105 protein-coding genes, 4 tRNA genes and 1 pseudogene (2 of these 110 cut by a window edge) are annotated in these 113,299 nt (G+C 62.1%); 53 read left to right on the top strand and 57 right to left on the bottom strand.

The window, feature by feature from the left end:
- Positions 1-205: the 5' portion of a TetR/AcrR family transcriptional regulator gene (locus C8K61_RS02790; protein ID WP_108094640.1), read on the bottom strand. The gene continues 476 nt to the left of window position 1, outside the view; only the first 205 of its 681 coding nucleotides appear in the window; it begins with the start codon at positions 203-205; the stop codon falls past the left edge of the window.
- Between the two features lie 148 nt (positions 206-353).
- Between C8K61_RS02790 and C8K61_RS02785 the strand changes: the two genes are divergently transcribed.
- Positions 354-1,376 carry an MBL fold metallo-hydrolase gene (locus tag C8K61_RS02785; protein ID WP_108094639.1) on the top strand — a complete coding sequence of 341 codons (1,023 nt, stop codon included), beginning with the start codon at positions 354-356 and terminating at the stop codon, positions 1,374-1,376.
- 79 nt (positions 1,377-1,455) lie between these two features.
- Positions 1,456-1,893: an HIT family protein gene (locus tag C8K61_RS02780; protein ID WP_108094638.1), complete on the top strand. Its 438-nt coding sequence runs from the start codon at positions 1,456-1,458 to the stop codon at positions 1,891-1,893.
- Positions 1,894-1,921: 28 nt separating this feature from the next.
- On the opposite strand, the gene C8K61_RS02775 is transcribed toward C8K61_RS02780, so the two are convergent.
- Positions 1,922-2,314, bottom strand: a complete 393-nt coding sequence (locus tag C8K61_RS02775) for a VOC family protein (protein WP_108094894.1) — start codon at positions 2,312-2,314, stop codon at positions 1,922-1,924.
- A 520-nt stretch (positions 2,315-2,834) separates the two neighbouring features.
- On the opposite strand from C8K61_RS02775, the gene C8K61_RS02770 reads away from it, so the two are divergent.
- Positions 2,835-3,098 carry a hypothetical protein gene (locus C8K61_RS02770; protein WP_108094893.1) on the top strand — a complete coding sequence of 88 codons (264 nt, stop codon included), beginning with the start codon at positions 2,835-2,837 and terminating at the stop codon, positions 3,096-3,098.
- Between the two features lie 77 nt (positions 3,099-3,175).
- On the opposite strand, the gene aqpZ is transcribed toward C8K61_RS02770, so the two are convergent.
- The 6 genes from aqpZ to C8K61_RS02740 form a co-directional block, all read right to left on the bottom strand.
- Positions 3,176-3,865, bottom strand: a complete 690-nt coding sequence (gene aqpZ / locus C8K61_RS02765; protein WP_108094637.1) for an aquaporin Z — start codon at positions 3,863-3,865, stop codon at positions 3,176-3,178.
- A 228-nt stretch (positions 3,866-4,093) separates the two neighbouring features.
- A complete protein-coding gene (locus C8K61_RS02760; RefSeq protein WP_108094636.1) occupies positions 4,094-4,708 on the bottom strand; it encodes a LysE family translocator in 615 nt (204 codons plus the stop codon).
- 209 nt (positions 4,709-4,917) lie between these two features.
- On the bottom strand, positions 4,918-5,421 hold the full coding sequence (locus C8K61_RS02755; protein WP_108094635.1) for an AAA family ATPase: 504 nt from the start codon (positions 5,419-5,421) through the stop codon (positions 4,918-4,920).
- A gap of 86 nt (positions 5,422-5,507) precedes the next feature.
- Positions 5,508-6,065 carry a hypothetical protein gene (locus C8K61_RS02750; RefSeq protein WP_218277791.1) on the bottom strand — a complete coding sequence of 186 codons (558 nt, stop codon included), beginning with the start codon at positions 6,063-6,065 and terminating at the stop codon, positions 5,508-5,510.
- A gap of 43 nt (positions 6,066-6,108) precedes the next feature.
- Complete coding sequence (locus C8K61_RS02745) at positions 6,109-6,738, bottom strand: hypothetical protein (RefSeq protein ID WP_108094634.1); 630 nt, start codon at positions 6,736-6,738, stop codon at positions 6,109-6,111.
- On the bottom strand, positions 6,735-7,379 hold the full coding sequence (locus tag C8K61_RS02740; protein ID WP_108094633.1) for a class II aldolase/adducin family protein: 645 nt from the start codon (positions 7,377-7,379) through the stop codon (positions 6,735-6,737). The genes C8K61_RS02745 and C8K61_RS02740 overlap by 4 nt, the downstream gene beginning before the upstream one ends.
- A gap of 183 nt (positions 7,380-7,562) precedes the next feature.
- Between C8K61_RS02740 and C8K61_RS02735 the strand changes: the two genes are divergently transcribed.
- Entirely contained in the window at positions 7,563-9,758 is a 2,196-nt protein-coding gene (locus C8K61_RS02735; protein WP_108094632.1) for an OsmC domain/YcaO domain-containing protein, read from the top strand.
- A 5-nt stretch (positions 9,759-9,763) separates the two neighbouring features.
- Complete coding sequence (locus C8K61_RS02730; protein WP_108094631.1) at positions 9,764-10,312, top strand: histidine phosphatase family protein; 549 nt, start codon at positions 9,764-9,766, stop codon at positions 10,310-10,312.
- A 176-nt stretch (positions 10,313-10,488) separates the two neighbouring features.
- On the opposite strand, the gene metE is transcribed toward C8K61_RS02730, so the two are convergent.
- From metE to nirB, 4 genes are all read right to left on the bottom strand, one after another.
- Positions 10,489-12,783, bottom strand: coding sequence for a 5-methyltetrahydropteroyltriglutamate--homocysteine S-methyltransferase (metE, locus tag C8K61_RS02725; protein ID WP_108094630.1), 2,295 nt, complete (start codon positions 12,781-12,783; stop codon positions 10,489-10,491).
- Positions 12,784-12,895: 112 nt separating this feature from the next.
- On the bottom strand, positions 12,896-13,561 hold the full coding sequence (locus tag C8K61_RS02720) for a substrate-binding periplasmic protein (RefSeq protein ID WP_371919963.1): 666 nt from the start codon (positions 13,559-13,561) through the stop codon (positions 12,896-12,898).
- Between the two features lie 261 nt (positions 13,562-13,822).
- The gene (gene nirD, locus C8K61_RS02715) at positions 13,823-14,179 is read right to left on the bottom strand and encodes a nitrite reductase small subunit NirD (protein ID WP_256589348.1); all 357 of its coding nucleotides are present in this window, start codon (positions 14,177-14,179) and stop codon (positions 13,823-13,825) included.
- An 8-nt stretch (positions 14,180-14,187) separates the two neighbouring features.
- Entirely contained in the window at positions 14,188-16,752 is a 2,565-nt protein-coding gene (nirB, locus tag C8K61_RS02710; protein WP_108094627.1) for a nitrite reductase large subunit NirB, read from the bottom strand.
- A gap of 679 nt (positions 16,753-17,431) precedes the next feature.
- On the opposite strand from nirB, the gene C8K61_RS02705 reads away from it, so the two are divergent.
- The 8 genes from C8K61_RS02705 to C8K61_RS02670 all read left to right on the top strand — a co-directional run bounded on the left by C8K61_RS02705 (position 17,432) and on the right by C8K61_RS02670 (position 29,379).
- Positions 17,432-21,484 (top strand): bifunctional nitrate reductase/sulfite reductase flavoprotein subunit alpha, encoded by a 4,053-nt coding sequence (locus C8K61_RS02705; RefSeq protein WP_108094626.1) that lies wholly within the window; start codon positions 17,432-17,434, stop codon positions 21,482-21,484.
- A 250-nt stretch (positions 21,485-21,734) separates the two neighbouring features.
- Entirely contained in the window at positions 21,735-22,940 is a 1,206-nt protein-coding gene (locus tag C8K61_RS02700) for a CmpA/NrtA family ABC transporter substrate-binding protein (protein WP_108094625.1), read from the top strand.
- 10 nt (positions 22,941-22,950) lie between these two features.
- Complete coding sequence (locus C8K61_RS02695) at positions 22,951-23,526, top strand: ANTAR domain-containing response regulator (RefSeq protein ID WP_108094624.1); 576 nt, start codon at positions 22,951-22,953, stop codon at positions 23,524-23,526.
- A gap of 438 nt (positions 23,527-23,964) precedes the next feature.
- The gene (locus C8K61_RS02690; RefSeq protein ID WP_108094623.1) at positions 23,965-25,179 is read left to right on the top strand and encodes a NarK/NasA family nitrate transporter; all 1,215 of its coding nucleotides are present in this window, start codon (positions 23,965-23,967) and stop codon (positions 25,177-25,179) included.
- Between the two features lie 9 nt (positions 25,180-25,188).
- On the top strand, positions 25,189-26,856 hold the full coding sequence (locus C8K61_RS02685) for a bifunctional protein-serine/threonine kinase/phosphatase (protein WP_108094622.1): 1,668 nt from the start codon (positions 25,189-25,191) through the stop codon (positions 26,854-26,856).
- Between the two features lie 17 nt (positions 26,857-26,873).
- Positions 26,874-27,614 carry a uroporphyrinogen-III C-methyltransferase gene (gene cobA / locus C8K61_RS02680; protein WP_108094621.1) on the top strand — a complete coding sequence of 247 codons (741 nt, stop codon included), beginning with the start codon at positions 26,874-26,876 and terminating at the stop codon, positions 27,612-27,614.
- Between the two features lie 194 nt (positions 27,615-27,808).
- Positions 27,809-28,171, top strand: coding sequence for a hypothetical protein (locus tag C8K61_RS02675; protein ID WP_108094620.1), 363 nt, complete (start codon positions 27,809-27,811; stop codon positions 28,169-28,171).
- 593 nt (positions 28,172-28,764) lie between these two features.
- Positions 28,765-29,379 carry a hypothetical protein gene (locus C8K61_RS02670; protein ID WP_108094619.1) on the top strand — a complete coding sequence of 205 codons (615 nt, stop codon included), beginning with the start codon at positions 28,765-28,767 and terminating at the stop codon, positions 29,377-29,379.
- Positions 29,380-29,641: 262 nt separating this feature from the next.
- Here the strand turns inward: C8K61_RS02670 and C8K61_RS02665 are convergent, their stop codons facing one another.
- The 3 genes from C8K61_RS02665 to C8K61_RS02655 all read right to left on the bottom strand — a co-directional run bounded on the left by C8K61_RS02665 (position 29,642) and on the right by C8K61_RS02655 (position 34,479).
- Complete coding sequence (locus C8K61_RS02665; RefSeq protein WP_108094618.1) at positions 29,642-31,762, bottom strand: TonB-dependent copper receptor; 2,121 nt, start codon at positions 31,760-31,762, stop codon at positions 29,642-29,644.
- A gap of 76 nt (positions 31,763-31,838) precedes the next feature.
- Positions 31,839-33,998 carry a TonB-dependent siderophore receptor gene (locus C8K61_RS02660; RefSeq protein WP_108094617.1) on the bottom strand — a complete coding sequence of 720 codons (2,160 nt, stop codon included), beginning with the start codon at positions 33,996-33,998 and terminating at the stop codon, positions 31,839-31,841.
- 82 nt (positions 33,999-34,080) lie between these two features.
- Positions 34,081-34,479 (bottom strand): DUF2946 domain-containing protein, encoded by a 399-nt coding sequence (locus tag C8K61_RS02655; RefSeq protein ID WP_108094616.1) that lies wholly within the window; start codon positions 34,477-34,479, stop codon positions 34,081-34,083.
- Between the two features lie 220 nt (positions 34,480-34,699).
- Here C8K61_RS02655 and C8K61_RS02650 point away from each other — a divergent pair, with 220 nt between their 5' ends.
- The gene (locus C8K61_RS02650) at positions 34,700-38,395 is read left to right on the top strand and encodes an autotransporter outer membrane beta-barrel domain-containing protein (protein ID WP_108094615.1); all 3,696 of its coding nucleotides are present in this window, start codon (positions 34,700-34,702) and stop codon (positions 38,393-38,395) included.
- Positions 38,396-38,503: 108 nt separating this feature from the next.
- Here C8K61_RS02650 and C8K61_RS02645 read toward each other — a convergent pair whose 3' ends face one another.
- The 3 genes from C8K61_RS02645 to C8K61_RS27110 form a co-directional block, all read right to left on the bottom strand.
- Complete coding sequence (locus tag C8K61_RS02645) at positions 38,504-40,231, bottom strand: response regulator (RefSeq protein ID WP_108094614.1); 1,728 nt, start codon at positions 40,229-40,231, stop codon at positions 38,504-38,506.
- Positions 40,232-40,311: 80 nt separating this feature from the next.
- The gene (locus tag C8K61_RS02640) at positions 40,312-40,812 is read right to left on the bottom strand and encodes an MgtC/SapB family protein (protein ID WP_178086409.1); all 501 of its coding nucleotides are present in this window, start codon (positions 40,810-40,812) and stop codon (positions 40,312-40,314) included.
- On the bottom strand, positions 40,809-40,961 hold the full coding sequence (locus tag C8K61_RS27110) for a PSPA7_2676 family Cys-rich small protein (RefSeq protein WP_305889194.1): 153 nt from the start codon (positions 40,959-40,961) through the stop codon (positions 40,809-40,811). Before C8K61_RS27110 ends, C8K61_RS02640 begins: the two co-directional genes overlap by 4 nt.
- A 240-nt stretch (positions 40,962-41,201) precedes the next feature.
- Here C8K61_RS27110 and C8K61_RS02635 point away from each other — a divergent pair, with 240 nt between their 5' ends.
- The 4 genes from C8K61_RS02635 to C8K61_RS02620 are packed head-to-tail and all read left to right on the top strand — an operon-like array spanning position 41,202 to position 42,703.
- Positions 41,202-41,426, top strand: coding sequence for a hypothetical protein (locus tag C8K61_RS02635; protein WP_108094613.1), 225 nt, complete (start codon positions 41,202-41,204; stop codon positions 41,424-41,426).
- 33 nt (positions 41,427-41,459) lie between these two features.
- A complete protein-coding gene (locus tag C8K61_RS02630) occupies positions 41,460-42,047 on the top strand; it encodes an NAD(P)H-binding protein (RefSeq protein ID WP_108094612.1) in 588 nt (195 codons plus the stop codon).
- A gap of 20 nt (positions 42,048-42,067) precedes the next feature.
- A complete protein-coding gene (locus tag C8K61_RS02625) occupies positions 42,068-42,268 on the top strand; it encodes a hypothetical protein (protein ID WP_108094611.1) in 201 nt (66 codons plus the stop codon).
- A gap of 12 nt (positions 42,269-42,280) precedes the next feature.
- Positions 42,281-42,703, top strand: coding sequence for a hypothetical protein (locus C8K61_RS02620; RefSeq protein ID WP_108094610.1), 423 nt, complete (start codon positions 42,281-42,283; stop codon positions 42,701-42,703).
- 444 nt (positions 42,704-43,147) lie between these two features.
- Here the strand turns inward: C8K61_RS02620 and C8K61_RS02615 are convergent, their stop codons facing one another.
- A complete protein-coding gene (locus C8K61_RS02615) occupies positions 43,148-45,637 on the bottom strand; it encodes a glycogen/starch/alpha-glucan phosphorylase (protein WP_108094609.1) in 2,490 nt (829 codons plus the stop codon).
- A 108-nt stretch (positions 45,638-45,745) separates the two neighbouring features.
- The gene (locus tag C8K61_RS02610) at positions 45,746-46,147 is read right to left on the bottom strand and encodes a DUF2513 domain-containing protein (RefSeq protein ID WP_108094608.1); all 402 of its coding nucleotides are present in this window, start codon (positions 46,145-46,147) and stop codon (positions 45,746-45,748) included.
- Positions 46,148-46,443: 296 nt separating this feature from the next.
- Between C8K61_RS02610 and C8K61_RS02605 the strand changes: the two genes are divergently transcribed.
- Together C8K61_RS02605 and C8K61_RS02600 are read left to right on the top strand one after the other, a co-directional pair.
- The gene (locus C8K61_RS02605) at positions 46,444-46,755 is read left to right on the top strand and encodes a hypothetical protein (protein ID WP_108094607.1); all 312 of its coding nucleotides are present in this window, start codon (positions 46,444-46,446) and stop codon (positions 46,753-46,755) included.
- Between the two features lie 173 nt (positions 46,756-46,928).
- On the top strand, positions 46,929-47,294 hold the full coding sequence (locus C8K61_RS02600) for a DUF3509 domain-containing protein (protein ID WP_108094606.1): 366 nt from the start codon (positions 46,929-46,931) through the stop codon (positions 47,292-47,294).
- Between the two features lie 82 nt (positions 47,295-47,376).
- Here the strand turns inward: C8K61_RS02600 and C8K61_RS02595 are convergent, their stop codons facing one another.
- Positions 47,377-47,622: a hypothetical protein gene (locus tag C8K61_RS02595; protein ID WP_108094605.1), complete on the bottom strand. Its 246-nt coding sequence runs from the start codon at positions 47,620-47,622 to the stop codon at positions 47,377-47,379.
- Between the two features lie 69 nt (positions 47,623-47,691).
- Complete coding sequence (locus C8K61_RS02590; RefSeq protein ID WP_108094604.1) at positions 47,692-47,937, bottom strand: hypothetical protein; 246 nt, start codon at positions 47,935-47,937, stop codon at positions 47,692-47,694.
- Between the two features lie 186 nt (positions 47,938-48,123).
- On the opposite strand from C8K61_RS02590, the gene C8K61_RS02585 reads away from it, so the two are divergent.
- A complete protein-coding gene (locus C8K61_RS02585; RefSeq protein WP_108094603.1) occupies positions 48,124-48,660 on the top strand; it encodes a hypothetical protein in 537 nt (178 codons plus the stop codon).
- A 101-nt stretch (positions 48,661-48,761) separates the two neighbouring features.
- On the opposite strand, the gene C8K61_RS02580 is transcribed toward C8K61_RS02585, so the two are convergent.
- A complete protein-coding gene (locus C8K61_RS02580; protein ID WP_108094602.1) occupies positions 48,762-49,490 on the bottom strand; it encodes an amidotransferase in 729 nt (242 codons plus the stop codon).
- A gap of 345 nt (positions 49,491-49,835) precedes the next feature.
- Between C8K61_RS02580 and C8K61_RS26910 the strand changes: the two genes are divergently transcribed.
- The 4 genes from C8K61_RS26910 to C8K61_RS02565 all read left to right on the top strand — a co-directional run bounded on the left by C8K61_RS26910 (position 49,836) and on the right by C8K61_RS02565 (position 52,781).
- A complete protein-coding gene (locus C8K61_RS26910; protein ID WP_256589347.1) occupies positions 49,836-49,970 on the top strand; it encodes a hypothetical protein in 135 nt (44 codons plus the stop codon).
- Between the two features lie 36 nt (positions 49,971-50,006).
- The gene (gene ptrC, locus C8K61_RS02575) at positions 50,007-50,213 is read left to right on the top strand and encodes a type III secretion system co-regulatory protein PtrC (RefSeq protein ID WP_256589346.1); all 207 of its coding nucleotides are present in this window, start codon (positions 50,007-50,009) and stop codon (positions 50,211-50,213) included.
- 29 nt (positions 50,214-50,242) lie between these two features.
- Positions 50,243-50,434, top strand: a complete 192-nt coding sequence (locus tag C8K61_RS02570) for a hypothetical protein (RefSeq protein WP_108094601.1) — start codon at positions 50,243-50,245, stop codon at positions 50,432-50,434.
- Between the two features lie 646 nt (positions 50,435-51,080).
- Positions 51,081-52,781, top strand: coding sequence for an autotransporter domain-containing protein (locus C8K61_RS02565; RefSeq protein WP_256589345.1), 1,701 nt, complete (start codon positions 51,081-51,083; stop codon positions 52,779-52,781).
- A gap of 112 nt (positions 52,782-52,893) precedes the next feature.
- On the opposite strand, the gene C8K61_RS02560 is transcribed toward C8K61_RS02565, so the two are convergent.
- The gene (locus C8K61_RS02560; RefSeq protein ID WP_108094599.1) at positions 52,894-55,038 is read right to left on the bottom strand and encodes a 3-hydroxyacyl-CoA dehydrogenase NAD-binding domain-containing protein; all 2,145 of its coding nucleotides are present in this window, start codon (positions 55,036-55,038) and stop codon (positions 52,894-52,896) included.
- A 29-nt stretch (positions 55,039-55,067) separates the two neighbouring features.
- Positions 55,068-56,273: an acetyl-CoA C-acetyltransferase gene (locus C8K61_RS02555; protein WP_108094598.1), complete on the bottom strand. Its 1,206-nt coding sequence runs from the start codon at positions 56,271-56,273 to the stop codon at positions 55,068-55,070.
- Between the two features lie 676 nt (positions 56,274-56,949).
- Here C8K61_RS02555 and C8K61_RS02545 point away from each other — a divergent pair.
- Positions 56,950-57,747 (top strand): cytochrome c, encoded by a 798-nt coding sequence (locus tag C8K61_RS02545; protein WP_108094596.1) that lies wholly within the window; start codon positions 56,950-56,952, stop codon positions 57,745-57,747.
- A 3-nt stretch (positions 57,748-57,750) separates the two neighbouring features.
- Here C8K61_RS02545 and C8K61_RS02540 read toward each other — a convergent pair whose 3' ends face one another.
- A complete protein-coding gene (locus tag C8K61_RS02540) occupies positions 57,751-58,644 on the bottom strand; it encodes a DMT family transporter (RefSeq protein ID WP_108094595.1) in 894 nt (297 codons plus the stop codon).
- A gap of 149 nt (positions 58,645-58,793) precedes the next feature.
- On the opposite strand from C8K61_RS02540, the gene C8K61_RS02535 reads away from it, so the two are divergent.
- On the top strand, positions 58,794-59,231 hold the full coding sequence (locus tag C8K61_RS02535; RefSeq protein WP_108094594.1) for an Lrp/AsnC family transcriptional regulator: 438 nt from the start codon (positions 58,794-58,796) through the stop codon (positions 59,229-59,231).
- A gap of 26 nt (positions 59,232-59,257) precedes the next feature.
- Here C8K61_RS02535 and C8K61_RS02530 read toward each other — a convergent pair whose 3' ends face one another.
- Positions 59,258-60,310 (bottom strand): ABC transporter substrate-binding protein, encoded by a 1,053-nt coding sequence (locus C8K61_RS02530; protein WP_108094593.1) that lies wholly within the window; start codon positions 60,308-60,310, stop codon positions 59,258-59,260.
- A gap of 304 nt (positions 60,311-60,614) precedes the next feature.
- Here C8K61_RS02530 and C8K61_RS02525 point away from each other — a divergent pair, with 304 nt between their 5' ends.
- The 3 genes from C8K61_RS02525 to C8K61_RS02515 are packed head-to-tail and all read left to right on the top strand — an operon-like array spanning position 60,615 to position 64,696.
- Positions 60,615-62,207: an ABC transporter permease gene (locus C8K61_RS02525; protein ID WP_108094592.1), complete on the top strand. Its 1,593-nt coding sequence runs from the start codon at positions 60,615-60,617 to the stop codon at positions 62,205-62,207.
- Positions 62,204-63,043, top strand: a complete 840-nt coding sequence (locus C8K61_RS02520) for an ABC transporter ATP-binding protein (RefSeq protein ID WP_108094591.1) — start codon at positions 62,204-62,206, stop codon at positions 63,041-63,043. Before C8K61_RS02525 ends, C8K61_RS02520 begins: the two co-directional genes overlap by 4 nt.
- Positions 63,044-63,088: 45 nt before the next feature.
- The gene (locus C8K61_RS02515) at positions 63,089-64,696 is read left to right on the top strand and encodes an arylsulfatase (protein WP_108094590.1); all 1,608 of its coding nucleotides are present in this window, start codon (positions 63,089-63,091) and stop codon (positions 64,694-64,696) included.
- A 130-nt stretch (positions 64,697-64,826) separates the two neighbouring features.
- On the opposite strand, the gene C8K61_RS02510 is transcribed toward C8K61_RS02515, so the two are convergent.
- The 3 genes from C8K61_RS02510 to C8K61_RS02500 are packed head-to-tail and all read right to left on the bottom strand — an operon-like array spanning position 64,827 to position 66,781.
- Positions 64,827-66,044, bottom strand: a complete 1,218-nt coding sequence (locus C8K61_RS02510) for a winged helix-turn-helix domain-containing protein (RefSeq protein ID WP_108094589.1) — start codon at positions 66,042-66,044, stop codon at positions 64,827-64,829.
- A complete protein-coding gene (locus C8K61_RS02505) occupies positions 66,016-66,513 on the bottom strand; it encodes a DUF3291 domain-containing protein (RefSeq protein WP_108094588.1) in 498 nt (165 codons plus the stop codon). Before C8K61_RS02505 ends, C8K61_RS02510 begins: the two co-directional genes overlap by 29 nt.
- Positions 66,514-66,544: 31 nt before the next feature.
- Positions 66,545-66,781, bottom strand: a complete 237-nt coding sequence (locus C8K61_RS02500) for a DUF1127 domain-containing protein (RefSeq protein WP_108094587.1) — start codon at positions 66,779-66,781, stop codon at positions 66,545-66,547.
- Between the two features lie 152 nt (positions 66,782-66,933).
- On the opposite strand from C8K61_RS02500, the gene C8K61_RS02495 reads away from it, so the two are divergent.
- The 3 genes from C8K61_RS02495 (at position 66,934) to C8K61_RS02485 (ending at position 68,900) form a co-directional block, all read left to right on the top strand.
- Positions 66,934-67,788 carry a LysR substrate-binding domain-containing protein gene (locus C8K61_RS02495; protein ID WP_108094586.1) on the top strand — a complete coding sequence of 285 codons (855 nt, stop codon included), beginning with the start codon at positions 66,934-66,936 and terminating at the stop codon, positions 67,786-67,788.
- Positions 67,789-67,879: 91 nt separating this feature from the next.
- On the top strand, positions 67,880-68,320 hold the full coding sequence (locus C8K61_RS02490) for a MarR family winged helix-turn-helix transcriptional regulator (protein WP_108094585.1): 441 nt from the start codon (positions 67,880-67,882) through the stop codon (positions 68,318-68,320).
- 151 nt (positions 68,321-68,471) lie between these two features.
- Positions 68,472-68,900 (top strand): organic hydroperoxide resistance protein, encoded by a 429-nt coding sequence (locus C8K61_RS02485; protein ID WP_108094584.1) that lies wholly within the window; start codon positions 68,472-68,474, stop codon positions 68,898-68,900.
- Between the two features lie 65 nt (positions 68,901-68,965).
- Here C8K61_RS02485 and efp read toward each other — a convergent pair whose 3' ends face one another.
- The 13 genes and pseudogenes from efp to C8K61_RS02425 form a co-directional block, all read right to left on the bottom strand.
- Positions 68,966-69,538, bottom strand: a complete 573-nt coding sequence (gene efp / locus C8K61_RS02480; RefSeq protein WP_108094583.1) for an elongation factor P — start codon at positions 69,536-69,538, stop codon at positions 68,966-68,968.
- Between the two features lie 34 nt (positions 69,539-69,572).
- Entirely contained in the window at positions 69,573-70,709 is a 1,137-nt protein-coding gene (earP, locus tag C8K61_RS02475; protein WP_108094582.1) for an elongation factor P maturation arginine rhamnosyltransferase EarP, read from the bottom strand.
- A 149-nt stretch (positions 70,710-70,858) separates the two neighbouring features.
- A complete protein-coding gene (locus tag C8K61_RS02470) occupies positions 70,859-71,068 on the bottom strand; it encodes a hypothetical protein (RefSeq protein WP_108094581.1) in 210 nt (69 codons plus the stop codon).
- Between the two features lie 151 nt (positions 71,069-71,219).
- Complete coding sequence (locus tag C8K61_RS02465; protein WP_108094580.1) at positions 71,220-72,017, bottom strand: acyl-CoA thioesterase II; 798 nt, start codon at positions 72,015-72,017, stop codon at positions 71,220-71,222.
- A 114-nt stretch (positions 72,018-72,131) separates the two neighbouring features.
- A complete protein-coding gene (locus C8K61_RS02460) occupies positions 72,132-72,896 on the bottom strand; it encodes a CHAD domain-containing protein (protein WP_108094579.1) in 765 nt (254 codons plus the stop codon).
- Positions 72,897-72,914: 18 nt separating this feature from the next.
- A complete protein-coding gene (locus C8K61_RS02455; protein ID WP_108094578.1) occupies positions 72,915-74,906 on the bottom strand; it encodes a DUF3488 and transglutaminase-like domain-containing protein in 1,992 nt (663 codons plus the stop codon).
- Complete coding sequence (locus tag C8K61_RS02450) at positions 74,903-75,865, bottom strand: DUF58 domain-containing protein (protein WP_108094577.1); 963 nt, start codon at positions 75,863-75,865, stop codon at positions 74,903-74,905. Before C8K61_RS02450 ends, C8K61_RS02455 begins: the two co-directional genes overlap by 4 nt.
- A 13-nt stretch (positions 75,866-75,878) precedes the next feature.
- Positions 75,879-76,796, bottom strand: coding sequence for a MoxR family ATPase (locus tag C8K61_RS02445; RefSeq protein WP_108094576.1), 918 nt, complete (start codon positions 76,794-76,796; stop codon positions 75,879-75,881).
- A 157-nt stretch (positions 76,797-76,953) separates the two neighbouring features.
- Positions 76,954-78,243 (bottom strand): FAD-binding oxidoreductase, encoded by a 1,290-nt coding sequence (locus tag C8K61_RS02440; RefSeq protein ID WP_108094575.1) that lies wholly within the window; start codon positions 78,241-78,243, stop codon positions 76,954-76,956.
- A gap of 64 nt (positions 78,244-78,307) precedes the next feature.
- Complete coding sequence (locus C8K61_RS02435; RefSeq protein WP_108094574.1) at positions 78,308-79,675, bottom strand: glutamine synthetase family protein; 1,368 nt, start codon at positions 79,673-79,675, stop codon at positions 78,308-78,310.
- A gap of 416 nt (positions 79,676-80,091) precedes the next feature.
- Complete coding sequence (locus C8K61_RS27150; protein ID WP_371919962.1) at positions 80,092-80,802, bottom strand: NAD-binding protein; 711 nt, start codon at positions 80,800-80,802, stop codon at positions 80,092-80,094.
- Positions 80,794-81,915 (bottom strand): annotated as a pseudogene (locus tag C8K61_RS27145) (monovalent cation:proton antiporter-2 (CPA2) family protein); the annotation flags it as partial. The gene C8K61_RS27150 and the pseudogene C8K61_RS27145, both read right to left, overlap by 9 nt.
- Positions 81,916-82,166: 251 nt before the next feature.
- Entirely contained in the window at positions 82,167-83,198 is a 1,032-nt protein-coding gene (locus C8K61_RS02425; RefSeq protein WP_108094572.1) for an OmpA family protein, read from the bottom strand.
- 438 nt (positions 83,199-83,636) lie between these two features.
- Between C8K61_RS02425 and tauA (C8K61_RS02420) the strand changes: the two genes are divergently transcribed.
- The 9 genes from tauA (C8K61_RS02420) to C8K61_RS02380 all read left to right on the top strand — a co-directional run bounded on the left by tauA (C8K61_RS02420) (position 83,637) and on the right by C8K61_RS02380 (position 94,367).
- Complete coding sequence (gene tauA, locus C8K61_RS02420) at positions 83,637-84,611, top strand: taurine ABC transporter substrate-binding protein (RefSeq protein ID WP_108094571.1); 975 nt, start codon at positions 83,637-83,639, stop codon at positions 84,609-84,611.
- Between the two features lie 78 nt (positions 84,612-84,689).
- Positions 84,690-85,664, top strand: coding sequence for a taurine ABC transporter substrate-binding protein (tauA, locus tag C8K61_RS02415; RefSeq protein ID WP_108094570.1), 975 nt, complete (start codon positions 84,690-84,692; stop codon positions 85,662-85,664).
- Between the two features lie 108 nt (positions 85,665-85,772).
- Positions 85,773-86,567 (top strand): taurine ABC transporter ATP-binding subunit, encoded by a 795-nt coding sequence (tauB, locus tag C8K61_RS02410; RefSeq protein ID WP_108094569.1) that lies wholly within the window; start codon positions 85,773-85,775, stop codon positions 86,565-86,567.
- Positions 86,564-87,418 carry a taurine ABC transporter permease TauC gene (tauC, locus tag C8K61_RS02405; RefSeq protein WP_108094568.1) on the top strand — a complete coding sequence of 285 codons (855 nt, stop codon included), beginning with the start codon at positions 86,564-86,566 and terminating at the stop codon, positions 87,416-87,418. Before tauB ends, tauC begins: the two co-directional genes overlap by 4 nt.
- Positions 87,419-87,499: 81 nt before the next feature.
- Positions 87,500-88,333, top strand: a complete 834-nt coding sequence (gene tauD, locus C8K61_RS02400; protein ID WP_108094567.1) for a taurine dioxygenase — start codon at positions 87,500-87,502, stop codon at positions 88,331-88,333.
- Between the two features lie 328 nt (positions 88,334-88,661).
- On the top strand, positions 88,662-89,921 hold the full coding sequence (locus C8K61_RS02395) for an OprD family porin (RefSeq protein ID WP_108094566.1): 1,260 nt from the start codon (positions 88,662-88,664) through the stop codon (positions 89,919-89,921).
- Between the two features lie 122 nt (positions 89,922-90,043).
- Entirely contained in the window at positions 90,044-91,435 is a 1,392-nt protein-coding gene (locus C8K61_RS02390) for a GntP family permease (RefSeq protein ID WP_108094565.1), read from the top strand.
- Between the two features lie 56 nt (positions 91,436-91,491).
- Positions 91,492-92,262, top strand: coding sequence for a 3-hydroxybutyrate dehydrogenase (locus C8K61_RS02385; RefSeq protein ID WP_108094564.1), 771 nt, complete (start codon positions 91,492-91,494; stop codon positions 92,260-92,262).
- A gap of 149 nt (positions 92,263-92,411) precedes the next feature.
- Entirely contained in the window at positions 92,412-94,367 is a 1,956-nt protein-coding gene (locus C8K61_RS02380) for an acetoacetate--CoA ligase (protein ID WP_108094563.1), read from the top strand.
- Positions 94,368-94,380: 13 nt separating this feature from the next.
- Here C8K61_RS02380 and C8K61_RS02375 read toward each other — a convergent pair whose 3' ends face one another.
- On the bottom strand, positions 94,381-95,556 hold the full coding sequence (locus C8K61_RS02375) for an MFS transporter (protein ID WP_108094562.1): 1,176 nt from the start codon (positions 95,554-95,556) through the stop codon (positions 94,381-94,383).
- 256 nt (positions 95,557-95,812) lie between these two features.
- Between C8K61_RS02375 and C8K61_RS02365 the strand changes: the two genes are divergently transcribed.
- Positions 95,813-98,206: a tetratricopeptide repeat protein gene (locus C8K61_RS02365; protein WP_108094560.1), complete on the top strand. Its 2,394-nt coding sequence runs from the start codon at positions 95,813-95,815 to the stop codon at positions 98,204-98,206.
- A complete protein-coding gene (locus C8K61_RS02360) occupies positions 98,203-98,622 on the top strand; it encodes a copper chaperone PCu(A)C (RefSeq protein ID WP_108094559.1) in 420 nt (139 codons plus the stop codon). Before C8K61_RS02365 ends, C8K61_RS02360 begins: the two co-directional genes overlap by 4 nt.
- A 190-nt stretch (positions 98,623-98,812) precedes the next feature.
- Here the strand turns inward: C8K61_RS02360 and C8K61_RS02355 are convergent, their stop codons facing one another.
- Positions 98,813-99,439, bottom strand: coding sequence for a trimeric intracellular cation channel family protein (locus tag C8K61_RS02355; protein ID WP_108094889.1), 627 nt, complete (start codon positions 99,437-99,439; stop codon positions 98,813-98,815).
- Positions 99,440-99,445: 6 nt separating this feature from the next.
- Positions 99,446-100,807 carry a glutathione-disulfide reductase gene (gorA, locus tag C8K61_RS02350; protein ID WP_108094558.1) on the bottom strand — a complete coding sequence of 454 codons (1,362 nt, stop codon included), beginning with the start codon at positions 100,805-100,807 and terminating at the stop codon, positions 99,446-99,448.
- Between the two features lie 98 nt (positions 100,808-100,905).
- Here gorA and C8K61_RS02345 point away from each other — a divergent pair, with 98 nt between their 5' ends.
- Positions 100,906-101,337 (top strand): VOC family protein, encoded by a 432-nt coding sequence (locus tag C8K61_RS02345; RefSeq protein WP_108094888.1) that lies wholly within the window; start codon positions 100,906-100,908, stop codon positions 101,335-101,337.
- A 44-nt stretch (positions 101,338-101,381) separates the two neighbouring features.
- Here the strand turns inward: C8K61_RS02345 and galU are convergent, their stop codons facing one another.
- Together galU and C8K61_RS02335 are read right to left on the bottom strand one after the other, a co-directional pair.
- Positions 101,382-102,221, bottom strand: a complete 840-nt coding sequence (gene galU, locus C8K61_RS02340; protein WP_108094557.1) for a UTP--glucose-1-phosphate uridylyltransferase GalU — start codon at positions 102,219-102,221, stop codon at positions 101,382-101,384.
- Positions 102,222-102,268: 47 nt separating this feature from the next.
- The gene (locus C8K61_RS02335; RefSeq protein ID WP_108094556.1) at positions 102,269-103,630 is read right to left on the bottom strand and encodes a UDP-glucose/GDP-mannose dehydrogenase family protein; all 1,362 of its coding nucleotides are present in this window, start codon (positions 103,628-103,630) and stop codon (positions 102,269-102,271) included.
- 139 nt (positions 103,631-103,769) lie between these two features.
- Here C8K61_RS02335 and C8K61_RS02330 point away from each other — a divergent pair, with 139 nt between their 5' ends.
- On the top strand, positions 103,770-104,057 hold the full coding sequence (locus C8K61_RS02330; protein WP_108094555.1) for a hypothetical protein: 288 nt from the start codon (positions 103,770-103,772) through the stop codon (positions 104,055-104,057).
- Positions 104,058-104,121: 64 nt separating this feature from the next.
- On the opposite strand, the gene C8K61_RS02325 is transcribed toward C8K61_RS02330, so the two are convergent.
- The 9 genes from C8K61_RS02325 to C8K61_RS02285 all read right to left on the bottom strand — a co-directional run bounded on the left by C8K61_RS02325 (position 104,122) and on the right by C8K61_RS02285 (position 109,511).
- A complete protein-coding gene (locus tag C8K61_RS02325) occupies positions 104,122-104,736 on the bottom strand; it encodes a response regulator transcription factor (protein ID WP_256589359.1) in 615 nt (204 codons plus the stop codon).
- A gap of 170 nt (positions 104,737-104,906) precedes the next feature.
- Positions 104,907-105,371 (bottom strand): hypothetical protein, encoded by a 465-nt coding sequence (locus C8K61_RS02320; RefSeq protein ID WP_108094553.1) that lies wholly within the window; start codon positions 105,369-105,371, stop codon positions 104,907-104,909.
- A 248-nt stretch (positions 105,372-105,619) separates the two neighbouring features.
- A tRNA-Leu gene (locus C8K61_RS02315) sits at positions 105,620-105,705 on the bottom strand.
- 150 nt (positions 105,706-105,855) lie between these two features.
- Positions 105,856-105,929 (bottom strand) — tRNA-Cys (locus C8K61_RS02310).
- Positions 105,930-105,972: 43 nt separating this feature from the next.
- Positions 105,973-106,048 (bottom strand) — tRNA-Gly (locus tag C8K61_RS02305).
- A gap of 65 nt (positions 106,049-106,113) precedes the next feature.
- Entirely contained in the window at positions 106,114-106,671 is a 558-nt protein-coding gene (gene pgsA / locus C8K61_RS02300) for a CDP-diacylglycerol--glycerol-3-phosphate 3-phosphatidyltransferase (RefSeq protein ID WP_108094552.1), read from the bottom strand.
- Between the two features lie 33 nt (positions 106,672-106,704).
- Entirely contained in the window at positions 106,705-108,531 is a 1,827-nt protein-coding gene (gene uvrC, locus C8K61_RS02295; protein ID WP_108094551.1) for an excinuclease ABC subunit UvrC, read from the bottom strand.
- A gap of 1 nt (position 108,532) precedes the next feature.
- Positions 108,533-109,177, bottom strand: a complete 645-nt coding sequence (gene uvrY / locus C8K61_RS02290) for a UvrY/SirA/GacA family response regulator transcription factor (RefSeq protein ID WP_108094550.1) — start codon at positions 109,175-109,177, stop codon at positions 108,533-108,535.
- Positions 109,178-109,423: 246 nt separating this feature from the next.
- Positions 109,424-109,511: transfer RNA gene (locus C8K61_RS02285), tRNA-Ser, on the bottom strand.
- Positions 109,512-109,642: 131 nt separating this feature from the next.
- On the opposite strand from C8K61_RS02285, the gene C8K61_RS02280 reads away from it, so the two are divergent.
- The 7 genes from C8K61_RS02280 to C8K61_RS02250 all read left to right on the top strand — a co-directional run.
- A complete protein-coding gene (locus tag C8K61_RS02280; protein ID WP_108094549.1) occupies positions 109,643-110,311 on the top strand; it encodes a Bax inhibitor-1/YccA family protein in 669 nt (222 codons plus the stop codon).
- Between the two features lie 99 nt (positions 110,312-110,410).
- A complete protein-coding gene (tusD, locus tag C8K61_RS02275; RefSeq protein ID WP_108094548.1) occupies positions 110,411-110,803 on the top strand; it encodes a sulfurtransferase complex subunit TusD in 393 nt (130 codons plus the stop codon).
- Between the two features lies 1 nt (position 110,804).
- Complete coding sequence (tusC, locus tag C8K61_RS02270) at positions 110,805-111,164, top strand: sulfurtransferase complex subunit TusC (RefSeq protein WP_108094547.1); 360 nt, start codon at positions 110,805-110,807, stop codon at positions 111,162-111,164.
- On the top strand, positions 111,164-111,463 hold the full coding sequence (gene tusB / locus C8K61_RS02265; protein WP_108094546.1) for a sulfurtransferase complex subunit TusB: 300 nt from the start codon (positions 111,164-111,166) through the stop codon (positions 111,461-111,463). The genes tusC and tusB overlap by 1 nt, the downstream gene beginning before the upstream one ends.
- Entirely contained in the window at positions 111,460-111,795 is a 336-nt protein-coding gene (locus C8K61_RS02260) for a TusE/DsrC/DsvC family sulfur relay protein (protein ID WP_108094545.1), read from the top strand. The genes tusB and C8K61_RS02260 overlap by 4 nt, the downstream gene beginning before the upstream one ends.
- Positions 111,792-112,790 (top strand): glycosyl transferase family protein, encoded by a 999-nt coding sequence (locus tag C8K61_RS02255; protein ID WP_108094544.1) that lies wholly within the window; start codon positions 111,792-111,794, stop codon positions 112,788-112,790. Before C8K61_RS02260 ends, C8K61_RS02255 begins: the two co-directional genes overlap by 4 nt.
- An 89-nt stretch (positions 112,791-112,879) precedes the next feature.
- Positions 112,880-113,299, top strand: partial view of a glutathione S-transferase family protein gene (locus C8K61_RS02250; protein ID WP_108094543.1) — the start only. The gene runs 570 nt beyond the window's last position; only the first 420 of its 990 coding nucleotides appear in the window; it begins with the start codon at positions 112,880-112,882; its stop codon lies beyond the right edge, outside the window.

Genomic DNA, 113,299 nt, shown 5'->3' with positions numbered 1-113,299 from the left:
CCCGGCGCCAGAGGTGCATGAGAATTTCCGCGAACAACGCTTCCTTGCTGGGGAAGTGGTTGTAGACCGTGCGTTTGGACACCTCGGCCGCTGCGGCCAGGCGGTCCATGTTGGCGCCGCCGAAACCGTATTGACGGAACTCGTCGATGGCGGCGGTGAGGATGGCCTCGTGCTTGCGGTCGGTCAGGCGTGTGGGGGCAGTCATGGCAGGGCTCGATCACGTTTACACGCAATGTTACACGAGGCAGTTTACTTTTCTTCGGGAAAATCTACACTCTCCAGTGTAATTTTCCTGCGACCCGGAAGCACCCTGCGGTCGCAGCCCCCTCCAGACGCTCACGGGTACTTTCACTATGACCTGCAGTTCGTTCGCCAAAGCGCCGCCGAATTCCGATCAGTACGTTAACAAGCGTTTCCAGAACAGCACGCCAACGCCCTCCACCGGCTTCACCAAAGTGCTGCGCATTCTCTGGGAATTCATCTTTCACAAATCCGCCGACAGCGTGCCCGCAACCCCGGTGCCAGTGATGGCCTTGACCCGCGCACAGCTTGAAGCAGCGCCCGACCACAGCCTGTACCGCCTCGGCCACTCGACCATTCTGCTGAAGATGCAGGGCGGTTTCTGGCTGACTGACCCAGTGTTTTCCGAACGTGCTTCGCCCGTGCAATGGGCCGGCCCGCGCCGCTTCCACCAGGCGCCGATCACGATCGAGGAGCTGCCGAACATTACCGGCGTGATCCTCTCGCACAACCACTTCGACCACCTCGACAAGGCCAGCATCCTGGCCCTGGCGAGCAAGGCCGAACACTTCATTACCCCGCTCGGCGTCGGCGACACATTGATTGCCTGGGGCGTACCGCCAGCCAAGGTGCACCAGCGTGATTGGTGGCAGAGCGTGTCGGTCGGCGGCCTGAAACTGGTGGCCACTCCGTCCCAGCATTTTTCCGGGCGTGGTCTGTTCGATAGCAACCAATCGCTGTGGGCGTCCTGGGTAGTCCTCGACGGTGATTTCCGCCTTTTCTTCAGCGGCGACACCGGCTACTGCGACGCCTTCAAAGCCATTGGCCAATGCTACGGCCCGTTCGACCTGACGCTGATGGAAACCGGCGCCTATGACCGCCAATGGGCCGCCGTGCATATGCAGCCTGAGGAAACCCTGCAAGCGCATCTGGACCTCGGCGGACGCTGGTTGCTGCCGATTCACAACGGCACCTTCGACCTCGCCCTGCACGCCTGGTACGACCCGTTCGAACGCATCACCGCGCTGGCCGAGGCCGCCAACGTGGCCCTGGCCACACCGCAAATGGGTGAGCGCGTAGACATGGACCAGCTGACTGCGGGCGCGCCCTGGTGGCGAGCCGTAGCGCAGAAATAATCGGCAAACAGCGAGCCAGGCCAGGCCGCGGCAGCTGTGATCCAATACCGCCCCTGGCATTTTTCATCTAAGGACTCGCATGCCCCTGATCACCGAACGTGTTGCCCTCGCCCGCCGCGGCGCCAACGACAAAGTCATCTGCCGCATGGCCTCTGGCTGGGCCGTGATGGGCGATGTGCAATTTCTGCCGGGTTATTGCCTGCTGCTGCCCGACCCGGTAGTGCCGAGCCTCAACGATCTGGATACCGCGGGCCGCACCGCTTACCTATTGGACATGGCGCGCCTGGGCGATGCGGCGCTACAGGCCACCGGGGCGCTGCGGATGAATTACGAGATTCTCGGCAACTCGGAGCCGGAGCTGCATTGCCATATTTTCCCGCGCTACGCCACGGAACCGGAGCAGCACCGCAAGATGCCGGCGTGGTTTTACGACTGGAAGACTGCGACGCCGTACGCCGAGGAACAGCACGGCGAACTGCGCCAGAAAATCGCTGAGTTGTTGCAGGCATCCAGCTAACCTCGAGCTTCAGCAGCCCTCACACCGCCTACTCCGGAGCATGGCAACAAACGCACAGCTTGTTGCCCTCCGTGTCGCGAAAGTAAGCGCCGTAATAGTCGGCGTGGTAATGCGGGCGCAAGCCAGGCTCGCCTTCGCAGTGGCCGCCATGGGCGATGGCGGCCGCGTAGCTGGCGCGCACTGCGGCGCGGTTGGGTGCCAGCAGCGCCAACATCTGGCCATTACCGGGGGTACTGGGGCCGCCATCAAAGGGGGCGGCGATCACCAACAGCGGTCGCGCAGCGCTCGGTGAAACCCAACCGGCCCAGGGTTTGTCACGGTCGCAGAACTTCAACTGCAAACCCAATTCGGCCGTCAGCGCCTGGTAAAAACCATAGGCTCGGTCGAAATCGGCAACACCTAAAAAGACGTGGGAGATCATGCTGGCTACCGGATCGCGAGGGGTGGCGCTCAGCATGCATCAAGCTACAGCGCGGATAAAGCTAGCCGCCGAGTGCAGGGGCTTGGCCCTTCTGGCCAGCCGGCTGATCAACATTGATATGGCGGACTCGTTAGAGGCAAAGGGACTGCTGGAGGGAGCGTCTTTTTCCGGCCAGAAGCTGCCGGTCGCCAGAGGCGGAAAACGGCCGAACGCAGCCATTCAAAGCTCTACAAAAGCAGGGGCGATTCAAGGTGTTGCGCAGTGGGTTGTGTCCTTCGGCTGCTGTCGCAAGCGCTCAACGATCTATCGGACTATTTCGCTAGGCCTATTCAGCCTTTGCGGGGCAACCCTTGTAGGCCTACGGTTAAATGCGCTGTCCTTCGGTGTGCCTTTGTGGGTTGTGGGCGAACGCTCTGAGCCAAGTACTTCTGGAGCATCCCAGGTGAGAGAGTCTGGCTGCATGCGGATCATGATTGGGCATCGAAATAGTTTCCGACTCGTTATGAACGGGAGAAAAATCATGAGTGCCAAGAACTTCTTGATGGCTCTGGCGACGCTGACCATCGTCGTCGGCGGGCCATTGGTGACAATGCCGAGCTACGCCACTGAACAGGCTGATCAACGTCAGAAGGCGCGGGATACGAGACAGGACGGGCGCGACACCGCGCGGCAAACGAAGGAAGCTTGCAAAAAGGGCGATGAGTCGAGTCGTGCCGAATGCCGCCAGGATAAGCGCGACACTAAGCAGGACACGCGCCACACCGCTCGAGACATCAAGTACTAGGACAACCAAGGCCAGCCCCGCCGAACGCCTGTCCCAGCCTGCGCACGCCCGGCAGCGTGCGGCAATTGCCCGCAATCTCAATCCCGCTCACTGGCAATTAGTCGGTACAGCAGCGAACCGATCAACGCGCCAGCGATCGGAGCCAGCCAAAACAACCACAACTGACCGACAGCCCAGTCACCGACATAGAGCGCGACCGCAGTACTGCGCGCCGGGTTGACCGACGTATTGGTCACTGGAATCGAGATCATGTGGATCAGCGCCAGACTCAAACCAATGGCCAAGGGGGCAAAGCCAGCCGGGGCGCGTCTGGATGTGGAGCCAAGAATGATCAGCAGGAAGAATGCGGTCATCACCACTTCGGTGATGGCTGCCGCCGTCAGTGAATAGCCACCGGGAGAGTGCGCGCCATAGCCATTGGAGGCAAAGCCGGCAGACAGTTCGAAACCGGCCTTGCCGGAAGCGATCAAATACAGAACGCCTCCCGCTGCCACGCCGCCCACTACTTGAGCCGCGATGTAGGGTAGCAGCTGGGGCAGTGGCAGACGCCCGCCTGCCCAGAGGCCGACCGAAACAGCTGGATTGAAATGCCCGCCGGAGATATGCCCCACTGCATAGGCCATGGTCACGACGGTCAGGCCAAACGCCAGCGACACCCCAAGCAAGCCTATCCCCAGTTCTGGAAAGGCGGCAGCCAGCACCGCGCTCCCACAGCCCCCCAGCACCAGCCAGAAGGTCCCTAAAAACTCGGCGCCATACGCTTTCATATGCAACTCCCTGTGCAGAAAGCCAGACTGACTGACTACCTGGCTCGAGAGTGGGGAGTGTAGGTTGTGCTTAAAGCGGCGCTAGTTCAAAGGCTCATAAGTAGAGGGATTGGTGGAAAGATTTGTTTCTACTCTAAATGACCCATTGCTTCTGGCCGTAAGCAGCCCGTCGCCAGCGGCAGCGATCGGCCATAGCAGACTCTCACCATCTCTCGCATCCATCCAAATTCAGGTCAGCTGTCGGACGCCCAATCCCAGAATCAGGCCGCCGCACAGACGATCAATTACTTTCCGCGCCTTCTGATAGGCGCAAGAGATTCTCGACTGTGACAAAGCCAGCGCAACCAGCCCATACCAGGTCGCCGAAACGACGACCACAACCGCCAGCATTGAGGCAAAGGTGCTGACCGAGACGTGGGCGGGCGCTGCTGCTGAAAACACGGCGGCGTAGAAGGCCACGGATTTGGGGTTGCCGAGGTTGGTAACGACCCCCTGCATGAAGGAGTTTCGCACGCTACCAGCGCAGTCTTCCTGGGCCCGTGGGACCGGATGCTTGCCGGCTTTGATGATCAGGCGTACGCCAAACCACATCAGGTACGTCGCGCCCAGTATTTTCACAACGAGTGCTGCCCATGGCATGGCCGCAAACACCAGGCCCAGGCCAGCGATCGCACAGCCAGACCAGAGTAGATTCACAGTCACTATGCCGGCCACCAAGGCCAGCGCCTCAGCCCGTGTCGCGGCTACTGCCTTGTGAACAACGGCGACGAAGTTAGGCCCCGGAATCACTACGCCCGCCAGATAAACCCAGAAAACGGTGAGCACCGCCGTACTGTCGAACATGTGGATTCCTCGTCGGGCATATCGTTATCGGGGTCTGGTTGAAAACCGCATTAAGTTTTCCGCCGTGTGAGCCCTGATGTTAACGAGCAAAAGGGGGTAGCCGTCAGGCACAGGTCCGCCAATAAAAGCCCATACAGAGGTGTTTCATGCCTGAGCGGAAAATGGGACAGGGACAGGGACAGGCGTATGCTGCCATTTGCCTGAGGCAGCTATCGGGCTAGCAGGCGTTTGGCGAGCATCGATACGGCTTGAGCCGGTGAAGCCAGAGCCGTGTCTATCGTAAACGGTGCTTCAGCCCACGCTTCGTATTCGTGATCCAACACAGATTGCCAGGTTGGTGGAGTCAGCCCAGGAATATCACCCAGCCTTGTTTCTACACGGCGCTGATGTTCATTTTTGTCCGAGCAAATCACTTCAATATTCATCAACCGAACGCCAGCTCTTGAGGCGATTGCGCCCCAGGCCAATCGGCTTTCGATCACTGGATTTACGCAGTCAACGATGACGGTACGTCCCAATTCAAGATTACTCAGCGCAAGCTCATTAGCGACCATGTAACCACTGTGCCCTACATCTTGAGCAAGTACACCGGAGTTTCGTATCGCTTGCTCAATAGTATCGATCCGCAGGTAGAGAGCGCCTATCGAATCGACCAGCCCTTTGGCAATAGTGGTTTTTCCGGTGCCTGGAAGACCGCTGAATACGATAAGCATTTTCTGTCCTTCACTGTGAGTTAACTCATTATTGGCCTAACCGATTCGGGCTGATCCCCTACCGCCTCTGGCCGCCAGCGCCTGGGCTAAAGCTTCATCATTGGCAGTGGACTTAACGGGTGGGTCAGCAGCCGCTTGAAAGACAGCTGCAAAAGACGACGATGAAACCCCGCATCCGGGAACTGGGCAAACACCTCCTTGCGCTGCTTCCGGGAAACACCGTAAGCGAACAGGCCATGGGTAACATCAATCCAGTCGCCCTTGCGGAATGCCTCCACCAGCGCCGGAGCATCGCCCTGCACCGGGGTGATTTTGTGATGGTGGTGGATCATCGCCATGACTTCCTCGCTCCAGGCGTGACGCCCGGTTTCCTGCAGAAACGTCAGCGCCAGCCGCTCGGAGGGGTCGAGGTAGTCAAAGGTCTTGTCGGTCCAGATACCGAGGTCGTGAAAAGCACCGGCGATGGCGAGTTTCTCAAGTTGGCTGGCGTCGAGTGGCATGACCAACGAGCAGAAGTTGAGCACCCGGTACACATGATTGCGGTAACCGCGGTAATCCGCGCCGAGTACCTGGAGGTAGCGTTGCAACAAGGTTTCCAGCAACTCGATATGGGTGATCATCTGCACGCCTTGCTTGTGGTTCATTAGGTTGCTGTTTGCGCTGGCACAGGCTCTGGTACGCACTGTCTCAATACCCCTTGCTCTCCTCCGCCAACAAGCCCTGCGCCATTCGCGCAGCGGCCCGTTGCTGGTCCTTGCGCAGGCGGCGTGTGGCGAAGTGGCGAACCCTCCAGGGCAGCTGCGTGATGCGCTTGCCGGTGGCGGCAGCCAGCACATAAGCGTGGGCGCATTTTTCGAACAGCTCTGCATTGAGCATCAACCGCGCGCCGGTCATGCCGAGCAGCAGCAGTTCGCCGTTATGGCTGAGGATATTGCTGCCGCTGGCCAGCTGGGTTTTCCACGGTGTGTCGCTAGGCATCAGCTTACTGATATGCCGCACCTGCTCATCAAAGACATTCGGCAACTCGCCGGTAACCTCCAAGAGATGGCGTCCATAACGGCCGCAACCCGACGCGATGGCGCCGATATCGGCACGGGCGGCGTACACCTGGGCATGCAGCTGCTGAACCGCGCTGGCGCCCTCAGCCCCCAGCGTAACCAGGTTTGGCGTCGCCTCTTCACTGGCAGCAAACCAGAACTGCGCGGTCCCGGGCACCCGGGTGGAAATTGCCGCAGTGTTCTGCGCCTGCAAGTGCTTGGCGCCCAGTCGTTCGCGGATGGTCTGCCACATCGCCCGCTGCTGCTCCTGCACACTCATAGCGCGCCTCCCAGCGAACCGAGCAAGCGCGCCAACACCGACGCACGCGCTGGCTGTTGGGCCTGCTGCTGGCTGATCAACTGCTGCAGATGAGCCCGGCAAAACGCTTCCAGCTGGTCGAGCACCGCCACGGCCTGTGCACTGTCACGACCGAGACAGATCACCCCATGATTTTTCATCAGGTAGGCCTGGGTATCCGCCGTCACCGCCTGCGCCACCTTGTTGGCCAGGGCTGTGGTGCCCGAGTAGCGATAGGCTATCGCTGGAACCCGTGGCCCGAGAATCGCTGCCTGCGGCTCCGGCACCTGCAACGCTTCACCGATCAACGCGCAGGCACTGGCCACCGGTTGATGGGTATGCAGGCTGCAACCGACATCGGCACGCCGTTTCAGAATGCCGGCATGCATGGCGGTTTCCACAGAGGGTTTGCGTTCACCGTCCATCTGCTGCAGATCGTCCAGACGCAGCACGCAGACATCGGCCGGGGTCATGCTCAGGTAATCCAGCGCCGAGGGCGTGACCAGCACATGGGTGGCGTCCACCCGCTGCATCAGGTTGCCGCCGGTGCCGGCAAAATAGCCTTTATAGGAAAGCTGCACACAAAGCTCCACCACCTGGCGGCGCTGGCTTTCAAACAGCATGGTCACCCTCCCCCGGAAACGGCCGGCGCGCGAGCAAGGCGCGCGCCAGCTCTGCTGATAACGCTGCACACCAAGGTAGTTCAAAGCGCAAGGTCTCGCCGCTGGGCAAATTGGTTGCCCACTCGGCGGTGAAAAACCCGGATAATGGCCGCCAATTTTGCTTGCGCGCTTGTGGTAACCCCCATGGAAATCAAGGTCAACTTTCTCGACAACCTGCGACTTGAAGCCAAGTTCGATGACTTCACGGTGATCGCCGATCAGCCCATCCGCTACAAGGGCGATGGCTCGGCGCCGGGGCCGTTCGATTACTTCCTGGCTTCGTCGGCGTTGTGCGCGGCGTACTTCGTCAAGCTGTACTGCCAGACCCGCGACATTCCCACGGAAAACATTCGCCTGTCGCAGAACAACATCGTCGACCCGGAAAACCGCTACCAGCAGATTTTCAAGATTCAGGTGGAGTTGCCGGCGGATATCTCCGCGAAAGACCGCCAGGGCATTTTGCGTTCCATCGACCGTTGCACCGTGAAGAAGGTGGTGCAGGCCGGCCCCGAGTTCATCATCGAGGAAGTCGACAACCTCGACGCCGACGCCCAGGCCTTGCTGCTGCCCAGCACGGCCGCCGGTAGCGAAACCTATATCGCCGGCAAGGACCTGCCGCTGGAGCAGACCATCGCCAGCATGTCGGCCATTCTTGCCGGGCTGGGGATGAAGATCGAAGTGGCCTCGTGGCGCAACATCGTGCCCAACGTCTGGTCGCTGCATATCCGCGATGCGCAGTCGCCGATGTGCTTTACCAACGGCAAGGGCGCCAGCAAGGAAAGCGCGCTGGCCTCGGCCCTGGGCGAATTCATCGAGCGGCTGAACTGCAACTTCTTCTACAACGATCAGTTCTGGGGTGAGGAGCTGGCCAACGCCGACTTCGTGCACTACCCGGATGAGCGCTGGTTCAAGCCGGGGCCCAAAGACGAGCTGCCGACCGAGATCCTCGACCCCTACTGCCTCAAGGTTTACAACCGCGAAGGCGAGCTGCGCGGTTCACACCTGTATGACACCAACTCCGGCAACACCCAGCGCGGTATCTGCTCCCTGCCCTTCGTCCGCCAGTCCGATGGCGAGGTGGTGTACTTCCCTTCCAACCTGATCGAAAACCTCTACCTGAGTAACGGCATGAGTGCCGGCAACACCCTGGTCGAAGCGCAGGTGCAGTGCCTTTCGGAAATCTTCGAGCGCGCGGTGAAGCGGGAAATCCTCGAAGGCGAGATGGCCCTGCCGGATGTACCCGCCGAGGTGCTGGCCAAGTACCCGGCGATTCTCGCCGGCATCCAGGGTCTGGAAGAACAAGGTTTCCCGGTGCTGGTCAAGGACGCCTCGCTGGGCGGTGAATTCCCGGTGATGTGCGTGACCCTGATGAACCCGCGCACCGGTGGCGTGTTCGCCTCGTTCGGCGCCCACCCAAGCTTTGAGGTGGCGCTCGAGCGCAGCCTCACCGAGCTGCTCCAGGGCCGCAGTTTCGAGGGCCTCAACGACCTGCCGCAACCGACCTTTTCTGGCCATGCGGTGACCGAGCCGAACAACTTCGTCGAGCACTTTATCGACTCCAGCGGCGTGGTCTCGTGGCGCTTTTTCAGCGCCCAATCCGACTACGAATTCGTTGAGTGGGACTTCTCCGGCCACGGCGAAGACTCCAACGCCGAGGAAGCCGCCACCCTGTTCGGCATTCTCGAGACCATGGGCAAAGAGGCCTATATGGCGGTGTACGAACACCTGGGCGCCAGCGCCTGCCGCATCCTGGTGCCGGGCTATTCGGAAATCTACCCGGTGGAAGACCTGATCTGGGACAACACCAACAAGGCCCTGCAGTTCCGCGCCGACATCCTCAACCTGCACAGCCTGAGCAAGGTCGGCCTGCGCACGCTGGTGCAGGGTCTGGAAAACAGCGAGCTGGATGACTACACCGAAATCAAGACGCTGATCGGCATCGAGTTCGATGACAACACCGCCTGGGGCCAGCTGACCATCCTCGAACTGAAGTTGCTGATCTACCTCGCCTTGCAGAAATACGAGCAAGCCAAGGACCTGGTCGAAGCCTTCCTGCAGTACAACGACAACACAGTCGAGCGCGGCCTGTTCTACCAGGCGGTCAACGTGGTGCTGGAAATGCAGCTGGACGAAGACCTGGAACTGGAAGACTTCGAGGTCAACTTCCGCCGCATGTTCGGCAACGAGCGCATGGACGCCGCCATCGGCTCGGTGGACGGCAGCGTGCGCTTCTATGGCCTGACCCCGACCAGCCTGAAACTCGAAGGCCTCGACCGTCACCTGCGCCTGATCGACAGCTACAAAAAGCTGCACGCCGCGCGCGCCAACGTCAGCCAGTAAACACCATGAAAGCCACACGCCTGACGCTGATCGCCCACGCTCGAACGCCCGCGCAAAAGCTCGGGCGCTTGGCCGATGACGAAGCGATAGAAGACGTGGCGGCCGAGTTGATCAGCGCCCTGCAAGTGCGTGCAGGTGAGCGTCAGGGTGTGTTGTGCGGCCCTGAATTGCGCACCCGGCAAACCGCCGCGTTGCTGGTCAATGACCTGGTGCTGGAGCCGGCGTTAGCCGATTGTGATTTGGCGGCGTGGCGCGGGTTGAGCCTGAAAGACCTGCAAGAACAGCAAGCCGATGCGCTGCAACAATGGCTGAACGACAGCGCGGCGGCGCCCCATGGCGGCGAGTCGCTAGATGCGCTGGGCGCGAGGGTTGGCGCCTGGCTGGAGGGCTTTCGCCAGCCGGGGCATTGGCTGGCGGTCACCCATCCCTTTGTGATCCGCGCGGCCTTGGCCCATGTGCTGCACTGCTCCCCCGCCGACGCCCAGCAGATCGATGTCGAACCGCTGGCGATGGTCGAGTTGAGCCATTACGGCAAGTGGCGCTTGCGGTTGTAATTGTGCGCTCGACATTTATGTAGGTTGGGTTGAGCCAAAGGCGAAGCCCAACGATGCCTGGAAGCCTGCGCGCTCACCGATATCAGCCAGGTTGTGGATTGCGTCGTTCGTTCTGTTTGATGGGGCGTGGAGGCAGGCCTTTGGGTATCGTTGGGCTTCGCTGCGCTCAACCCAACCTACGCCGCAGGAATTTCTTCGCGCAGCCGGCGCGCTGCCGCCACCATGTTCACCAACGCCGCTTCCGTTTCCGGCCAGGCGCGGGTTTTCAGGCCGCAATCCGGGTTCACCCACAGACGGCTGGCCGGTACCCGTTGAGCGGCTTTGCGCAGCAGGTTGGCCATCTCGTCGCTGCTCGGTACGCGCGGTGAGTGGATGTCGTACACGCCCGGGCCGATCTCGTTCGGGTAGGCGAAGGCTTCGAAGGCATCCAGCAGCTCCATGTCCGAACGCGAGGTTTCGATGGTGATCACGTCGGCGTCCATTTCGGCGATGGCCTTGATCACGTCGTTGAACTCGCTGTAGCACATGTGGGTGTGGATCTGGGTTTCGTCACGCACGCCCGAGGCACACAGGCGGAACGCCTCGGTGGCCCAATCCAGGTACGGCTGCCAGTGCGATTTGCGCAGCGGCAGGCCTTCGCGGAACGCCGCTTCGTCGATCTGCACGATCTTGATCCCTGCCGCTTCCAGGTCCACCACTTCGTCGCGAATCGCCAGCGCCAGTTGCCGGGCCTGCAGTTCGCGGCTGACGTCTTCGCGTGGGAACGACCACATCAGCATGGTCACCGGGCCGGTCAGCATGCCTTTCATGTGCTTTTTGGTCAGGCCCTGGGCGTAGCGAATCCAGTCCACGGTCATCGCCTGCGGGCGGCTCAGGTCGCCGAAGATCACCGCCGGTTTCACGCAGCGCGAACCGTAGCTTTGCACCCAACCGAAGCGGGTGAACACGTAGCCATCCAGTTGCTCGGCGAAGTACTCGACCATGTCGTTGCGCTCGGCTTCACCGTGCACCAACACGTCGAGGCCGAGCTTTTCCTGCACGTCCACGGCATGGCGGATTTCGCTGTACATGGCTTCGGTGTATTCAGCCAGGCTCAGCTTGCCCTGCTTGTACGACTGACGCGCCAGGCGAATGGAGGCGGTCTGCGGGAACGAACCGATGGTGGTGGTGGGGAAACGCGGCAGGTCCAGGCCAGCGCGTTGTTTTTCCGCCCGCAGCGGGAATGGAGATGGGCGCTGGCTGTGTTGTGGGCCCACGTTGGCCAGTCGCGCTTGCACTGCTGGCTTGTGAATACGCGGTGAGGTGGCACGAGCCGCCTGCACGGCATTGCTGGCCGCCAGGGCATCGAGCACCTCGGGTGCTTCCGGCTCGCTCAGCGCGCGGGTCAGCAGCGCCACTTCCTGGCATTTCTGCACGGCAAAGGCCAGCCAGCTTTTCAGCTCGGCATCCAGTTTGTCTTCGCGGCCGAGGTCCACCGGACTGTGCAGCAGCGAACAGGACGGTGCCACCCACAAACGGTCGCCGAGCCGCTCCTGCGCCTCATGCAATACCTGCAACACGGCGTGCAGATCACAACGCCAGACGTTGCGGCCATTGACCACCCCCAAGGACAGAATCTTGTACGCCGGCAGGCGGTCGAGAATGCTCGGGAATTGTTCAGGGGCCCGCACCAGGTCGATGTGCAGGCCATCCACCGGCAGGTTGGCGGCCAGCCCGAGGTTGTCTTCCAGGCCGCCGAAATAGGTGGCCACCAACTTCTTCAGCGGCTCGCGCTGCAGCACGTTGTAGGCGCGCTCAAAGGCGTTTTTCCATTCTTGCGGCAGGTCCAGCACCAGAATCGGCTCGTCGATCTGCACCCACTCCACGCCTTGTGCGGCCAGGCGCTGGAAGATCTCGCCGTATAGCGGCAACAGGCGCTCCAGCAGGTCGAGCTTGTCGAACTCGGCGCCCTTGGTCTTGCCCAGCCACAGGTAAGTCAATGGGCCAATCACCACCGGTTTGACGGTATGGCCGAGGGCCTTGGCTTCAGCCACTTCGTCGAACAGCTGCTCCCAGCTCAGCTGGAACTGCTGGTCAGCGGCAAACTCCGGCACCAGGTAGTGGTAGTTGGTATCGAACCACTTGGTCATCTCCTGGGCATGGGCGCCGCCGCAGCAGCTGTCGCTGACACCACGGGCCATGGCGAACAGGGTGTGCAAGGTCGGTTTGCCGGTGTGCGGGCGGAAGCGCTCGGGGATCACGCCAAAGGTCAGCGAGTGGGTCAGCACCTGGTCGTACCAGGCGAAGTCACCCACCGGCAGCAGGTCGATGCCGGCGTCTTTCTGCAGCTGCCAATGCTGGGCGCGCAAGGCGCTGCCCACGGCGCGCAGGCCGGCTTCATCCAGTTCGCCTTTCCAGAAGGCTTCTTGGGCTTTTTTCAGCTCGCGGTCGCGGCCGATGCGGGGAAAACCAAGGGTGTGGGCCAATGCCATTTGGGGGGTGTGCTCCAGTGAAAATTCAAGGCGCACATATCACCACCCCAATCAGCATGAGACAAATTCAATAAATTCGTGATTAAAAACAGACTTCCTCATGTTGGCGACGCTAGTTGTCCACCCGCAACCCATGGCGCGCTGCCACGCTCTGGTAAACGCCATTGCGGCGCAGCTTGGCCAGGGCCTGGTTAAAACGCTCAAGCAATTGCTCGGCATTCGGGTAGGCACGGGCGGTCATCAGGTAGTTGTGGCCGACCGCTAGGGGCGTTTCCATCACCCGGAAGTTCGCCTGGTCCTCAGCGGGAAAGGTCTTGCGGATCACGTCCCAACCGACCGACTCCACCGCCGGCACCATGTCCACCCGCCCTGCGCGCAGCTTCTTGAAACTGGACTCTTCGCTGGTGGCCAAATCGAGCGTCAACCCGGCGTTGGCGAATAGCGCTTCGTAGTAATAACCGCGCACCCCGCCCACTTTGTAGCGCTGCAGTTCGGTGAGGCTGTCGAAAGTGCGCGGGTAACCCTGGTTGGTCGGGCTGTAATAGAACAGCAGGGTCTGTTTGGCATACAGCGGCTGGGAGAACAGGAATTTCTGCTCGCGTTCCGGGGTGGGCACGTAGGGCATGGTCGCCCACACCTGCAGGTCCTCCACCGCCCGTTCGCAGCGCGGCCAGGGCATGAAGCGGAACTGAAAGGTCACGCCCATTTCCTTCGCGACTTCGGGCAGCAACTCGGTGAGAAAACTGTTTTGCCCCTTGGCGCTGACGTAGGGCGGCAGCTCGCTGGTGGCGATGGTCAGGACCGGGGTGGCGGCGTGGGCCTGGCTGCTGAGCGCAAGCAGGCACAGGGCGGCGTGAAAAAGGTGTCTGATCGTATTGTCCGCCGGAGTTGCCTGTTGAGTGGGTTATAGGACTCTAGACAATCCTGGCTCGCCAGACGTTCTGCATTTTCCTGCACGAGTCTGGGTCCCAGCCTGCGCTGGGACGACAGGGTGTCAGCCTCCATCATTCCGGCGTAGGCCGGAATCCAGAATCTCAAGTCAAGCGCCCCACCCACCCAAAAAAACTTCCACCACGTCACCACTCAAACGCACCGGCCAGACCTTCAAAGACTGCTCCGGGTACTCCAGGCAGGTGCCGTCCTGCAGGCGAAAGTGTTGTTTGTACAGGGGCGCGGCGATCACCAGATCGCCCGCCAGGCTGCCGACGATGCCGCGGCCGATCACATTGGCGCCAGACAGCGGGTCGCGGTTGTCGACGGCAAATAGCTGCTCGCCGTCGGGCAGGTAAAACAGTGCCACCTGCACGCCGTCCACCAGCGACACCACGCCGGAGTTGGCAACCAGATCGCTGCGCCCGCAGACCGCGGTCCAGCCTTGGGTTTGTTCGATAGCCATGGCCTGCATCACACCACCTCCACTGCGTTGATCAGCTTGAGTTCATCGAGCTGGATCGGGCGGATCTGCCCGCGTTCTTTGACGAAATGAATGTCCGGGTCGCCGCCCTTGGCGTTGACGAAGGTACGGAAGCGTTTGAGTTTTTCCGGGTCTTTGAGGGCGTTGGCCCATTCGCATTCGTAGCGGTCGACCACCAGTTGCATCTGCGCTTCCAGCTCGGCGGCCAGGCCCAGGCTGTCATCGATGACCACGGCTTTCAGATAATCGAGGCCGCCCTCCAGGCTTTCGCGCCATACCGAGGTGCGTTGCAGCTTGTCGGCGGTGCGGATGTAGAGCATCAGGAAACGGTCGATGTAGCGGATCAGGGTTTCGTCATCGAGGTCGGTGGCGAACAGTTCGGCGTGGCGTGGGCGCATGCCGCCGTTGCCGCTCACGTACAGGTTCCAGCCCTTCTCGGTGGCGATCACGCCGACGTCTTTGCTTTGCGCTTCGGCGCATTCGCGGGTGCAGCCGGAGACCGCGAACTTGAGCTTGTGCGGCGAGCGCAGGCCCTTGTAGCGGTCCTCGATGAACAGCGCCATTTTCACGCTGTCCTGCACGCCGTAACGGCACCAGGTGCTGCCCACGCAGCTCTTCACCGTGCGGGTGGATTTGCCGTAGGCGTGGCCGGTTTCAAAGCCGGCGGCAATCAGCTCGCCCCAGATGTCCGGCAGCTCGTGCAGCTGCGCGCCGAACAGGTCGATGCGCTGACCGCCGGTGATCTTGGTGTAGAGGTCGTATTTCTTCGCCACCGCGCCGATGGCGATCAGGCCGTCGGGGCTGATTTCGCCACCCGGAATGCGCGGCACCACCGAGTAGGTGCCGTTCTTCTGCATGTTGGCCATAAAGGTGTCGTTGGTATCTTGCAGCGGCACCAGCCAGGGCTCCTGAATCGGTCGGTTCCAGCACGAGGCGAGGATCGAGCCGATTGCCGGTTTGCAGATATCGCAGCCGACGTGGCCTTTGCCGTGACGGGCGAGCAGGTCTTCGAAGGTTTCGATTGCGCCGACGCGCACCAGCGAATACAGCTCCTGGCGGGTATAGGCGAAGTGTTCGCAGAGGCTCTTGTCGACCACCACGCCACGGGCGGTGAGTTCGTGTTCGAACACCTGCTTGAGCAGGCCGGCGCAACCGCCGCAACCGGTGGCGGCCTTGGTGCTGGCCTTGAGCCCGGCGAGGTCGCTGCAGCCGTTGTCGATGGCGCAACAGATGGCGCCCTTGCTGACGTTATGGCAGGAGCACACGGTGGCGGTGGCCGGCAGTGCGTCCACGCCCAGGGCCGGCGCAGCGCTGCCTTGCGGCAGAATCAGTGCAGCCGGGTCGACCGGCAAGGCGATGCCGTTCTGCACGTATTGCAGCAGGGTGTCGTAGTAGCTGTTGTCGCCCACCAGCACCGCGCCGAGGGCTTGTTTGCCGTCGGCGGAGACGATCAGGCGGCGGTAGGTGGAGGTGGCTTCGTCGATAAAACGGTAGCTGCGCGCACCGGCAGTGGCGCCATGGGCATCGCCGATGGAACCGACATCCACGCCCAGCAGTTTCAGCTTGGTGGACATGTCGGCACCCAGAAACGGTGCGGCGCTGTCGTCACTCAAACCGGCCAGATCGCACAACTGCGCCGCCACACTGCGGGCCATCTGATAGCCCGGCGCAACCAGGCCGAAGATGCTGCCGTTCCAGGCCGCACACTCGCCGATGGCAAAAATTCGTGCATCGCTGGAGCGGCACTGGCTGTCGATGGCGATGCCGCCACGGGCGCCGAGCTCCAGCTCGCAGGCTTTGGCCAACGCGTCTTGCGAGCGGATGCCGGCGGAGAAGACGATCAGGTCGGTTTCCAGAAACTCGTCATTGGCGAAGTTCATCCGGTAGCGGTAGTCGCTGCCCGGGGTGATCGACTGGGTGCCGCGCGACAGGTGCACGCTGACGCCCAGTTCTTCGATCCGCGACTTCAGCGCGTGCCCCCCGTGGTCGTCCAACTGCACCGGCATCAGGCGCGGGGCGAACTCCACCACATGGGCTTCGAGGCCCAGCGACTTGAGGGCGTTGGCTGCTTCCAGGCCGAGCAGGCCACCGCCGACCACCACCCCGCGGCGGGCGTTTTTCGCCGCCGCCTGAATGGTGTCGAGGTCGGCCAGGGTGCGGTAGACCAGGCGCGAGTCGCCGGCCGCGCCTTCAATCGGCGGCACGAACGGGTAAGAGCCGGTGGCCAACACCAGGTGGTCGTAAGGCACGCAGCCGTTGGCGGTGATCACCTCCTGGCGGGCGCGATCGATTTCCAGCACCGGCACACCGAGGTGCAAGGTCACCCCCGGCGTCTGATACAGCGCCGCCTCACCGAGGGCCAGCGACTCGGCATCGCGGCCGCCGAAGTATTCGGACAGGTGCACACGGTCATAAGCGCGCAGCGGTTCTTCGCTGAACACCTGAATGCGGTAATGGGCCAAGGCGCCCCGCTCCACCAACTGCTCCACGCAGTGATGGCCGACCATGCCGTTGCCGATTACCACCAGGGTTTGCAGATCATTTGTGCTGTTCATAGATGCCACCCGCTCAAGCCAACTCGGTTTTGTCGAAGCAAAAAAAAAGCGCCCGGAACCAAAAAGGTTCCAGGCGCCTTTGCCTGTTCGTGCTGCCGGCCCATGGGCCTGACGCAGTCATTTGTTACCCGGGCCGGTTGCGGCCAGATGATCGCCATTGATCAACAGGGCATCCCACACGCAGCAACGCGGCGGGTTGCTGGGGCGTATGCAGTGGTTGTGCCAGAAGGAATTAAATGCCGCTTGAGTGGGCGTGGTTGGTGGGTTTGTAGCCTTGAAGTGGCAGCGCTGACGCTGAGCGAATCGGGACCAAAACAGTGCGACCTTGCACCACCACGCCCCAAGCTGACGCGATTTTTGCCCACGCACATTCCGTAGGAGCGACGTAGGTTGGGTTGAGCCAAAGGCGAAGCCCAACGATACGCACCCATTCGCCCCAACCCCGCCAACCAAGAGAACGCCCTCAAACCGCGCCGCGTAGGCCATGGGATCGCTATGTTGGGCTTCGCTGCGCTCAACCCAACCTACTCGCTGATAGAACGTCTTGGCCCAGCCATTGCTACACACACGCAAAGGCCATCAACGACGATGGCCGCTCTTACAGGCAAAGGCGCCATGCAGCTCCCGTTGAAAAACGGTCCAGCTGCATGGCGCCTTTTTCGTTTTGGCGGGGAACGGCATGGTCGACACAACGACAGCAACCACCAGTAAATCAGTGCGCAGCGTCTGTCCCTATTGCGGGGTCGGCTGCGGCATTGTCATGCAGGTGGAAAACAACCTGATCGTCAAAGTCTCCGGCGACAAACAGCACCCGAGCAACGCCGGGCGCCTGTGCACCAAGGGCAGCACCTGCGGCCAGGCGGTGGCCAACAGCGGGCGCATGGAGCACGCCTTTATGCGCCAGGAGCGCAACCGCGACCCGGTGCGCGTCGGCATCGAGCAAGCGATCGAAGCCACCGCCAGCCGCCTGCGCGCGATCATCGATGAACATGGGCCCGACGCCGTGGCGCTGTATGTGTCCGGGCAGATGTCGCTGGAGGCGCAGTACCTGGCCAACAAACTGGCCAAGGGGTTTATCCGCAGCCGCCATATCGAATCCAACTCGCGGCTGTGCATGGCCAGCGCCGGTAGCGGCTACAAGCTGTCGCTTGGCGCCGATGGGCCGCCCGGCTCTTATGACGACTTCGACCACAGCGAGCTGTTTGTGGTGATCGGCGCCAACATGGCCGACTGTCACCCGATCCTGTTTCTGCGCCTGCTCGACCGGGTAAAAGCCGGCGCCAAACTGGTGGTCATCGACCCGCGGCGCAGCGCCACGGCAGACAAAGCCGACCTGTTTTTGCAGATCCGCCCCGGCACCGACCTGGCCCTGCTCAACGGCCTGCTGCACCTGCTGGTGAACAACGGCCATACCGATGCGGCATTCATTCAGTCGTTCACCGAAGGCTGGGAGGTGATGGAAGACTTCCTCTCGCTCTATACCCCCGAGCATGTCGCCGAGGTCACCGGCCTCAGCGAAGCCGACATCCGCCAGACCGCGCAATGGATCGGCCAGGCCGCCAACTGGATGAGCTGCTGGACCATGGGCCTCAACCAGAGCGTGCACGGCACCTGGCACACCAATGCGCTGTGTAACCTGCACCTGGCCACCGGCGCCATCTGCCGGCCGGGCAGCGGGCCGTTTTCCCTCACCGGCCAACCGAATGCCATGGGCGGCCGCGAGATGGGTTATATGGGCCCCGGCCTGCCGGGCCAACGCTCGGCATTGGTCGCCGATGACCGCGCCTTTATCGAACAGCTGTGGCACCTGCCCAGCGGCAGCCTGCGCAGCGAGGCTGGCGACGGCACCGTGGCGATGTTCGAGCAGATGCGCGAAGGCGCCATCAAGGCCTGCTGGATCATCTGCACCAACCCGGTGGCCAGCGCGCCGAACCGCCAGAGCGTGATCGAAGCACTGCAAAACGCCGAGCTGGTGATCACCCAGGACGCCTACCTGGATACCGAAACCAACCGCTACGCCGACATCCTCCTGCCCGGCGCCCTGTGGGCCGAAGCCGAAGGGGTGATGATCAACTCCGAGCGCAACCTGACCCTGATGCAACCCGCCGTGCAGGCCCCCGGCGACACCTTGCCCGACTGGCAACTGATCGCCCGTGTCGCCTGCGCCATGGGTTATGCCGAGGCCTTCAGCTACAGCAGCGCAGAGCAGGTGTTCGACGAGCTCAAACAAGCCGCCAACCACAAGACCGGTTACGACATTCGTGGCGCCAGCTACACCCGCCTGCAACAGGCGCCGCTGCAATGGCCGTGCGCCGAAACCAGCAGCAGCGTGCGCAACCCGATTCGCTACCGCGACGAACACAGCACCCGCTTTGCCACCGACAGCGGCAAGGCGCAGTTCTTCGCCCGCCCGCACCTGCCACCGGCCGAGCTGCCGGATGACGACTTCCCCCTGGTGCTCAACACCGGCCGCGTGCAGCACCAGTGGCACACCCTGACCAAGACCGGCAAGGTGCCGAGCCTGAACAAACTCAACCCCGGGCCGTTCGTGGAAATCCACCCCAGCGACGCCGCTCGGCTGGGCATTGTCGAACGCAGCCAAGTGGAAATTCGCTCGCGGCGTGGCCGCGCAGTGCTGCCGGCGGTGCTCAGCGAGCGGGTACGCCCCGGCAACTGTTTTGCGCCCTTTCACTGGAACGATGTGTTTGGCGAAAACCTGGCGATCAACGCAGTCACCAGTGCTGCCATCGACCCGATTTCCCTGCAGCCGGCGTTCAAATTCTGCGCCGTGGCCCTGCAGCCCCTCAGTACGCCAAACGCCGAACCGCTGCCGCCATCCGCCAAGGAACTTGCCCCGATGACCCTCGATGCGTTCGCCCGTCAGCTCAACCTGGACACCCCGCCCGCCCTCGCCTTAAGCGCCGACGAGCAGTTGTATATGCAGGGTTACCTGCTCGGCCTGCGCAACGTCGAGGCGCGTCAGGCCGGCGTGCCCACCCTGCCCGCCAGCGCGCCGTTCGCCGCGGCTAAACGCCTGCTGCTGGACGGCCTGCTGGCCGGTTTGTTTTCCCGCGCCGGCAACGACGCCGTGCCGCTGAGCCTGGTGGATAACAGCGCCCCGGAATGGCTGGTGCTCTGGGCCTCGCAGACTGGCAACAGCGAAACCCTCGCCGCCACCTGCGCCGAACGCCTGGGAAGCGCCGGCCAACGGGCGCGCCTGCAAGCCATGGACGAAGCCAAGCTGGAGGACCTGCGCAGCGCCGCTGGCGTGCTGCTGGTAACCAGCACCTTTGGCGATGGCGACCCACCCGACAACGCCAGCGACTTCTGGCACAGCCTGCAAAACGCCGACGCCCAGGCCCTGGCCAACAGCCGCTTCAGCGTGCTGGCCCTGGGTGATTCCAGCTACCAACAGTTCTGCGGTTTTGGCCGCAAGCTCGACGAACGCCTGGCGGAATTGGGCGCCGAGCGGCTGCAGCCACGCCTGGAGTGCGAGCCGGATTATCAAGTGCCTGCCGAGCAATGGCTAAGCGCCTTGTGCAGCCGTTTCGCCGCCACAGCTGAAGCAGCCACCCCAGCACCACTGCTGCGCCCGACACCGGTGGAAAGCAGCACCTATAACCGCGCCAATCCGCTGCGCACCACCCTGTTGCATAACGAAGTGCTCAACCGCCCCGGCGCCGTGAAAGAAACCCGTCATCTGGCTTTTGACCTCAACGGCCATGACTTCCCCTACCAGGCTGGCGACGCCTTGGGTGTCTGGCCAAGCAACGACCCGGCGCTGGTCAATGAACTGCTGGCTACACTGCGCCTGGACGGCGAGGCCCAGGTCGAACTGGACAACCAACCGGGCATGCCGCTGCGTGAAGCCTTGACCGAGCACCTGGAAATCGCCCGCATCAGCCCCGACCTGCTGCGCCGCGTCGCCGGCCACAATGCCAGTCCGTTCCTCGAAGAACTGCTGCACGAAGGCAATCAGACGGCCTTACAGGATTGGCTGTGGGGCCGCCAGGTGCCGACCCTGCTGCGCGAATTCCCGATTGCCCTCGATGCCCAGCAACTGGCGCGCCTGCTTAAACAGCTGCAACCGCGCCTGTACTCCATCAGCTCCAGCCCCAAGGTCACCGCCAACGAGGTGCACCTCACAGTCGCCATCGTCCGCTACCAACACCAGGGCCAGGCGCGCGGCGGCGTGTGCTCGACCTTCCTCGCCGACCGCGCGGCCCACAGCGGCGTGCGCATCTTTCTGCAACGCTCCACCCACTTCCGCCCGCCGCAGGAAGCCAGCACGCCGCTGATCATGATCGGCCCCGGCACCGGCATCGCGCCGTTTCGCGCCTTTCTGCAGGAACGTCAGGTGCAAGGCGGTGGCGGCAAGAACTGGCTGTTCTTCGGCGAGCAACGGGCGCTGAGCGACTTCTACTACCACGACGAACTGCGCGCCTGGCAACGCAGCGGCCTGCTCACCCGCCTGGACACCGCCTTCTCCCGCGACCAGAACGAGAAAATCTACGTGCAGCAACGCATGCTCGAAGAAGGCGCAGCCATCTGGCAGTGGCTGGAACAAGGCGCCTACGTGTGCGTATGCGGCGATGCCAGCCGGATGGCCAAGGACGTGGATGCGGCGCTGAAGAAGATCGTGCAGGTGCACGGCAAGATGACTGCGGGGGCGGCGACGCTGTATGTCAGCGGCATGAGCAAAGACCGCCGTTATCTGCGCGATGTTTATTGAAACCGCGATTCTGGATCCCAGCCTGCGCTGGGATGACGGAGAGTTCACCGTCACCCCAGCGCAGGCTGGGGCCCAGAATTTATCTGGACACCCAATTGGCCGGCACACCAATTGCTCATCAAACCGCAAAGGCCGCCTTCCAACGCTGGAACCGAGCCACTACAGACATGACAATGGCGTCGTGCTCGACCGGCTCTAAGCTGGGAGGTACGGCGCTTTTTTTTGCGAAAACGGTTTTGGGAATCGCGGCATGAACGACCACAGCAACCCCATCGACGCCCTCCACGCCCTGGCCTGGGTGGCCGGCAGCGATGCCCCGGAGAAGAACGTGCTGAACCTGGGCTTTATGCCGCTCAGCGACTGCGCCTCGGTGGTGGTGGCCGCCACCCAGGGCTTTGCCCAACCCTATGGCCTGACCCTCAACCTCAAACGCCAGAGCTCCTGGGCCGGGCTCAGCGACAAACTGCTCAGCGGCGAACTGGATGCCGCCCACAGCCTGTACGGCATGATCTACGCCCTGCAGCTGGGCATCAGCGGCGCGCCGGCCACCGACATGGCGGTGCTCATGGGCCTGAACCAGAACGGCCAGAGCATCAACCTGTCGCAGCCGCTGAAAGACGCCGGCGTGACCACTGCCAGTGCACTGGCGCAGCGCGCGCACCAAAGCGGCTCCAAACTGACCTTCGCCCAGACCTTCCCCACCGGCACACACGCCATGTGGCTGTACTACTGGCTGGCGAGCCAGGGCATTCACCCGTTGCACGACGTCAACAGCGTGGTGGTGCCGCCGCCACAGATGCTCGCCCACCTGCAAGCCGGGCGCATCGACGGCTTTTGCGTTGGCGAGCCCTGGGGCGCCCATGCCATCGCCCATGAACAAGGTTTTACCGTCAGCACCAGCCAGGCGATCTGGCCGGACCACCCGGAAAAGGTCCTGGCCTGCACCCGCGAATTCGTCGAGCAATACCCCAACACCGCGCGCGCCCTGGTGATGGCGGTGCTGGAAGCCAGCCGTTTTATCGAAGCAAGCCCGGAGAACCGCCGCAGCACTGCGCAGTTGCTCAGCGCGGCGGAGTTTCTCGACGCGCCGCTGGCCAGCGTCGAACCGCGCCTGCTCGGGCGCTACAGCGACGGCCTGGGCAACAGCTGGCAGGACGACCACGCCCTGCGCTTTCACGACCACGGCGCGGCCAACTTCCCCTACCTGTCCGATGGCATGTGGTTTATGACCCAGTTTCGCCGCTGGGGTCTGCTGCGCGAGGAGCCGGACTACCTCGGCGTCGCGCAACAGGTGCAGCAACTCGAACTGTACCGCCGCGCCGCCGGCAGCCTGGAAATCGCCGTGCCCGCCGCGCCCCTACGCAGCAGCACCTTGCTCGATGGCAGCGTGTGGGACGGCAGCGACCCGGCCGCCTACGCCCGCAGTTTCGCCCTGCATGCCCTCAGCGATCAGTGAGCCGACGACCATGTTGCGAATCCTGCTGATCAACGACACCTCGAAAAAAGTCGGCCGCCTGCGCGCCGCCTTGAGCGAGGCCGGCTTCGAAGTGATCGACGAATCCGGCCTGACCATCGACCTGCCCGCCCGCGTGGAAGCCGTGCGCCCCGACGTGGTGCTGATCGACACCGAGTCCCCCAGCCGCGACGTGATGGAGCAAGTGGTGCTGCTCAGCCGCGACCAGCCACGGCCGATCGTGATGTTCACCGACGAACATGACCCCGGCGTGATGCGCCAGGCGATCAAGTCCGGCGTCAGCGCCTACATCGTCGAAGGCATCCACGCCCAACGCTTGCAGCCGATCATGGACGTGGCCATGGCCCGCTTCGAAAGCGACCAGGTACTGCGCCAGCAACTGCACGCCCGCGACCAGCAACTGGCCGAACGCAAACGGGTGGAACTGGCCAAGGGCCTGCTGATGAAAATGAAAGACTGCAACGAAGAAGAGGCCTACACCCTGATGCGCCGCCAGGCCATGAGCCGGCAACAGAAACTGATTCAGGTGGCCGAACAGATCATCGCCATGAGCGAGATGTTGAACTGAGGTGCGCTTTTAACAACGCCAAAGCTCGCGGCTAAAGCCCCTCCCACAGGGACAGGTGTTCCTTTGTGGGAGGGGCTTTAGCCGCGAGCTTTTGATCTTCTGCAAACACCTTTCCCAGGGCTGCGTGAACAGCATGGTGCGCACAGTGCCCAACACGCGCCATAACGCAGCACAGGATTGCATCTGCGAGCCTCCATGCAGCGCAGAACCACCGATCTAGAGCCTTCCACCCAACCTGGCACACAACCTGCTCATGCATCTGCACAGGTAGCCAACGGCGGTTGCCCCACCACGACAAAGACGTCGCTATTCCCCTGAGCCTTTTGCCCAGTGGAGTGCGGCGTTTTTTGCGTTTTTGGCCTCGCAAACGAGGCGGTGGAGTGGCCGTGGCGGTCACCCACCTGCAATCACCCAACCTATTTGCAGATGAGGTGTTGAATGAACAACAACAGTTTCTGGAAAGCCGGACACACCCCCACGCTGTTCGCGGCGTTTCTGTATTTCGACTTGAGCTTTATGGTCTGGTACCTGCTCGGCCCCATGGCCGTACAAATCGCCACCGACCTGCAACTGACCACCCAGCAACGCGGCTTTATGGTCGCCACGCCGATTCTGGCAGGCGCCCTGCTGCGCTTTCTGATGGGCATGCTGGCCGACCAGGTGTCGCCAAAAAACGCCGGCATCATCGGCCAGGTGATTGTCATCGGCGCCCTGGCCGTGGCCTGGCAACTGGGCATCCACAGCTATGAACAAGCGCTGCTGCTCGGCGTGTTCCTCGGCATGGCCGGCGCCTCGTTCGCCGTGGCCTTGCCGCTGGCTTCGCAGTGGTACCCGGCCGAGCACCAGGGCAAAGCCATGGGCATTGCCGGCGCCGGCAACTCGGGCACCGTGATCGCCGCACTGGCCGCGCCGGTATTGGCGGCAGCCTTTGGCTGGACAAACGTGTTCGGCCTGGCGCTGATCCCGCTAGTGATCACCTTGGCGCTGTTCAGCTTGCTGGCCCGCAACGCCCCCAACCGCGCCAAACCCAAATCCATGGCCGACTACTTCAAGGCCCTGGGCGACCGTGACAGCTGGTGGTTCATGTTTTTCTACAGCGTCACCTTCGGTGGCTTTATCGGCCTGGCCAGCGCCCTGCCCGGCTACTTCCACGACCAGTACGACCTCAACCCGGTAACCGCCGGCTACTACACCGCGGCCTGTGTATTCGGTGGCAGCCTGATGCGCCCACTGGGCGGCGCCTTGGCCGACCGTTTTGGCGGCATTCGCACCCTGCTCGGCATGTACGCCCTGGCGGCCATCTGCATCGCGGCGGTGGGCTTCCACCTCTCCAGTTCGGTCGCTGCCCTGGCGCTATTCGTGGCCGCCATGTTGGGCCTGGGTGCCGGCAACGGCGCGGTGTTCCAACTGGTGCCACAGCGCTTCCGTAAAGAGATCGGCGTGATGACCGGGCTGATCGGCATGGCCGGTGGCATCGGCGGTTTCCTCCTGGCGGCAGGCCTGGGGGCGATCAAGCAGAACACCGGCGACTACCAACTCGGCCTGTGGCTGTTCGCCAGCCTCGGCGTGGTTGCCTGGTTCGGTCTGCACGGGGTTAAACGCCGCTGGAGAACCACCTGGGGTTCGGCTGCCTTCACCGCTGCGCGCGTGTAAGGGCCACCCATGAGCCTGCAATTGAGCTACGCCGAAGCCAGCGCCAGCGGGCCACGGGCGGAGAACCAGGATGCGATTCGCCTGGTCACCCCCGCCCCGGCGCTGGCGGCCAGCAAGGGTTATCTGTTTGCCTTGGCCGACGGTGTCAGCCAATGCGCCGACGGTGGCCTGGCCGCGCGCTCAACCCTGCAGGCCCTGGCCCTGGACTACTACGCCACGCCCGAAACCTGGGGCGTGGCGCAGGCCCTGGACCGTTTGCTGCTGGCGCAAAACCGCTGGCTGCACGCCAACGGTGGCGGCCAGCCACTGCTTACCACCCTGAGTGCCTTGGTGGTGCGCGGCAAACAATTCACCCTCGCCCATATCGGCGATTGCCGGGTATACCGCTGGTTCGCCGGGCAACTGCAACGCATCAGCGAAGACCACGTGTGGGGCCAACCAGGCATGCAACACGTGCTCAAACGGGCGATGGGCCTGGAACAGCACCTGGTGGTCGACTACCTGGATGGTGAATTGCGCGAGGGCGAGAGTTTTCTGCTGGTCAGTGACGGCATCTGGGCCACCCTCAGCGAAACCTCGATTGCCGGCATTCTGCGTGACGAAAGCCAACTGCAAGCCGCCAGCCAGGCCCTGGTCAGCGCCGCCCACCAGGCCGGCAGCCAGGACAACGCCAGCGCTGTACTGGTACGGGTCGACGCCGTCGGCGAAAGCAGCCTCGGCGATGTACTCGGCCAGGTCGAACAATGGCCACTGCCACCGGCGTTAAAACCGGGGCAACACTTCGAAGGCTGGCAGGTGGACGCCGTTGTCGGCCACAGCCAGCAGTCGGTGCTCTACCGGGTATACGACACCCAGCAACAACCCTGGCTGCTGAAAACCCTGCCAGCCAGTCGGGACAACGACAGCCATGCCGGCCAAGCCTTGCTCCAGGAAGAATGGTTCCTGCGCCGGGTTGCCGGCCGTTATTTTCCCGAGGTGCACCACGCCAACCAGCGTCAGCACCTGTACTACCTGATGCGCGAACACGAAGGCATCACCTTGGCCGAGCACTACACCCTGCACGGCACCTTCGGCCTCAACCAATGGCTGGAAATCGCCTCGCGCCTGTTACGCGCGCTGGGCATGCTGCACCGGCGCAACATCCTGCACCGGGACATCAAACCGCAGAACCTGCTGCTCAGCAGCGACGGTGAACTGCGGGTGCTGGACTTTGGTCTCGCCTACTGCCCTGGCTTGTCCCGCCAGGACAGCGGCGAGCTACCCGGCACCCCCAGTTTCATCGCCCCGGAAGCCTATGCCGGCGCTGCCCCCAGCGTGGCCCAGGACCTTTTCAGCGCTGCTGTGAGCCTCTACTACCTGCTCACCGGCCATTACCCCCATGGCGAAATCGAAGCCTTCCAGCGCCCGCGCTTCGGCGCCCCGGTGGCGGCCAGCCGCTACCGCCCGGACCTGCCCGAATGGCTGGTGCACAACCTCGACAAAGCCTTGGCCACTGACCCGGCGCAGCGTTTTGAAACCGCCGAAGAATGGCTGCTGGCGCTGCAACACGGCGAACAACAACCCAGCGCCCGGCCACGGCCGCTGCTGGAGCGTGAACCCTTGAAAGTCTGGCGCGGCCTGGCCCTGGCCTCGCTGTTGGGCAACTTGCTGTTGCTCGCCTGGCTACTCCATTCCTGATTGATGAGGACACACCCATGAGCGCAAAAGTCTGGCTGGTTGGCGCCGGCCCCGGTGATCCGGAACTGCTTACCCTCAAAGCTGTGCGCGCCCTCAACGCCGCCCAGGTGGTGATGATCGACGACCTGGTCAACCCGGCCGTGCTGGAGCATTGCCCCGGCGCCAAGATCATCCCCGTCGGCAAACGCGGCGGGTGCCGCTCCACCCCGCAGGAATTCATCCACCGCCTGATGCTGCGCTACGCCCGCCAGGGTTACTGCGTGGTGCGTTTGAAAGGCGGCGACCCGTGCATCTTCGGCCGCGGCAGCGAAGAAGCCGACTGGCTCGGTGCTCATGGCATCGAAGTGGAGTTGGTCAACGGCATTACCGCCGGCCTGGCCGGCGCCACCCAATGCGGCATTCCCTTGACCCTACGCGGCGTCGCCCGTGGGGTGACGCTGGTCACTGCCCATACTCAGGATGACAGCAGCCTCAACTGGCAGGCCCTGGCGCAAAGCGGCACCACTTTGGTGATCTACATGGGGGTGGCCAAGCTTGAAGAAATTCAGAGTGAGTTGTTGGCGGGTGGGCTGCCGGCCAATACGCCGGTGGCGATGATCGAAAACGCCTCGTTGCCGCAGCAGCGGGAGTGCCGCAGTGAACTTGCCGGTATGTGTGAAGCGGCGTGGGCATTTGAATTGAAGGCCCCGGCGGTGCTGGTGATTGGTGCAGTGGCGGGGGTTGGGCAGATGGCGGTGGTGGAACGTCGGTTGGGTTGAGGAACGTAGGTTGGGTTGAGCGCAGCGAAGCCCAACGGGTATAGGGCGGGGGCTGTTGGGCTTCACCTTGGGTTCAGCCCAACCTACGGACTAAGTGAACAAGTGCGCGCATAGATTGCGCTCGCCTCGTGCACAGTGACTCACGGTGCGATGCAGTTTTCGGTAAGCTCCGCAAAAACCACGGAGCTACGCCGATGAAGGAACGTCGAATCAATCAGTGGGAAGAGCCCACTCCCTTCTCCACTGCGGTGGGTTCGTTCCTTCTACGTTGCCTCTACTTAGCACTATTGAGCGGCTTCATTGTGCTGCTGCTTGCCCTCACCAATGGAGCACCAAGGCAACGCTCTCCTAACGAGAACATTCTTTATTGGGTGTTCATGCTCGTCACTTTCGGCCCCGCCTATATCGTTGCCTTTACACCCTGGGCAACGCTTAAACGCCTGCCGGTTGCGCTGGTTGCCTGGCTAATTTTTCTGTTTTTTTTGATCGGTTTTTTCTGGATATCCTCTACAGGCGTAGGGCGCTGGCTGATCGGTGTAATCAGTTCCATTTTCTGATCCGCAAGCGACGAACTTTTCGCTTTTCACCCGCCGTACTCGCGCAGGCGGGGACCCAGAATGGCGCAGGTGTCCTAGGCTCTCTCGGGCCGTTGGGAGCCGTCGGTTCAGCGCCTGTGGGTTGGTATTCTTCCTTACCGCGTGCGCTGGGCGATCTGTTTCGCGCCTTACGCGCGACTCACTTTATGCCAGTCGCCGGTGTGCCGGACCAGGCAAAAAGTAAGCAAAAAACGCTCGCCCCAACCTTGGGTCTCCGCTGCGCTCCGACTTCCCTCGCTCCGGCGCTGCTCCAGGGGCCGGCAGAACAGGCCATCCATGGCCTGTCTCTGCCTTTCGCGGCTCCCGGCCGCTCAACCCCTTGCGCAGCGCCTGCACTCGGCCTGCGCTAACGGGGCGGGTGGATCAAGATCAACAGCCAGATCAACAGCCAGATCAACAGCCAGATCAACAGCCAGATCAACAGCCGGATCAAAAGCTCGAGGCTGAATCGGATGGCCGCCCCGCTCTCTCACAAGAGACCTCGTGCCTCTGTGGGAGCGCGGATTTCGCTTGGGCTATAGTGCAGCTCCCTGCCCCCCGGATGCCGTGTGTTGATGAAGCTGATAACCGCCCTCGCCTGCTTGCTCGCCTGCGCCGAGGTGTCGGCGGCGGACCTCGATCCCAACCTCGCCGCCCCCGCGCCCTGGCCGGTGCAGCAGGTGGAATGGCGTGCGGCGTTGGCGGAAATCAAGTCGCCGGTGGCCAATCTGGAAGCCCGCGCCAACCGCGAGGCCAGCCTGCTGCACGGCACCGCCGAGGTGGCGGCCGAGGGGCTGGTCGACCGTATCGCCGGTAACGACAACTACCAGTTGCAGGCGCTGCAGCCATTCGTGGCGGCGATTGGCAGCTCGGCCACCCTCTCCACGTTTGTCGATACCCAGCGCAACCAGGCGGTGCGCCAGAACGGCACCCTGGTGAATCAGCCGCAGCCATTGCGGGTGGGTTATTCGATTGTGCTGACGCCCAGCCTGCAACCGGGTACGCCGGAAGGTGTGGTGATGAGTGAGGTGGTGGTGGCGCAAACCCTGGCCGATGGCAATGCGGTGCATCAGGCCAATGCCTATAACAAGGCGGGTTTGCGCGAGGGGGATTTTCAGACGTTGGTGTGGACGACGGGGAGTCGGCAGTTTTTGTTGGTGTTGAGGAGGAAGGCGGTTTCGGGGTTGTAGACGCAGGCAACGCATTGCCAATCCGAAACTCTGGGTCCCAGCCTGCGCTGGGACGACGGAGCTCTCCAAATTATCTCCTGTCATTCCTGCGCAGGCAGGAATCCAGAGTCTCCAGGCGTACACCTTATTCGCAGCCACATCAGCGTCTATTGCGAAACTCTGGGTCCCAGCCTGCGCTGGGACGACGGCGTTCTCACAAACACCTCCGTCGTCCTCGCGCAGGCTGGGACCCAGAATTTCGGCCCCTTACGTTGCTATCGGATCAAAAGCTGAAGTCCACCTTGGTCCAGAACGTGCGCCCCGGCTCGTTGATCGCCTCGTCATCCGCCGGATACCCAAAGCCGGCGTTGCCCGCCAGGTTCAGGTGTTCGGCGTAGGCCTTGTCGAACAGGTTGTCGACCCCGGTGCTGACTTTGAACTGCTTGTTCAGGCGGTACGCGGCGTTGATGGAAAACACGCCGAAGCCTGCGCTCTCGCCAAAATCCTGCCCCACCACGTTGCCTTTGCCTTCGGCGATTCGACCCTGACTGGCGACCACGCGCCACAGTGCGCCAGCGCTGAACGCAGCTTGCTCGTAGGTGAGGCCGAAGCGGGTTTCCAGCGGAGGCATTTGCGGCAGCGCTTCGCCGTCGGAGCTGTTTTTGCCCCAGGCATAGGCCAGGGTGGCGTCGGTTTTCCAATTGCTGGTCAGTTGATAGGCCACGCCCAATTCGCCGCCCATGATTCGCGCGTCGATGTTTTCCACTTGGGTGCTGTCGCCCATCATGCCGGGGCTGTAGCTGAACAGCAGGTAGTCGCGCACCTGGCCGACATAACCCGAGGCCCAGGCCTGCAGGTTTTCGCCGCCGTACTGCACGCCGAAGTCCAGTTGGGTGGTTTTTTCCGGCTGGCTGCCGTCGAAGGCGTTGACGCTGCCGGCCGGGCCGCGGGTGGCGGAAAACAGCTCCCAGTAATCGGGGAAACGCTCGGCATGGCCGAGGCCGGCATACAGGGTGGTGGGTGAATCGGCCAGGTCGTATTCGTAGCGCACAAAACCGCTGGGCAAGGTGTCGCCACGGGTTTTGTCGGCGGTCGGGTTGGCCATGTTCATCATGCCGACAGTTTGCCGGTAGTCGGTGGCTTCGCTGCGGTCCAGGCGTGCGCCGCCGATCAGGCGGGTGCGTTCGGCGGCGTTCCAGGTCAGTTCGCTGAAGGCGCCGTAGCTGTGGAACACCGCGTCTTTGCTCCAGGGGAACTGGTCGGCGTCGGTGTATTGGCGGGTCATCATGGCGTAGCTGGAGCTGCGTTCGCGGTGTTCGCTGCGCAGGGCGTCGACGCCGGTGACCAGTTCCACTGCAGTCCAGTTCCAGGTCGCGGCCAGGCGCCCTCCCACGGTACGGCGATCAACTTGCGCGGCCATCGGCATCGGCATGCTGCTGCTCGGGTCGGGGTCGCGCAGGCGGAAGTTGTCCATCACGTGGTTGGCGTAGTTGTAGTAGACCTGCGCTTCCACCTTGCTCAGCACTTCGCTGAGGTTGCGCTTCTCCACGCGCAAACCGAGGCTTTCGCGTTGGAACTGAGTGCCGTCCATGCCGCGGCCGGCATACCGTGCCTGGCCATCGCCTTTGCCGGCGGTGAGCTCGACCAGGGTGTCGGCGTCCGGCGTCCAGCCCAGGGCCACGTCGCTGTTCCACTTGTCCCAGCGCGAAGGCACGGTGTCGTGGTTGCCATCCTGATAATCGTCGGCGTGGCTCTGGTTGCCCACCAGGCGCAGGTAGCCCAGTTCGCTGCCGACGGCGCCGTCCAGCACCTTGTCGAAGCGGCCGTTGGAGCCGGCCAACAGGCTGCCGTCGAGGCGCCCGCCGAGTTCACTGAAGGTCTCCGGCTCGCGTTCGAACAGCACCGTGCCGGCCGAGGCGCCCGGGCCCCACAGTACGGTTTGCGGGCCTTTGATCACGGTGAGTTTGTCGAAGGTTTCGGGTGAGATATAGGAGGTCGGCGCGTCCATCCGCCCTGGGCAGGCGCCAATCATCAGGCCGCCATTGGTGCGGATGTTCAGGCGCGAACCGAACATGCCGCGCAACACCGGGTCGCCGTTGCTGCCGCCGTTACGCACCACAGAAAACCCCGGAATGGTCTTCAGGTAGTCGGCACCATCGCTGGCCGGTACCGGCTGGCGGGCATCTTTGGGGTTGGTGACCACGGTTAGCGGCGAGCTCTGCTGCACGGCGGTGATGATGGTGGCTTGCAGGTCGTGGTCATGGGGCTGGGCCTCGGTCGGTTCCTGCGCCTCTTCGGCGTAGGTGGTGGCACCCAGGGTCAGGCCGAGAAACAGTGCAAAGGCCTGCTGCCAGCGCAGGTGCTGCAAACGGAGGGAAAACGACGGTGTGGTTGTGGTGTTCATGGGCAGTTCCAGAAGCAAAAAAAGAAAATGCCGCCAAGCGGCTGGATGAGTGAGTAGAGGGCTAAACCGTTGCGCCCTAAAACCTCGTATCCACCCCCACCTCGAAGGTGCGCGGCGCGCCCATGTAATAGAGGGTGCCGTAGGCCTGCTTGGCGTAGATTTCATCGGTGAGGTTGCGCACGCGCAGGGTCAGCGCGGTGTTGGCGTCGACGCGGTAACGGGCGAAGGCGCCGTAGAGGGTGTACGACGGCGCCTTGAGGGTATTGGCGTTGTCGGCATACACCGAGGCCACGTAGCGCGCGTCCATGCCCACCTGCCAGCGCGGATCGAACTCGTAGCTGAGCCAGGCATTGGCGACATGGTTGGGCACGTTGGTGGGCGTGTTGCCCTGGCGCGATACCACGCGGCCACTGACCGACTCGTTGAACTCGTCGTACTGGGCGTCCACGTAGGCGAAGTTGCCTTCGACCAGCAGCGCCTGGGTGACCTGCAACTTGGCCGCCAGTTCGATGCCATTGGAGGTCTGTTGCCCGGCCTGAATGGTGGTCGTGGGGTTGTTCGGATCGGTGACGGCGAAGTCTTTGCGCACGATCTGGTACGCCGCCACGGTGGCCGAACCACGACCCTCGAGGAAGTCGAACTTGCTGCCGACCTCCACCTGCTCGCCGGTGGCGAGGTCGAAGTTCTGCGTTTGCGAGAAGGTTGCCGAGGCCAGCGAGCCGGCGGGTGGGTCGGCGGCGGTGCTGTATTGCACATACACATTGGCCGTTGGCGTCAGCGCATACACCAGACCGATGCGGCCGGTCACCGGCTCCCAGGTGCGTTGAAAAAACGCAGGGCTGGTCGGCGTCACCGCGCCGTAGTTGGTGACTTCCATATGCAGATGGTCGTAGCGCAAACCGCTGAGCAAGGCCAAACGTTCGGTGAGTTCCAGACGGTTTTCGGCGAAGCCGGCCATCGTCGTGACTTCATGCTTGCGCACCTTTTTCAGCCCCGCGCCACCCGGAATGTCGGCAAAGCTGCCGGGGTCGAAATGCTCGGGGTCGATGGTGTCGTAGGGCGCAGAACTGAAGCGGGAACTGGGGTACAGGCGCTGCTGGTTAACCGAATAATCCAGACCCGCCGACCACTGACTGCGCAAGCCGAACAGCTGGTTGTCATGGCGCAACTCGAAGCGGTTGCCATCCACCTGCTGGTCATGGCGCTGCAAGAAGGCCGAGTAGCGGCTGACCAAGCTATTGCTGGCGTTGTAGCGGTAATTCTCCAGGTTGCGGTAATCGCGCTGCCCGTCGTAGTGGTAGAGGGTATTTTGCAGGCTGGTACTGTCATTGATCTGGTAATCAATGATCGAACGCAGCCAACGCACCCGCTGTTCGTAACGGCCATCGGCGACGTTGTAGTTGTCGAAGCGCCGGCTCTTGTCGATGTGCATGGTGTCGCCGACCGGGTTCAACAACGGTGAGCCCCAGTAGGGGCTGTCTTCTTTGTCTTCCTGGTACTCCAGGGCCAGGGTATGGCTGAGCTGTTCGCTCAGGTCGCTGAGGATGGAGAACGCGGTGCTGGTGGCCTCGCGCTCGTTGCGGTCCATGTAGCCGTTGCCGTGGGTGCGGCTGACGTCCAGGCGGGCGAAGTGGCGCGGGTCCGGGCCCGAAGTCAGGGCGTGGTTGACGCCAATGGCCAGCTCCGAGCTGTCGTAGCTGCCATAGCGCACCCTGCCCTCCACCGTCTGTTCATCGCGGCTGGCCAGCTTGGTGATGTAGTTGATCGAGCCGCCCACGGCACCAGCGCCATAGAGAAAGGTCGAGGGCCCGCCAATCAGTTCGACGCGCTCATAAATCCAGGCGTCCACCGGCCGGTTGGCACTGGCGTAGCTCATGCCGATGCCGTTGTAGAGCTGGGTGATTTGCCCGGCGGTAAAGCCCCGGTACGCGACATAACCGCCGTAGCCCGGGTTGGCTGAGGCGTTGACGCCGGTCATGGTGTTGATCACGTCCTGGGTGTCTTTGGCACCCCGCGCTTCGATCACCGCGCGGTCGGCGACGCTGACCGAAGCTGGCGTTTCCCGAGCCGTCAGGCCCAGGCGCGAGCCGGTTTTGATCGGCTGATCGAGCACCAGGCCGGAGGGTTTCTCGACAGTCGCATCGATTGCTACCGGGCTTAGTTCAAGGGGCTCGTCGGCCCAGGCGAGATTGCAGGCGCCGACCAGCAGCACCAGAGAGCTTGTTTTTATTGGCATGTCAGATTTCCACACAACAGTGACGGCTGTTTCGTGCGGCTAAACGCAGGCGTAGGCCGACCGAATCAGGCAGTTAGGTTCACTAAGCGGAAATGACGGGAGAAGCGCGGGGGTTGAGCGAGGGCCAGCTGTAACGGGGCGGCGGCTGCGCCCAGGTGTGCACGACAAGCGGTGCGGTGGCGTTGTCGCTGCTGACCGGCAGCGACCAGGCCGTGCTGTTGAGCGCTACGGCGCCGGCAAACGAGGAACAGAGTGGGCAACTGACCTGGTCGAGGTGCGGCGCTTGCTGGTCGGTGCCACTGGCATCGATGGCGGGGCCACCTGTGCCGTCCATGGAGCAGAACCCGCCGCCCAAACCGCTGAGGCTCAGGCCACTCATCTGGCCATGGTGAATCCCGCAGGCAAACAGACTGAACAGCACGCTGGCGTACAACAGCCAGGCGGTCAGCGAGCGAGTGCGCGGGGTTCGAGAGAGGTTCATGGGCGGCGACTCTAGCACCGAGTTTTGCAACGCGACAGCCGGGCATGCGCGGTGGATTGCCACAGCCGGCATTTCGTACGGACGAAAAAACAGCGGGCTTGGCGGCACGACGCAGCACGCCATCTCGTAGACCTATTACACCCACATCAGTACCCACTCGCAGACCCTGCATCGACGCAGCGCGAGGCTGAAGGCAAGAAAAATTTGCCGGAGCCTTGCCATGAAAACCCTAACCAGATCACCCGCAACCCCCTTGCAAACCCTGGCCAGCAATCGCCTGGCCAGGGCCATCAGCCTGGTATTGGCCGGGCTGTTCACCTTTGATGTCAGCAGCGCCGAGGCGCAATCGAGCATGACCGCCGCCGGCGCCATCGGCGTGCGGGCCGACGCAACTACTCAACAAATCGATGGCGAGTCGGTGAGCAGCGGCGCCATCAGCACCGCGACTGCCAAAGGCCAGATCGGTGTGCAGGCGGTGAACGCGGGTGAGGTTCGCGGTGCTGGTGTCAGCATCGAGATGGTGCCGAAAACCGCCGCCAGTGCAGTGGTCACCGCCACCGACATGACTGGTGCCCTCGCCGGCCAGGACGGCGTGCTGAGCCTTACCGGCAGCAGCATCGTCATGGGCGGCGGCGTCAACGGTCAGAACAACCATGCGCTGGTGAGCATCGGCGGCGTGGTGAATTTCAGCGCGGGCGCCATCAGTACCCTGAGCAAAGGTTCGATTGGTGTGTTGGCCATGGACAACGGCCAGATCGTGCTGCGCGATACCAGCATCACCGCCACTGGCAACGCCGGCACCAGCAACATCAGCCATGGCCTGGTGGCTCGTAATGGCGGCAGCATTGTCGGCGACCATCTCACAGTGAACACCAGCGGCAGCAACGCCAGTGGTGCCCGGGCCGAGTCGGGGTCGAGCATCGAGCTGCGTAACAGCACCTTCACCAGCAGCAATGCCGCCACCAGCGCCGCCACCACTGCAGTCCTCCATGCCCTCGATGGCAGCAGCATCAGCGGCACCAACCTGCAGCTGCACACCAGCGGCAACTATGTGGGCGGCGTCCGTGCCGAAGGCGTCGGCAGCCAGGTGACGCTGGCCAATAGCAGTGTCAGCGTGCTGGGCGCCGGCAACCTGCTCAACCCGTCAGCAGCCGCCCGGGCCATGGCCGGTGGCGCGCTGCTGATCGACAACAGCAACCTGTTTGCACAAAACCAATATGGCCACGGCGTGCAGGTGGAAGGCGCCGGTTCTTCGGCGCAGATCAGCCGCACCAACATCAATGCTCAGGGCGCTCGCGCCATGGGCCTGACCGTCAGTGGCGGCGCTGCAGCGAGCATCGACAACAGCCGCATTCTGCTCGATGGCAGCGTCGGCCCGGCCGCCCCTGGCGTACAGGTAGAAAACGCCGGTTCGACCCTGGTAATGCGCGACACCGACGTGAAAACCACGCAGAAAACCAGCTACGGCGTGCGCGCCCTCGACGGTGCGGTGATCGACATGGACAACGGCCAGGTGATGACCGAGGGCGACTACTCCGCCGGCATCAGCGCCGCCAATGCGCAGATCACCGCCAGCGGCGTCAACGTGCACACCAGCGGCAATGACAACGCCATGGGCGTGGTCGCCGACCTGGGCTCGACCATCACCCTCAACGGCGGCTCGGTGACCACCACTGGCAACGGCTCGCCCATCGCCTCCAACATGACCTTCGCCCACGCCCTCGCCTCGCGTAATGCCGGCGCCTTGCTGATCGCCAATGGCACCCAACTGATCACCACCGGCAGCCAGTCCTATGGCGCAGCGGTGGACGATGGCGGCAGCATGATCCTCAACAATCTTTCCGTGCACACCAGCGGCGCCGGCTCCCGTGGCCTGTATGCCGGCATCGGCGCGGCCAAACCCGGTGCGGTCAGCCTGATCGGCAACAACATCAGCGTAGAAACCCTTGGCGACAACGCGGTCGGTGCCTTCGTCAGCCGCAAATACAAAGATGAAACCGCGGAGCTGACCCTCAACAACGCCACCGTGCGTACCCATGGCGCGCTGGCCTATGCCCTGCAAGCCGACTCCGGCGCGCTGCTGGTGGCCGATCACACGGTGGCCAGCGCCGAGGGTGCCAATGCCCATGCCGCGCTGATCAAAAACGACGCCACGTTCAATGGCGACAACCTCTCGCTCAGCGCCCAAGGTGCCCAGGCTGCAGCCCTCGCTACCCAGGCCGACGTCGGCCGTACAAGCCAGGTGAACCTCGACCATGCGCTGCTGGATAACCGCAGCGGCGCCACGGTCGATGTCGCGGGCGCTGCCAGCATCAATTTCGACCATGTGGTTGCCGGTGGCAGTGACCAATGGCTGAACGTCAGCCGTTCGGGTTTTGCCGCCGGTCTGGCCAACCTCGACCTCGGCACCTCGCTGGTCAGCGGCTCGGCGAAAACCGCCGCCGGCAGCGTTGCCAATCTGAACCTGCACGACAACAGCCTGTGGCAACTCACCGGCAGCTCCAACCTCACCAGCCTGCGCAATGACCACAGCCTGATCGACTTCAGCGCACCGGTCGGCACCAGCTTCAAAACCCTTACCGTCAACGCCTACCACGGCGCCAACGGCAGCATCGGCCTCAACACCTACCTGGGCGCAGACGGCTCGCCCTCCGACCAGTTGGTGCTTGATGGCGGCAACGCCAGTGGTTCCAGCAACCTGCTGATCAGCAACGCCGGCGGCGCCGGGGCGCTGACCCAGGGCAATGGCATTCAGGTGGTCAACGCCATCAATGGCGCCAGCACCGACGCCAGTGCGTTTCGCTTGGTCAATGAAGTGAAAGCCGGGCCGTACCAGTACACCCTGCACCGCGCCAGCCTGGACGCGGAAAACCCCGAAGCCTGGTACCTGCGCTCGACCCTCGATGACGGCGGCGCAGAAACCCCCAACTACCGCCCGGAAACCTCGCTGTACAGCGGCATGCCGGTGCAGGCCCTGCTCTACAGCCGGGCGATGGTCGACACCCTGCACGAACGGGTCGGCGAAGAACGCCGGCGCGCCTCGGTCGACCCGCTGGTGGAAGACGATGACAGCAGTGTCGGCCCATCCCTGGGCTGGGGCCGACTGATCTACCGCACCGGCACCGACAACCGTGGCGCCGCCGACTACAGCTACGACCTGCAGGCGCTGCAAGTGGGCGCCGACCTGTACCGCAGCGAAGACACCGACGGCAGCACCAACCAGGCCGGACTGTCGCTGGGCCTGGGCCGGGTCAGCGGCGCACTGCACCACACCGACGGCCGTTATGCCGGTGACGATGCCCTGCGCGCCTACAGCCTGGGCGGCTACTGGACCCACTTCGGCCCGGCCGGCTGGTACCTCGATGGCGTGCTGCAACTGAGCCGCTTCAGTGCCACCGCCAAACCCGATAGCGTGGACAAACTGCACACCCGCGGCCACGGCATCACCGCCTCGCTGGAAGCCGGTTACCCGCTGCTGGTGAATGCCGACAAAGAGATTTACGTGGAGCCGCAAGCGCAGGTGATCGTCAGCAAAATCGAGCTGCAGAACGCCGAGGACAGCGCCGCCAAAGTACGCTTCGATGACGTCAACTCGGTCACTGGCCGCCTCGGTGTACGGGTGGCGCGCGACTGGTTCAACACCGACGACAACGGCGACATCCACCGCACCAACGGCTGGATCCGCCCCAGCGTCTGGCACGAGTTCAAAGGCGCGCCGAAAACCGAGTTTTCTTCCGCCGACGGCTACGTGCCCTTCACCACTGACATGGGCGGCACCTGGGGCGAGATCAATGTCGGCGTCGACTATGAACTCAACGCCCGCACCAGCCTGACCGGTTCCGTGGGCTACCAGAAAGCCTTCAACGGCGACAGCCGCAGCTACGAGGGGATGTTCGGGATCAAGGTGAAGTTTTGAACGTTGACGCAGCTCTGGCAGGAGCGGCTTTAGCCGCGATGCTTTTGACTTGAGAAGCATCGCGGCTAAAGCGGATCGCCGCCCGGCCCTCCCACAAATCAAATCGCATCAAACAACCCCACCCAGCTCCGCCTGAGTCAGCATCAACCCCAGCTTCAAGTGGGTTTTGCCACCCTCATCCACCAGCACCTCCAAGCTGCCATCCAGGCGCTCCACCAGCTTGCGCGCCAAGGCCAGTTCCAGTTCAACGGCCGGCGAAGCCACCGCGGCCAAGGCGCCTTCCGCCGCCGGCAACGCCAGCACCTCGACCTGCACTTCCACCAAGCCCAGACCGCGACCGTTGGCCGCCAGGCGCACCATCAACTGGCCGTTGGGCAGGCGCTGCAAGCCATAGCCAAACAACGCCGCCAGCACTTGCTGCAGCGCTTGCGGGTCGGCCCACACTGCCGGGTGGCGAGCGGTATGCACGTCGAGGGCAATGTTCAGTTCGTTGCTCTGCGCCTGGGGCTGAAATTGCGTCACCAGCGCGGCCAGCACCTCGCGTAAATCCAGCGGCTCATTGACCACCTCATAGTGCCCACCGGCCAATTGCCCGGCCTGTTGCAGGCCATTGAGCAGCGCCAGCAACTTGTCGGCATGGGCGCGGGCCACCTGCAGGGCTTCCTGCTGTTTGCCGGGACTGGTCAGCCCCAGGTCGAGCATCGCCACCAGACCGCGCAACGGCTCGCCCAGCTCAGCGGTGAGGTGGCCGAGCAACTGGTCGCGCGCCTGCATCCGCACTTTGCCCTGCTCGGCATCCACCCGCAGCGCCAGTACCTGCTCATCGCGGTCGGTGATGTCGACGCTGCCGAAAATCATCCCCAGCAGTTGGCCATTGCTATCGTGGTGCGGCTTGCCCCAGTGGCGCAGCACATGTTGTTTACCTTGCAGGCGCACCAGCACATCCCGGGAGTACGGCACAGCGGCGCTGATGGCCTCCATCAGGCTGCTGTGCACCAGGTCGGCATCGTCGTCCTGCAGCTCGGGGGTCTGGTTGATGCACTTGCCCAGCACCTGCTCCAGGCTGACCTGTTGCTGCTCCAGGTAATAGGCATTGCAGGCCAGCATGCGCCCTTCGGTGTCGCGCACATGCACGGCGTGGGGCAAGGCGTCGATCATGCTTTGCAGCAGTTGAAGTTCGGCGAGGTTGGCGCTCGGCAATGGCGCCTCGGCCTCGTTGCCATCGACCAGGCCGTGGCGGCGGGCGATGTCGATGAGCTCCAGTTGCGAGGTAGCGTGCAGCTTGTCTTTAAGGCGGATCTTGTAGGTGCTGACGGTCTTGTCGCTGAGGGCCAGTTGCTCGCCGATGGCCACGTTGCTCATGCCGGTGCAGAGCAATTGCAGCACCGCCAGTTCGCGTGCCGACAAGGCCTTGAGGGCCAGGCTGTGTTTGTCGCCCTGGGTGGTGCCGAGCACATGGCTGGGGAAATAGCTGTGGCCGTGCAACACCGCGTCCAGGGCTTTGCCCATGTCGGCGAGGTCTTCGTGTTTGCTGATAAAACCGTGGGCGCCGGCCTCCATGCAGCGCGCGGCGAAATACTCGGAATGTTGCGCGGTGAGCACCAGCAGTTTGGCCGGCAGGCCGTGGGCTTTGGCGCGCTGAATCAGCTCCAGGCCGCCGAGGCGTGGCAGGCTCAGTTCCAGAATCAGCAGCGCCGGCTGCAAGTCCCGCAGTTGCTGCAGGGCATCCAGGCCGTTATCGGCTTCGGCCACCACCTCATGCCCGGCCGCCTCCAACAGCAGCCGGATGGCATGGCGGGTAACGGTTTGTTCTTCGGCGATTGCGATCCTGCTCATCCGTGCCTCGCGCCTCCTCACTGTGCCCATTGAGCCTAGCGCAGAATGGCGGCGGCCCCTCGAAGCCGCTCCTACGGGGATCATTGCGGCTCTTCATCCTCGGGCTTTTCAAAGCGGCTGATCAGGTGCGGCACCAGGTTGAGAATGATCAGGCCAAAGCCGGTACCGAGCAGCGCGGTGGCCTCGCGGCCAAGGCCGACGGTAATGCCGATGGCACAGGTCAGCCAGATGCCGGCGGCGGTGGTCAGGCCCTGGACTTCACCGGGCGAGCGGCCTTTGAGGATGGTGCCGGCGCAGAGAAAGCCGATACCGGCGACCACGCCCTGCATCACCCGGCTCATGGCGTCTTCACCGGCGCCCATCTGTTCAGCCGCCATAACAAACAGCGCGCTGCCGAGAGCCACCAACATATGGGTGCGAATACCGGCTGCCTTGCCATGCTGTTCGCGTTCCCAGCCCAGTAACCCGCCCAGCAGCGTGGCCAGGGCCATGCGCAGGCTGACGCGGGTGGTGTGTGCAACATCGTTGAGGTCGGAAAACTCGCTGGTCAAGGTGGCGAGAATCGTCTCCCAGGTGCTCAAGCAGCATCTCCGCTTTCAGCCGGGGCCTCTGGCAGGTAGCGATGGGCGCCGCAGCGCGAACAGCATTGGCACAACAGCAGCTCGGTGCCGAACAGCTCGTGGGTAGCCTCGAGCCAGGTACAACCCTTTAAAAAGCACAGAAAGGTCATCTCACCACCTCCTGCGGCTTGGGCCGCAAGTTACGGGACGGGCAAATCAGCCATACACAATTATCGACTGGCGGCCGTTTCGATTGGTTTAACGATTTTTTCGCTGTTGGCGGCAAATGGCCGCAAAAAAGCCGAGAAAAGCCGCGAGATAGACGGTACGGCCACTGGGCAAAAAACATGAACCCTTTGCCACTGGCACAGGGTCCAAGTAGGTACTTGCCCCGTACGAGAGCCTTTGCAATGAGTGGCAACTACCCGTTTGTGGTGCATTACCGGTTGCATGGCCAGGCCCATAGCGTGGAGGTCGACGCGAGCAGCGAAGCCCTTACGCCGAGCCAGGCGCGCAGCCATGTCGAGTCCCTGCATACCTCAGCAAAAAGCAGCGATATCACGGACATCCGCGTAACCGCCGGGCAACACGGCGGTCCGACTCAGCCCGGACATCAACAGGCGTCCAACAGCTGATTCCACAACAACCACAACCACGAGTACGCCTAGATGAAAAATCTCGAAACGCCTGCCGTAAAACTCGCCGTGTATGGCGCCCAGAGCAGCATTGGACACGCGTTGATGGTTGAAGCCTTGGCGCGTCAGTTCGAGACCACCCTGGTGCTGGACGACCTCAATGCGGTGGACGCCCGCCCTGGTCTGAGCACCATTCAGGGCGATTTGTACGACCCTATCAGCGTCAGCCAGAGCATTGCCGGCAAGGACGCGGTGGTCTGTGTGCTGGCCACAACCGGCGGTGCAGATGCGCTGCAACACACCGCCAAGGCCGTCACCGCGCTGCTCGATGGCTTGCCGGTGGCCGGGGTCAAACGCCTGCTGCTGATCGGCGATTTCACCTGGCTGGATAACACCGATGCCAGCGCCAGCCAACTGCAGGAGCGCCTGACCAATAGCCCGGTGGTGTGGACCCTGTTCGATGCCCCCGAGGTCACCGACCAGGCGCCGCTACTGAGCAGCTTTGCCAGCCAGGTGGTGGACGAGGTGTGCCATGCCGACAACATGCACCAACGCATCCGCATTCATGGCCAAGCCAACCAACCGGTACAGCCTGAAGTCGACGTAATGCCGCAGCCATGACCGGCTGAGAGGAGGACCGTATGCCACCTGAAAGCATGATTCTGCTGCTGATCGGAACCTGGCTGCTGGTGGCAGCGGCCACCTTGTGGGGGATGCTGCGCATCGCCCGGCGTCACCATAACGCCCACTATCACCAGAACCATCCCCAACCACAGCCGGTGCAGCGCCCTGCCCTGCGCTCAGCCCAGGCGCGGCACACACCTGCCCGCGCCGGCCATTAAGGAGTGGCGCCGATGATGGACAGCCAGGCAGTCGACACCCAGGCCTTTCTCGATGCCTTCATGACCTTGATGCAGGAGTGCGCGATGCCGCTGTTCGAGGAAGCCCGTACCTACGCCCAAGGCGCAGGGCTGGAAGTGCGCCTGGAACTGCACGGCGCCGAGAAAGCCAGCCCCGGTTTATGCCTGCTGGTGAACTACCCCGACGGGCAGCTTGAGCACGGCTTCAATAGTTGCTGCATCACCGCCGAACCGAGCCTGCAGAAAGTGCTGCATGAAGACTTCTATAGCGACAGCAACCAACGCCGGGTGCAACGGGGCAAACTCGCCTCGATCAACCAGATGGTGCTGCACACCCGCCTCGCCACCTTCTTCCAGACCGCATTCGGGCTGCAGCCCGATTACATCGCCAAACAGCACCCGACCGGGTTTTGGTAATCGCTGAAAAGCATCGCGGCTGAAGCCCCTCCCACAGTGATCGAAGTTCTCCTGTAGGAGCGGCTTCAGCCGCGATTGGACGGCCCTGCAAACGCCCTGTTTTTTGCTTGAGTTAGATCGCTAAAAGCATCGCGGCTGAAGCCCCTCCCACGGGGATCGAAGTTCTCCTGAAGGAGTGGCTTCAGCCGCGATAGGCCGGACCTGCAAACGCCCTGTTTTTTGCTTGAGTTAGATCGCTAAAAGCATCGCGGCTGAAGCCCCTCCCACGGGGATCGAAGTTCTCCTGTAGGAGCGGCTTCAGCCGCGATAGGCCGGACCTGCAAACGCCCTGTTTTTTTCCTGGGCTAAATCGCTAAAAGCATCGCGGCTGAAGCCGCTCCTACGGGGATCGAGGTTCTCCTGTGGGAGCGGCTTCAGCCGCGATTGGCCGGGCCTGCAAACGCGCTACTTCTTGTTCTTCTCCGGCGGCATCGCTTTCCAGATGTCTTCGGCGTATTCGCGGATGGTGCGGTCGGAGGAGAACCAGCCGGTGCGCGCGGTGTTGAGCACGGCTGAGCGCCACCACTGGTTGGGCTGTTGCCACAGTTCATCGACCTTGCGCTGGGCATCCCAGTACGAGTCGAAGTCGGCGCAGAGCATGTAGCGGTCGTGGTGCACCAGGCCGTCGATCAGCCCGGCATAGCGCTCAGGATCATCGGGGGAAAATACGCCCTTGCTGATTGCTTCCAGCGCCGCATTCAAACGCTCCGACTGTTTGATCACATGGATGGTGTCGAAGTCGTTGTTCTGCATCCGCAGCTTCACCTCCTGCGCGGTCATGCCGAAGATAAACATATGCTCGGCGCCGATCAGTTGGCTCATTTCCACGTTGGCGCCGTCCAGGGTGCCGATGGTCAGCGCGCCATTCAGGGCGAACTTCATATTGCTGGTACCCGAGGCCTCCATACCGGCAGTGGAGATCTGCTCGGAGAGGTCGGCCGCCGGAATGATGGTTTCCGCCAGGCTGACGTTGTAGTTGGGGATAAACACCACCTTAAGCAGCCCACGCACCGTCGGGTCGTCGTTGATGGTGCGGCTGATGTCGTTGGCCAGTTTGATGATCAGCTTGGCCTGGTGATAACTGGCCGCCGCCTTGCCGGCGAAGATCTTCACTCGCGGCACCCAGTCGGTAGTCGGGTCGTTACGAATCGCCTGGTACAGCGCCACGGTGTGCAGCAGGTTGAGCAACTGGCGTTTGTATTCGTGGATCCGTTTGACCTGCACGTCGAAGATCGCGTCGGGGTTGAGGTCGATGTTCAACCGCTCTTTCACCAGCCGCGCCAACGCTGCTTTGCTGTGTTGGCGCTGGGCGATGAACTGTTTGCGGAAATTGGCTTTATCGGCAAAGGGCTCCAGCTTGATCAGCGAGCTTTCCGGGCTATCGAGCACGCCCTGGCCAATGTTGTCGATCAGCAACTGGGTGAGCTGCGGGTTGACCTGGTACAGCCAGCGGCGAAAGGTCACGCCGTTGGTTTTGTTGCGGATGCGGTCCGGGTAGAGGTTGTGCAGGTCGCGGAACACGGTTTCGCGCATCAGGTCGGTGTGCAGCGCCGACACGCCGTTGATGCTGTGGGAGCCGAGAAACGCCAAGTTACCCATGCGCACGCGACGGCCGTGGTCTTCATCGATCAGCGACACCGAGCGCAGAAGGTCGAAGTCGTGGATGTCCTGGGCGCGCAGCGAGTCGATATGGTAGGCGTTGATCAGGTAGATGATCTGCATATGCCGCGGCAGCAGGCGCTCCATCAACGACACCGGCCACGACTCCAAAGCCTCCGGCAACAGGGTGTGGTTGGTGTACGACAGGGTCGCCACACTCAGTTCCCAGGCGTTGAACCACTCGATGCGGTACACGTCCACCAACTGGCGCATCAGCTCCGCCACGGCGATGGCCGGGTGGGTGTCGTTAAGCTGGATGGCGACTTTTTCCGGCAGCGAATGAATGTCGCCGTGCAGGCGCATATGGCGGTGGAGCAGGTCCTGCAAGGAGGCCGAGACGAAGAAGAACTCCTGGCGCAGGCGCAGTTCCTGTCCGGCTTCGGTGCTGTCGGCCGGGTACAGCACCCGGGAAATGCTTTCGGCACGTACCACATCAGCCACGGCGCCCAAGTGGTCACCGGCGTTGAAGCGCTCCAGTTGCAGGTCTTCCAGGGCCCGCGCTCGCCACAGCCGCAGGGTGTTGACCCCGGCTCGGCGCCAGCCGACTACTGGGGTGTCGTAGGCAATGGCGCGGATGATTTCGGTGGGCTGCCAATGCTGGCGCGGCACATCGTTGCGCTCAGTGACGGTGTTGACGCTGCCGCCAAAGCCGATGTTGTAGCTGACCTCCGGGCGCTCGAATTCCCAGGGGTTGCCGAAGTCCAGCCAGGTCTCGGTGTGCTCGTGCTGCCAGCCATCGCTGATCACCTGTTTGAACAGGCCGTGCTCATAACGAATGCCGTAGCCGTGGCCGGCGATATTGAGGGTGGCCATGCTTTCCATAAAACACGCGGCCAGCCGCCCTAGGCCGCCGTTACCAAGGGCGGCATCCGGTTCCACTTCGCGGATCCGCTCGATGTCAACGTCCAGTTCAGCCAGGGCCAGGCGCGCGGTTTCCAACAGGCCGAGGTTGCTCAGGCAATCAACCAGCAGACGGCCGATGAGAAATTCCAGCGAAAGGTAATACACGCGCTTTTGCGGTTTACGGTCGACCCGCGCTTCCGACTCCTCCCAGTTGTCCACCAGGTGGTCGCGGGCCGCCAGGGCGATGGCTTCGAACCAGTCGTGGATATAGGCGTTGGCCGGGTCCTTGCCGACGGCGTATTTGAGCTTGGCCAGGATGCTTTGCTTGAAGGCCTGCACGTCGGGGGTGGGAATGGACGTGGGCGCGTCTTGCGGCTTGCTTTCAGCGGACATGGTGCGTGCCTCGGTCAGATGAAGTGAGCGCGAGTGAAAGCGGCGGCCAATTTGGCAGCCAATGCAGTAGCCGATCGGCAGCCGAGGGCTGCCGACGCTACCGGGTGATCAATTGAATAGGGCGTCGTTCTGCGCGTGCCGCGACACACTGAAGGAGCCACCGCTGTCGCTGGGGTACAGGGCCATGGTCGACTTCAGCGCATCCATGGTGATGCCGCCGAGGTGCTCGATCAGGAAGGCCTTCTTCACGATCCACAGGTTTTCATCACGGATCAGATCGAGCAGGTCATGGCCGGTAAGGGTCAGGGCTTTGCCGATGCGCACCAACTCGCCGCTTAACGGGCGATGGTCGGCGCATTCCACCAGGCCGGCTTGTTCCAGCAGGTGCAAGTGGTAGCTGACGCTGTCACTGGAATGTTCATCGATACGGTGGGGGAAAAAATGATGGCCCTTCTCCAGGCCTTCGATGTCCAACAGCAGCTCCCTGACCAGCTCCCAATCTCTCTTCATTGCCTTAGCTCCTCGTCCCCGTCTTGCGGTCTCCTTACCCTGCCGAACTACCCTCGCAGCAGGAAGATTTGCAGGGGACCGTTACCAATGACCGAAGCCAGTCGACCAGCAAGGCTGCGCGCAATAACTGATGCTTGAGCGTTTGGCTGTCCGGCCCCCTACAGGATAGGTGTGCGGATAGGCGCGAGAGTTCAACAATTTTGCCCAGCAAAATGACCGTTCACGGAAAAACCTGAACTCCCGGCGCAGGACCTCGTTCAGACCTTGTATCCGTTGCCAACCACGAGGAACACGCCATGGCCAATCCCGGTTATCTCGAACGCCTGCTCGCCGTTGCCGGCGGCATTCTGCTGATTCGCAAAGGCATGGCGGTTAAAGGTGTGGTGGGCGCCGCGGATATCGTCCTCGGCTCGGTGGCGATCTATCGCGGCCTTGGCCGTGCCCAGGGGCCGCTGCCCGCCACTTACCACCTCAAGCACCTGCCCGAAGTGGCCCAGCGCCCGCCGCGCAAACCGCTGCGCCGTACCTATGCACCGCAGGTGTTCGACGCCGATGAACTGGGACCGGACCTGCCGGTGAAAACGCCGTTCCAGCAACCGTTCAGCTAGGCGCTACTTGCACTTTGCAAGGTCGGCTTTTGCCCGATCATGCAAAGTGCACGACCGAAGCGGCAACACAAATAGATAAGTTATTGTTTTTAAAAGAATTTACCCTTGTTAAATTTCTGGCATGCCATCTGCTCTATTCCCTCCACCTGAAAAGAATCGATGGAGTACATGGAATGCAACTGGCCATAAAAGAATTCTTCGACGCCTTCCCCCAACACACCGTAGCGATCAAGCCACGTCCCGATGGCAGCCTGCTGCTGTCGCTGGTAGGCGAGAACGGCAAACCGTTGTGCAAGGCGATCAAGAGCGAGGAGATCCTCAGCCCGGTGCGCATGCATTCACTGATTCGTGAGCTGCACCGCGAGATCAAGATCGAGGCCGGCCTGCTGCGCTGGCGTGGCGACGAAGCGGCTTGGGTGGAGCGCGAGCTGCCGACCTATGTCGAAGGCCCGATCCACGTGACCAAGGCCAAGACCCTGGCCCGCCGCTCGAATCAGGAATTGCGTCAGCGCCGCGCACAAAAGGCAGTGGCCTGCTAAGCGCCCTGCTCTACTGACAATGAAAAAAGCCCGAGGCTGATAACCTCGGGCTTTTTATCGTCGGGATATGCCGCTTTTACCCCTACGCGTCATCGGCGCTGGCGTTGCGGCTAGTACGGCGCAGCAGAATCACGTCGGTGATATCCACGCCGCAGGCGCGCATCCATTCCAGCACTGGCTGCCCCGCCACTTTGTCTACCGGCGGCTTCTCGCCAAACACTTCCATCACCGCGCGAAAGGCCACAACCTGAATATTCGGGACCGTGCGTGCCTGTAACTGCAGATGACGTTCGACATTGTTGTATTTATAGGTGACCAGCCAGTCCATAAAGCGGACCTCGTTTGTTTCGGCAGTAAGACATCACTATAGCCGCTGCCCACCGGCGTCTAGCCGTCGTTACTGCTCTGTGACCGTGTCAGCATTTTTCTTCAGGCCGCGGCAGTTCATCGCGCACAGGCAGAACTGCAGCAGGATCAGCGCGTAGGCATGGCTGTGCAGGCCCCAGACCACCCACAGCACGTTGCTCAGAATGAAGACCCAGAAGCCGGCCATCCGTCGGCGCGCGCTTTGTGCGCCAATCAGCCAGGCCGCCAGCACGGTCACGACCATGGCGGGCCATTGCAGTAAATCGAGATAGTCCATCGTGGTCCTTATTCCGAGTTAAGGCGGCAACCGCTAGCCGCTTGCCGGCTAGGGGTTGCCGCCATTGACCGCTGCGCTTGTTCCGCGCAACAACTATTTATCGATATAAATCAGACGCTTAATCTCCTGGCACGGCCGTTGCTCTGACCCCCGCTCAATCGAATGGCCACGCGAAGGACATGCCCCATGAGCACCATCGGTTCCCTCGGCAGCTATGCCGCCCAGCTTTGGCACACCCGCGCCAACCCCGCCAATAAAGAGCCTTTCAACCTGCGTGCTGACGACCAGGTGGCGATCAATGCCGCCATCAAGGCCGCAGACGCCGCCGCCACCGCCGACACCGGTTCAGGCCTGGACGAAGAAGCCTTCGCCAAGCTCAAGCTGGCGCTCAACCACATCGCCTCAGGCGCTTCCAGTTCTGACAGCGACGGTAGCGAAATGAGCGCAAGCGATAGCACCAAGACCGGCAAAACCGCCTCGGAAGAGTTTCACGACTGGATGGACATGACGCCCGGCGAAAAAATGCGCGCCGCCATTCTCGAAGAGCTGGGCATTACCGAGGAAGACCTGGCGAACATGACGCCAGAAGCGCGGCAGAACGTCGAAGCCGGCATTGCCGAGCGGGTGCAGACGCTGTTTGCGCAGAAGCTGCAGGAGCACCAGCAGGACTACCGCGCCGACCATGGCGACAGCGCGGATGAGTTGATCAACGTCAGCGTGTGATCAGGCGCCGTTTTGTGGGAGGGGCTTCAGCCGCGATGCTTTTGATTTAAAAGTTCGCGGCTGAAGCCCCTCCCACAACGATTCAGGTCGGGCTCTCGAAATCAAGCCAACTGCGGGTTCTTGTCCTGCGCCACAAAGCGCATCATCCACTCGGCTACGGCGGTGCCGTGGTGGTCGTGCTGCAAGCTGTCGATCCCGGTTTTATAGATCTGCTCACCCAGGTGCTGCTGACGAATGTCGAGCAAGGCGCGCGAGTAGTCGTGGATAAATTCCGGGTGGCCCTGGAAGCACAGCACCTGGTCGTTGATGCGGTAGGCGGCAATCGGGCAGAAGGCGCTGGAGGCGACCACGGTGGCGTTGTCCGGCAGCGCAGTCACTTGGTCCTGGTGGCTGATCAGCAGGGTCAGCTCGTTCATCGCTGGGGTCATCCAGGTCGGCTGTTCAGCAATCTGGTAACGGTGGGTGCCCACGCCCCAACCCTGGTGCGCGCGCTCGCTCTTGCCGCCCAGCAGCAGCGCCAGCAATTGGTGACCGAAGCAGATACCCAGGAGCTTGTCGCCACGCTGGTAGCGGTCCAGCAGGTAGGTCTTCAGGGTTTGAATCCACGGGTCGGTGCCGAAGGAGTCGGCTTTGCTGCCGGTCACCAGGTAGGCATCGAAACGCTCGTCATCTGCGGGGTAATCACCGGCCACCACGTTGTAGATGGTGAAAGTGGCGGCGATGGGCTGACGGGCGAACAGTTGCTCGAACATGCGGCCATAGCTTTCATATTGGTCAACCAGTTCCGGACGCAGATTGTCTGTTTCCAGAATGCAGATACGTAACGACATAAGGATTTCCTGAAGCGATGAAGGTGAAGGCCAGCTGTTTGTTTTATTTAACATAGCAGCGCGCGCAAAGGAACCCATAAACCGCCGGCCGTCTCGCTTTCGCAGAATTATTTGTGAAATCGGGTGCAGAAACGCTGGCCCCGCATTCGTCAATAAAATTTTACGAACTGGCTGGTTTTCTGAGCAGTTCGCCGCCCTCCATATCGGCCTGTCGATAGCGCCGCTGGGCTGTATCACCGGCTTCGATAGTCACCATGCCGCCCATTCACTTCTGGCTTTGCTGCCGCTCGGCAATCATGCGACCCATCGGGCAACACCGCCCCATACCAGATGAGGATTATCGCCATGAACAAATTCGGAGCCATCGCCAGCCTTGTAGCCGCGTCTGCATTCGCCAGCCACCTGAACGCCGAGCTGTATCGCGCCGCCGACAAAACCCCGGCCCCGGTGAAAGCCGAGCAGAAACCCGCCCGTCACTGAGCCCAGTGCTCAGCCAGGTAAACCAAGGAGAACGCCATGGGCAGCATGTACAGCGAAACAGGCAAGAACGCCTATGGCGTGACCTACGCCACCCTCGACGAAAGTGGTTTGCACTTTGAGACCGAACTGGCCATCCAGTTGCTGGACGGCCACCTGGTCACCCTGAAGATGCCAACGCACCTGAGTGAACGCCAAGCCATCAGCCAGCTGATCTGCGGTGCAGACGCTGGGTGCAGCTTGTAACCAGCGGCCTTTTCCGGGAGATCATCAACATGAGCCAGACCGCCAGATACGTCCGCAACGGAGCCTGGGCCGGCATTGGTTTTTACACCATCACTGCCGTCACCCTGCTGACCCTCAGCATGAGCTACGACCGGGTACCGCACACCGCAGTTGGCCGTGACATCCCGGTAGCCCTGGTCGAACGCATCAGCCACGCCCTACCCGTGGTGTTGCACGGCTGAGTGTTTATGCCGGTTGGAATGGTTGGAGAGTGGAAGTTTCCAGGAAATCGAGGCTGACCGGAGCGCCGGACCGGCCTCTTCCACAAAAGGACCGCACAATTCTGAGGGAGGCTTCAGCCTCGATGCTTTAGACGCTACAACCTGACAATCCAGCTCAAGCCGGCAACCCCATAGGCAACAAAGCCCACACCGCGAAAAAGCCCCTCCCCGCCTTGCCGCCCGGGCGCTCCCGCCCGCACAGCCCGCACCTGTAAGGCTTCCCCTACACAACGCCGCACTGCATCCCTACGCACTACCAAGAACCAGATGACAGCAACCTCCACCCTGCATTGCAGAAGCTTGCCGCTTCACTTCTCCCTGCAGGCCCAGCGCGATGAAAACCCTTTCCTTTCCCCGTTCCCCCCTGAGCCAGGCGCTCACGCGTTGGCGTTTGCTTTCCACCACGGTCGTTTCAACATTGGCCCTGCTAGCCGCTCAGCCGGCGGCGGCGGTGATGTTGGATTTTGGGAGTTTTTCGGGAGTGGATGCTCCGCGTTCACCGGCCATAAGTGGCGACGGCAAAGTAGTGGCGGGAGTAGTGGCTGATACGTCTGGCAATCAACTTTTTACCTGGAGTAAAGGCGAGGGCTACCGCCAAGTTGGACCAATGCGAATCGTCTATGCGGTGAGCTATGACGGGAAAACCATTGTCGGTCAAAGTGATAACGCTCACGCCTATATCTGGTCAGTGGATGACGGCTTCACCGACTTGGGTACTTTGGGTGGACTTGTAAGCCAAGCCCGGGGGGTCAGCGACAACGGCAATGCGGTTGTTGGTTTCTCGAGCAACTCCGCCGGTAACGCTCGCGCCTTTCTCTGGACAAAAGCCGACAACATGAAAGACCTCGGCACTCTGTCAGGGGATACCGGTGCCTGGGCTCACGGAATAAGCGGCGACGGCCAAGTTGTAGTGGGGGCCAGCTACAAAGATGGGCCCAGCTACACAGCTGACTATAAAGCCGTTCGCTGGGACGTTGCTTCGAGCACCATCACTGACCTTGGTTCGCTGGGTGGAACGTATAGCCAAGCCCACGCCGCCAATCGGGATGGCTCGGTGATTGTGGGCCTCAGCGATTGGGTTGACGGGCAAAGACATGCCTTTCGATGGACGGAAGCGGGCGGAATGCAAGACCTCGATAAAACGCCGGGCAACTCCAGCGGCGCTTTGGACGTCAATGCCGACGGATCTGTGGTGGTGGGTTATAGCGGCGACACAGCCTTCCGCTGGACCGAAACTACCGGCATGACCAGCCTGGGTGTGCTCTCCGGCCAAAGCCACAGCGGCGCTACCAGCGTCTCCGACGACGGCAACACCGTAGTCGGCGAGAGCGGTGATCGCGCCTTTATCTGGACGCCCGACAGCCCCGCGATGCAAGACCTCGACCACCTGCAAACCTCCCTGATCCAAAGCGCCGACACGGTCAACCAATTGGTCAGCAACCAAACCCGCCGTCTGCGCGATCTTACTCAGCAGCAATGCCATCCCGGCATCAACCAAACCTATTGCCTGAGCGGCGGCAGCCAGAGTTACGCTGGCGGTGCTGATAACAGCGATTACCAGAATGACCTGCAACTCAGCGGCGGCCTGCGTTTGAATGAGCAATTCACCGCCGGCGCCACGCTGAGCATTGGCGCTAGCACGCTGAAGGACCAGGACGCTGAGCAGAACAAAGCGTTTGGTCTGGGTTTGTGGAGCGCCTACCAGCAAAATTCGGACAACACCGGTTGGGGTGGCAGCGCCAGTGTTGCGCTGGGCAAAAGCGATAACACATTTGAACGTGGCGTTGGCCTGACCGATGTGCAGCGCGCCCGCGCCAACCTGAAAATGAGCAGCACCGCCGTGCGCGTTGCCGCCCACTACGGTGTGCAGGTCGGCACCACGCTGGTGACGCCGGAAGTGTCCCTGAGCCATGCCCGCACCGGCCAAGACGGTTTCACTGAGCGCAATGTGGCGTTCCCGCTGACCGTCGACAGCTCAAAAAGCCGCCAAACCTACGCCACTGTTGGCGTGCGCAGCGCTACACCGATTAACGCCAAAGGCACCCTGCATTTGAGCCTGGCGGTAGACACCCTGCTCAGCGACGACACGGCCGATATCGAAGGCAGCTCGAAGGTGCCTGGGCTGTCGCACTTCAGGTTTGCCAGCAGCCTGGAAAAACGCCGCGCAGTGCCAGTGGTTATGGCGGGCTATAGCCATGCCATCAACGGCAACTCGACGGTGAGTGGTGGGGTGCAACTGGGGGCTTCGCCGTATCAAGGCGAGCGGGCGGTACTGGGGGTAGGTGTTCAGTACCGTTATGCGTTTTGACTGAGGGCCAATCGAGGCTGAATCGGATGCCCCCCTCTCCCACAGGGTTTCGGAGATTCTTGTGGGAAAGGGGGGCAGCCATCCGATTCAGCCTCGCTGCTTTTGAAGGCCCTTAGAACCCCTGCCCCTTGGCCGCTTTTTCCAGCAACAACGCCGGCGGCAGGAAGCGCTCGCCATACTGCTCGGCCAGGTACTGCGCGCGGGCCACGAAGTCTTTCAGACCGTACTGGTTGATGAACTGCAGCGCCCCACCGGTCCAGGCCGCAAAGCCGATACCGAAGATCGAACCGATGTTGGCGTCGGCAGTGGACAGCAACACCCCCTCCTCGACACAACGCACGGTCTCAATCGCCTGAATGAACAGAATGCGGTCGCGCACGTCTTCCTGGGAGATCTGCGCGTCGGCCTGTTCGAAGCGGCTTTTCAGTTCCGGCCACAGGTGTTTCTTGCCGCCGGCCGGGTACTCGTAGAAACCAGCACCAGCGGCTTTGCCCGGGCGTTTGTATTCGTTGAGCATCAGGTCGACCACGGCGAATGCCGGGTGGTTGGGGATCTGCTTGCCTTCGGCGGCGAGGTCTTTGATGGTCTGCTGGCGAATGTGATTCATCAGGCTCATCGACACTTCATCGCTGATCGCCAAAGGCCCCACCGGCATCCCGGCTTTGCGCGCTTCGGTTTCGATCATTGCCGCGTTCACGCCCTCGCCCAACATGGCCAGGCCTTCGTTGGTGAAGGTGCCGAACACCCGCGAGGTGAAGAAACCACGGCTGTCGGTGACCACGATCGGGGTCTTGTTGATCTGCATGACGTAGTCGAAACCACGGGCCAGGGTTTCATCGCTGGTGCGTGCGCCTTTGATGATTTCCACCAGCGGCATCTTGTCCACCGGGCTGAAGAAATGCAGGCCAATGAATTTGTCCTGTTTCTCCACTGCGGTGGCCAGGCCGGTGATCGGCAAGGTCGAGGTGTTGGACGCAATCACGGCATCGCTGAGGGCATGGCGTTCGGCGGCGGCAGTGACCTTGGCTTTCAAGTCGCGGTCTTCGAATACGGCTTCGATGATCAGGTCGCAGCCGGCGAAATCTGCCTCATCGGCAGTGGCCTTGATGCGGGCGAGAATGCCGTCGCGTTTTTCCGCGTTCATCTGGCCACGGCCGACCTTCTTGTCGAGCAAGGCGGCGGAGTAGCTTTTGCCTTTTTCCGCGGCTTCCAATGACACATCCTTGAGCACCACCTCGATACCGGCCACTGCCGATACATAGGCAATGCCAGCGCCCATCATGCCGGCGCCGAGTACGCCAACCTTCTGGGTCTGGTACTTGGGCTGGTCTTTGGGCCGCGAACCGCCGGCGTTGATTTCATTGAGCTGGAACCAGAAGGTGCCAATCATGTTTTTCGCCACCTGGCCGGTGGTCAGCTCGGTGAAGTAACGCGCTTCGATCAGTTGCGCGGTGTCGAAGTCGACCTGGGCGCCTTCCACCGCCGCGCACATGATTTTCTCCGGCGCCGGGAAGCAGCCTTTGGTTTTGTCGCGCAGCACCGAGGGGGCGATGGCGAGCATTTGCGCCACGTTCGGGCTCGACGGCGTGCCGCCAGGAATCTTGTAGCCCTTCACGTCCCACGGCTGCACCGCCGTCGGGTTGGCGGCGATAAAGGCGCGGGCCTTGGCCAGCATCTCGTCGCGGTCGGCAGCGATGTCGTGAATCAAACCAGCCTTGAGGGCTTCGGCCGGGCGTACTTTTTTGCCTTCGGCCAGATAAGGCAGGGCCTTTTCCAGGCCGAGGATGCGCACCATGCGCACCACCCCGCCGCCGCCCGGCAACAGGCCGAGGGTGACTTCCGGCAGGCCCAGTTGCACGGCGCTGCTGTCCAGGGCGATGCGGTGGTGGCAGGCCAGGCAGATTTCCCAACCGCCGCCCAGGGCCGCACCGTTGATGGCGGCCACCACCGGCTTGCCGAGGGTTTCCAGGCGACGCAGTTGGCCTTTGATGTTGAGGATCATCTGGTAGAAGTCGTTGGCATCGGCCTTGGTGACTTTCACCAGCTCATTGAGGTCGCCGCCAGCGAAGAAGGTTTTCTTCGCGGAGGTGACGATCACCCCGGCAATCTCGGCCTTTTCCGCTTCCAGGCGGGCCACGGTGGCGGCCATCGCTTCGCGGTAAACGGCGTTCATGGTGTTGGCGCTTTGGCCGGGCATATCGATGGTCAGGACAACGATATTGTCCTGGCCTTTTTCATAACGGATGGCGTCAGTCATTTTGTTTTTATCCTAAGTCCGGTGCGCGATCAGACGCGTTCGATGATGGTCGCGATGCCCATACCGCCGCCTACACAGAGAGTGGCCAGGCCATAACGCAGATTGCGTTTCTCCAACTCATCCAGCAGCGTGCCGAGAATCGCGCAACCGGTGGCGCCCAATGGGTGGCCCATGGCGATGGAGCCGCCGTTGACGTTGACCTTCTCCTCGCTCACGCCCATGTCTTTCATGAACTTCATCACCACCGAGGCGAAGGCTTCGTTGACTTCGAACAGGTCGATTTCGTCCACGCTCAGGCCGGCCTTGGCCAGCACTTTGCGGGTGGCCGGCGCCGGGCCGGTGAGCATGATGGTCGGGTCGGTGCTGGTGACGGCGGTGGCGACGATGCGCGCCCGCGCTTTCAGGCCCAGTTCCTTACCTTTGGCAGCCGAGCCGATAAGCATGGCGGCGGCGCCATCGACGATGCCCGAGCTGTTGCCCGGGGTGTGCACATGGTGGATGCGCTCGACGTGGCTGTACTGGCGGATGGCGGTGGAATCAAAGCCCATCTGGCCCATCATTTCGAAGCTCGGCTTGAGCGCGCCGAGGCCTTCGAGGGTGGAGTCGCCACGGATAAATTCGTCGTGGTCGAGCAGCACGATGCCGTTCTGGTCGGTGACCGGAATCAGCGATTTGTTGAACGAGCCATCGGCGCTGGCGCGCGCGGCTTTTTGTTGCGAGCGCAGGGCGAAGGCATCGACGTCGGTGCGACTGAAGCCTTCGAGGGTGGCGATCAGGTCGGCGCCAATGCCTTGCGGCACGAAGCTGGTGCTGAGGTTGGTTTCCGGGTCCATCACCCAGGCGCCGCCGTCAGAACCCATGGGCACCCGCGACATCGACTCGACGCCGCCAACCACCACCAGGTCTTCGAAACCGGAGCGCACTTTCATCGCGCCGAGGTTGACCGCTTCCAGACCCGAGGCGCAGAAGCGGTTGATCTGCACGCCGGACACACTCACGTCCCACTTGGCGACCATGGGCGCGGTTTTGGCGATGTCGGCGCCCTGGTCGCCCACCGGGGTGACGCAACCGAGGACGATGTCATCGACCTGGCTGGTGTCGAGGTTGTTGCGCACTTGCAGCGCCGTGAGCAGGCCGGCCATCAGGTTGACGGGTTTGACGCTGTGCAACGCGCCGTCCTTTTTGCCCTTGCCGCGCGGGGTGCGCACCGCATCGAAAATGAATGCTTCGGTCATGACATCCTCTGGCCTTCTGCTGAAGGACTGGCTATCGGCACTTCGCGCAGCCGCGCAAATGCCTGTTGTTGTATGCCGCTACACCTTACCCCCAGACGCCCCAGGCTCAATGACCGAAATGCTCAGGGCCATTGACCACTCTGCTCAGACGAACGGTCGTGGCTTTCAGCGGGCACAGGGCTGGGCAGCGAGGTGTCTGGAACACGGGTTGGTTGCTGATATCAGTTTTTGGCATAACCAAGGGGCGCAAGCAGCCATTTTCTAGATACCAAGTCTTCTAAGCCCCGTGTGACGCGGCCCCTACTGTTTACAGAGCTAACGTTCATAGAGCTAGGGCGTCGCTGCCGGGTTTTGCCGGAGCGATTTTTATACTGAGCCAAGGCGTGACGGGGACCTGCTGCACCCACGGCCCGCGCATGCCAACAAGAACAAAGGCCGACCGCCATGTTTAAACAACCGAAAATCCGCCAGGCCGGATGGATACTCTTTGCCACCACCGTCGTTCTGATACTTCCCAACCTTTCGCGGCTGATCAGCTGAGCGCCGCCCACTCATTCTCTTTAAACAGCATCGCGGCTAAAGCCGCCCCTACGAACCACACCCATCGTAGGAGCGGCTTTAGCCGCGATGCTTTTTGCTGTGCTAGGGTTCGCCACATCCCTGATGGAGCCCCTGCATGCGTGCCTTGTTCGCTGGTTTTCTCGTTCTGCTGAGCCTGCCGGCGCTGGCCGCCGACCTCACCCTCTCCCTCCCCGCCGGCACCCGCACCCTGAGCACCACCGAGTTGCTCAAACATCCGCAACTGCAAGCCCTGGATATCGCCAACGACGTCGCCTACGAACGGCCGATGCACTACCGCGCAATCCCGCTGGCTGCCTTGTTGGAAGGTGTGAAAGACAGCGACCACCTGCAAGTGGTGGCGCTGGATGGTTTTGCCGCTGAGCTGGCCGCCGGCCCCGTGCTGCAACAGGCCGGTAGCCGCGCCTGGCTGGCCATCGAAGACCCGGCGCAGCCGTGGCCCAAGCTCGGCGCCGACAAGCCGAGTGCCGGGCCGTTCTACTTGGTGTGGACTAACCCCGAGGCCAGCCATATCGGCCCGGAGCAATGGCCGTTTCAGGTGGCGAAAATCAGTCGTCTGACGTCGCTAGCCGAGCGCTTCCCCGCCCTGCTGCCGGCCTCTGATGCCAGCGCCGACGTGCAGGCCGGCTTCGCCCAATTGCAGAAAAACTGCCTGGCCTGCCACCGCCTCAATGGTGCGGGCGATGCCCAGTTCGGCCCGGACCTCAACCTGCCGCACAACCCCACCGAGTATTTCAGCGGCGACTTTCTCGCCCGCTATATCCGCGACCCGCAAAGCCTGCGGCGCTGGCCGCAAGGCAAGATGCCGGGCTTCAGCCCCCAGGTGCTCAGCGACGCCGAGTTGCAGCAGTTGATCGCCTACCTGCGGCATATGGCCGGGCGTAAAGCCTCGTAGCCGTTACGCCAGCGCCGGGCGCCAGGCTTTCGGCCCCCAACCCCGCTGCATACCGGCCACCGCCAGCAGAATCATGCTCACGCCCAGCCATTGCAGGGCGCTGAGGCGGTGGTCGAAGGCCAGCCAGTCGACCAGAATCGCGGCAATCGGGTAAACGAAGGACAGCGCCCCCGTCAGCGCCGTGGGCAGTTTCTGGATGGCGCTGTAGAGCAGCACATACATCACCCCGGTGTGCACCATGCCCAAGGTCAGCAGACTGCCCCAGGCCACGGCTGCGTTCGGCAACGGACTGTCGTAGAGAAATGGCGCCAGCATCAGTACCCCGGTGCACACCTGAATCAGCGCGATCAGGTGCGGCGGTGTGCCGGTCAGGCGTTTGATGATCAGCGCCGCTATCGCGTAGAGAAACGCCGCGCCACAGGCCAGGGCGATGCCCACCAGGTAATCAACGCCGCTGCCGCCGTCGCGGCCATGGGCGCTGACAATCGCCAACATGCCGATAAACGCCACGGCCAACCACGACAGTTTGAGCAGCGTGATGCGCTCACCAAGAAACAGCGCCGCCAGCCCCACCAACATAAACGGCTGCACGTTGTACACCGCGGTGGCGATGGCAATTGACGCCCGGGAATAGGCGGCAAACAGCAGCAACCAGTTGCCGACGATGGCCACGCCGCTGAGCACGGCCAGGGCAAAGGTCAGCCGCGTAAGCAACCCCGCGCGCAGAAAACCCATGGCCGCGCAGATCGCCAGCAAGGTGCCGGCGCCGATCAGGCAACGCCAGAACACCACCTCCAGCACCGGTTGCCCGGAGACCAGCACGAACCAGCCGATGGTGCCGGAAATCAGCATCGCGGCGACCATTTCCACCATGCCGCGCTGTTGTGTGTTGTGCATCGCTGCCTCCCACTCAGTGACGTTTTCAGTGGGCACAGTATGGCGATTCGGGGCGGGCAGGCTCCATGGCAAAAACAAGGCTAGAATCGCCGCGAGCCTTTTTTATCAAGGCTGAAATCCCTCTTCCGCCTTTTTTGAACAACATCGCCATGACCGACACAATCGACCAGCAATTGATCACCGCCCTGATGGAAGACTCGCGCCGCTCGCTCAAAGCCCTGGCACAGCTCAGCGGCCTCAGCGCACCCAGCGTCGCCGAGCGTCTGCGCCGCCTGGAAGAGCGCGGCGTGCTCACCGGCTACACCGTCGACATCGACGCCAAGGCCTTTGGTTACCAGCTGCAAGCCATCGTGCGGATTCGCCCGTTGCCGGGGCAGTTGCAGGAAGTGGAGCGGCAGATTCAGGCGATTGGCGAGTTCACCGAGTGCGATAAGGTCACCGGCGACGACTGCTTTATCGCCCGCCTGCATGTGCGCTCGATGGAGCAGCTCGACACCCTGCTCGACCGGCTCAATCACTACGCCGAAACCAACACCGCGATCGTGAAAAAGACCCCGGTGAAACGGCGGTTGCCGCCGATGGGGTGAGCACACCCCACAAGAGCAACGCAGCGTTATGGATTTTGGCTAAGCACTACGTCCTTCTGCACCCATTCCGCCGTACTGAACGGCTTACGAATCAAGCGCTGCTGGCTGGCCAGTTTGATCGAGCTATCCAGCTTGGCGAGGAACGCTGGGTCCAGTCGGGTCTGGAACAGCTGGCCCAGGTTCTCGTCGCCCAGATCACTCTGCAGAATCACCGGCGGGTATCCCGCGAGGGTCGACACCAGGTTGATGTAGGCATCTTTGTTGGCTTCCTGGGCTACCCACTGCTCGGCCGTTTCCTGTGCCTTGAGCAGACGCTTGACGATGTCCGGGTGGGCATCAACGAAAGCGCCGGAGCCGACCAGCACGCTCTGGATGCTGCCCGCGCCATCAAGGTCTTTGGTGGTCAGGGGAATTTCCACCAGGCCACGGGCACGCAGTGCGGTGAGGTTGGAGGCGCCCCAGGTGGCGTCGATCTGCTTGGCCACCAGTGCCGAGGTGGAGGCGGTGAAATCCAGGTTGATCACCTTGAAGTCTTTTTCGCTGAGGCCCTGGCTGACCAGCGCGGCGTCGAATGACAACTGCACAGCAGTGCCACGGAAAATGCCGACGCGTTTGCCCTTGAGGTCGGCCAGGGTCTTGATCCCTGAGCCGGGCAGCACGCCCAGGTACAGCTTCACGTCACGCGCGGTGGCGCTCAGCAGGCGGGTGTCGAGGCCGTTGGACTTGCCGACGATGGCCGCCAGGTCGCCGAGGTAGGCCAGGTCGACCTGGTCATTGGCGAACGCCTCATTGATGGCCGGCCCCGCGCCCTTGAAGAAATTCCACTGAATCTTGATGCCCTCGGCGGCCAGGGCTTTCTCGAACAGCTGCTGGTCGCGCACCACATCCACCAGGCCGCCACCACTGTGGGTGGCCACGGCGCTGAGGTCGGGCACGGCGATGCGGATTTCTGTCAGCGGTTCGGGCGCGGCCTGGGCCGCCGTTGGCACCACCAAGACGGGCACCACCAACACGCCCAACAAGCCGGCCAACAAGGGTGACGCAAACAGGCCCAAGGCCGAATGGATTAACGCTTTCATCGCTGCAGGCTCCCCGCCAGTTACCGGCTCGGTGCCGGCTGTTGCGGCGAATAAGGCATACGCCAAACAAAACTATAAATACTATTAAATTATTTTTTAGTAACCAAAAGCGCTATAGCGCTGACACGGCGGCTTACACGGGAGATGCACGAAAAGCATAAAAAGTATTCAACAAAGGCATTTGCCCGGGCGGGGGTGGGGCCATTAAATGCGGTTTCTTAGCCAATAAATGCACAGATAACTGAATTTAATATGCCTATGAAGAATATATCTAAGCCCTCTACCACCGCCCGAGGTCATTGATATGGCAGCCACCCGCACCCTCAGCCTGGGCAAACCAGCCCAGCGCTTGAGCCTGAACCCCGCCCGCCTGCGCTACGCCTTACTGCCATGGGTGGTACCCGCCCTGCTGTTTCTGCTCTGGACCCTGGCCGCCCGCCACGCCTGGATGTCGGCGCAAACCCTGCCGGCGCCGGCACTGGTCTGGCAAAGCGTGGTGGAGCTGAGCCAGCAGGATTTGTTCAGCAACCTGTGGATCAGCCTGCAGCGGCTGTTCTGGGGTTTGTCGGTGGGTGTGGCGATTGGTGCGGTGTTGGGCGCCACGCTGGGCTTCAGCCCGCGAGCCGAACGGTTGGTGTTTCCCACCTTCAGCGCCCTGGCGCAGATTCCCACCCTGGCGTGGATCCCGTTGTTCATGCTGCTGTTCGGCATTGGCGAAACCCTCAAGCTGGTGGTGCTGGTCAAGGCCGTGGTGGTGCCGGTGACCATCCACACCCTGGTCGGGGTGCGCGATGCCCAACCCAAGCTGCGTGAAGCCGCTGCGGTACTGCGCCTGCCGACTTACCTGCTGATCTGGCGCCTGGTGCTGCCGGCCGCGCTGCCCTCGTTTATGGCTGGCTTGCGCCTGGCGCTGGCCACCGGCTGGTCGTCGTTGCTGGCGGTGGAACTGCTCGCCTCCAGTGAAGGCATCGGCTACCTGATGGTCTGGGGCCGCCAGCTGTTTATGCTCGATGTGGTGTTCGTGTGCATCCTGATCATTGGCGTGGTCGGCGTGCTGATGGAACGCGGCATCACCCTACTCGACCACAAACTGCTGTTCTGGCCACACCCGCCGACTGCCGAATTCCGCCGCCGCCCGCTGGGCTCCGGTTGGCAGCGGCTGCAACCCTGGTTCCTGCCATTGGGCCTAGTGGCGTTGTGGCAGACCGTCAGCCAGCTGCAGCTGGTGGACAGCAATATTCTGGTCAGCCCCTGGCAGGTGCTGCTTAGCGCCTATGAAGGGTTCAGCGACGGCAGCTTGCCTTACGCCATGGGCAACAGCCTGTTGCGCGCCCTGGCCGGCTTGGCCGTTGGCGGCGGACTGGGTTTTGTCTTGGGCGTGGTGCTCGGTTTGTCGGCCAGCAGTGAACGCCTGCTCGGCCCTAGCCTGTCGGCGCTGCGGCAGATCGCGATCTTCGCCTGGGTGCCGCTGCTTACCGCCTGGTTCGGCTTGGGTGAGCTGGCCAAGCTAGTGTTCGTCGGCCTGGCCGCGTTCTTTCCGCTGCTGATTGCCACTCAACGCGGCATTCGCAACCTCTCGCCGCAACTGGGCGAAGCCGCCCAGGCCCTGCGCCTGAATCTGTTCCAGCGCCTGCGTTTGCTGATTCTGCCCGGCGCCACCCCGGCGATTTTCGCCGGCCTGCGCCTGGGCCTGATCTATGCCTGGCTAGGCACCATCGGCGCTGAATATTTCATGTCCTCGGGTTATGGCATCGGCACCTTGATGATTGGTGCCCAGCAGCTGTTTCGCATGGACCAGGTGATGGCCGCGATGCTCCTGATCGGCCTCACCGGTGCTGCCCTGAATGCCCTTGGCCAATTTATCGAAGCGCGTGCCACGCGCTGGAGAACCGCATGACTACCCTCGCCTTCCCGCAGCCAGCCGCGCCGCTGGTGCGCTTTACCCATGTGGGCAAACAGTTCGCCGTCGACGGCGGTGAGCTGGAAGCCATCCGTGAATTCAACCTGGATATCGCCCCCGGCGAGTTCGTCGCCATTGTCGGTTCCAGCGGCTGCGGCAAATCCACCTTGCTGCGCTTGCTGGTGGGCCTGGACAGTGAATTCCGCGGGCAGATCGAAGTGGCCGGCAAACCGGTGCAAGGCATCGGTGGCGACCGCGGCATCGTATTCCAGGAGCACCGCCTGTTCCCCTGGCTGACGGTGGAACAGAACATCGGCCTGGGCCTGGTCAACGAACACCTGACCCAGGCCGAACGCTTTCGCCGGGTGCACGAGTTTATTCAGTTGGTCGGCCTGCAGGGCTTTGAGCGCGCCTACCCACACCAGCTTTCCGGCGGCATGGCGCAGCGCGTGGCGATTGCCCGCGGCCTCGTGGCCAGCCCGCAGATTCTGCTGCTCGACGAACCCTTCGGCGCCCTAGATGCCCTCACCCGCCAGCAGATGCAGGACGAGTTGTTGGCCATCCGCAGCCGTGCACAGATCACCACCTTGCTGGTCACCCACGATGTCGAAGAGGCGATTTTCCTCGCCGACCGTGTGGTGGTGATGGAGCCACGACCCGGGCGGATCAAACGAGTAGTGGAAGTTGACCTGCCGCACCCACGCGCCCGCAGCAGTTTTGAATTCCACCAGTTGCGCGAAGAGTTGCTGCACGAACTGACCAGCGATGGCGAGTACGTCGCCCCGCCGGTGGTGCGCGTCGAAGACCTGCCGCTGGCCTACATCGCCTATTAACCCCTGGGCTTACTAAAAGACCGCCCTTAGAAAGGATGTTTTGCCATGAGTAAACGCCCCAACTTCCTGGTGATCGTCGCCGACGACCTGGGATTCTCTGACCTCGGTGCCTTTGGCGGCGAGATCGCCACACCGAACCTCGACGCCCTGGCCAATGCGGGCGTGCGCCTGACCGACTTCCACACTGCGCCTACCTGCTCGCCAACCCGTTCGATGCTGCTCACCGGCACCGACCACCACATTGCCGGCATCGGTGCCATGGCCGAAGCCATCCACCCGGACCAACAGGGCAAACCCGGTTACGAGGGTTACCTCAACGACCGCGTGGTGGCCTTGCCGGAGCTGCTGCGCGAGGCCGGTTACGAAACATTGATGGCAGGCAAATGGCACTTGGGCCTGACCCCGGACCTGGCACCCCATGCCCGCGGCTTTGAGCGCTCCTTCTCGCTGCTGCCCGGCGCCGCCAACCACTACGGCTACGAGCCGCCGGAAGACGAAAACACCCCAGGCATCATCAAAGGCACGCCGGTGCTGTATATCGAAGACGACCAGTTCGTCGACAAACTGCCGGACGACTTCTATTCCTCCGACGCCTTCGGCGACAAGCTGCTGCAGTACCTGAAAGAGCGCGACCAGGCGCGGCCGTTTTTCGCCTATTTGCCGTTCTCCGCCCCGCATTGGCCGCTGCAAGCGCCGGCTGACGTAGTGGCCAATTACAAAGGCCGTTACGACGCCGGCCCGGAAGTGTTGCGTCAGGAGCGCCTGGCCAAGCTCAAAGAACTCGGCCTGGTGCCAGAGGATGTAGAAGCCCACCCGGTGCTGGCGCAGAACAAGGAATGGCAGCAGCTCAACGATGAGCAGCGGGCGATTTCCGCGCGCACCATGGAAACCTATGCGGCGATGGTCGAGCGCATGGACTGGAACATCGGCCGGGTGGTCGACTACCTGCGCCAACAGGGCGAGCTGGACAACACCTTCGTGCTGTTCATGTCCGACAACGGCGCCGAAGGCCTGCTGCTGGAAGCCTTCCCGCTGTTCGGCGAAAGCCTGCTGACCTACCTCGACACCCATTACGACAACAGCCTGGACAACATCGGCCGCGCCAACTCCTACGTCTGGTACGGCCCGCGCTGGGCCCAGGCGGCCACCGCGCCGTCGCGCCTGTACAAAGCGTTCACCACCGAGGGCGGCATTCGGGTGCCGGCGCTGGTGCGTTACCCGCAGTTCGAGCGTCAGGGGCAGATCGTCAAAGAGTTCAGCACGGTGATGGACATCACCCCGACCATTCTCGACCTGGCCGGCGTGCGCCACCCGGGCAAGAAATGGCATGGCCGCGAGGTGGCCGAGCCGCGCGGTAAATCCTGGCTGGGCTACCTGAGCGGCGAGACCGAGCAGATCCATGACGAAAACACCGTCACCGGCTGGGAGCTGTTCGGCATGCGCGCGATCCGCAAAGGCGACCTGAAAGCGGTGTTCCTACCCGCCCCGGTCGGCCCGGCCACGTGGCAGCTGTATGACCTGAGCAAAGACCCTGGCGAGATTCATGACTTGGCCAAGACCGAGCCACAGAAGCTGGAGGAATTGCTGGAGCATTGGCATCAGTACGTGGCCGAGACGGGCGTGGTGCTCGCCAAGTCGCCGTTTCAGCCATAAGGCCACCCCTCACCCTAACCCTCTCCCCTGAGGGGCGAGGGTTAGGGTGAGGGGCTAGCTTAGGGACCTCCGTAAGACTCCCCTCTCCCGCTTGCGGGAGAGGGGCTGGGGGTGAGGGGCTGTTGCGATCTCATCCAACCAGAGCACTACGCAACCGCTCACTCTGCGCCTTCGGACAATTCACCCACACCTCAGCCAACCCCAACCACCGCGCCATCTCCAACAAATTGCGCGCCAGGGCGTACACGCCCTCTTCATCCAGCCCCATGGCTTCCTCATGCAGCGCATGCACCAGCAAGCGGCCTGTACTGCGCTCAGCGCGCAAATCCACGCGCCCGGCCAACCGCTCATTGTGCAGAAACGGCAGCACGTAATAGCCGTACACCCGCTTGGGTTGCGGGGTGTAGATCTCCAGGCGGTAGCGGAAGTCGAAGAGCCGCTCGGTGCGCGCCCGCTCCCAGATCAGCGAGTCGAAGGGCGACAGCAACGCCGAGGTTTTGACCGCGCGCGGAATGCTCAGGCCGGGCAAGCAGTAGGCCGGTTTGTCCCAGCCCTCTACCTGCACCGGCAACAAGGCGCCGGCCTCGACCAGTTCAGCGAGCCGCGCCTGGCTGTCTTTCGGCTCCAGGCGAAAGTAGTCGCGTAGATCTTTTTCCGTGGCCACGCCCAACGCGGCGGCAGAGTGCAGTAGCAATTGGCGCTGGGCGTCGGCTTCAGGCACCTCGGGATGAGCGAGCCAGGCGCTGGGCAGCACCCGTTCCGGCACGTCGTACAAACGCTCGAAACCGCGACGCCCGGCGACCGTCACCTCGCCAGCAGCGAACAGCCATTCCAGCGCCATCTTCTCTGCGCTCCAGTCCCACCAGGGGCCGGCACGTTCCACCCGGGTTGTGAGTGCGCCCGCGCCGGTGGCGCCTTGATCGCGCACCGTAGCCAACACCCGTTGCACCACCGCGTGCTGCTCGCGGCCAAAGCTTGCCAACTGACTGTAAATGCCCTGGCCCTGCGCCGCGCGTTGCATGCGCCAACGCATCAACGGGTACAAGGCGTGGGGCAGTAACGAGGCTTCATGACCCCAATATTCGAACAACGTACGGCGCTTGCCGGCGCCCCAGGCGGCGTGCTCCAACAGGCTAGGTGCGTACTCGCCAAGGCGTGAGAACAACGGCAGGTAATGGGAGCGCACCACGGCGTTGACCGAGTCGATCTGCACCACGCCCAGGCGCTCGATCATCTGGTTCAGTCTGGCGGCTTTGACGGCACTGGCACTACGGCGCCCGGCAAAACCCTGGGCGCTGAGGGCCAGGCGACGGGCTTGTTTAAGGGAGAGCGAGAGCGCTGTGGACATCGGCTGCACCTGGTTCGGCTTCGGGTGCAGGATACGGCCTGGCGAAGGTGAATACAGTCGATGAAGGGCCATTTTTTGCCAACAAGGCCAATTGCGCCTTGGCCTCGGCCGGTGTCGGCAGTTGCCCAGCCGGCAGCCACCAGAGGGCCAGCGATGGTGTATCGAGCTTCTCCATCCAGCTTTTCTTGGCCTTCAACACGGTCAGGTGGTCGCCGCTGTAGACGTAGTTTTTCAGCGCTTCGAAGGAGTCCCACAGCGACAGGTTGACGATCAGGCGCGAGTCGTCGAACAGCTGAATCGAGGTGGCGTCGCCCTCTTCCGTCTGCAGGCGCCAGACAAACCCCGGGCTGCGTTCGGCCAGTTGATTGATGGGGTCCAGTTGTTCGACAAAGCCCCGCATCAATGGGTCATCGAGCGGGGCTTTGGTGCGGGCAATGTTCACTTGCGCCAGGTGGTACGTCGAGCTCATGCAATCTTCCTTGGTGGTGTTGAGGGTTCGCTTAGCGGCGCAGCGGGTCATCCCAGAATGGCCGTTCCGCTTCCTGCTCGAGGTCGGCTCGCGACAGCCCCAGGTCCTTCAGCGTAGCGTCTGGCATGCTCGCCAGCAGACGACGTTGGGCGGCCAGTTCGTTCCAGCGTTTCACCTGCTTCCACAGGCGGCTCAGCAAAGAGCCGGTGGCAGTGGTTTTCGTCCGTGGCAAGGCGGCGGCGATGGCATAACCTTTTTGTGCTTTCATGATTCAGCTCTCCATGTGCAATGCCCCCGTAAGGAGTGCGACGAACTGCAGCGCTTAGGGGATGGCGTCAGTCTCTGCCCACGGCTAAGATCAATCCAACGAATGTTTCTTATGCGACCCATTCCCTTACTTGATGAATTGAGCACCTCCATATGAGCAGCTACGTCGGCATCGACAGCGAACTGTTACGCACCTTTGTGGCCATCGCCGATCTCGGCGGTTTCACCCGTGCCGCCGAAGCCGTGAACCGCACGCAATCGGCGGTGAGCATGCAGATGAAGCGCCTGGAAGAGGACGTGGTACAGCGCGCCCTGTTCGAGCGTGAAGGCCGCCAGGTGCGGCTGACGGCCGAGGGCCAGGTGCTGCTGGGTTATGCGCGGCGGATCCTGAAACTGCATGGCGAGGTGATCAACACCTTGCGCGAGCCGCATATGGTCGGCTCGGTGCGCATCGGCACGCCGGATGACTACGTGATGCGGTTTCTCCCCGGCATTCTCTCGCGCTTCGCCCAGGCCTACCCGATGGTGCAGGTGGAGGTGCATTGCGAGTCGTCGGCGCAACTGCTGCAACGTCAGGACCTCGACCTGTCGATCGTCACCCGCATGCCCGGTGATGAGATCGGCCAACTGCTGCGCCAGGAACGTTTTGTCTGGGCCGAAGCCCAGGGTTTCAGCCCCCATGAACAAACGCCGATGCCGCTGGCGATGTTCAACAGCGATTGCTTCTGCCGCGCCTGGGCCTGCAACGCACTGGAAACCATGGACCGCGAATACCGCGTGGCCTACACCAGCCCGAGTCTGTCGGCGCTGATGGCGGTGGTCAGCGCCGGGCTGGCAGTTACCGCACAACTGCAAAGCCTGATCACCCCGGACATGCGCATCCTCGGCAAAGCCGAAGGGCTTCCGGAGCTTCCGCTGTGCAGCATCGTGCTGCTGCGCAACACCCGCACCCAGTCGCCGGTAAGCGAAAGCCTGGCGGAACATATTGTGGAAGGGTTTCGTGTGTAGCCTCGATCTCTGGAAACATGCATGGCGCATTAAACTCAAGCGCGCTAACGTTGTGCTCCTCTTCCCTTCATAACCCAGCCCGGAGGCACCGATGGCCACGCCTGAACAGCTCAAACTGGAAAACCAGCTGTGCTTCGCGCTGTATTCCACCTCGTTGCTGATGACCAAGGTGTACAAGCCGCTGCTGCAAGCGCTGAACCTCACCTACCCGCAATACCTGGCCATGTTGGTGCTGTGGGAAGGCGACGGCGTTACCGTCGGCGAACTCAGCCAGCACCTGCTCACCGATCCGGGCTCGGTCACCCCACTGCTCAAGCGCCTGGAGGCCGAAGGCCTGCTCACCCGCACCCGCAGCACCCAGGATGAACGGGTGGTGCAACTGCGCCTGACCGACAAAGGCCGCGCCCTGCAGGAACAGGCGCTGGGCGTTCCGGCGTGCATTCTCAAAGCTTCCGGTCAGCAACCTGCGGATTTGCTGGCGCTGAAAAGCGACTTGGTGACCCTGCGCGACAGCCTGCAGAACGCGGTCTAGACGCTTATTCCCGAACATGCAGGTCTTTAGATCGATTTAATCCAATTATTTATCTTGCGCGCAAACTAAATAGACACTAACTTTCACTCCCCGCACTGCTTAGCGCACAAAACTTTAGCAAGCAAACTGAATAGATAACTGGAGAATCACCATGCAAACCATCAAAGCCCTGTACACCGCCACTGCAACTGCCACCGGTGGCCGCGACGGCCGCGCTGTTTCCTCCGACGGCATTCTCGATGTAAAACTCACCACCCCGCGTGAACTCGGTGGCCAAGGTGGTGAAGCCACCAACCCGGAACAACTGTTCGCCGCCGGCTACTCGGCTTGCTTTATCGGCGCCTTGAAATTCGTTGCCGGCCAGCAGAAGAAACAATTGCCTGCCGACAGCTCGATCACCGGCAAAGTCGGCATCGGCCAGATCCCCGGCGGTTTTGGTCTGGAAGTGGAATTGAACATCTCCCTGCCAGGTTTTGATAAAGCCGACGCTGAAGCGCTGGTCGAGGCGGCCCACCAGGTGTGCCCTTACTCCAACGCCACCCGCGGCAATATCCAGGTGACCCTGAACGTCGCTGTGTAAAACCACCGCGCACAAAAAAGCCCGACCTAGGTCGGGCTTTTTTATGTCGCCGGTAAAGCCAGTTTTTAAACTGGAGCTTTAGCGCGCGATTTGTACTCGCCGGTACGGGTGTCGATTTCGATCCAGTCGTCGATCTCGCAGAAGTCAGCCACTTTGACTTCAGTGCCGTTGCTCAGCTTGGCAGGCTTCATCACTTTGCCCGAAGTATCGCCACGAGCCGAACCTTCGGTGTAGGTGATCTGGCGAACGATGGTGGTCGGCAGGTCTACCGAAACCACTTTGCCTTCGAAGAACACGGCTTCGCAGACGTCGGTCATGCCATCAACGATGAACGGCAGAACGCTTTCCAGGTCTTCGGAGTTCAGCTCGTACTGGTTGAACTCTTCGTCCATGAACACGTAGTTCGGTTCGCTGAAGTAGGAGTAAGTCACGGCAACGCGGTCCAGAATCACTGGTTCCATTTTGTCGTCGGCTTTGTAAACGGTTTCAGTGGAAGAACCGCTCAGCAGGTTCTTCAACTTCATTTTAACGATGGCGCTGTTACGACCGGATTTAGTGAATTCGGCCTTTTGGATAAGCCATGGTTGGCCGTCGATCAGGGCCACACTGTTAGGCTTCATTTCTTGTGCGGTTTTCATACGAGTATCCGAATTTGGATGGAGGTACAGAATTCTAGGCCGCGTATGATAGCCAATTTCGGTAAAACTGTACCAGCGCCGTCGCAAGATCGGCCTGAGAGGCCCATTGCAGAGCCTTCTTCTCAGCATGAGCGACCAGTTCGGCGCGCAGCCTTTGCAGGTTTACCCAGCTCGCGGCTACCCCTTCCCCGCTATTCCACGCCAGCCAGAATTGACTGAGCGCCGTTTGCGCAGCCGGCGACAAGCCCTGCTGATACAGCGCCAAAAAGGCCTGCAGTTTATCCAGATGGGCGTCTTCGTCCTGCTTATAGATGTGCCATACCAGCGGTCGACCCGCCCACAACGCGCGCACGAACGAGTCCTCGCCGCGAACCGCGTTGAAGTCGCAACACCAGAGCAGACGGTCATAGGTTTGCTGGGCGACGAAGGGCAGAATTTGCACCCGCAGTGCGCCGCGTTCGCGCACATCGCCAGCCGTCAGTGATTCGCCCAACCAGCGCTCGACATCCCCCAACACCCGCCCTTCTGGCACCAAAAGATGGCTGGTGGTTGATGCATCAGCCAAGGCACCAAGCCATTCGCCCAGGCCAAGATTTTCGTAAGCAAACAGAGAGATCAGTTGGCTGTTTGGCTCCGGCGTCACGCCCAGCGAGGCGAGAAATGCGGAGCGCGCGCGGGGATGCTGTTGCAGCTCATCACGCGCGGCGAGCAGCTTGCCCTCGCGCAACAAACCACCAGTGCCAGCAGTGAAGCCTGGGAAAAAGAAGAACTTCTGCAGGCCGTTGGATTGCATCGATGGCAAACCATGGCAACCCTCCACCCAGTCCTCGGCGCTCAGGTATTCCAGGTTCAGCCACAGCGAAGCACGCGCGCGTTCGGCCATGGCGGTGATATAGGCCGGCGGCAAGGAACAGGCAAAGGCTTCGATCACCACATCGGCCGCTGCCACCGGTTGCCATGCCGTTGGCCATTGGCAGACCTCGACGCCCTCCTGCCATTGCTGCTCCAGGGTGGCATCGGCTTGCGGGCAGATACGGGCGAACGCGCTCAGCTCGTCAACCCACAAACGCACCGCGCAGCCCTGCTCCGCCACCAGCTGCCGGGCCAGGCGCCAGGTCACGCCGATGTCGCCGAAGTTGTCCACCACGCTACAGAAAATGTCCCACTTCACGCTGAGGCTTCCCGAAAATAAGCCGGCAGTTTACCTGCAGCGCGCAAAGAAAAGCCCGTCACTTGGACGGGCTAAAGGCGCGGAGCAACGCAGAAAAAAACAGGCAACCGGGGAGTTGCCAAGTACGCCGGGGGAGCAGCGTGAAACGCTTAGGCAGCGAGCACCTCGGTGGGCTTGCTGCGCAACAGGGATTCGAAGGTCCAGAGGGTTTTGCTCAGTGCCGCCGCCTCGAACGACGTGAACGGACCGGAGCGTTGCACGCCATCGACCATCACGTACCAGCACGCCAGAAAGCCATCGGCGCGTAAGGTCGCCGGGACTGCGCTGCCAACCATGGACATGATGTTGATGTGGGCCATAACCGCCTCCAGAACGCTGTATGGGGGCTACCTTACTGGCCGCCCGGGGGTGGGCGGAAATCAGTCGGCTTGATAGTGGCTATGGGGAAATCAGATTAGACGGGCGATAGCGTAGGAGCCGCCGGGCGACTCCTACGCTCGTGGGGAGGTACTAACCGAAAACGGTAACGGTCTGGCGACTCAACGCCACTAGCTCACCGGAGGGGGTCCACAGCTGCGCGGCGATATGGCCATAGCCATCGCGGGCGTATTCGATCGTGGCCAGGTATTGGCACCATTGATCGGTGGTCAGTTTCGGCACCGGCTGCACGAACTCGATGGTCCAGGTCAGCGAACTGCCCGGCGCCGGGCTTTTCAGGAACGGCAGCACCGCTGGTGGCCAGGCATCGACCAGGGCCAGCAGGTGCGATTCAGTGACTTCACTCACCTGTTCTTCGCCACGCAGGCGTACATAGCCGCCCATTTCCCGCGACAGCGTGTTGCTGAATGGCATGCCGCCGACGGCCCAACGCATGGCCAGGTAGCGGGTAAACTCCGGAGTTACGCCTTTCAGGTACGGAAGCTCGGGACAGTCGTCCACGGCTTTCATGCTGGGTGCCGGTTGCGCTTCGACGTTGATCGCCGATTCACGGCCAGCGCCAAAGCTGCCCTGGACGATGGTCACCACCTGGCCGTTCTGCACCGCGCGGCCAAGCACCTGGCTGACCGCTTTGCCTTCGCGCAGCACTTCGGCTTCCAGGCTCACCGGGGTATCCACCGCCAGCGGCCCGACGAAGGTGATGGCCAACGAACGCACGGGGCGGTCTGCCGGCACCACAGCGCGCATGGCCTCGTACACCAGCATCGCCGCCAGGCCACCGAAACCGGCGCGGCCCTGGCCCCATTCAGCAGGCACTACCACGGCCTGAGGGTTGGCGCGGACGGCGTTGATCAACTCGGAAAAAGTCATAGAAATCTCGAACGAAAAAAGGCGTAGCTGATGGTAGGGGAAGTAAGCAGCCGGACGAAAGACGCGGAAAGTGCCGGTTTAGCCAATTGGCCGGCGGATTACGACCTTTGCACCCTAGCCATAGAAGCGCGCCAGTTGTTCCAGGGCGAGATCGGACCGCCCCTCAGCCTCGGCCAGCTCCGTTTGCCACTGCGCCACCAGCGGCGCCAGCTCAGCATCTTGCTCGGCGCGCGCCAGCCATTGCAGGCGGTCGTGCCAGGCACCCAGGGCGTTCTGCGCGCGCTTCAAGGCATTGGTGTGCTTGGCCGGCAGCTCGACCAACTGCGGGTAGGCATCGGCGCAATAGCGCACGCGTTTGATCAGAATGCGCAAACGATGGCGGTCATGCGCCGGGTCGGCCATGGCCGCGCTTAGGCGCTGGCTCTCTTTATCCAGTTTGCGCGTGACGTAGCTTTTCAGGTGCTCGGGCGCGGCGTCCTGCAGCGACTGGCGAAAGAAGCTCGGCCACAGGTCCAGCGCGCGTTGCACACGCAAGGCTTCGGGGCTGGCGATCAGCGTACGGTACTGCTCCGGTAAAGCACGCTCGCGAGGTGCGATCACCGCTTCCATGCCGCCGTGCCGACGCAATTCGCCGAGCAGCACCTCGCTGTCGCGCACCGGGCTGCTGATCCGCCCCAGCTCCGCGGCAGCGTTCACCAGCGGATCGTGCTCGACTACGTTGCGAAACGGCCGCAACAGGCTGCGCAGTTTGCGCACGGCAATCCGCACATCGTGCAGCGCCTCGCTGTCGGTGCCAGCGGCCATCCGCTCGCGGCCAGCCAGCAGGCTGATTTCCAACTGCAGCACCCGGGCAACCAGGGCATCGACAAACTCAGACATGGGTGACCACCTTAGGCCTCAATCACGTTGTAGCCAGCGCAGCGGCAATGCCCGGCGCAACGCCCGCACCTGCTGCTGCAACTGTTTGGGCGAAGCCGGCGTACCGCCGTAACGCTGCGCCTCGAAGGCGTCAGCAAAGGCACGAATGTGCCCCAGCTGTGCCGGTAACGCCAGCTCGGCCCGCTGCGCAAACGCTCGGGCGCCCTCGCCTGATTGGCGGCGCACACCATGGCGCGCCAACACACGCTCGAAACTCTGATACACGCGCTGCTGCACATCGCGCTCGCGGCGCCAGGGTTTGAACAACCACAGCCCGACCAGCAGCAACACTGCCCCGCCACCGCCCACCAGACTCAGCACCAGGTCACGGGAATCCAGACGGCCGAACCATTTCTGCAATACCTCCAGCTGGGTGCCTTGCTGGTAATCGAGCACCCAGCGTTGCCAGCCGTAGTTGAGCTCTTCCCAGCTCAGGCGCAGTTGGTTCACCCAGTTGATATGGCGATAGCGCAGCAGCGAAAGCGGGGAGTTTTCCAGGAAGCTCTGCTCTCCCACCATCGCCTCTTCGAGGCCGCGCTGAATGCGATCAGGCGCCACTTGGAACGTTGGGTCGACGGTGCTCCAGCCCACGCCCTCGCGCCAATACTCCACCCAGGCGTGAGCATCGAACTGGCGCACCTGAATGTACTGACCGCTGGGGTTCAACTCGCCACCCTGATACCCCGCCACTACCCGCGCCGGAATACCTGCCGCGCGAAGTACAAAGGCCATGGCGCCGGCGTAGTGCTCGCAGAAACCGGCGCGGGTGCCGAACAGAAAATCGTCGACGCTGTTTTCACCCACCGCCGGTGGCCGCAAGGTGTAGGTAAACGGCTCACGATTGAAGTGCTGCAACAGCGCCTGTACCAGTTTCTCCGGGGCCGGGTACTGGGCCTGCAGCTGCTGCGCCCAGGCACGGCTCTGCGGGTTGCCGTCTTTGGGCAGTTGCGTGGCCCGCCGTAACGCCGGTTTGCTCGCTTGCGGCTCGCGCAGTGCCTGGGGCCAGGAGGTGACGCGGTACACCAGGGTCTGGTCCACCGGCAAGCGCCGCTCCAGGCGAAAGTCGCCCATCAGCTGTGCGTCTTCGAGGTCAGTGCTGGCCAGGTCGAGGCCAAACAGCCAGGGCTTGTTAGTGGCCTCCATGATGATCCGGTACTTCAACGGCTCGCCTTGTGGCGTCCACTGCGGCGCGCGGGCAAAACGTGCCTCCAGTGACTGCGACCAGCGCCGGCCTTCGAACTGGTCAAGGGTCAGCGCCCGCCAATATTGCTGGCTGCGTGGCGGCAGCGGGCCGTCGAAGCTGGCGCGAAAGGCCAAGGCATCGGAGCGGCTCAATTCGGCAATATCATTGGGCGCCATGCTGTCCGATAACCCGGTAATCGCCTGGTTATTCGGCATCGGCAGCGTCCACAGCGGGCCGAAGCGCGGAAAGAACAGAAACAGCAGCACCATCAGCGGTAGCGCTTGCGCCAGCAGCCCCCCGGCCAGGCGCAGCGGCGGCCACGGGCTTTGCTGCTGTGGGCTCTGTTGCAGGCCAATCAGCGCCGCCAGCAGGCCCATCACCGGCAACAGAGTAAACACCACGGTGGTCATGCGATCGTCGAACAGGTACAGCGTCACCACCGCAAAGAAGCCCAGCAAAATCAACACCAGGGCATCGCGGCGGCTGCGCATTTCCACCAGTTTCAGAATGAACGCAGCGATCAATAGCACCACCCCGGCATCCAGGCCAATCAGGCTGCCGCGGGATAAAAACACCCCTCCGACAATGCCCACCGTCAGCCCCGACTTCAGCCAGGTCGCGGGGTATTGCGCGCGCATGCGGTAGATCTGTACTCGCCAACCGGCGCACACCAGCCATAGGGCGATGATCCACAGCGGCAAGTGTTCCAGGTGCGGAATGATCACCAGCACCTGCGCCACCAGTAGCCACAGCAGGCTGATGCGCGGGATTGGTTGCAGTGCACTCACGCTCTATCCTCCTGGTCGAACAGCGCCAAGGCACGCAGGCAGGCTTCGCGATGGGTCTCACCCACGTCCGGGCCGTACACCGCATTCGGCAAACGCAGCGCAAACGGCTGCTGGCGCTCGGACAAGGTCAGCACCCAGTGACAGAGCAGCGACAGGCGCATTTCCGGATCACCATCCAGGGCGGCGAAATCCAGCCACAGATCGCGCCCGGCCAGGGCGGCAAAATCCTTCACCAGCAGGCCGTGGCCACGGGAATAGGCTTTCCAGTGCAGGCGCCGTTTGGAGTCGCCAGGCTGGTAGGTTTTCAAGCCTTGATAGTCATCGGCACCCATTCCGAACACCCGCGCGCCTTCATCGTCGTCATCGTCCTCACGAGCGCCGGCGGCCAGCGGCAACTCGCCCGCTATCGGCCGCGGATAAACCAGCAGCGCCTGGTCCAGGTCCACCAGGCTCCAAGCCACCAGAATACCCAGCGGAAAACGACTCTCGACGCGCAAACGCCCCGGCCGCAACCAGCCACGGCGCTCGGCTGGAACCCGCAACTCACATTCGCACAGGCCGTTGCCCGGCACGTCGTAAGACTGCAGTTCCAACGGCGGCCAGCCCAAGGCAATCGACTGATGGGCGCGGCCATTGCTGCTCAGGCGAATTCTCAGCGTGGCTTGCTCGCCAACAAACACCGGGCTGCCGCCAGCCGCATGCAAGGTCAGGCCGGCAAGGTTGCGGTAGGTATGGAGGATGGCGACGATAAACACCGATGCCAGCAGGAATGTCAGGCCGTAGGCCGGACTGTTCTGGTAATTGACCCCGGCCATCAGCATCAGAAACAACGCCAGGCCGTAGGCCGCGCCAATGCGCGTGGGGATTATGAAAATCCGCCGCTGGGTCAGCAGCACGCTGGTTGCCGGCGGAATACGCCGCTGCAACCAGCGTTGCCAGCGCTGTTTGAACACAGCCATCAGGCGCGCGCCCTCAAAGCGCCGGCACTTCGCGCAGCAGCCATTGCACCAGGGCGCCACCGCCATGTCCGGCCGGGTCGGCACGCTCGCGCAAACGGTGGCCCACCACCGACGGCAACACCGCCTGCACATCCTCGGGAATCACATAATCGCGCTGGGCCAGAAACGCCCAGGCCCGGGCGGCGGCCAACAGCGCCAGGCTCGCCCGTGGTGACAGACCCCAAGCAAACTGCGGTTGGGTGCGCGTGGCTTCCACCAGGCGCAGCACGTAGTCCACCAGGGCATCGCTGGCGCGCACCTTGGGCACCTCGGCTTGCAAGGTGGCGAGCTGTTCATGACTGAGTACAGCGTCCAGTCGCGGCAACATTTCCCGCCGTGCCTCGCCGAGCAACAGCGCCTTCTCCGCCGCCTTGGCCGGATAGCCCAGGGACAAGCGCATGAGAAAACGGTCGAGCTGCGACTCCGGCAAGGCAAAGGTGCCGCCCTGGCTCACCGGGTTCTGCGTGGCAATCACAAAGAACGGCTCCGGCAGCGGCCGGGTCGCGCCCTCGATGGTCACCTGCCCCTCCTCCATGGCCTCAAGCAACGCACTCTGACTTTTCGGTGTGGCGCGGTTGATCTCATCGGCCAACACCAGCTCGGCAAAAATCGGCCCCGGATGGAACACGAACAGTCCGCTGTCCTTATCGAACACGGAAGTGCCAAGGATGTCGCCAGGCAACAGGTCCGAGGTGAATTGAATACGTTGGAAGTTCAGCCCGAGCACATTGGCCAGAGCGTGGCTGAGGGTAGTCTTGCCCATACCGGGCAGGTCTTCGATCAACAGGTGGCCGCGGGCCAACAGGCAGGTCAGCGCCAGGCGTACCTGCGGCTCCTTGCCCAACAGGATCTGATTGACCGCCGCCAGGCAGGCGTCGAGTTTGCTGTGCATGCATTACCCCTTTGTCCACGAACCCCGGATGCTACCGGGGTGTGCCGCGCTGGCAAAGGCTCTGCAACCTTTCCTGACGTTTTTGCTACGGGGGTTGGCATTTGTGTGCCGCGCGACGGCGAATAGTCCCGCCGGGGATATCCGCCGCTCAGGATCGTTAACGCAAGCGCTCAAGCATCTGGTAGTACCACATGCCCACGGCCAACATCTGATTGCCGACCCAATCGCCGAACGGCAGGCGGATATGGCTGACGCCGGCAAAGGTGTCGAATTTCTCCATCGAACCGGTTACCGCGTTGGCCATGATCTCGCCGACGATATGGGTGGTGGCCACGCCATGGCCGGAGTAGCCCTGGGCGTACCAGACGTTTTTCGACAGTTTGCCCAGCTGCGGAATGCGGTTGATGACGATGCCCATCATGCCGCTCCACTGGAACTCGATTTCCACGCCTTTCAAACGCGGGAAAGTGTGTTCGATGGCCGGGCGCAGTTCGCCGGCGATGTCGCGCGAGTCGCGGCCGGAGTAGTTGGCGCCGCCGCCGAACAGCAGGCGTTTGTCGGCGGTCATGCGGTAGTAGTCAAGCACGAAGCGGCAGTCGTAGACCGCCAGGTCCTGCGGGTTGAGCTTGGCGGCCACCTCCTCGCCCAGGGGCTTGGTCACCACGATGCCGCCAGAGGCCGGGAAGATCATGCCGGCCATCTTGCGTTTTTCCAGCTTGTGGTAGGCGTTGCCGGCGAGGATCACCGAGTTGGCCACCACGCGCCCGTGCTCGGTGACCACCACCGGCAGGTCGCCGTGGATGATGTCGATTACCGGCGACTCTTCGAACACCAGGGCGCCAAGGCTTTCAGCGGCGCGCACTTCACCCAGGCACAGGTTCAGCGAATGCAGGTGCATGTTGCGTTTGTTGTGCAGGGCGCCGTGGTAGATGTTGGTTTCCAGCAGGCTGGGCATCTCGGCGGCGCTGACGATGCGCACGTCATCGCCCATGCCGCGGCGCACCGCTTCGTCGTAGTTGGCCTTGAGGCCGTCCATGTGGCTGGGCTTGTAGGCGGCGTGCAGGTGACCGTGTTTGAGGTCGCACTGGATGTTGTATTTCTCCACGCGCTTTTTGATGATTTCGTGGCCGCGCCAGCGCAGGTTCCAGATGAAATCATCGACGTCATCGCCGAGTTTGGCGCGCATCTGTTTGCGCATCGCTTCATCGCCAGAGAGGCTGCCAGTGACCTGCCCACCATTGCGGCCGGTAGCGCCCCAGCCAACTTTCTTGGCTTCGATGATCGCCACTTTCAGGCCACGCTCGGCCAGTTCGAGGGCGGTGGAAACACCGGTGAAACCGCCACCGATAATGGCCACGTCGACCCGTACTTCGCCTTCCAGGCGTGGGTAACTGGTCTCTTGGTTCAGCGTGGCGGTGTAGTAGGAATTGCTGCGTTGCGAAGTCATAGGGTTATCCAGAATCTGCCGGCCACCGTGGTTGTCGTCCGGGGCCGGGGGCTATCAAAAATACTCAGGCCTGTTGCAGGTACCAGCGCCAGTCTTGCTCGCCGACTTCACCCATGAACTGGCGGTACTCGGCGTTTTTCACCGCGAGGTATACCCGCAGAAAGTCTTCGCCCAGGGCATCACGGGCCCAGGCGGATTTCTCCAAGGCACGCAGGGTGGTCAGCCAGTCGGTGGGCAGCACCTCGGTGGCCTGGGCATAGCCGTTGCCTTCAATCGGCGCGCCCGGATCGAGCTGCTCTCGAATGCCGCGGTGGATGCCGGCGAGAATGGCTGCTGCTGCCAGGTACGGGTTGGCGTCGGCGCCGCAAATACGGTGTTCGATGTGCCGGCTATTGGCCGGGCCGCCTGGCACCCGCAGGCTGACGGTGCGGTTGTCGACGCCCCAGGTCGGTGCCAGCGGCGCGTAGCTGTTGGCCTGGAACCGGCGGTAGGAGTTGGCATTCGGGCAGAAGAACAGCAGCGAATCGAGCAGGGTCGAGAGCATGCCACCGACTGCCTGTTTGAGCAGCGGCGTGCCTTCCGGCGCCTCGCTGGCGAACAGGTTATTGCCGGCTTTATCCGCCAGGCTCACGTGCATGTGCATGCCGGTACCGGCGATGTGGTCGAAGGGTTTGGCCATGAAGCAGGCGGTCATCCCGTGCTTGTGAGCGACTCCTTTGACCAGGCGTTTGTAGCGCACCGCTTCGTCCATCGCTTGCAGGGCGTCGGTGCGGTGTTCAAGGGTGATTTCGACCTGGCCGGGAGCGTATTCGGAGATCGCTGTGCGCGCCGGAATGCCCTGGGCTTTACAGGCGGCGTAGAGGTCGGCGAGGAACGGCTCGATCTGCTCCAGTTCGCGCAGGCCGTAGACCTGCGTGCTGTACGGGCGACCGCCATCGGCATCCAGCGCCGGTTGCGGACGGCCATGGGCATCGCGTTTCTGGTCCAACAGGTAGAACTCCAGCTCAGCGGCCATGACCGGGTAGTAGCCGTCGGCTTGCAGTTCGTTGATGACTTTTTCCAGCAGGCGGCGCGGGTCGGCAATCGCCGCTGGCATGCCCTCCTTCTCGTGCATGCTCACCTGTACGGCGGCGGTGGGCATCAAGCGCCAGGGCAAACGGGTCAGGCTGCCGGCAATCGGGTAAGCGCGGCAGTCGATATCGCCCACATCCCAGACCAGCCCGGAGTTTTCCACGTCATCGCCGTTGATGGTCAGGCCGAGGATGGTGCTCGGCAGCGGCCGACCGGTTTCGTACACGGCCAACAGCTCGTCGCGATGCAGCAGCTTGCCGCGCGGCACGCCGTTGTTGTCGATGATGAACAGCTCGAACGCCTCGATATCGGGGTTCTGTTGCAGGAAATCGCGGGCTTCTTGCGGATGGGCAAAACTCATGGGGCTCTCTCTATCTTTACGCCCGACGGCAAAACGCCGGGCAAACAGCCACACACAGACGAACGACCATCAAGGCGTCAGTGCAAGTTCGGTGGCTATGCAGGAAACGTGCAGATGCACGTGGCGGGCGTGGGCCCGATCAGAGAGAGGCGGCGTCTGGCGGACGGGCATGGCGGCAGTGCCACAAGGCCCAGAAAGCCAATTCGATGGGAAGCGAGGTGCTCAATAGAAAGGCTCTGTAAACAGATGCTTAGCAGAGTCACACATGGGCGACGCTGGCTTAAATTCAAATCTGACTATGTTTAGTTGCGGCGCTGGTAAACATTGGCGCATCAATTCAACAGCTCGCGGCTAAAGCCCCTCCCACAAAGAATCGAAGGTACCTGTGGGAGGGGCTTTAGCCGCGATGATTTTGATCACGGCAAATCGGTGCGAATCGCGGCGCGCTCTTCGATCACGTCTGCTTCAAACAGACGATCCAGTTCCATTCGCGCCTCACGGGCGGTCTGAATCACGGCGGCGGCATCGTTGTAGACCAGGTGCTGTTGGCGCAACACCTCTTCGTCGTGGTGGCGGAAGCGGCGGATGCGCGCTTCGGCCTGATCTTTACTGAGCCCCAGCTGCAGCAGGATCAAACGACCCATTTCCAGACTGGAATGGAAGGTCTCACGCACCGCGGTGGCCTCCAGGTCCATCAAATGGTGCACATGTTGGCGGTTTCGGGCACGGGCGATGACTTTGATGTGCGGGTACAGCTTGCGCACCAGGCGGGCGGTTTCGATGTTGGTTTCCGGGTTGTCAGTGGCGACGATAAACAGCTCGGCCTTGTCGACATGGGCGGCATGCAGGATTTCCGGACGCAGGGGGTCGCCGTAGAAGATCGACATACTGCCAAGGTTGCGTTGCTGCTCGACGCTTTCCACCGAGGTGTCCAGGGCCACAAACGGCACCCGCTGGGCGCGCAGCACACGGGCGACGATCTGGCCCATTCGCCCCATGCCGGCAATAACCACCCGCGGCGCATCGGCGTTGAACTGGCGGTATTCATCTGGCGGCTCGCGCTCGGCTACCGGCTGCGGTTTGAACAGTTTGCCCACCGCCAGTAGCAGCAAGGGCGTGACCGCCATCGACAGGGTGATCGACAGCACCACCAGGCCCAGCAAACGGTCGCTGAACAAGCCGTGTTGATGGGCCATATTGAACACCACAAAGGCGAACTCGCCGCCAGCGGCCAGCACCACCGCCAGGGACAGCGCCGAGCGTTTGTCCAGTTCACCCATCCAGCGCCCTACCGCATACAAAAGCGGCAACTTGGCGCAGATCAGGATCGCGGTGAAACCGAGCACCAACCAAGGCTCGCCCATCAGCAGCGCGAAGTCGGCGGTCATGCCCACGCTCATAAAGAACAAGCCGAGCAGCAAACCTTTGAACGGCTCGATCTGTGCTTCCAGTTCATGCCGGTATTCGGAATCGGCCAGCAGCAGGCCAGCGAGGAAAGCGCCAAGAGCCATGGAAATACCCGCCAGTTCCATCAGCCATGCGGTGCCCAATACCACCAGCAGCGCGGTAGCCGTCGACACCTCACGCAGGCCGGTTTTCGCCACCACGCGAAACACCGGACGCAACAGGTAACGCCCGCCAATCACGACAATGGCGATGCTGATGACGATCTTGGCCAGTTGCCCGACTTCATCGCCGGCCGAGGTGCCCTGGTGGGCGCTGCCAAGCATGGGGATCAGGGCGATCAATGGGATCGCGGCGATGTCCTGAAACAACAGAATGGCGAACGCCAGGCGCCCGTGGGGTTTGTTCAGTTCCTTGCGCTCGGCGAGAATCTGCAAGCCAAAGGCGGTAGACGACAGCGCCAGGCCCAGACCGAGAACAACCGCGCTGTTCCAGGCCTGATCGAACACCGTGTAGGCAATGCCGCCGATGATCAGCGCGCTGACCAGCACTTGCACCAAACCGACGCCGAACACCGATTTGCGCATCACCCACAGGCGCCGCGGAGACAGCTCCAGGCCGATGATGAATAGCAACAAGACCACGCCCAGCTCGGAGATCTGCGCGACGCTCTGCGGGTCGCCAATCAGGCCGAGCACCGAGGGGCCGATCAGTACGCCGGCGAGCAGATAACCCAGCACCGAGCCCAGCTGCAGACGTTTGGCCAGCGGCACTACCAGCACGGCGGCCAGCAGGAAAACCACTCCTGACTGCAGAAAACTATCGCCATGCTCCATTGCCCGTGCTCCATTGCGCTTGATTGGCCGAGGATTATCGGTAAAAACCGCATCGGTTGCATGGTGACATGTGCGCACATGGCAATGATCCGGCTGGCTTATGTGGCAGCCCGCTTGCTGGCGAAGCAGTTAAACAGGGCAGCGAGCCCGAAAGCTTCGCGAGCAAGCTCGCGCCTACACGGCCTAGGCGCCACTCGAGCAGGCATAAAAAAACCCGGCCGAGGCCGGGTTTTTTTGGGGCATCAGGCTAATTACTTGGCCTGAGCTTCCACTTCTGCTTCTACGCGACGGTTTACAGCGCGGCCCGCTTCGGTGGCGTTGTCCGCTACCGGTTTGGATTCGCCATAGCCCACTGCGTTAACACGCTCGCCACCTACACCGTACTGGTTGACCAGCACGTCACGCACGGCGTTGGCACGGCGCTCGGAGAGTTTCTGGTTGTAAGCGTCGGTACCCACGGAGTCAGTGTGACCTTCAACAGTGGTGGAAGTAGATGGGTACTGTTGCATGAAGTCAGCCAGGTTTTTGATGTCGCCATAGCTTTCTTCTTTGACTTTGGATTTGTCGAAGTCGAATTTCACGTCCAGTTCAACGCGAACCACTTCGGCCACCGCTGGGCAACCATCGGCATCGACGGTCACGTTAGCCGCGGTATCCGGGCACTTGTCTACGTTGTCGCAGACACCATCGTTGTCGCTGTCCGAGCACACTTCTGGCGCTGGAGCAGGAGCGGGTTCGGCTTTCTTGCCACCGCCGAAGTTAACGCCGATACCGACGCTTGGCGCCCACTCGGTGTCGCCCTGGTCGATGTTGTATTGAGCTTCAACACCAGCACGGGCGTAGAAGTTATCGGTGAAGTACAGCTTGGCACCGCCGCCGACGTTGGCGAAGGTGGAGCGGTTACGGCTGTTGCTGCCGTTCTGGTCGATGCTCTGGTCGGAGAAACCGGCCGAGAGGTAAGGACGCAGGGTGTCGCCCGGGGCGTTGAAGTGGAACAGCGCGTCGAGGGCGGCGTTGGCGCCTTTGACGTTCTGGCCATCTTGAGTGACGGCATTGTGGACTTCGTCGTAGGCCAGTCGCAGCTCTACGTCGTCAGTGAGGAAGTAGCCAATGGAGCCCCCGAACAGGTTGCCGTCGTTTTTGAAATCACGCTGGCTGTCGAAGTATTCCTTTTTGGCAAAGCCTTCAATCTCAACCGCACCTTGGCCTTGAGCCAACGCTTGGAAAGAGCTGGCGGCGATCAGCGAACCGATTACAACGCCTAAGGTGTTTTGCAATTTCATCCGTAAATTCCCCATATAGATTGTGCGCAGATTAACGATGCGATTAATCGACTAGGACAACGTAGTAGAGAAAGTCCACCGCCGCTAACCCAGTCAAACAAATTTTTCCGAGCTGGCCCAAGGCCAGCCGTGGCCTCTAGCTTGCTCAACTGAGATATCGGGGTGTTTATTTCGGTTCAACAAATAAATTCTTTGCCTAGCGATCTCTTGTAGGAGCGGCTTCAGCTTCGATGCTTTTGCTCAAAAAGCTCGCGGCTGAAGCCGCTCCTACAGGGTGAGCTCACGCCTAAGCTAATAACCAAATAGTATTTATTTCAAAGTTCTTAGAACCATTATTCTCTCCTTCACCGGACCACCGGACATCGTTTCCTTCTTAGTTACCGTCCAGTGGTCCGCCCGCTCAACTGCGCGCTGCGGAGCCCGTTGAGGAGTATAAAAATGAAAGCGCTCACCCCGCTCCGCCTGCTGGCAGCGTTGGCCTTCAGTGGCTTTGCCATCAGCACCCAAGCTGCCGACTTCACCGTTGCCTACCAAACAACCGTCGACCCGGCCAAAGTAGCCCAGGCCGATGGCGCCTATGAAAAAGCCAGCAACAGCAAAATCGACTGGCGCAAATTCGACAGCGGCGCCGAAGTGATCACCGCCGTAGCGTCCGGCGATGTACAGATCGGTTACGTCGGTTCCAGCCCCCTGGCTGCCGCAGCCACTCGTCAGTTGCCGGTAGAAACCTTTTTGATCGCCACTCAGATCGGCGCCGCCGAAGCCCTGGTAGCCCGTAACGGCTCCGGCATCAATTCCCCGCAAGACCTGATCGGCAAAAAAGTCGCCGTGCCATTCGTTTCCACCGGCCACTACAGCCTGCTCGCCGCCCTCAAGCATTGGAACATCGATCCGAAGAAAGTCGAGATCGTTAACCTGGCACCACCGGCCATCATTGCTGCCTGGCAGCGTGGCGATATCGACGCCACCTACGTGTGGGATCCAGCCCTGGGCAAAGCCAAAGAAACCGGCAAAGTGCTGATCACCTCGGGTGAGCTGAGCAAGCTCGGCGCGCCGACCTTCGACGCCTGGATCGTGCGCAAAGACTTCGCCGAAAAACACCCGGAAATCGTCAGCGCTTTCGCCAAAACCACCCTCGACGCCTACGCCGCTTACCGCAAAGACCCGAAAGCCTGGCTGGCCGACAAAGACAACGTGGCCAAGGTCGTAAAGCTTTCCGGCGCCAAAGCTGAAGACGTTCCAGTGCTGCTGGAAGGCAATGTGTTTCCGCTGGCAGGTGACCAGGTCACTGCGCTGGGCGAACCGACCACCAAGGCCATCACCAACACCGCCGGTTTCCTCAAGGAACAAGGCAAGGTCGACGCGGTGCTGGCGGACTACTCGCCGTACGTCAGCAACAAGTTCGTCAAATAACAAGCCGCCAAATAAGCCGATTTGAACCTCAAACCCTGGTGGCAAGCGCCATCAGGGTTACTCCGTTGGAGCACGACCATGAGCCCGTCCTTTTCCCGCCGCTTGCTGACCACCCTGGTGGTCGCTGGCCTGAGCCTCAGCGCCCAGGCGCAAGACATCATCATTGGCTACCAGACCGGTATCGACCCGAGCAAAGTGCCGCAGGCCAATGGCGGTTATGAAAAAGCCATCGGCGAAAAACTCGACTGGCGTAGGTTCAACAGCGGAGCCGAAGTGGTTACCGCGATTGCCTCCGGCGATGTGCAGATTGGCAACCTCGGTTCCAGCCCACTCGCCGCCGCCGCTACCCGTGGCCTGCCGATCGTGACCTTCGTGGTCGCCGCGCAAATCAACTCGGCCGAAGCTCTGGTGGTGCGCAAAGGCAGCAAGATTGAAAAACCCGAAGACCTGATCGGCAAAACCATTGCCACGCCGTTCGTGTCCACCTCGCACTACAGCCTGCTGGGCGCGCTCAAGCACTGGAACATCGACCCCAGCAAAGTGAAGGTGGTCAACCTCAACCCGGCGCAGATCACCGCGGCCTGGAAGCGCGGCGATATCGACGGTGCCTTTGTCTGGTCGCCAGCCCTGGGTGAAATCAAGAAAGACGGCAAGGTGCTCACCGATGCCGCTGAAGTGGGCACCTGGGGTGCGCCGACCTTCGAAGTGTGGGTGGCGCGCAAGGATTTCGCCGACAAGCATCCTGAGGTACTGGCCCAGTTCGCCAAGGTCAGCATCGATGCCTACACCGCCTACAACGCCAACAAATCCGCCTGGACTGCCGACTCCGAGCAGGTCAAGGAAATCGCCAAGTTGACCGGCGCCAACGCCGCCGACGTACCGGAACTGCTGGCCGGTTCGACCTTCCCGGAAAGCGCCGAACAGAAAACCCTGCTCAATGGCCAGACCGCCAAAGACATCGCCTCCACTGCCGTATTCCTCAAGGAACAGGGCAAGGCCGATGGCGTGCTGGCGGATTACTCGCCGTATGTGAGCAGCAAGTTCGTTCAGTAAATCGTGACGGTGGGAGAGGCTTCAGCCTCGATTCCTGCAAAAGGCAATCGAGGCTGAAGCCTCTCCCACAAAAAGTGTGTGGCACTCAACCAGAGCGAGATAACCAAAATGGCCTTGTTAGAACTGGAGCGCATCAGCGCACAGTACCCGGGCAGCACTGCACCGGTACTGGCCGACATCACCCTGAGCCTGGGGCCGCAGCAATTGCTGGTGGCCCTCGGCCCGTCGGGCAGCGGCAAGACCTCGCTGCTCAACCTGATCGCCGGCTTCGTCGCCCCCAGCAGCGGGCGCATCACCCTCGACGGCGTGCCTGTGCAAGGCCCAAGTGCCGAGCGCGGTGTGGTGTTTCAGGACGACGCCCTGCTGCCTTGGCAGAACGTGCTGGATAACGTCGCCTTCGGCCTGCAACTGGCCGGCGTGGCGCGTGCGCAGCGCGAAGCCAAAGCGCGCGAGATGCTCGCTCTGGTTGACCTCGCTGGCTTCGAGCAGCGCCAGGTCTGGCAACTCTCCGGTGGGCAGAAACAGCGTGTTGGCCTGGCCCGCGCGCTGGCCGCCGACCCGCGGGTGCTGCTGATGGACGAACCCTTCGGCGCGCTGGATGCGTTTACCCGCGAACAGATGCAAGAGCTGCTGCTACAGGTGTGGCAACGCAGCGCCAAGCCGGTATTTCTGATTACCCACGACATCGAAGAAGCGGTGTTTCTCGCCACCGACCTGGTGCTGCTGGCCCCTAATCCTGGGCAGATCGTCGAGCGCCTGCAGCTGGACTTCGGCCAGCGGTATGCCGCTGGCGAACCGGCTCGGGCGATCAAGTCCGACCCACGCTTTATCGAAACCCGCGAGCACGTGTTGGCGCAGGTGTTCTCCCAACGTCTGGCGATCCAAGCGGAGGCCCGTGTATGAGCAGCTATGAAGCCAGCCTGAACACAGGCAAAACCGCCACCAATACCCTGGATGTATTGCCGACTGCCAAGGGCGCGCGCCCTGCCCTCAGCACCCGCCTGATCAGCGTCCTGACCCTGACCGCGCTGGTGCTGATCTGGTGGGCGGTCACTGCCTACGGCCTGATCGAACCGCTGTTCCTGCCGCCGCCCTCGGCCGTGCTGCAAAAAGGCTGGTTGCTGGCCACCAGCGGCTATATGGAATCCACCCTCTGGCAGCACCTGGGCGCCAGCCTCGGGCGTATTGGCCTGGGCTTGCTGTTGGCCGTGTTGACGGCCATTCCGGTGGGTATCGCCATCGGCCGCAACCGTGTTGCCCAGGGCATTCTCGACCCGCTGATCGAGTTCTACCGGCCGATCCCACCACTGGCCTACCTGCCGCTGATCGTGATCTGGTGCGGTATCGGCGAGCTGTCCAAGGTGCTGCTGATCTACCTGGCGATCTTCGCCCCCATCGCCATTGCCACCGCCACCGGCGTGCGCACTGTCGACCCGGCGAAATTGCGCGCAGCGCAGTCGTTGGGGGCCAGCCGCGGCCAGTTGATTCGCCATGTAATTTTGCCCAGCGCCCTGCCCGATATCCTCACTGGTGTGCGCATTGGCCTGGGCGTGGGCTGGTCGACCCTGGTGGCGGCCGAGCTGATCGCGGCCACCAGCGGCCTGGGTTTTATGGTGCAGTCGGCGGCGCAGTTTCTGGTCACCGATGTGGTGATTCTCGGGATTCTGGTGATCGCCGTTATCGCCTTTGCGCTGGAGATGAGCTTGCGTGCCTTACAACGCCGTCTGGTCCCTTGGCACGGCCAGTCCCACTAGTTTTTCCATGACGCGCCGGCCACGACCGGCGCGCATTCACCTCCCTTTGCGCTGCATCCACTGCCACGTACGAGAACGACCATGAGCCTGCACATCACCCCTTTGAGTTCCGCCCTTGGCGCCCAGGTTGAAGGCATCACCCTTAGCGAACCGCTGAGCAACACCAACCGGGCAGCAATCGAACACGCCCTGCTGGACCATCAGGTGCTGTTCTTCCGCAACCAGCCGATCACGCCGCAGCAGCAAGCACGTTTTGCCGCGAGTTTTGGCGACCTGCACATTCACCCGATCTACCCCAACGTGCCGGAGCAGCCGGAAGTGCTGATTCTCGACACGGCGGTGACCGACGTGCGTGACAACGCCATCTGGCACACCGACGTCACCTTCCTGCCGGAACCGGCGATGGGCGCCGTGCTCAGCGCCAAGCTGCTGCCGGCCAAAGGCGGCGACACCTTGTGGGCCAGCGGCATTGCTGCCTATGACGCCCTGTCTGCGCCCTTGCAAGGCCTGCTAAACGGCCTCACTGCTACCCACGATTTCACTCGCTCGTTCCCCCTCGAGCGCTACGGCAGCACCCCGCAAGACTACGCACGCTGGGACGAAACCCGACGCAAGCACCCGCCGCAATCGCACCCGGTGGTACGCACCCACCCAGTCAGTGGGCGCAAGGCGTTGTTCGTCAGCGAAGGCTTCACCAGCAAGATCAACGAGCTGGAGCCGGCAGAAAGCCAGGCGCTGCTGACCTTCCTGTTTGCCCATGCAACCAAACCGGAATTTTTCGTGCGCTGGCGCTGGCAGGAAAACGACGTGGCCTTCTGGGACAATCGCGTGACCCAACACTACGCCGTCGACGACTACCGCCCGGCCCGCCGCGTCATGCAACGCGCCACGATTCTGGGTGACAAGCCGTTTTAAGATCACATGCATCGCGGCTAAAGCCCCTCCCACAGTACCGAGGTGCCTTGTGGGAGGGGGCGTTAGCCGCGATCTGGCCAGACCCGCCCCCATAAAATCTCAAAAAATAGACACACTCTCAAAAAATAGACACTGCTTTACCAAGCCTTTCCCCTCTTCCTCCTGCCTTCCCGTCTCAATTCTGAGACGCCCCTCATCAACGTCCGCAGAAAATAAAAACAAACACCTTAAATATCAACTAGTTACATAAATGGCACGCATCTCGCTATAGCTCCCAGCGCGGCACAGACCGCACTCAAAAAACAACAACAATATGCTGGAGATCCCCATGAGCCACTCGCTCAGCCAGGCCGTCATGTTCGCTACCCTCAGCACCGGCTTCTGCTTTTCCACGGCGGCCCAGGCCGACTTCGTCAAAGACAGCAAAGCCAACCTCGAACTGCGCAATTTCTATTTCAACCGTGATTTCCGCCAAGACGGCGCCGCCCAGTCCAAGCAGGACGAATGGGCGCAAGGCTTTCTGCTTCGTTACGAGTCGGGCTACACCGCCGGCACCATTGGCTTAGGTGTCGACGCCATCGGCCTGCTCGGACTCAAGCTCGACTCCAGCCCCGACCGCGCCGGCTCCGGCCTTCTGCCCCGTGGCCGTAGCGCGCCACGGGAAGCGGCGGACGACTACAGCGAGCTCGGCCTGACCGCCAAGTTCAAGGCCTCCAGCAGCGTGCTCAAAGTCGGCACCCTGCTGCCCAAGCTGCCCACCACCCTGGCCAACGACTCACGCCTGCTACCGCAAACATTCCAGGGCGCGCACCTGAACTCTACCGAGTTCGCCGGCCTGACCCTGGATGCCGGGCGCCTGACCCAGGTGAGCATTCGCGACTCGTCCAACAGCGAAGACATGACCGTCACCACTGGCAGCGCCCGCCGCATAGTCGCCAGCACCACCAGCGACGAATTCGACTTTGCCGGCGCCAGCTACAAATGGAACGACCAACTCACCACCGGCTACAACTACGGCAAGCTCGACAACCTGTATGACCAGCACCTGGTCAACCTCACCTACCTGCTGCCGATCACCACCGGCCAGGCGCTGAAGACCGACCTGCGCTACGGCCGCTCAGAGGACGATGGCCGCAGCAACGTCGACAACCGTGCCCTCGGCGCCCTGTTCACCTACAGCCTGGGCGGCCATGCGTTTGGCCTGGGCTACCAGAAAATGAGCGGCGACACCGGCTTCGCCTACATCGGCGGCACCGACGCATTCCTGGTCAACTTCGTGCAGATCGGCGATTTCGCCAACGCCGACGAGCGCTCCTGGCAAGCGCGCTACGATTACAACTTCGCCAGCATCGGCGTGCCGGGGCTGACCTTCATGACCCGCTACCTGAGCGGCGACAACATCAGCCTGGCCAACGGCAGCGAAGGCAAGGAGTGGGAGCGCAACACCGACATCGCCTACGTGATTCAGGACGGCCCGCTGAAAAACCTCGGGGTGAAATGGCGCAACGCGACCGTACGCTCGACCAATTTCGGTAATGACCTGGACGAAAACCGCCTGATCGTCAGTTACAGCCTGGCGCTGTGGTAGCTGCTCAGTGAAAAAAGCGGCGAATCAAATCGCCGCTTCGCTACTCCATAAAACACAGCTTCACCACCAAATAAGAACAAAACACCGGGCGGCGATCCCGCCCGGAATCAGGAGATCGCTTCATGAGTGTGATCATCGCCCTCGCCGCTCTAGCCCTGTTGATGCTCGCAGCCTACCGCGGCTACAGCGTCATTCTGTTTGCGCCGATTGCCGCGCTGGGAGCGGTATTGCTTACCGACCCCTCCGCCGTGGCGCCCGCCTTCACCGGCGTGTTCATGGAAAAAATGGTCGGCTTCGTCAAACTCTACTTCCCGGTGTTTCTGCTCGGCGCGGTGTTCGGCAAGCTGATCGAGTTGTCGGGTTTCTCGCGCTCGATTGTCGCGGCGGCCATCCGTTTGCTCGGCACGCGCCAGGCGATGCTGGTGATCGTGCTGGTCTGCGCGCTACTGACCTACGGCGGCGTGTCGCTGTTCGTGGTGGTGTTTGCGGTGTATCCGTTTGCCGCCGAGATGTTCCGCCAAAGCGATATTCCCAAGCGCCTGATTCCGGCCACCATCGCCCTCGGCGCCTTCAGCTTCACCATGGACGCCCTGCCCGGCACCCCGCAGATTCAAAACATCATCCCCACCACCTTCTTCGGCACCACCTCCTGGGCGGCACCGTGGCTTGGTCTGGTCGGCACCGTGTTCGTATTTACCGCCGGTATGTTCTACCTGCGCCGCCAGCTGCGCAAAGCCAAGGCCGCGGGTGAGGGATACGGCACAGAGCTTCGCAACGAGCCGGAAACCGCTGAAGACATTGCCCTGCCCAACCCATGGTTGGCGCTGTCGCCGCTGCTTCTGGTGGGCATCGCCAACCTGCTGTTCACCCGGTGGATTCCGGAAATCTACGGCAAGACCCACACCCTGCAACTGGCCGGCATGGCCCAACCGGTAACCAGTGAAGTGGCCAAACTGACTGGCATCTGGGCGGTACAGGCGGCGCTGCTGCTGGGTATTTTACTGGTGTTGATCTGTGGCTTCCGGGCGATCAAGTCCAAGCTCGCCGAAGGCACCAAAACCGCCGTTGGCGGCGCCTTGCTGGCGTCGATGAATACCGCCTCGGAATATGGCTTTGGCGCGGTAATCGCCTCGCTGCCAGGCTTCCTGGTGCTGGCCGATGCACTGAAAACCATCCCCAACCCGCTGGTCAATGAAGCCGTCACTGTCACCCTGCTGGCGGGCATCACCGGTTCCGCTTCGGGCGGTATGAGCATTGCACTGGCAGCCATGTCGCACACCTTTATCGAGGCCGCCAACGCCGCCAACATTCCCCTGGAAGTGCTGCACCGCGTAGCCGCCATGGCCAGCGGCGGCATGGACACCCTGCCGCACAACGGCGCGGTGATCACCCTGCTGGCGGTGACGGGCCTGACTCACCGTGAAGCCTATAAAGACATTTTCGGCATCACCCTGATCAAGACACTGGCGGTGTTCGTGGTGATCGGCACCTTCTACGCTACTGGCATCGTTTAACCGCGTTAACCAAGGCCTGGCGGGCCCGTTGGCTCGCCTTCCCCAAGGAGAAATGTATGAGTTTGCAAGGCAAAACCGCACTGGTCACCGGCTCCACCAGCGGCATCGGTCTGGGCATTGCCCTGGTGTTGGCCAAAGCCGGCGCCAACCTGGTGCTCAATGGCTTTGGCGATGCCAAGGCGGCCATCGATGAAGTGGCGGCGTTTGGCGGCAAGGTCGGCCATCATCCTGCCGACGTTTCCAAGGTCGCAGAAATCGAAGACCTGATCGCCTACGCCGAACGCGAATTCGGCGGCGTCGACATCCTCGTCAACAACGCTGGCATCCAGTACGTGGCGCCGGTGGAAGAATTCCCGGTGGAACGTTGGGACGCGATCATCGCCATCAACCTCACCTCCGCCTTCCACACCACCCGCCTGACCCTGCCCGGCATGCGCACGCGCAACTGGGGGCGGATCATCAACATCGCCTCGGCCCATGGCCTGGCGGCGTCTGCGGGTAAAAGCGCGTATGTCGCGGCCAAACACGGTCTGGTCGGCCTGACCAAAAGCGTGGCCCTGGAAACCGCCACCACGGGGGTTACCTGCAACGCCATCTGCCCCGGCTGGGTGCTGACGCCACTGGTGCAAAAACAGATCGACGACCGCGCCCAAGCCACCGGCGACGCACAACAGGCGCGGCATGATTTGCTCGCAGAGAAACAGCCCTCGCTGGACTTCGTCACGCCTGAGCAACTGGGCGAACTGGCGCTGTTCCTGTGCAGTGATGCAGCCGTGCAGGTGCGTGGTGCGGCATGGAATATGGATGGCGGGTGGTTGGCCAGATAAACCATCAAGAGCTGGTGTGCTGCGCGCACCAGGGTTTGTGGCACATGCTGATTTTTAGAAGGAACCGAGCTTGAAGCGTCGACGTCACAACGGTGACGTCCACCTTTGCCCCTCCTACAATCACGCCAAGCCCCGCCCAGGATTTCGCCATGCCCCAGCCGCTTTGGACCCCTTCCGCCAGCCGCATCGCCGCCACCCAGATGGACGCCTTCCGGCGCACCGTCAATCAGCGCCATGGGCTGGCGTTAGCGGACTACCCACAGCTGCATGCCTGGAGTGTGAAGGACCGCGAGGGGTTCTGGCAGGCCATCGTCGACTTCTTCGAAGTACGTTTCAGCACGGCGCCCACGACCGTGCTGGAGGAAGGCGTACAGATGCCCAGCGCGCGCTGGTTTCCGGGTTCGCGGCTGAACTTCGCCGAGCATTTACTGCGCCGCCGCGACGACCACCCGGCCCTGGTGGCAATCGGTGAGGACGGCAGCCGCGAGGTGCTTACCTACCGCGAGCTCGCCGCCCAGGTGGCCGGCTTGCAGAAGGCATTGGCCCAGATCGGGGTTGGCCAGGGCGACCGGGTGGCGGCGATGATGCCCAATACCTGGCAGACCGTGGTGGGCATGCTGGCGACCACCAGCCTGGGAGCGACCTGGTCCTCCTGCTCGCCGGACTTTGGTACCCAGGGAGTGATCGATCGCTTCGGCCAGATCGAGCCCAAGGTGCTGATCGCGGCTGGCGGTTACCGCTATGCCGGCAGCAACAATGACCAGACCGCCAAGCTCAATGAAATTCTGGCGCAGATGCCCACCTTGCAGCAGTTGGTGGTGGTTCCCTACTCGCGGCCCGAGGCGCGCGTGGAGGACTATCAGAGCACTGCCGCCGTCGCCCTGTGGAGCGAGTTTTTCCAGCCCGGCGGTGAACCGCAGTTCACCCCCGTGAGCTTCGACCACCCGCTGTACATCCTCTATTCGAGCGGCACCACCGGGGTGCCCAAATGCATCGTCCATGGCACCGGCGGCGTGCTGCTGCAGCACCTGAAAGAACACGGCCTGCACACCGACCTGACGGCCAATGACACGCTCTTCTACTACACCACCTGCGGCTGGATGATGTGGAACTGGCTGGTCTCCGGCCTGGCCCTGGGCGCCACCCTGGTGCTGTTCGATGGTTCGCCATTTCAGCCCGGGCCGCAGCGGCTGATGGACATGATCGATGCCGAAAACATCAGCCTGTTCGGCACCAGCGCCAAGTTTCTTGCGGCCTTGGAAAAGGCCGGCGTGGTACCGAATGAGAGCCATAGACTGAGTGCGCTGAAAGGCATTCTGTCCACCGGTTCACCGCTATCCCATGAGAGCTTCGAGTTCGTCTACCGCGCGTTCAAAACCGACGCCTGCCTGTCGTCGATCTCCGGCGGCACCGATATCGTCTCCTGCTTCGCCCTCGGCAATCCGGTGCTGCCGGTGTACCGCGGCGAGTTGCAATGCAAGGGCCTGGGCATGGCGGTCGAGGTGTGGAACGACGCCGGCCAGGCAGTGATTGGCGAGAAAGGCGAACTGGTCTGCAGCAAGCATTTTCCGAGCATGCCGGTGGGCTTCTGGAATGATCCGGAAGGGGAGAAATTCAAGGCCGCTTACTTCGACACTTTCCCCGGCGTCTGGGCCCATGGCGACTACGCCGAGGAGACACCGCGCGGCAGCCTGATCATCCATGGCCGCTCCGATGCCGTGCTCAATCCCGGCGGCGTGCGTATCGGCACAGCAGAAATCTACCGGCAGGTGGAAAAGGTCGAAGCGGTGCTGGAATCCATCGCCATCGGCCAACAATGGCAAGGCGATGTGCGGGTGGTGCTGTTTGTGCGCCTGCGCGACGGCGTGACCTTGGACGAGACGTTGAAGGCGCAGATCTGCGAGGTGATCCGCGCCAACACCACCTCGCGCCATGTGCCGGCCAAGGTCATCGCCGTGGCCGATATTCCGCGCACCATCAGCGGCAAGATCGTCGAGTTGGCGGTGCGCAATGTGGTGCATGGCCAGCCGGTGAAAAACACCGATGCACTGGCCAATGCCGAGGCGTTGAAGCTGTTTGAAGGGTTGGCCGAGCTGCAGGAGTAGGCCCGCGTCGGGCTCAGCCCAACCTGCGCTCGCCGCGCAGGAAAATCACTAGGGCCAACAACGGAAACGCGCTGCCTAGCACCACGATACCCAGCCAGCCCAGGTGGTCGAACAAGGCGCTGGCCAGTGCCGAGCCGAGCGCGCCGCCGACAAAAATCGCAGTCATGTACAACGCGTTCAGCCGACCACGGCTGCTGGCATCCAGGGCGTAGATAGAGCGCTGGCCGAGGACCATATTCATCTGCACGCAGAAATCCAGCACCACGCCGGTCAGCGCCAGCGCAATCACGCTATTGGTCGGCGGAATAAACGCCGGCAGAAAACACACAATCGCCAGCAGCAAGGCCAACCGCGTGGTCACTCGCGTATGCCCGGCATCGGCCAGGCGCCCGGCAATCGGTGCGGCCACTGCGCCAATCGCGCCAACCAGGGCAAACAATGCGATCTGGGTTTGCGACAGGCCATGATTGCGCGCCAGCTCCAGCGGCACGGCGGTCCAGAACAGGCTGAAGGCGGCGAACATGCAGCCCTGCATCAGCGCCCGTTGGCGCAGCACAGGCTCGCGTTGGAACAGTTTGCCCAGAGACAGAATCAGCTGGCCGTAGGTAGCGCTATGGTCCGGCTGACGTGTGGGCATGGTGGTCGCCAGGATCACCACAATCACGCTCATTACCGCTGCCGCGATCATGAACACCGCGCGCCAGCCCAGGTGGTCGGCGATCAGGCTGGACAGCGGCCGCGCCAGCAGAATGCCCAGCAACAGGCCACTCATGATGCCGCCCACCACCCGGCCCCGCGACGCTTCTGGCGCCAGGTGCGCGGCCAACGGGATGAGGATCTGCACCGACACCGTGCTGAGGCCGATCATCAGCGACACCAGCAAAAACGCATGGGGTTGGGTGGTGAAGGCCGCTGCCAACAAACTCGCCACCGAGACCAGCGCAGTGACGATCATCAGCTTGCGGTTTTCCAACAAGTCACCCAGTGGCACCAGAAACAGCATGCCCAAGGCATAGCCGATCTGGGTCAGGGAAACGATCAGGCTGGCGGCCGTGGCGGACAGGCCAATGTCCGGCGCGATCAGCTCGATGATCGGCTGCGAATAGTAGATGTTGGCGACGATCACGCCGCAGCAAAAGGCAAACAACAGCACCATGCCACGGGTCATGGTCAGGTTGGTGGGGCTCATCGGCAGGCTCGTCACGGGACAGCGGGAAGGCCTGCTAGGGTACGGGAAATTGGTGGACGAGAAAATCTCGTTAGCTGGCTATTTATTCGCGCTTTTGTGGGGGGGCTTCAGCCGCGACGCTCTCAAAATCACCAGCTCGCGGCTGAAGCCCCTCCCACAAAAGCCAAAGCACTTAGATTGGTTTGACACCGTCGTCCGCCTCGCCGAAGCTGCAACCCAACCGTGAAACGCGCTCGTCAGAACAACGGATGTTTGCATGCCGAAGCACAAGAAAAACACCAAGCCCACCGTTCCACCCGCATCACCGCCTGCCCCATCGGCCGCAGAGCCCACTGGCAGTCCCCACAAGCGCCCGCTTCCGCTAATCATTTTTGCCGTCGTGCTACTGATCAGCCTGCCCATCTGGCTGTACCGCCAACACAGCGCTGCGCCCGTGGTGCCAACCACAGTGGCACCGGCCCCCGCCACCAAGAGCGAACCGCAGCAAGCGCCGGCCGCGTTTGTCGATGAGCAGCAATGCCAGGCCTGCCACAGCGAGCAAAGCAAGGCCTGGAGCGGCTCCCATCACCAGATGGCCATGTTGCCGGCCAGCGCTGAAAACATCCGTGGCGACTTCAATAACACCACCTACAAAGGCGAGGCGGAAACCAGCCGCTTCAGCCAGCGCGACGGTGCCTGGTGGATCAATACCCCAGGCCCGGACGGCAAACTGGCCGACTTCAAAGTGGTCTACACCTTCGGCATCGAGCCGTTGCAGCAATACCTGCTGGAAATGCCTGGCGGCCGTTTGCAAGCCTCGGGTGTGGCCTGGGATACGCAAAAGCAGCGCTGGTTCGAGATGTACCCCGGCGAGAAGGTCGACTTCCGCGATGACCTGCACTGGAGCAAGCCCATGCAGAACGCCAACTTCATGTGCGTGGAGTGCCACACCACCGACTTCAAACGTAACTTCAGCCCCACTGCCGACAGCTTCAACAGCACCTGGAACAACCTCGGCGTCGGCTGCCAGAGCTGCCACGGCCCCGCGTCGCGGCATCTGGAGTGGAGCGCAGGCGAGAACCTCAACAAGCAGCAGCCAGACAAAGGTTTCGGCACCGCGCTGCGCAGCATCGATGCCCTCACCCAGGTGGAAACCTGTGGTCGCTGCCATGCCCGGCGTGCGCCGCTGGGCGATGGCTACAGCCACAAAAATCGCCTGATGGATGACTACCTGCCGGCGGCCCTGACCGCCGATTTGTACCAGGTCGACGGTAAGATCAAGGAAGAGGTGTTCGAGTACGGTTCCTTCACCCAGAGCAAAATGTTCGCCAAGGGCGTGACCTGCACCGACTGCCACAACCCCCATAGCAACCAGCTGAAGGCGCCGGGCAATGGCGTCTGCCTGCAATGCCACAACCCGTCGGGCAAAGCCTCGCGCGCCGGTATCGACGGTGCCGGGCTGAAAGCGAAAAACTACGAAGCGCCCGAGCACACCAAGCACAAGCTCGGCCAGCAGGGATCGCAGTGCGTCGATTGCCATATGCCGGGCAAGCTGTACATGGTCAACGACTACCGCCACGACCACAGCCTGAGCATTCCCAACCCCGCCCACTCGGCCAAGATCGGCAGCCCGGATGCCTGCGCCGCCTGCCACAAAGGCGCCAGCAGCAAGATCGCCGAGCAATTCAAGATCTGGTACGGCGACACCCCGGTGCAGGACGGCGGTTATGCCGATGCGATATTCGCCGCCCGCCACGGCTCGCCCGGCGCCGCACGCATGCTGATGCAGCAACTGGCACGCACCGACCTGCCTGCCATCCGCCGCGCCACGGTGCTCGCGCAATTGCCCGCCTACCCTAGCCAACGCGCCATGGAACAGGCCGCGATCGCCTTGAACAATCCACAGCCGCAGGTGCGTACCGCCGCCATCGATGCGATTGCTGCGATGGGGTCCGCCGAGCAATACATCAGCCTGCTTACCCCACGCCTGAGCGACCCGGTGCGTGCGGTGCGCATGGCCGCCGCGTCGCAACTGGCCAATATCCCGGCCCAGCAACGCGCCGCCATCGACAAACTGTGGCGCCCGGCAATTACCGAATACGAGGCTGCCCAGCAGGAGCTGCGTGACCGTGCCGAAGCCAACCTGAACCTGGCCATGCTGTACCAGAACACTGGGCGCGGCGGGCTGTCGGAGGCGGCCTTGCGTGAGGCCTTGCAACGCAACCCGGACTTCCTGCCGGCACTGGTCAGCCTGGCGCAGTTGCTCGATGCCCAAGGCCAGCATGGACCCGCACTGCAACTGCTCAACGACGCCATCGGCAAACACCCCAAAGCCGGCCTGCTGCAACACAGCCTGGGCCTGATGCTGATCCGCGCCGGCGAACGCGACCAAGCCCTGGCCGCCCTGGCCAAGGCCGCGCAACTGACCCCGGACGACCCGCAATTCAGCTACATCTACGCCATCGCCCTGCACGACATGGGCAAGCCGGAAGAAGCGCGCAACCAGCTCGATGCCCTGCTCAAACGCCAACCGGCCAACCGCAACGCACGCATGGCGCTGATCAGTTACTGGCACGAAGCCGGCCAGCCGCAGAAAGTGCAGGTGCTGCAAGCCGAGCTGGAACAACAGAACCCGGACGATCCGGAACTGCAGCAGGCGCCGAACAAATGAGCCGCCCTGCCTTGATGGTCGCTGCGCTATTGCTCATTTCAACAGCGATGGCGGCGGGTTCGCTGGAGGTGATCGAGCCATGGGCCAAGGCCAGTGGTGCGCAGCAGGTGGAGGTGTATCTGACCCTGCGCAATGACGGGAGCGAGCAGGACCGCCTGATCGGCGCCAGCAGCCCATTGGCCAGTTCGGTAAAGCTGCTGACCACCGTGCAACTGGGCTCGGTAAGCAGCGTGCAACCGTTGAAGTCGATTGGCATTCCGGCGGGGGGCCAGCAGGTTTTAGCGCCGGGGCATACGCATATTGAGGTGGGATTGAAACGAGGGTTGCAGGTGGGTGAAACGCTGCCTGTGATGCTGCAGTTCGAGAAGGCTGGGCAGAAGAAAATCGAGGTCACACTCAAGGAACAACGCGACTGATCGAATCGCGGCTGAAGCCGCTCCTACAGGTGTAACCGGTCCATTGTGGGAGCGGCTCAGCCGCGATGTTTTTGATCTGAGCGAACCTCAGCCATGGATGTTTTCGGGACCGGCCAATCGAGGCTGAAGCCTCTCCCACAGGGATATGCATGCTCTCGTAGGAGCGGCTTCAGCCGCGATGCTTTTGGCGCTACCGACGACGGTCCAGCAAGTGAAACCGCGGCAACGCCAGCCCCCAATAAATGGCGGCAATCCGCGTCAGCAGCACCACCAGCATCGCCACGCCAGTGGCGGCCCAATGCCCGGCGCCCAGGTGCAGCAGCGCCATGAATACCAGCGAGCCGGCGATGCAAGCGGTTGCGTACACCTCTTTCTGGAAGATCAGCGGAATCTGGTTGCACAGCACATCGCGCAACACGCCGCCGGCCACCCCGGTCATCACCCCCATGATCACCGCCGTGCTCACCGGCACCTGGTGGCGCATGGCAACTTCAGTGCCGATCACGGTAAACACCGCTAAGCCAAAGGCATCGGCGATCAGCAGAGCTTTTTCCGGCAGCGGCTTGATAAAACGCGCCCACAACACGGTGCCGAGTGCTGCCAGGGAGGCGACGACCAGGTACAGCTCGTTGCCGATCCAGCTCACCGGGTGGTTGTCGAGAATCAGGTCGCGCAAGGTACCGCCGCCCAGGGCGGTAACCAGAGCGATCACCAGCACGCCAAACAGGTCCATGGCATTACGCCCGGCCATCAGCGCGCCAGTGACGGCAAACACCGCCACGCCGAACAGGTCACTGAGGTAGAACAGCGTCTCGATGTTCAATCAGGCACCGACGGGCGTGCGCATGGTGACGAACTCTTCCGCCGCCGTCGGGTGCACGCCGAGGGTGTCGTCGAAGATGCGCTTGGTGGCACCGGCTTTCAGCGCCACAGCCAGCCCCTGGACAATTTCGCCGGCATCCGGGCCAACCATATGGCAACCCAGCACCTTGTCGCTGTCGACATCCACCACCAGCTTCATCAGCGTGCGTTCCTGGCTGCTGGTGAGGGTCAGCTTCATCGGTTTGAAGTCGCTCTGGAAGATAGCCACCTTGTGCCCGGCGTCGCGCGCCTGCTCTTCGGTGAGTCCGACGGTGCCGATGTTCGGCAGGCTGAACACGGCGGTGGGAATGTGCTGGTAATCCACCGGGCGGTACTGCTCGGGCTTGAACAGGCGGCGCGCCACGGCCATGCCTTCGGCCAACGCCACGGGGGTAAGCTGCACGCGGCCGATGACATCGCCAAGGGCCAGAATCGACGGCTCGGCGGTTTGGAACTGATCGTCGACAGCGATAAACCCGCGTTCGTCGAGCGCCACCTTGGTGTTTTCCAGGCCGAGGTTATCCAGCATCGGCCGGCGGCCCGTGGCGTAGAACACGCAGTCGGTGTCCAGCACGCGGCCATCCTTGAGGGTGGCTTGCAGGCTGCCACCAGCCTGTTTGTCGATACGGACGATATCGGCGTTGAATTGCAGGTTAATTCCGCTTTTGCTCAGCTCCTCTTTCAGGTGCTTGCGCACCGCACCATCGAAGCCGCGCAGGAACAGCTCGCCGCGGTACAGCAAGGTGGTGTCGGCACCCAGGCCGTTGAAGATCGAGGCGAACTCCACGGCGATATAACCACCGCCAACCACCAGCACGCGCTTGGGCAGTTCCTTGAGGAAAAACGCCTGGTTGGAGTTGATCGCGTGTTCGTGGCCGGGGATCTCGGGAATCTGTGGCCAGCCGCCGGTGGCGATCAGAATGTGTTCGGCGCTGTAGGTTTTACCGTCGACCTCGACATGGTGCGGGTCGACCACCTTGGCGTGGCTTTCCAGCAAGGTGACGCCACTGTTTACCAGGAGGTTGCGGTAGATGCCGTTGAGGCGCTGGATCTCACGGTTCTTGTTGCTGATCAGGGTGGCCCAGTCGAAATCCGGCTTGCCACCGAGGGTCCAGCCAAAGCCGCTGGCCTGTTCGAACTCGTCAGCGAAGTGGGCGCCATACACCAACAGCTTCTTTGGCACGCAGCCAACGTTGACGCAGGTGCCACCTAGGTAACGGCTTTCCGCCACCGCCACCCGTGCGCCAAAACCGGCGGCAAAACGCGCGGCACGCACGCCACCAGAACCGGCGCCAATCACGAACAGGTCGAAATCGTAAGTCATGCTTATCTCCTTAACTGGCGGCCAGCATAGCGCACTGGCACGACGCATGGCGCCCACCACGGCCTAGACTTATGGGGGTGTTTGCCGAGGAATTCAACATGCGCCCCACCCTCACCCATATCGCCCTGCACGTGCCCGACCTGGATGCCTGCATCGCCTTCTACCGCGACTTCTGTGGCCTGCACATCTGCCATGAGCGCGAAGGCAAAGGCTCGCGCATCGTCTGGATGGCCGAGCCCGGCAAAGAACATGAATTCATCTTCGTACTGATGCCGGGCGGCCACGCGGTGCAGCTGGCCAGCGACGACTACCGGCATTTTGGCTTCGCCCTCAACAGCCGCGCCGAGGTCGACGCGCTTGCCGCCCAAGCTGCACAGGCCGACTGCCTGATCTGGCCGGCGCGCGATGAGCCCTACCCGGTCGGTTACTACTGCGGAGTGCGTGACCCGGCGGGCAATTACGTCGAGTTCAGCTACGGTCAACCGCTGGGACCGGGCGCGCCTGCACCACAGGGCAGAAAAGAGGCATAAAAAAAGCCACCCGAAGGTGGCTCTTTTCTGACTCGGGGTCGGCCTTAGTAGGCCTTGCCGGTCTTGTAGAAGTTTTCGAAGCAGAAGTTGGTGGCGTCGATATAGCCTTCCGCACCGCCGCAGTCGAAACGCTGGCCTTTGAATTTGTAGGCCAGTACGCAACCGTCTTGCGCCTGTTTCATCAGGGCGTCGGTAATCTGGATTTCGCCGCCTTTACCTGGCTCGGTTTCTTCGATCAATTTGAAGATGTCCGGGGTCAGGATGTAGCGGCCGATGATCGCCAGGTTGGACGGTGCATCTTCCGGTTTCGGCTTCTCGACCATGCTGTTCACACGGTAGATGTCGTCACGGATCATTTCGCCAGCGATCACGCCGTACTTGGACACTTCGTCCTTCGGCACTTCCTGGATGGCCACGATCGAGCAGCGGAACTGGTTGTACAGCTTGACCATCTGGGTCAGTACGCCGTCGCCTTCGAGGTTTACACACAGGTCGTCCGCCAGTACCACGGCGAAGGGTTCGTCACCGATCAGCGGGCGGCCGGACAGAATGGCGTGGCCGAGGCCTTTCATTTCTACCTGACGGGTGTAGGAGAAGCTGCAGTTGTCGATCAGACGACGGATGCCGACCAGGTATTTTTCCTTGTCGGTGCCCTTGATCTGGTGCTCCAGCTCGTAGCTGATGTCGAAGTGGTCTTCCAGGGCGCGCTTACCACGGCCAGTAACGATGGAGATCTCCGAAAGCCCGGCTTCCAGGGCTTCTTCGACGCCATACTGAATCAGCGGCTTGTTCACCACCGGCAGCATTTCCTTGGGCATGGCCTTTGTCGCTGGCAGGAAGCGAGTACCGTAACCAGCAGCCGGGAACAAGCATTTCTTGATCATGTGAGTCCTTGAAAGAAGGGTCGTACCGTTAGTGCCGCGCAGTCTAATCAGGCGGCACTCGCCTTACAATGGTCCGCCACAGGGCGACCAATGCCACGATAGAGAAACCCTAGCTCAGATAGTTCCAACGAATCGTAAATATTGCGGCCATCGAACAGCGCCGGCATACGCATCAGACCGCGAACGCGGCGGAAATCCGGCTGACGGAACTGCTTCCATTCGGTGACCAACACCAGCGCATCCGCGCCCTCCACTGCCGTATAGGGCGATTCACCTAGCTTCAACTGGCCGCTGGCGAGCGCTTGGGCATACCGCGCCGCCACACCGTCGCAGGCCACAGGATCACAACCCTGCACCCGTGCGCCGGCGGCCAGCAAGGCGTCCAACAGGACCAGGCTCGGTGCTTCGCGCAAATCATCGGTACCGGGCTTGAACGCCAGCCCCCACAAAGCCACTACCCGCCCCTGCAAGTGGCCACTGAAATGCTCGCGCAGGGCCTCGAACAACAAGGTTTTCTGCAAGGCATTGCGCGCTTCCACCGCGCGCAAAATGGCGGGTTCAAAACCCTGCTGTTCGGCGCTATGGATCAGCGCTTTGACGTCCTTGGGAAAACACGAACCGCCATAGCCGCACCCAGCGTAGATAAAGTGCGTGCCGATCCGTTTGTCACTGCCAATGCCCCGGCGCACTTGCTCGATATCGACATCGAGCAACCCGCACAGACCCGCCATCTCGTTGATAAAGGAGATTTTGGTGGCGAGAAAGGCGTTGGCGGCGTACTTGCTGAACTCGGCGGCGCGCACGTCCATGCACAGCACCCGCTCGTTATTGCGCACAAACGGCGCGTACAGGCGGCGCAACAGCTCCTCGCTGGCGCTATCGGCGCAGCCCAGCAACACCCGGTCAGGGCGCATGAAGTCGTCGATCGCCGAGCCTTCCTTGAGAAACTCGGGGTTGCTGGCGACTGTAACCTGCAGCGCCAGTTGCCGGCTGTGCAGGCGTTGATTGATCACCTTCTGCACCCGCTCGGCAGTGCCCACCGGTACCGTCGACTTGTTCACCACCAGACAGGCATGACGCAGGGTGCTACCCAGTTGTTCGGCCACCGCCAGCACATGGCTGAGATCGGCCGAACCATCTTCTTCGCTGGGCGTGCCGACGGCGATGAACACCACGGCGGCACGCTCGACGCCTTCGGCCAACTGGCGGGTGAAGCGCAAGTGGCCGCTGGCCAGGTGGCTGGTCAACAGAGCTTGCAAGCCCGGTTCGTGGATTGGCACTTCACCGGCTTGTAAACGGGTAAGGCGAAAGGGGTCGGTTTCCACACACACCACCTCGTTACCCATGTCGGCAAAACAGGCGGCTGTAACCAGCCCCACATACCCCGCACCAATTACACATAGCTGCATCGCCGACTCTCCCTAGGGTTTCGACGATTGCAGCGAAAAGCAGTGGCAAGCGTGTGAAGGAAACGAGGCAGAGACGTGACAAACGTTGCTTGCACTGGCTCATCAGAATCGCCACACCTTCAGCCCCGCAGTGCGCGCCATGACCAGCCTGTGCAAGCCTGATACACCTGGCCGCCTCTTCCCTCTGAGCTTTGGCCTTGGCCTCACCCTGGCTTTGCTGGCCGGACCAGACCGCAGCTCGCCGCTGCAATCACTGAATACGCCTGCCGCACCCGCGGAAATGGCCAAACTGATCGAGTCGGCGCTAGATGGCAACCGCCTGCTCACTACCCGACAGACCATCGGCCTCAGCGGCAACAGCAGCGGTCGGCACCTGCACCATGAAGTTCGTTATCAGGGCAAACGGGTGATCCGCAGCCGCCGATGAAAGACGCCCCGGAGAAGGCGCGTGGCATGGAGACATCTGCCGCCCGGCCGCCCTGAGCAGCACCTCAGATCAAATGATTGCGCTTGGCCAACTCCACCAGCTCAAGCAGATTGCCCACCTGAAGCTTGGTGATCAGCCGACTTTTATAGGTGCTCACGGTTTTTTCGCTAAGCAGCAGTTCGGCCGCAATGTCCTTGATGCGAATGCCCTTGGCCAGGCTACGCAGCACCGTCAGCTCACGGTCGGACAGGGTTTCGATCAACTCCTTCTCCGACGCCTGCACCGCACTGCCATCCACCGACGAATATTCCGTCACCGGAAACAGCTTGTAGCCCGACATCACCATCTGCACGGCATTGACCAACTGTTTCAGGTCACTGTCCTTGGCTACGAAACCGGACGCCCCGGCCCGCGCGCAACGCACCGCATAACGACTGGCATCCAAACCAGAAAACACAATGATCTTGGCCGGTTTTGGCTCCGCATGCAGACGTTGCAGCACAGCAAAACCATCGAGTTGCGGCATATCCATATCAAGAATGATCAGGTCCGGCGCCAGCTCGCGAACCTTGCTGACCACCTCCACGCCATTGCTAGCCTCCCCCACCACCTCATGCCCCGCTTTCTCCAGCGTCATCCTGGTCGCCATGCGAATGACCTCATGGTCATCTGCGATCAATACTCTAGCCAAGCAATCACCTCGATCGACAATGAGCGGAACGCGCCACAGCGTTGGCCCGCGCGCAATCTGATCGTAGTACCGAAGCGCAAAACGTGTAGGAAACGTGAAAGATTTAACGAGTTACCGCCTGGGACGAGGCCAAGCCGCTACAGAAAAGCCAGGCGGCACTATTCGGACGTAAACGAGCGAGCACCCCGTACATGCTCCATCGCGCTTTGAATCAGCTGATCGGACTCCCGGCTTCTGGCGCCCTCGCTGTAGGTCTGCAAAAAGACCACGGCTTGCCTGAGGATAAATTGCCCCGTTTCATTCGCCGGGAACTCACCCGCTTCCAGACGCGCCAACACCGCATTGGAGATATCGCTCACCTGTGTGTCCGTGCAGGCTTTGATCGCCACCATATCCTCAGGACGATCCACGCTGGCGATGTGAAGCTTCTCTGAGCAACCCAGCACCACCAGCGCTTGAGCGCCCGAAAACTCTTCGCGAAGCCGCTGATCATCGGCGGCAGCTCTTGCCTTCGCCTCGGCGACTGAGGCGGTGTCCGGCACCGAGGTTGGCTTTGTGGCGCAGCCGGACAAACCGGTTAGAGCACAGGCGATGGACAGGCTGGTGATTAAAATCCGTTTCATCTATTGCTCCTTTTCAAGGTAATCGCAGCTTACCCAAGCAGGTTCCTTTACCGCCATCTGGCCGGCTGGACCTCTGAAGGCTGATCAACGTTATCGGCGCTTAAATCCGGCTATGACAGGGCTGGCCATAGCAGACGGCCTCACCAAGAGCGCAAAAATAAAAAATTGATGCCCGCAACAATAGAAGTTTCGACCCAGAAACAACAAAGGCCTACCTGCATCACTGCAGATAAGCCTTTGTATTTAAATGGTGCCCGGAGCCGGGGTCGAACCGGCACGTTCAAAGAACGAGGGATTTTAAGTCCCTTGCGTCTACCAATTTCGCCATCCGGGCGATGGTGCGTCGGTCATGGCCGGTGGCGCATGACGAGGGCGGAATATATACAGCCCTATCGCGCTAAGCAAGCTTCCAGGGCTCCGTCCTTTTCCCAAAGCAGAAAAGAAAAAGCCCCGTAAATCAATGATCTACGGGGCTTTCCTATAATGGAGGCCGAGGTCGGAATCGAACCGGCGTAAGCGGATTTGCAATCCGCGGCATAACCATTTTGCTACTCGGCCTCAAACGAAGACGCCGCAAACTGCGGCGTCAACGTCAACAAATTGGAGCGGGAAACGAGACTCGAACTCGCGACCCCGACCTTGGCAAGGTCGTGCTCTACCAACTGAGCTATTCCCGCGTCTTGGTGACGGGCGCCATTCTATAGAATCCAAACACCCCGTCAACCCCTTGATTCAAAAAAGCTTATTTATCTTTGTTAGGGTTGAGGTGCGGCCACGCGGCAATCAGGTAATGCACCATCGACCACAGGGTCAGGCCAGCGGCGATGATCAATAGACCAAAGCCCAACAGCACACGGACGGTTTCGGAGGGCGGGCTGGCCAGGAGGATCACCAGGGCCAGCATTTGCGCCGCAGTCTTCCATTTGCCCAGGTTGGATACCGCGACGTGGGCACGGGCACCCAGCTCGGCCATCCACTCGCGCAATGCGGAAATCACGATTTCCCGGCCGATGATGATGGCCGCCGGCACGGTCAACCAAATGGTGTGGTGTTCTTCCACCAGCACCACCAAGGCAACCGCCACCATCAGCTTGTCGGCGACGGGGTCGAGAAAGGCACCAAAGGGTGTGCTCTGCTCCCATCTGCGTGCCAGGTAACCATCCAGCCAATCAGTAGCAGCCGCCACAGCGAATACCGCGCTGGCAGCCAGATAGCTCCATGAAACCGGCAAGTAAAACAGCAACAGGAAGATCGGAATCAGTAGAACGCGCAGTACGGTAAGCAGGTTGGGAATATTCATCGGCACAACTAGGCTGCGAGGTGAGCGGGCATTCTACTCGCTGTGTAGGGCGGCATAAATCGACTCGGCGAGCTTTTTACTGATTCCAGGTGCTTTGGCGATTTCATCGCTGCTGGCACGAGCCAATTCCTGCAGGCCGCCAAAGTGGTTGAGTAACTCGCGGCGGCGCTTGGGCCCCACGCCTGGCACTTCTTCGAGGTTCGAGGTGCGCCGGGTTTTGCCGCGGCGGGCGCGGTGGCCGGTGATGGCAAAACGGTGGGATTCGTCGCGGATCTGCTGAATCAGGTGCAAGGCCGGCGAGTGGCCCGGCAAGGTGAACTCGTGGGCCGCATCGTTGAGGTACAGGGTTTCCAGGCCGGGCTTGCGGGTCACGCCTTTGGCCACGCCGAGCAGGATCAGGTCCGGCACCGCCAGTTCCTGCAGCACGTCGCGGGCCATCGCCAACTGCCCCTTGCCGCCGTCGACCAGGAGGATATCGGGCAACTTGCCCTCGCCCTCTTTGATCTTGCTGAAGCGGCGGGTCAGCGCCTGGTGCATGGCCGCATAGTCATCGCCACCAGTAACGCCTTCGATGTTATAGCGACGGTAGTCGGACTTCAGCGGCCCTTCCGGCCCGAACACCACGCAGGAGGCCACGGTCGCTTCGCCGCTGGAATGGCTGATGTCGAAGCACTCCATGCGCTGCGGTATTTCATCCATGTTCAGCGCCTGGGCAAGGGCTTCGAAACGCGCGGCGATATGCTGGCGATCAGCCAAGCGCGAGGCCAGCGCCAGCTCGGCGTTGGTCACTGCCAACTGCTGCCAACGCGCACGGGTGCCACGCACCTTGTAGCTGATGGCCAGTTCGCGACCGCGCAGCGAATGGATGGCCTCGATCAATACGGGGAAGTCTTCGTGGTCGGTGTTGACGATCAACTCGCTGGGCAAATCGCGCTCGTGGCTGCCGAGGTAGTACTGCGCCAGAAACGCTGCCAGCACCTCACCTACACCCTCCTCGATTGCCACTTGCGGGTAGAAATTCTTGCTGCCCAGCACCCGCCCACCGCGCACGCTGATCAGGTGCACGCAGGCGCCGCCGGGGTTAACCATGGCAGCGATGACGTCCACATCACCGGTGCCGCCTTCCATGCTTTGCTGGTCCTGCACGCGGCGCAGCAACGAAATCTGGTCACGCAGCTCGGCGGCCTGCTCGAATTGCAGGTTCATCGCCGCCTGCTCCATGCCTGCTGACAATTCATCGGTCAGCGCGTTGCTGCGGCCCTCAAGGAACATCACCGAGTGGCGCACGTCCTGCGCATATTCATCGGCCTCGACCAGGCCCGGCACGCATGGCCCCTTGCAGCGTTTGATCTGGTATTGCAGACAAGGGCGGGTGCGGTTCTTGAAGTAACTGTCTTCACACTGGCGGACCAGAAAGGTCTTTTGCAGCAGACTCAAACTCTCACGAATCGCCCCCGCGCTCGGGTACGGCCCGAAATACCGACCTTTAAGTTTCTTCGCCCCACGGTGAATACTCAGACGGGGGAAGTCACCGTCGGAAAGAAAGACGTAAGGGTAGGATTTGTCGTCGCGCAACAGGATGTTGTACGGCGGCCGCCATTGCTTGATCAGCGTCTGCTCAAGCAGCAACGCTTCGGTTTCGTTGGCGGTGATGGTGGTTTCGATCTGCGCGATCTTGGCCACCAGGGCGGCGGTTTTAGGCGCCAACCCGGTCTTGCGGAAGTAACTGGCCAGGCGCTTTTTCAGGTTTTTGGCTTTGCCCACGTACAGCAGCTTGGCCTCGGCATCGAACATTCGATATACACCGGGGCGGCCACTGCTGGTGGCTAAAAACGCGCTGGAGTCAAACGGTTCGCTCATTTCAACTGGTGGCATCGACCATCCCGTGGCGCACGGCCAACAGGGCGAGCTCCACGTCACTGGTGATTTCCAGCTTTTCGAAAATACGGTAGCGGTAGGTGTTCACCGTCTTCGGCGACAGGCACAGCTTGTCCGAGATGGTCTGCACTTTCTGGCAACCAGCGATCATCAGGGCGATCTGGATTTCGCGCTCGGAGAGCAGATCGAAGGGCGAACCACTGGTTTGCGGCTGGAATGACTTCAGCGCCAACTGCTGCGCGATTTGCGGGCTGATGTAGCGCTGACCGCCAAACACCATGCGAATGGCCTGCACCATCTCTTCCAGCGCCGCACCCTTGGTCAGGTATCCGGCGGCACCGGCCTGCAGCAGGCGAGTCGGGAACGGGTCGTCCTCACATACGGTGACAGCGATGACCTTGAGGTCGGGGTGACTGCGAAGGAGCTTGCGGGTGGCTTCCAGGCCACCAATACCCGGCATCTTGATGTCCATCAGGACAACATCCGGCTTCACCTCTCGGGCTTTCTTCAACGACTCCTCGCCGGAGTCGGCCTGACCGACCACCTGAAGGCCATCGATGTCGGCGAGCATGCGCGTAATACCGGTTCGAACCAGATCGTGGTCATCGACCACTAGCACCCTAATCAAGCGACACCTCGTTGTGCGTCAAAGCCGCATATTTAAGCGGTCTTATGGGATGGCGAACACCTTAACAAAAAAGACACCGCATGGCCTAGCTTGGCTCAAAACCGTCAAATAGCCAACGCCAACAAATTGATTTTCAGCCCCTGACAAGCCCCTTCCGCAAGGGTCGCTGGCCAGCGCTTCGCGTTGATCGGTGCAGGACGCCAGAAAAACAAAAGCCCCGCAGTGCGGGGCTTTTGTTTTTCTGGATGGCGGAGGCGGTGAGATTCGAACTCACGGACCTGTTACAGTCGGCAGTTTTCAAGACTGCTGCCTTAAACCGCTCGGCCACACCTCCAAAGTGCGGCGAATCATACCGAAAGGAAACACACTGTCAAACTCTCTGGGTTGGCAGCGCGAAGTGCTCTGTTATGATCGCCAAGGACTACGGTCACGGAACCCATCAAGCAGTCTTATAGGAGTGTCGCCATGCACGAACAAGATTACGCACTCGGCCATGCGCAGGTCGAGCAGCAAGAAGTCAGCCGCGTACTGCGCAACACCTACGGGCTGCTGGCTCTGACCCTCGCTTTCAGCGGTGTGGTCGCCTATGTCGCTCAGCAGATGCGCGTTCCTTACCCACACTTTCTGGTGGTACTGGCCGGTTTCTACGGCCTGTTCTTCCTGACCGTCAAACTGCGTGATTCGGCCTGGGGTCTGGTTTCCACCTTCGCCCTCACCGGCTTCATGGGTTACACCCTCGGCCCGATTCTCAACCGCTACTTGGGCATGCCCAACGGCGGTGAAGTGATTTCTTCGGCCTTCGCCATGACCGCCCTGGTGTTCTGCGGTCTGTCCGCCTATGTGCTGACTACCCGCAAGGACATGAGCTTCCTGGCCGGCTTTATCACCGCCGGTTTCTTCGTTCTGCTGGGCGCGGTACTGGCCAGCATGTTTTTCCAGATCAGCGGCCTGCAACTGGCGATTAGCGCTGGCTTCGTGCTGTTCTCCTCGGTGTGCATTCTGTTCCAGACCAGCCAGATCATTCATGGCGGCGAACGTAACTACATTATGGCGACCATCAGCCTCTACATCTCGATCTACAACCTGTTCGTCAGCCTGCTGCAGATCTTCGGCATCATGAGCAGCGACGACTGATCCAACCGCTGTAGAAAAAGCCCGCTTCGGCGGGTTTTTTTGTGCCTGCGACGCGCAAACGCCGTATTATTCCGCCAGTTTTTCAGATCGGTCAGCACCATGAAGTTCGCCATCGCCCTGTTCTCTCCGCCCCATGCGCCCTCCTCGCGCCGCGCCTTGCGTTTTGCCGAGGCGGTGTTGGCCGGTGGTCATGAGATTGTGCGGGTGTTCTTTTATCAGGATGGCGTTTACAGCGCCGCCGGCACGCCGGTGACGCCACAGGACGAACTGGATACCGCTGCTGCCTGGAGCGCCTTTGTCCACGCCCAGCAGCTCGACGGCGTGGTGTGCATTGCCGCCGCCTTGCGCCGTGGCGTGCTGAATGAGCAAGAGGCGCAACGTTATGAGCGCCAAGCGGCTAGCCTGGCCAAGCCGTGGGAGCTTTCCGGCCTGGGGCAGTTGCACGAAGCCACACAATTGGCCGACCGCCTCGTCTGCTTTGGAGGGCCGTGAGATGGCCAAGTCGCTCCTGATCATCTGCCGCCAGGCGCCCTGGTCTGGCCCCGGCGCCCGCGAAGCACTGGACATTGCCCTGGCCGGCGGCGCCTTCGATTTGCCGATTGCCATGTTGTTTCTCGACGATGGCGTGTTCCAACTGCAACCCGCGCAACAGGCAACGGTGCTGCAACAGAAAGACCTCACCGCCAACCTGCAAGCCCTGCCACTGTTCGGTGTCGAGACGCTGTACAGCTCCGCCCGCAGCCTTGAGGAACGCGGCCTGACCACTCAGGTATTAAGTCCGACGACCGAAGCCCTGGATGACGCCGCCCTCACCGTCCTGATAGCCCAATACGACCAGGTGATCACGCTCTAATGGCCACCCTGCACATGCTGTCCCACTCGCCCTTCAGCGACTCCCGCCTGGTTAGCTGCCTGCGCTTGCTCGGCCCTGGCGACGGTCTGCTACTGACCGGCGATGCCACCTACGCCCTGCAGCCCCGCACCGCCCAGTTACAAGCCCTAGGGCTGATGCCCGACACCATCGCGCTGTATGCGCTCGACGAAGACCTGCAGGCGCGCGCCATCACCCCGCCGTCGCGGGTGCAGGTGGTGGACTACCCGGCCTTCGTCGAACTGTGCGGCGCCTTTGCCAAGGTCAACAGCTGGCTATGACTCACCTGATCGTCGCCGACCGCGCCATCGCCTTGGATAAAGACGGTTACCTGGCTGACCTGAATGACTGGTCGCCCGCCGCCGCCGAGGCCCTCGCTGCCGAGGAAGAGCTAGCCCTGAGCCCCGAGCACTGGGAGGTGCTCAACCTGCTGCGCGATTTTTATGCCGAATTCCAGCTGTCGCCGGCCACCCGCCCGCTGATCAAGTACGTGGCGCTGAAACTCGGCACCGACAAGGGCAACAGCCTGCACCTCAATCGCCTGTTCAAAGGCACCCCAGCCAAATTGGCCGCCAAACTGGCGGGCCTGCCGAAGCCGACCAACTGCCTATGACCGCTCAGCCGCTAACCCTGATCACCCCCGCCGAACACCCTTTCGCTCAGTACGTGCGCATTCTCGGCAAGGGCAAACGTGGCGCGCGCAATATGACCCAGGACGAAGCCCGCGAGGCCATGGGCCTGCTGCTCGATGGGCAGGTCGAAGACACCCAGCTCGGCGCCTTTCTGATGCTGATGCGCCATAAGGAAGAAAGCCCGGAAGAGCTCGCCGGCTTCACGCAGGCAGTGCGTGCCCGCCTGAACGCGCCGAGCGTGCAGATTGACCTCGACTGGCCATCCTACGCCGGCAAGAAACGCCACCTGCCCTGGTACCTACTGGCGGCCAAATGCCTGGCCAACAATGGCGTGCGCATCCTTATGCACGGTGGCGGCGCGCATACCGCCGGGCGCCTGTACAGCGAACAGCTGCTTGAGCTGCTGGGCATTTCGCTGTGCCGCGACTGGGCAGCCACCGAGCAAGCGCTCGCCACGCACAACCTGGCGTTTTTTCCGCTACAGGACTGGATGCCGCAACTGCAGCGGATGATCGACCTGCGCAACACCCTCGGCCTGCGCTCGCCGATCCACTCGTTGGCCCGCGTACTCAACCCGCTCAACGCCCGTTGCGGCCTGCAAAGTATCTTCCATCCTGGCTACCAGGCAGCGCACCGCGAAGCCAGCCAACTGCTCGGCGACAAAGCCATTGTGATCAAGGGTGATGGCGGCGAAATCGAGATGAACCCGGACGCTACCTCCCACCTGTACGGCACCGAAGGCGGCGCCAGCTGGGACGAGGAATGGCCGGCCCTGTCGCCGCAACGCCACGTAAAACCTGAGCGCCTGCAGCCTGAGCACTTGGCTGCGTTCTGGCGCGGCGAGGTAGAAGACAGCTATGGCCGCCTGGCCGTTCTGGCCACCGTCGCTCTGGCCCTGCGCGGCATGGACGTGCCCCGTGATGCAGCCTTCACCCAAGCGGAAAGTTACTGGGAAAACCGCAACAAATCGATTTAACCGATCATTCCGAGGCGGATTTTGCGCCATTCGTTCGAACTGATCGGCATAGACTTCTCTCCAACGCTAAACAGCAGAGGATTTGAGTCATGGGTTTATTAGTCGATGGCCAGTGGCAGGACCAGTGGTACAACACCGCTGATGGCGGCCGCTTCAAACGCGAAAACGCCCAGCGGCGTAACTGGGTAACGGCCACCGGCGAGCCCGGCCCGAGCGGCGAAGGCGGCTTCAAAGCCGAGGCTGGCCGCTATCACCTGTACATTTCCCTGGCGTGCCCATGGGCCCACCGCACCCTGATTTTCCGTAAGCTCAAGGGCCTGGAAAGCCTGATCGACGTGTCGGTAGTCAGTTGGCTGATGCGCGAAAACGGCTGGACCTTCGACACCGCCCATGGCTCCACCGGCGACGCGCTGGACAACCTCAACCTGATGTACCAGCGCTACACCGCCGACGATGCCCACTACACCGGCCGCGTTACCGTGCCAGTGCTGTGGGACAAAAAGCTCAAG

This window comes from Pseudomonas sp. GV071, from assembly GCF_003050835.1.
Lineage (GTDB): Bacteria > Pseudomonadota > Gammaproteobacteria > Pseudomonadales > Pseudomonadaceae > Aquipseudomonas.
Note: the sequence above shows the minus strand (reverse complement) of the source record. Positions and strands in the feature narration are given on the sequence as shown.

Bases quoted from the DNA above. Each gene is read 5' to 3' on its own strand.
- C8K61_RS02785 (WP_108094639.1), top strand. From the start codon at position 354: ATGACCTGCAGTTCGTTCGCCAAAGCGCCGCCGAATTCCGATCAGTAC.
- C8K61_RS02780 (WP_108094638.1), top strand. From the start codon at position 1,456: ATGCCCCTGATCACCGAACGTGTTGCCCTCGCCCGCCGCGGCGCCAAC.
- C8K61_RS02775 (WP_108094894.1), bottom strand. From the start codon at position 2,314: ATGATCTCCCACGTCTTTTTAGGTGTTGCCGATTTCGACCGAGCCTAT.
- C8K61_RS02770 (WP_108094893.1), top strand. From the start codon at position 2,835: ATGAGTGCCAAGAACTTCTTGATGGCTCTGGCGACGCTGACCATCGTC.
- aqpZ (WP_108094637.1), bottom strand. From the start codon at position 3,865: ATGAAAGCGTATGGCGCCGAGTTTTTAGGGACCTTCTGGCTGGTGCTG.
- C8K61_RS02760 (WP_108094636.1), bottom strand. From the start codon at position 4,708: ATGTTCGACAGTACGGCGGTGCTCACCGTTTTCTGGGTTTATCTGGCG.
- C8K61_RS02755 (WP_108094635.1), bottom strand. From the start codon at position 5,421: ATGCTTATCGTATTCAGCGGTCTTCCAGGCACCGGAAAAACCACTATT.
- C8K61_RS02750 (WP_218277791.1), bottom strand. From the start codon at position 6,065: ATGAACCACAAGCAAGGCGTGCAGATGATCACCCATATCGAGTTGCTG.
- C8K61_RS02745 (WP_108094634.1), bottom strand. From the start codon at position 6,738: ATGAGTGTGCAGGAGCAGCAGCGGGCGATGTGGCAGACCATCCGCGAA.
- C8K61_RS02740 (WP_108094633.1), bottom strand. From the start codon at position 7,379: ATGCTGTTTGAAAGCCAGCGCCGCCAGGTGGTGGAGCTTTGTGTGCAG.
- C8K61_RS02735 (WP_108094632.1), top strand. From the start codon at position 7,563: ATGGAAATCAAGGTCAACTTTCTCGACAACCTGCGACTTGAAGCCAAG.
- C8K61_RS02730 (WP_108094631.1), top strand. From the start codon at position 9,764: ATGAAAGCCACACGCCTGACGCTGATCGCCCACGCTCGAACGCCCGCG.
- metE (WP_108094630.1), bottom strand. From the start codon at position 12,783: ATGGCATTGGCCCACACCCTTGGTTTTCCCCGCATCGGCCGCGACCGC.
- nirD (WP_256589348.1), bottom strand. From the start codon at position 14,179: ATGGCTATCGAACAAACCCAAGGCTGGACCGCGGTCTGCGGGCGCAGC.
- nirB (WP_108094627.1), bottom strand. From the start codon at position 16,752: ATGAACAGCACAAATGATCTGCAAACCCTGGTGGTAATCGGCAACGGC.
- C8K61_RS02705 (WP_108094626.1), top strand. From the start codon at position 17,432: ATGGTCGACACAACGACAGCAACCACCAGTAAATCAGTGCGCAGCGTC.
- C8K61_RS02700 (WP_108094625.1), top strand. From the start codon at position 21,735: ATGAACGACCACAGCAACCCCATCGACGCCCTCCACGCCCTGGCCTGG.
- C8K61_RS02695 (WP_108094624.1), top strand. From the start codon at position 22,951: ATGTTGCGAATCCTGCTGATCAACGACACCTCGAAAAAAGTCGGCCGC.
- C8K61_RS02690 (WP_108094623.1), top strand. From the start codon at position 23,965: ATGAACAACAACAGTTTCTGGAAAGCCGGACACACCCCCACGCTGTTC.
- C8K61_RS02685 (WP_108094622.1), top strand. From the start codon at position 25,189: ATGAGCCTGCAATTGAGCTACGCCGAAGCCAGCGCCAGCGGGCCACGG.
- cobA (WP_108094621.1), top strand. From the start codon at position 26,874: ATGAGCGCAAAAGTCTGGCTGGTTGGCGCCGGCCCCGGTGATCCGGAA.
- C8K61_RS02675 (WP_108094620.1), top strand. From the start codon at position 27,809: ATGAAGGAACGTCGAATCAATCAGTGGGAAGAGCCCACTCCCTTCTCC.
- C8K61_RS02670 (WP_108094619.1), top strand. From the start codon at position 28,765: ATGAAGCTGATAACCGCCCTCGCCTGCTTGCTCGCCTGCGCCGAGGTG.
- C8K61_RS02665 (WP_108094618.1), bottom strand. From the start codon at position 31,762: ATGAACACCACAACCACACCGTCGTTTTCCCTCCGTTTGCAGCACCTG.
- C8K61_RS02660 (WP_108094617.1), bottom strand. From the start codon at position 33,998: ATGCCAATAAAAACAAGCTCTCTGGTGCTGCTGGTCGGCGCCTGCAAT.
- C8K61_RS02655 (WP_108094616.1), bottom strand. From the start codon at position 34,479: ATGAACCTCTCTCGAACCCCGCGCACTCGCTCGCTGACCGCCTGGCTG.
- C8K61_RS02650 (WP_108094615.1), top strand. From the start codon at position 34,700: ATGAAAACCCTAACCAGATCACCCGCAACCCCCTTGCAAACCCTGGCC.
- C8K61_RS02645 (WP_108094614.1), bottom strand. From the start codon at position 40,231: ATGAGCAGGATCGCAATCGCCGAAGAACAAACCGTTACCCGCCATGCC.
- C8K61_RS27110 (WP_305889194.1), bottom strand. From the start codon at position 40,961: ATGACCTTTCTGTGCTTTTTAAAGGGTTGTACCTGGCTCGAGGCTACC.
- C8K61_RS02635 (WP_108094613.1), top strand. From the start codon at position 41,202: ATGAGTGGCAACTACCCGTTTGTGGTGCATTACCGGTTGCATGGCCAG.
- C8K61_RS02630 (WP_108094612.1), top strand. From the start codon at position 41,460: ATGAAAAATCTCGAAACGCCTGCCGTAAAACTCGCCGTGTATGGCGCC.
- C8K61_RS02625 (WP_108094611.1), top strand. From the start codon at position 42,068: ATGCCACCTGAAAGCATGATTCTGCTGCTGATCGGAACCTGGCTGCTG.
- C8K61_RS02620 (WP_108094610.1), top strand. From the start codon at position 42,281: ATGATGGACAGCCAGGCAGTCGACACCCAGGCCTTTCTCGATGCCTTC.
- C8K61_RS02615 (WP_108094609.1), bottom strand. From the start codon at position 45,637: ATGTCCGCTGAAAGCAAGCCGCAAGACGCGCCCACGTCCATTCCCACC.
- C8K61_RS02610 (WP_108094608.1), bottom strand. From the start codon at position 46,147: ATGAAGAGAGATTGGGAGCTGGTCAGGGAGCTGCTGTTGGACATCGAA.
- C8K61_RS02605 (WP_108094607.1), top strand. From the start codon at position 46,444: ATGGCCAATCCCGGTTATCTCGAACGCCTGCTCGCCGTTGCCGGCGGC.
- C8K61_RS02600 (WP_108094606.1), top strand. From the start codon at position 46,929: ATGCAACTGGCCATAAAAGAATTCTTCGACGCCTTCCCCCAACACACC.
- C8K61_RS02595 (WP_108094605.1), bottom strand. From the start codon at position 47,622: ATGGACTGGCTGGTCACCTATAAATACAACAATGTCGAACGTCATCTG.
- C8K61_RS02590 (WP_108094604.1), bottom strand. From the start codon at position 47,937: ATGGACTATCTCGATTTACTGCAATGGCCCGCCATGGTCGTGACCGTG.
- C8K61_RS02585 (WP_108094603.1), top strand. From the start codon at position 48,124: ATGAGCACCATCGGTTCCCTCGGCAGCTATGCCGCCCAGCTTTGGCAC.
- C8K61_RS02580 (WP_108094602.1), bottom strand. From the start codon at position 49,490: ATGTCGTTACGTATCTGCATTCTGGAAACAGACAATCTGCGTCCGGAA.
- C8K61_RS26910 (WP_256589347.1), top strand. From the start codon at position 49,836: ATGAACAAATTCGGAGCCATCGCCAGCCTTGTAGCCGCGTCTGCATTC.
- ptrC (WP_256589346.1), top strand. From the start codon at position 50,007: ATGGGCAGCATGTACAGCGAAACAGGCAAGAACGCCTATGGCGTGACC.
- C8K61_RS02570 (WP_108094601.1), top strand. From the start codon at position 50,243: ATGAGCCAGACCGCCAGATACGTCCGCAACGGAGCCTGGGCCGGCATT.
- C8K61_RS02565 (WP_256589345.1), top strand. From the start codon at position 51,081: ATGCGAATCGTCTATGCGGTGAGCTATGACGGGAAAACCATTGTCGGT.
- C8K61_RS02560 (WP_108094599.1), bottom strand. From the start codon at position 55,038: ATGACTGACGCCATCCGTTATGAAAAAGGCCAGGACAATATCGTTGTC.
- C8K61_RS02555 (WP_108094598.1), bottom strand. From the start codon at position 56,273: ATGACCGAAGCATTCATTTTCGATGCGGTGCGCACCCCGCGCGGCAAG.
- C8K61_RS02545 (WP_108094596.1), top strand. From the start codon at position 56,950: ATGCGTGCCTTGTTCGCTGGTTTTCTCGTTCTGCTGAGCCTGCCGGCG.
- C8K61_RS02540 (WP_108094595.1), bottom strand. From the start codon at position 58,644: ATGCACAACACACAACAGCGCGGCATGGTGGAAATGGTCGCCGCGATG.
- C8K61_RS02535 (WP_108094594.1), top strand. From the start codon at position 58,794: ATGACCGACACAATCGACCAGCAATTGATCACCGCCCTGATGGAAGAC.
- C8K61_RS02530 (WP_108094593.1), bottom strand. From the start codon at position 60,310: ATGAAAGCGTTAATCCATTCGGCCTTGGGCCTGTTTGCGTCACCCTTG.
- C8K61_RS02525 (WP_108094592.1), top strand. From the start codon at position 60,615: ATGGCAGCCACCCGCACCCTCAGCCTGGGCAAACCAGCCCAGCGCTTG.
- C8K61_RS02520 (WP_108094591.1), top strand. From the start codon at position 62,204: ATGACTACCCTCGCCTTCCCGCAGCCAGCCGCGCCGCTGGTGCGCTTT.
- C8K61_RS02515 (WP_108094590.1), top strand. From the start codon at position 63,089: ATGAGTAAACGCCCCAACTTCCTGGTGATCGTCGCCGACGACCTGGGA.
- C8K61_RS02510 (WP_108094589.1), bottom strand. From the start codon at position 66,044: ATGTCCACAGCGCTCTCGCTCTCCCTTAAACAAGCCCGTCGCCTGGCC.
- C8K61_RS02505 (WP_108094588.1), bottom strand. From the start codon at position 66,513: ATGAGCTCGACGTACCACCTGGCGCAAGTGAACATTGCCCGCACCAAA.
- C8K61_RS02500 (WP_108094587.1), bottom strand. From the start codon at position 66,781: ATGAAAGCACAAAAAGGTTATGCCATCGCCGCCGCCTTGCCACGGACG.
- C8K61_RS02495 (WP_108094586.1), top strand. From the start codon at position 66,934: ATGAGCAGCTACGTCGGCATCGACAGCGAACTGTTACGCACCTTTGTG.
- C8K61_RS02490 (WP_108094585.1), top strand. From the start codon at position 67,880: ATGGCCACGCCTGAACAGCTCAAACTGGAAAACCAGCTGTGCTTCGCG.
- C8K61_RS02485 (WP_108094584.1), top strand. From the start codon at position 68,472: ATGCAAACCATCAAAGCCCTGTACACCGCCACTGCAACTGCCACCGGT.
- efp (WP_108094583.1), bottom strand. From the start codon at position 69,538: ATGAAAACCGCACAAGAAATGAAGCCTAACAGTGTGGCCCTGATCGAC.
- C8K61_RS02470 (WP_108094581.1), bottom strand. From the start codon at position 71,068: ATGGCCCACATCAACATCATGTCCATGGTTGGCAGCGCAGTCCCGGCG.
- C8K61_RS02465 (WP_108094580.1), bottom strand. From the start codon at position 72,017: ATGACTTTTTCCGAGTTGATCAACGCCGTCCGCGCCAACCCTCAGGCC.
- C8K61_RS02460 (WP_108094579.1), bottom strand. From the start codon at position 72,896: ATGTCTGAGTTTGTCGATGCCCTGGTTGCCCGGGTGCTGCAGTTGGAA.
- C8K61_RS02450 (WP_108094577.1), bottom strand. From the start codon at position 75,865: ATGGCTGTGTTCAAACAGCGCTGGCAACGCTGGTTGCAGCGGCGTATT.
- C8K61_RS02445 (WP_108094576.1), bottom strand. From the start codon at position 76,796: ATGCACAGCAAACTCGACGCCTGCCTGGCGGCGGTCAATCAGATCCTG.
- C8K61_RS02440 (WP_108094575.1), bottom strand. From the start codon at position 78,243: ATGACTTCGCAACGCAGCAATTCCTACTACACCGCCACGCTGAACCAA.
- C8K61_RS02435 (WP_108094574.1), bottom strand. From the start codon at position 79,675: ATGAGTTTTGCCCATCCGCAAGAAGCCCGCGATTTCCTGCAACAGAAC.
- C8K61_RS27150 (WP_371919962.1), bottom strand. From the start codon at position 80,802: ATGGCGGTCACGCCCTTGCTGCTACTGGCGGTGGGCAAACTGTTCAAA.
- C8K61_RS02425 (WP_108094572.1), bottom strand. From the start codon at position 83,198: ATGAAATTGCAAAACACCTTAGGCGTTGTAATCGGTTCGCTGATCGCC.
- tauA (WP_108094571.1), top strand. From the start codon at position 83,637: ATGAAAGCGCTCACCCCGCTCCGCCTGCTGGCAGCGTTGGCCTTCAGT.
- tauA (WP_108094570.1), top strand. From the start codon at position 84,690: ATGAGCCCGTCCTTTTCCCGCCGCTTGCTGACCACCCTGGTGGTCGCT.
- tauB (WP_108094569.1), top strand. From the start codon at position 85,773: ATGGCCTTGTTAGAACTGGAGCGCATCAGCGCACAGTACCCGGGCAGC.
- tauC (WP_108094568.1), top strand. From the start codon at position 86,564: ATGAGCAGCTATGAAGCCAGCCTGAACACAGGCAAAACCGCCACCAAT.
- tauD (WP_108094567.1), top strand. From the start codon at position 87,500: ATGAGCCTGCACATCACCCCTTTGAGTTCCGCCCTTGGCGCCCAGGTT.
- C8K61_RS02395 (WP_108094566.1), top strand. From the start codon at position 88,662: ATGAGCCACTCGCTCAGCCAGGCCGTCATGTTCGCTACCCTCAGCACC.
- C8K61_RS02390 (WP_108094565.1), top strand. From the start codon at position 90,044: ATGAGTGTGATCATCGCCCTCGCCGCTCTAGCCCTGTTGATGCTCGCA.
- C8K61_RS02385 (WP_108094564.1), top strand. From the start codon at position 91,492: ATGAGTTTGCAAGGCAAAACCGCACTGGTCACCGGCTCCACCAGCGGC.
- C8K61_RS02380 (WP_108094563.1), top strand. From the start codon at position 92,412: ATGCCCCAGCCGCTTTGGACCCCTTCCGCCAGCCGCATCGCCGCCACC.
- C8K61_RS02375 (WP_108094562.1), bottom strand. From the start codon at position 95,556: ATGAGCCCCACCAACCTGACCATGACCCGTGGCATGGTGCTGTTGTTT.
- C8K61_RS02365 (WP_108094560.1), top strand. From the start codon at position 95,813: ATGCCGAAGCACAAGAAAAACACCAAGCCCACCGTTCCACCCGCATCA.
- C8K61_RS02360 (WP_108094559.1), top strand. From the start codon at position 98,203: ATGAGCCGCCCTGCCTTGATGGTCGCTGCGCTATTGCTCATTTCAACA.
- gorA (WP_108094558.1), bottom strand. From the start codon at position 100,807: ATGACTTACGATTTCGACCTGTTCGTGATTGGCGCCGGTTCTGGTGGC.
- C8K61_RS02345 (WP_108094888.1), top strand. From the start codon at position 100,906: ATGCGCCCCACCCTCACCCATATCGCCCTGCACGTGCCCGACCTGGAT.
- galU (WP_108094557.1), bottom strand. From the start codon at position 102,221: ATGATCAAGAAATGCTTGTTCCCGGCTGCTGGTTACGGTACTCGCTTC.
- C8K61_RS02335 (WP_108094556.1), bottom strand. From the start codon at position 103,630: ATGCAGCTATGTGTAATTGGTGCGGGGTATGTGGGGCTGGTTACAGCC.
- C8K61_RS02330 (WP_108094555.1), top strand. From the start codon at position 103,770: ATGACCAGCCTGTGCAAGCCTGATACACCTGGCCGCCTCTTCCCTCTG.
- C8K61_RS02320 (WP_108094553.1), bottom strand. From the start codon at position 105,371: ATGAAACGGATTTTAATCACCAGCCTGTCCATCGCCTGTGCTCTAACC.
- pgsA (WP_108094552.1), bottom strand. From the start codon at position 106,671: ATGAATATTCCCAACCTGCTTACCGTACTGCGCGTTCTACTGATTCCG.
- uvrC (WP_108094551.1), bottom strand. From the start codon at position 108,531: ATGAGCGAACCGTTTGACTCCAGCGCGTTTTTAGCCACCAGCAGTGGC.
- C8K61_RS02280 (WP_108094549.1), top strand. From the start codon at position 109,643: ATGCACGAACAAGATTACGCACTCGGCCATGCGCAGGTCGAGCAGCAA.
- tusD (WP_108094548.1), top strand. From the start codon at position 110,411: ATGAAGTTCGCCATCGCCCTGTTCTCTCCGCCCCATGCGCCCTCCTCG.
- tusC (WP_108094547.1), top strand. From the start codon at position 110,805: ATGGCCAAGTCGCTCCTGATCATCTGCCGCCAGGCGCCCTGGTCTGGC.
- tusB (WP_108094546.1), top strand. From the start codon at position 111,164: ATGGCCACCCTGCACATGCTGTCCCACTCGCCCTTCAGCGACTCCCGC.
- C8K61_RS02260 (WP_108094545.1), top strand. From the start codon at position 111,460: ATGACTCACCTGATCGTCGCCGACCGCGCCATCGCCTTGGATAAAGAC.
- C8K61_RS02255 (WP_108094544.1), top strand. From the start codon at position 111,792: ATGACCGCTCAGCCGCTAACCCTGATCACCCCCGCCGAACACCCTTTC.